This is a genomic window from Paractinoplanes maris (assembly GCF_023544465.1).
GTDB classification, from domain to species: domain Bacteria; phylum Actinomycetota; class Actinomycetes; order Mycobacteriales; family Micromonosporaceae; genus Actinoplanes; species Actinoplanes maris.
In genome coordinates, this window is record NZ_JALPVL010000017.1 from 54,251 (window position 1) to 164,888 (window position 110,638).

The following is a 110,638-nucleotide window of genomic DNA, read 5'->3' on the forward strand; positions in this document are numbered from 1 at the left end:
CGCCGCCCGGCACGTCGAGCTGGACTGGGCCGGTCACCTGCCCAGCATGGAAGACCCCGAGCCGGTCAACGAGCTGCTGCTGGAGTTCCTGCAGCCCCGTTGACCAGGCCGGCGAGCCCGAGGGCTCCGGGTGCGGGCGGTCAGGCGGCGGAGCGGAAGCCCTGCAGGTCGGTGGCGGCCAGGCGCGAGGCCATGGTCGAGCGGGCGGCGATCTTCGCGGCGTAGACAGCTCGGCGGCGGGCTACGCAGCCGTCCTTGGCGGTGCCGGTTTCCTGCTGGTCCATGTGGGTGCTCAGGCCGTCCTTGAGCAGGGCCAGGGCCTCGGTGCGCAGCTGGGAGACGCGGCTCTCGGTGACGTTGAGCTCGGCGGCGACCTCGGACAGGGGGCGCTCGCGCAGGAACGACGCCTCGACGACGAAACGCAGGCGCTCGGGCAGCACGGCCACGGCGTCGTGCAGGTAGCCGACCCGCTCGCGGTGCAGCAGCAGCTCCTCCGGGTTCAGGGCGGTCTCGGTGACCATCTCCTCGGCCGTGCCGGCCGCGAAGCCCTGCAACGACAGCACGGCCGCGCGCTGCACGTCGTCCTGGACGTTGGCCAGTTCGCTGACGGCCACGCCGAGCAGCGTCGCCAGCTCGGTGTCGGTGGGCGTGCGGCCCAGCTGGGCGGTCAGTTCCTGGCGGGCCTGCTCGGCGCGGCGGGCCCGGGCCCGCACCGACCGGCTGGCCCAGTCGAGCCCGCGCAGCTCGTCGAGCAGGGCACCGCGGACCCGCAGGGCGGCGAACCGGCCGAACGGGATGCCCCGGTCCGGGTCGAACGCCTTGGCCGCGGTGACCAGGGCGGCGTAGCCGGCCGAGGCCAGGTCGTCACGGTGCACGTGCGGCGGGACCTTGAACAGCATCTCGCGCACCATGTGGCCGACCAGGGCCATGTTGTCGCGGATCAGGGTCTCCTGCTCGCGGCTGACGGTCGTGGCGGTGATGGTGGCGCTCATTCGTGGTTCCCCCTTGTCGTTGCTGACAAGAGGTGACTTTTGTGGGCGCCGGGTGCAGAAAACGGTTGCTCACGGTTGCCGCTCGGTTGCTCTCAGAAAAGCCCGGCCGGAACCCTCAAGTGAGCACTCCGCAGCGCGGCCGGGCTGCTGTCAGGTGAGTAACCAGCCGTTCTCGACGGCCAGGCGGACGGCTTCGGCGCGGGTGCGGGCTCCGGTCTTGCCGATGGCGGCGGAGAGGTGGTTACGGACGGTGCCCTCGGACAGGTGCAGCTCCCGGGCGATGTCGGCGACCGTCCCCCCGTCGCGGGCCGCCCGCAGCACATCGGCCTCCCGTTCGGTCAACGGCGAATCGCCCTGGGCCAGTGACTGCGCGGCCAGCCCGGGGTCGACCACCCGCAGACCCTCGTGCACCCGGCGGACCGCGTCGGCCAGCCGGCGGGCCGGGGTGTCCTTGACGATGAACCCGCCGGCCCCGGCCGCCATGGCCTGGCGCAGATACCCGGCCCGGCCGAACGTGGTCACCATCAGCACCCGTACGGAGGGCATCGCCTGATGCAGGGCGCGCGCCGCCGCGACCCCGTCCAGGCCCGGCATCTCCACATCGAGCAGCGCCACGTCCGGTTCGGTGGCCTGCGCCGCCGCCACCACCTCGTCACCGCGGCCGACCTCGGCCACCACCTTCAGGTCGGGTTCCATGTCGAGCAGGGCGGCCATCGCCCCGCGCACCAGGGCCTGGTCGTCGGCGAGCAACAGCTTGATCATGTCGGTACCTCCACGCGTACCCGGAATCCCGGCTCGTTGTCCCGGGCGCCCGCCACGAGCCGGCCGCTCATGGCCTCGGCGCGGCGCCGTAGTCCGCTCAGGCCCTGCCCGACGACGAAGGACCCGCCCATCCCGTCGTCGATGATCTCCACGCAGGTGGGGGTGAGCTCGACCCGCACGTGCCGGGCCCGGCTGTGCCGCACGACGTTGGTGACCGCCTCCCGGATCGTCCAGGCGAACAGCTCCCGGTTGCGGGTGGGCACCTCGTCGGCCGCGCCCGGCAGCTCCGCCTCGACGTTGGCCGCGGCCAGCGCCTCCCGGGCGGCCGCGATCTCGCCGGGCAGGGAGATGCCGCGGACCCCCATCGCCGTGGTGCGCACATCGGCCAGGGCGTCGCGGGCCAGGGTCTCCAGGTCGGCCAGCTCCTTGCGGGCGCGTTCCACATCGACGTCGAGCAGCCGCTGCGCCAGTTCGGCCTTCACGGTGACCACGGTCAGCGAGTGCCCGAGGATGTCGTGCAGGTCGGCCGCGATCCGGGCCCGCTCGCCGGCCACCGCCCGGTCGGACAGCTCACGCTGGGCGGCGATCAGGCGGCGCTGCCGTTCGGCGGCCATCCGGATCCCGTACGTGGCCAGCGAGCCCAGCAGCACGGCCAGCCCGTAGCCGCCGTCGGCCCAGCCGTCGACCGTGCGCGGCGCGATCTCGGCCCCGACGAACAGGATCAGCGCCAGCGGCGCGGCCTGCGCGATCGGCAGGTTCACCATGGCCAGGGCGGCGATGTAGACCAGGCAGGTCAACGCGTGGTCACCCGCGCCGGGGACCTGCAGCGCGAACAACGCCAGCAGCAGGACGAGCCCGAGCCAGGTCCGCACGATGTGCCGCGGTGGCGGCGTGGCGTCCTGCGGGAACGGGGCGCGGCCACCGCGAGCGACCAGGTACACGTAACTCACCGCGAACACGGCGACCGAGATCAGCCCGGTGACCCGCCAGTACAGGTCCGGCTGGTCGAGCAGGGCCCCGACGTTGCCGCTGAGGTAGAACAGCCAGACGGCGGCGAACACCCACCCGAAGCGCGGTGGACCACTCGTCGCCGTCATACCGAGGAACTTACGGCTCATACGCGCGCGGTGGCCCGCCGGAACCGCCACATCGCGCCCGCCGCGAACAGGGCCGTCCACAGGACCACGTTGAGCACGGCCAGCCCCAGGTTGCCGTCGTGGGTCAGCGGGTACCGGGCGATCTCACCGACCCCGTACACCGGGGTGAACTTGGCGATCGCGGCGAACGTGCTGCCGAACTGGTCCAGCGGCACGAACAGGCCCCCGGCGAAGGAGAGCACGGCCAGCACCGGGCCGAGGATCTGCATGACGTTCTCGCTGGGCAGCAGATACCCCATGAACAGGCCGAACGCGGCGAACACGAGGGCGCAGGCCCAGGCCAGCAGGCCGCAGAACACCCACGCGGACGCGGGCAGCTGCGCCCCCGAGAACGCGCCGACCACGAACACGACCCCCACCGACACCGCACCGATGATCATGGCCAGGGCCAGTTTCACCGCGATGTAGGCGATCGGGCGCAGCGGGGTCAGCCGCAGCTGCCGGCTCCACCCGGCGGCCCGCTCGATGGACACCATCGCGCCGCCGGAGGTGGTGGCCAGCATCGCGCCGTAGACGGCCATGCTGACCAGGATGTACCCGGTGACGTTGCCGTCGCCGAGCCGTTCGGTCTTGTAGTCACCGCTCGTGCCGAACAGCAGGAAGAACACCGCCGGCATGATGAATGTGAAGATGACGGTGCGGCGGTTGCGCGCCATCCGGCGCAGCTCGAGCCCGATCATCGCGGGGTTGAACCCGCCGAAGCGGGGCAGTGTGCGGGCCGGGGCGGCGGTCGTGGTCATTTCGGGGGCTCCTCGTCGGCCGTCAGGGCCAGGAACGCGTCCTCCAGGTTCCGGGAGGTGATCTCCAGGTCCCGGGCCGCGGTGCGGGTGAGCAGGTGACGGGCGATCCCGTCGGAGTCGTTGCCGTGCAGGAACACCGTGTCGCCGCGCACCTCGGCCCGGTCGACCCCGGCGATCGCGGCCAGGTCCGCCTCGACGGCGCCGGGCAGGGTGGCCCGCACCGTGCGGCCGGAGGCCAGGGCCTTGACCTCGGCCGCGGTGCCGTCGGCGACGATCCGCCCGCGCCGCACGAAAACGACCCGGTCCGCGTACGCGTCGGCCTCCTCCAGATAGTGGGTGGCGAAGATGACCGTGCGGCCCCGGCGGGCGTCGTCGCGGATCGCCGACCAGAACTCGTGGCGCCCGGCGACGTCCATGCCGGTGGTCGGCTCGTCGAGGATCAGCAGCTCCGGGTCGGGCAGCAACGCCATCGCGAACCGCAGCCGCTGCTGCTGCCCGCCCGAGCACTTGCCGACCAGCCGGCCGGCCACGTCGGTCAGCCCGGCCCGCTCGATGGCCTGCCCGACCGCCGTACGGGGTTTGCCGAACAGCACCGCGGTCAGCCGCACGGTCTCCTCGACGGTGTAGTCCTTGAGCAGCCCGCCGGTCTGCATCACCGCCGAGACCAGCCCGAGCGCGACCGCGTCGTGCGGTGCCCGCCCGTACACCTCGACCGTGCCCCGGTCGGGTTGTTGCAGGCCGAGCAGCATGTCGACGGTGGTGGTCTTGCCGGCACCGTTGGGGCCGAGCAGCGCGACCACCTCGCCCGGCCGGATGCACAGCGAGACGCCGTCGACGGCGGTCACCGCGCCGTAGCGCTTGACGACGCCGGACAGGTCGACCGCTGCGGTGTCGAGAGCGGTGGTGAGGGTCATGGGCTCATCGTGGGCCGCCCGGGCGGTCCGGCCGGCTGCCACGCGTCACGGCCCCGGCATGACATTCGTCAGTGCTCACCGCTGGCGCCGGGCGGCCCCGCGCACCAGAATGCGGCGATGGAACCGACGCACAGCGCGCTGATCGTGGCCGTCGCCGAGGCCGAGGCCGTCGTCGGCGCGCACCGCGACCTTCTCGACGAGGCCGCGTCGTGGGGGGTGCCCGCGCACATCACGGTCTGCTTCCCGTTCCTGCCGCCGGCCGAGATCGACGAGCACGTGCTGGCCGGGCTGCGCCAGGCCGCCGCCGGGGTGCCCGCGTTCTTCTGCGCGCTGACCGAGGTCCGCTGGTTCGACGAGCGGGTGGTGTGGCTGGCCCCCGACCCACCCGGCCCGTTCCAGTCGCTGACCGCCGCGGTCACCGCCCGGTTCCCGGCCGCGCGGCCCTACGACGGCCTCTACGACGAGGTCGTCCCGCACCTGACGATCGGGCACGACCATCCCCCGGCCGCGCTGAAGGGTGCCGCCGACGCGGTCGGCGAGCACCTGCCCATCCACGCCCGGGTGACCTCGATGCGCCTGGCCGTCGGCTCCCCGGTCCCGGGCGCGTCGTGGCTGACCCTGGAGGAGTTCGCGCTGGGTTAGGCCGCCGCGGCCGGCTCCCTGTCCGGTTCGGGTTCGACCGCCGGGACCACCGGCCGCCGGGTGAGTTTCTCGCCCTCGACGTCGACATCGGGCAGGACCCGGTCGAGCCAGCCGGGCAGCCACCACGCGGCCCGGCCCAGCAGGGTCATCACCGCCGGCACCAGGATCATCCGGACCACCACCGCGTCGAACACGATCGCCATGCCCAGCCCGAACCCGACCGACTTGATGATCGCCTCCGGGCCGAGCATGAACCCGAAGAACACACTCATCATGATCAGCGCGGCCGCGGTGACGACCCGGGCGCCGTGCCCGAAACCGCTGATCACCGCGGCCCGCGCGCTCGCGCCGTGCACGAAGTCCTCCCGCATCCGGGTCACCAGGAACACCTGGTAGTCCATGGCCAGCCCGAACACGATCCCGATGAGCAGGATCGGCAGGAAGCTGATGATCGGCCCGGTCTGGCTGATCCCGAACTCCTGCGCCATCCACCCCCACTGGAACACCGCGACCAGCGCCCCGAACGTCGCCGCCACCGACAGCAGGAAACCCAGCGTCGCCTTCAACGGCACCAGCAGCGACCGGAACACCAGGGCCAGCAGGACAAAGGCCAGACCGACGACCAGGACCAGGTACGGGATCATCGCGTCCGACAACTTCTCGCTGATGTCCGCGTTGACGGCTGTGGTGCCGGTGACCCCGAGGACGTGGTCGACACCGCGCAACGTGTGCACGAGTTCCTCGGTGGCCGCGTCCTGCGGGCCGGTCGCCGGGATCACCGTGATGACCGAGGTGTCACCGGCCTCGTTGGTCACCGCCGGCGCGACCACGGCGACACCGGGCACCCCCTGCAGGGAGGTACCCGGTTCGGCGACCACGGTCAGCGGCCCGTTGAACCCCGGCCCGAACCCGTCGGACAACAGGTCGTAGGCGCGGCGCTGAGTGGTGTCGGCCGCGGCGCTGCCGTCGGTGGGCAACCCGAGGCGCAGGTCCAGGGCGGGCAGCGCGATCACGCCGAGACCGAGCACCGCGGCCAGCAGGGCCACCACGGGGCGGCGGGCGATCACCCGCACCCACCGCTGCCCGAGTGCCGGCTTGTCGGTCTCCTCCCGTACGCGGGAAGCGGTGATCCTCGGACCGGCGAACCCGAGCAGCGCCGGCAGCAGGGTCAACGCGATCAGCACCGCCACCGCCACGGTGCCGGCGGCGGCCACCCCCATCTGAGTCAGGAACGGGATGCCGGCCACGGCCAGACCGGCCAGCGCGATGATCACGGTGAGCCCGGCGAACACGACCGCGTTCCCGGCGGTGCCCACCGCCCGCCCGGCCGCTTCGACGCGGTCCCGCCCGGCCGCCAGCTCACCGCGGTAACGCGACACGATGAACAGCGCGTAGTCGATGGCCACGGCCAGACCCAGCATCATGGCCAGCGTCGAGGTGGTGCCGGACAGCTCGGTGAACCGGGTGGCGATCCCGATCCCGGCGAAGCCCAGCGCCACCCCCACGACCGCGGTCAGCAGCGGCAACCCGGCCGCGACGAGCGACCCGAAAGTGACCACCAGGACCAGGGCGGCCACCACGACGCCGATCAGCTCACCGACCGGGGCGTGCCCGCCGGCCTGCACCGCGTCGCCGCCGGCCTCGGCGATCAACCCGTCGGCCCGCGCCCACTTGATCACGTTGTCGAGCCCGTCGCGGGCCTCACCGCTCAGCTCACCCGCCGGCACCCGATAGGTGACCTGCACGTAGGCGACCGTGCCGTCGGCGTTGCGGGCGGGCGCGGTGACCGCGGCGACCTGCGGGGCGCTCTCGAGCGTGTCGACCGCCCGGCCCATGGCGTCCGCGTCGAGCCGGCCCCCGCCCGGCTGGGCGAACACGACCCGCGCCGACGCCCCGGAGCTCTGCGCACCGGCCTGCGGGAACCGTGCGGCCAGCAGGTCGATGGTCTGCTGGGCGGGCGTGCCCGGGATGCTGAAACCGGCGGTGGTGGGCTTCTGCAGCACCGCCATGCCGGTGACCGCGGCGACCAGCACGGCCGTCCAGGCCAGCAGCACCGTCCAGCGGCGGCGCGAGGAGAACCGGCCCAGCCGGTAGAGGAACGTAGCCATGCGTTCCACGCTCCTCGCGATCGCGGCCCGCCACGTCGTCTTTGCGCAGACAGCACGGCGCCGGGTGGCACGGGTGCGCCGCGGTGATGCCGGCGGGACGGATGGGACGGATCAGCGGCGGATAGGGTCGGATCATGACCGAGTGGCTGCCCGACCGTGTCGCCGCGGCCGAACGGGAGTCCGGCACCCCCTTCGACCTCACGGCGTGCGTCCGCGAGCCCATCCACCGGCTCGGCGGGGTCCAGTCGTACGGGGCCCTGCTCGCCGTCACCGGCGACCGGGTGAGCGTGGTCAGCGACAACGCCGCCGCCGTGCTGGGGACCGGTGAGCTGGCCGGGGCGCCGATCGACCGGGTGCTCGGGGAGCAGCAGCGTCAGGCGCTGTGGTCGCTGGCCGGCACCGGCGCCGGGCAGACCGCGATGATGCCGCTGGAGCTCGGCGAGCGGCGGTTCGACGTCACCGTGCACCGCTCCGGTGAACACGTGGTGCTCGAATTCGAGCCGGCACCCGGCACCCCGGACTTCGAGACGCTGTACGCGCCGGTCCGGCAGGCCCTGAACCGGCTGCAACGCGCCGGCACCGTCGTCGAGGCGTGCCGGGCCGCCGTCCGCGAGATCCGCGAGATCACCGGCTACGACCGGGTGGTGGCCTACCGGTTCGAGGGCACCGAGGGCCCCGGCGAGGTCATCGCCGAGCAGGTCAGCGCCGACTGGGAGCCGTGGCTGGGGCTGTGGTTCCCGGCCACCGACATCCCGCCGCAGGCCCGCCGCCTCTACGAGCACAACTGGATCCGAGTCATCGCCGACGTCGGCGACGCCACCGCCCGCCTGCGACCCGACGGCGAGGCCCTCGACCTGTCCCTGTCGGTGCTGCGCACGGTGTCGCCGTTCCACCTGGAGTACCTGCGCAACATCGGGGTCACCTCGTCGATGTCGGTGTCGCTGCTCGACGACGGCCGGTTGTGGGGGCTGATCGCCTGCCACGGCCGCGACCCGCGGATCCTGAGCCCGCAGACCCGCGCCGCCTGCGAGTTCTTCGGGGTGGCGCTGTCGCTGCACCTGGCCGCCCTGCGCGAGCGCGACGAGTCCGCGGCCCGGGAGCGTTCCCGTACGGTCATCGCGCGCCTGCTCGAGCGGTACTCGCTGGATCTGGCGATGCCCTGGTGGAGTGACCCGGCCGGGCTGGAACAGGTGATCGGCTGCGACGCGGTGCTGGTGCGCAGCGACGGGGTGGTCGTGTCCAGCTCACCCGAGGTGCCGGCGGTGCCCGCCACGGTGACCGTGCCACCGGTCGGCGACGTCTGGCACAGCGACCAGCTGGCCGGGCCGTTCCCCGGGGCGCTGGTGGTGCCGTTCGGGACCGGCGGGGACTGCATCGTGTGGCTGCGCCGCGAACGCAGCGTGCCGCGGCGGTGGGCGGCCGACCCCCGCACACCGGTGGTCCTCGGACCGCACGGCGAGCGCCTGACCCCGCGCGGGTCGACGGCGGTGTTCCTGGCCTCGGTCCGCGGGCGCGCCATGCCCTGGACGACCACCGACCTGGCCATGGCGGTCGAGCTGGGCCGGGCCGTCATGAGCGTCGCCGTCACCCACGCCCGGCAGCTGGCCGAGGCCAACGTCGACCTGGACGCGTTCGCGCACGCCGCCGCCCACGACCTGAAGGAGCCGTTGCGGGGGATCGCCAACACCTCGACGTTCATCACCGAGGACGCCGCCGGGCGGCTCGACGAGGTGACCCTGCGCCGGCTGGAGTCGATCCAGCGGCTCGCCACCCGGATGGACGCGCTGCTCAACGCCCTGCTGTCCTATGCGCGCCTCGGGCGTACGGCGCTGAACCGGTCCCCGGTCCCGCTGGGCGACGCCGTCACCCGCGCCCTGGACGTCGCCGGGCCCCGGTTGCGCGAAGCGTCGGTCACCGTCACCCATGAACCGGGCACGCTGGTCGCCGACCCCCTGCTGTTCGACCAGGTGCTGGTCAACCTGCTGGTCAACGCGGCGAAATACGCCCGGCCCGGCGGCGGCCAGGTGCGGGTCGGCGTCCAGGACGGTGCCCTGTACGTGCGCGACAACGGCATCGGCATGCCGGCCAACCTGCGCGAGGAGGCGTTCCAGCTGTTCCGCCGGCTGCACCCGGACGCCGCCCGGGACGGCTCCGGGGCGGGGCTGGCCATCGTGCGGCGCATCGCCGAACGGCACGGCGGTCAGGCGTGGGCCGAGGACTCCCCCGGCGGCGGCACCACCATCCGGGTCACGTTCGGCTCCCGCGACCTCCAGTAGTCCAGGGTCTGGGCGAGCACGCTCTGGAACAACGCGAAGTTGATCGGCTTGTAGAGGTAACTGTCGGCGCCGGCCGCGTAGCAGGCCTCGGCCTCGGCCTGGTTCTCCGAGGACGTGAACACCACCAGCCGCAACCCGTCGAGCTCCGAGCGGGCCCGGATCAGCCGGATCACGTCGAGGCCGCTCTCGCCGGGCATGTTGAGGTCGAGCAGCACCAGCCCCGGCCGCACCGCCCCGGCCGCGGTCAACCGGGGCAGCACCCCGGTGCCCGAGCGCAGGAACTCCAGGCGTACGTCCGGGTGGGAGCGGCCCAGGGCGCGCGCGATGGCCTCGATGTCCTCGTCGGAGTCCTCGGCCACCAGCACCAGGTCACTGTCCACGACACTCCCTCACCCGGACGGCCAGGACCGCGATGTCGTCGGACGCCTCGGCGCTGCTGGTCAGCTCGTCCACCAGCAGCTGCACCGGTGCGTCGCGCAGCCGGCCCAGAGCCCGGGCCAGGCCGTCCTGCTCGAACATGCGGCCCTGCGCGTCACGGCTCTCGGTCAGCCCGTCGGTGAACATCACCAGCGTGTCCCCGGCGGCCATCCGCAACGCCGACGGGCCCAGCCGCGGCACGTCCAGGATCCCCAGCGGTACGCCGCCGCCGGTGGCCCGGTGCGCGCCGCCACCACCCCGCATGATCACCGGGGCCGGGTGCCCGGCCGAGGTCCACTCGACGGCGTACCCGTCCCCGTCGGGGCGCAGCAGCGCCACCGCCGCGGTGATGAACCGCCACGACCCGTCCAGCCGCAGCCGCGCGTTGAGCCGGGTCAGCGCCCGCGCCGGGGACAGGCCTTCCTGCAGCAGGGTGGTCAGCGTGTGCCGGGCCATCCCGGTCAGCGCGGCCGCGTCCACCCCCCGCCCGCACACGTCACCGATCACCGCGGCGACCGCGCCGTCGTCGCGCACCACCACGTCGTAGAAGTCACCGCCGACCTCCAGCACCCGGTCACCGACGGTGTAGGCGGCGGCCAGCTCCAGACCGTCGGTGCGCGGCAGCCGGGTCGGCAGCAGGTGCTGCTGCATCCGCATCACCTCGCGGCGGCGCTGCTCGTAGAGGGTGCTGTTGTCGATGGCCAGCGCGGCCCGGGCGGCCAGGTCCCGCAGGAACGTCGCCGGGGGGATCCGCTCGGCCGGCCGGTCGAACAAAAACACCAGCAGCCCGATGACCCGCCCCCGGGCCCGCAGCTCCAGGGTGTGCTCGCCCGGCTCGGCCAGCCGCCCCACCCCGGCCGGGTCGTCGAGCAGCGCGTCGAGCCGGCGCATGTCGACGTGCACGGCGCTGCGCAGCTGCGGTTTGCCGTCGGTGTGGACGAAGACCAGGCAGCCCTCGGCGATCGCCGGGACGGCCATCCGCGGCACCCGGTACATCGTCTGCTCGGTGTCCAGGACCGCGTCCATCTGCAGCGACGCCTCGGCCAGCAACGCGTCGCGGACCTGCTGCTCCTGCTCGCCGCGGATCACGCTCAGCCGGCGGACGGCCTCGCGGGTGACCTCGATGACCTGCGACAGGCAGGCGCCGACGAAGCCGGTGTCGGCGGTGCCGTCGACCGCGACCAGGATGGTGCCGGGAGCCTCACCGGGCAGGTCGAAGCGGGCGGCCACGATCCGGGTGACGCCGTGCTCGCGCAGCCGGCCGTCGAGCTCGATCACCTGGGCCGGCCCGGCGACCTCGGCGGCCAGCTCCCGGACCAGGCTCTGCAGGTCACCGGTCAACGGCACACCCTGCCACCGGTACGCCAGGACGCCGTCACCGTGCACGGCGTGGCGCAAACCCCACACGGCCCGCACGCCCGGCAGCTCTCCCAGCGGCGGCAGCACGAGGGCGGCCAGTTGCTCACGGGAGGTGATCGTGACGGCCGCGCTCCAGAGCCGGTGCAGTGCCGCCGCCCACCCCACCGCCCCACCCCCACGCTTGCCCGCAGGCAACTATCTCTCGCCGGGGATGATCCTGTCAGCCAGCCAGGCGGCCACACCTTGAGGGTAGGGGGCGGGTGGGCTCAGCACGAAGTGGCGGAACCCGGCGTCCAGCGCGGCGGCGATCGCGTCCCGGGTGCGCCGCGGGTGCTCGTAGTCGACGCCGAGGTGGATCGACCGGGTGATCGCGCCCGGGTCCCGGCCGATCTCGGCGCAGTAGCGGTCGAGCAGGGCACTGCGGGCCACCACGTCGTCGTGGTCACCGCCCGGGATGTTCCAGATGTCGGCGTGCCGGGCCGCCACGCGCAGGGTCGCGGCGGAGCGCCCGCCGATGAGCACGGGCGGCACGCGTACGGGCTTGGGGTTGCCGAACGCCCCGGTGAGCCCCACGTGCTCGCCCGCGAAGTCGAACGGCTCGGTCGCGGTCCACAACCGCCGGATCACCGTGCACGCCTCGTCGAGGGCGGCCACGGCGTCCGCGGCCGGCACGAACGGCAGGCCGTGGGCGTCGTACTCGCGCCGGCCCAGCGGGTGGCCGGGGCGCGAGCCGACCCCGATGCCGAACTGCAGCCGGCCGCCGGCGATGACGTCGACCGTGGTGGCGATCTTGGCCAGCATCGCCGGGGGCCGGAACCGGTTGCTGGTGACCAGCACACCCACCTGCAGGCGGCTGGTCTGCGCGGCCAGGGCGGCCAGCAGCGTCCACCCTTCCAGGGCGGGCCCGTCGAGGTCACCGCCGATCGGCATGAGGTGGTCGAACAGCCAGGCGTGGTCGATCGCCTCGACCGTGTCGGCCTCGCGCCACACCCGGACGATGTCGTCGTAGCCGATGTTCATGGGCGCGGTCATGATCCCGAACGTGGGCTTCACTTCGACACCGCGTCGACCGGGGCGCCGGTGAGGTAGGCGACGGTGGCCCGCTGGATCCGGGCGACCCGGTGCGGGTCCTCGTCGGTGGTCTCGGCGGCGCCGGGGCCGACGACGCCGCCGAGCGAGTGTTCCGCGCCGGGCAGCGTGAGCAGGGTCTTGGGGCCGGGGCTGTCGTGGAAGGCGTCGGTGAACCAGTCGGGGCCGCGGGTGGTGAGCAGGGACTGGTCGTGGTCGCCGGCGACGATCAGGGCTGGGGTGGTCATGGTGGTGAAGCCGGGGTTCATGAAGTCGAAGTGCTCGGCCGCGAACGGGCTCAGGTCGGCGCCGCCGCGGCCGGGGATCGCCAGCAGCACCCCGGCGGTGACCCGGGGGTCGGGCTTGCCGGGGCCGTTGACGCCGGCGCCGAGCAGCATGCTCGCGGTCTGCGCACCCCAGGAGTGCCCGGCGACGGCGACCCGGGTGTGGTCGGCGCGGCTGTCGACCACCTCGGCCAGCTCGTCGAGGTGGTCGAGCGCCAGGGTGAGGTCGTCGGCCCGCCAGCGCCAGATGTCCGGGGTCCGCGGGTCGTCGGGGGCCAGGGCCAGGGTGCGCGAGTCGAGGTGGGTGGGCTGCACGACCAGGAAGCCGGTGGCGGCCCAGTGGTCGGCCAGCGGGGCGTAGCCGTCCATCGACCAGCCGAACCCGTGGGAGAACACGACGACCGGCAGGGTGCCGCCGGTGGCCGGCGCGGTGACGCGTACCTGAAGGTCCTCGCCCCGCCCGGGGGCCGGCAGAAGCACGGGCTTCACCGAGATGGTTTGCATGTTCTTCCCCTTACCTTAAACGGAACACTGCTCCGCTACCTGCTCGCAAAGATACGGAGCAGTGTTCCGTTTGACAAGTCGTCTGGCATGATGACGTGGTGGCAGGGAAACGGGCCGATGCCCGGCGCAACGAGGAGTCGCTGCTCGACGCGGCGGCCGCGGTGTTCGTCGCAGCCGGGGTGGAGGCGCCGGTCCGCGACATCGCCGCCCAGGCCGGGGTCGGCATGGGCACGATCTACCGGCACTTCCCGACCCGGTCCGACCTGATCATCGCCGTCTACCGGCACCAGGTGGAGGCCTGCGCGGCGGCCGGCCCCGCCCTGCTGGAGTCGTGCCCGGCCCCGTCCGAGGCCCTGGCCCGCTGGATCGATCTGTTCGTCGACTTCCTGGTCACCAAGCACGGCCTGGCCGCCGTCCTGCGCTCCGACCAGGCCGGCTTCGAGACCTTGCACGCCTACTTCCTCGACCGCCTGGTGCCGGTGTGCGCGCGCCTGCTGGACGCGGCGGCCTCCGCCGGGCAGATCCGCGGGGACATCGCGGCGCTGACGCTGATGCGCGCGGTCGGGAACCTGTGCATCGGCGCCGGGGAGTCCTACGACGCCCGCACGATGGTCGACGTGCTGATCGCCGGGCTCCGCGTTCAGCCGTAGTGACCGAGATTGACCACCAGCGCGGCCACCGCGGTGACGAAGAAGATCGCCCAGCCGAGCAGGTCACGGGACCCGGCCCGCAGGTGGGCGATCAGCGCGCCGGTGAAATACAGGACGAGCCCGGCGGCGGCCAGCACGCCCAGCAGCGGCACGGCGAACCCGGCCAGCAGCCCGAGCGTGCCCAGGGCGAGCAGGCCACCCAGCACCGGCACCCAGGACCGCGGGATCCGTTTCCGGTCGGCCTGGGCCTTCGGGTAGTCGTGACCGATCAGGTAGATGACGGCCGCGAAGCCGTTGAAGACGGCGGCGATGACGGTGACGGCTGGGTACATGCCCGCAGGACGAGTCGGCAACGATCTATGTGACGGCGGCCAGCTGGAAACGTTCGAAACAGGCCAGGGCGGCGTCGACGGCCGGGCGGTCGACGATGTCGGCGACCGGTGTCCACTGCTGGATGAGCACCTTGCCGGCGGCCCGGTCGGTCTTGAGGTCGGCGGCGGCGACGATGCGGTCACCGGCCAGCACGGGCAGGGCGAAATAGCCGTACCGGCGTTTCGGTTTCGGGACGTACGCCTCGAAGACGTGCTTGTAGCCGAACAGCCGCTCCAGCCGCTCCCGTTGGATGATCAACGGGTCGAACGGGGACAGCAGGTGGACGACCGCCGGGTCCGGCGCGGGCGGGATGCTGTCGAGGGTGTCCGGGGTGGCCCAGTGCTCGACCCCGGCGACGTCGACCGGCACGAGCTGCCGGCGGCGGACGCGTTGCTCGATCAGCTCGCGCACGGCGGGTTTGAGTTTCGGGGCGTGGAAGCAGACCGAGGGCAGGCTGACAACACCCTGGGCGCGCAGCGCACGGTCGAGGCGGTAGGCCAGCTCCTGCCGGGCGGTGGCCGGGCGCGGCGGCTGCGGCCAGCCGAAATGCCGGTCCGTCAGCTCGTACGTCTTGAGCATGCCGGCCCGCTCGCTGACGGTCAGCAGCCCCCAGGTGACCGCGACCTCCAACGCCAGTTTGGACGGTTTCCGGCTGGCCCACAGCCAGTCCTTGTCGACCAGCACGTCGTCGGTGATGTCGCGGATCGTCAGCGGCCCGTCGTCGCGCACCCGTTTCACGACGCGGCGCACGTCCTGCGCGGTGGCGCCGCGATGCCACGACAGCCACGGCCCGGTCCGCAGCCGGCGCATGGCGGGCAGGAAGAACCGGAAATCCGCGGCGGGCGCATAGGACAAAGCGTGGGTCCACACCTCGAAGACACTCTTGTCGGTGCTCTGCGCCTGCCGCAGGTCATCACGCCGGTAGCCGGGGATGCGGGGTGAACAGGATGTGGTGATGCGCGCGCTCGATCACGTGGATCGTGTCGATCTGCACGTAGCCGAGATGCTCCACGGCCGCCGCCACCGCCCGCGCCCCCGACCCGAACGGCTCGGCCTCGGTCAGGCGTTGCGCCCGCAACCAGACCCGGCGGGCATCCTCGGTCGGCAGGCGCGTGATCACGATCCTTAAGATAGGCCGCTGTGGACCAGCCCGCGCCCCCGCGCTCCCGACGCCGCGCCGTGATCATCGTCCTGGCCGTCCTCGTCGTGGCCATAGCCGCCCTGCTCGTCTACACCCTGGGCGTCTTCGACGACAAAGGCCGCTTCCGCAGCGAGCCCCCGGCGTGCGCGACACTCGAGCCCAGCCTGCCCGCGCTGGCCGCCACCTACGTCCCGAAGCAGGACGGCAAGAACAACTGCGGCCTGTGGCTGCCCGAGACCGACCCGGCCTACGTCAAGGCCCCGAAGATCACCGTCGCCTACGCCGTCCTGACCCCGGGCCGCGGTGACGCGCCGGCCGCCGCCAGTAAGAAGCTGCAGGAGTTCGCACCGCTGGGGTTCACCGCGTTGCCCGGGGTGGGCGAGGAAGCGTACGTCTGGAACACCAACCTGTACTTCCGGGTCAGCAACCTGCTGGTCGGCATCACCGTCTACCCGAACCCGGCCAGCTCCCAGAGCGCCGTGCACGCCTTCGCCAAAGACCTGGCCGGCCGCCTCACCACGTCCTGAACGACCGCGCCTTGCCCGCTCAGCCGGGCTCCGGCTCACCTAAGGCGGCCGCCAGCAGCTCGTAGGTCTGCGGCACCGCCCCGGCCACGCTCGGCACCACCACCGTCCCCGGGCGCCGGCGAACGACCTCCATCAGGTTGTCGTACATGGTGGCGAGCACAACATGCCCGCCGCCCAGCTCGACAAGACGGTGGTGGTGGCGAACCCACGGGTCTTCACTGTCCTGGGCGCGGCGGTCGAACCGTGCGACAGCCGCTTCCCGGTCGTCGAGCAGGACGACCTCCCGAAAGCCCGCCCCGTGCTGACGCGCGAGCTTCTCCAGCTCGACGATCTCACCGACCGTGCCGTGATACTGCGGCAGCAGGACATCGCGTCCGCCCTCCAAGTGGGTCGCCGCCATCGCCCGGACCAAAGACCACACAATCGGCCACGTGTCGGTTTCCTCGTCCCGCCACCCGCCCACGAGGCGGTGCACGGCATCGACGTCCAGATTCAGGACACCGGGATTGCGGTCCACGTAGAGCGCCGACAGGGTGGACTTGCCGATCCCCGGCGGGCCGTTCAGATGGATGAGCCGCGCCATCTCGTCACCTCCGCCACATTCTGCTGGGTCCCACCGCCCGGGTCAGGCATACCACCTGTCGTAGGGGTGCCGGCCGGGGCGGAAGCCCAGCGCCTCGACCATGGCGACCGCTTGCGCGAAGTCGAGGCCGACGCCGCCGGGGTGGTGCGCGTCGCTGCCGAAGGTGACCACCTCACCGCCGGCCTCCCGCCACCACCGCACGATCTGCGGGAAGGGCCGCCGATTCGTGTTGACCTCCAGCGTCAGACCGGCGGCCGCCACCGCGCCCAGCGCGTGCCGGAACTCCTGTTCGAAGTCGGCGGGATCGAAGGGCCCCGCGGCCGCGGGCCAGTACCGGCTGACGAAGTCGATGTGCGCGAGCGCCTCGAAGTCCGTGGGCCCGGCCACCAGCCGCGATATCTCGGCCAGGTAGTCGCGGACCACCTCGGCCGCCGGGCGCCGGGCGAAGTGCTCACCCGGCTCGTTGAGCCCGCCGCCCAGGGGCAGGGTGTGCAACGAGCCGAGGACGCGGTCGAACTGCCCCGCCGCGAGCACCGCGGCGACCTGATCCCGATGCCAGTGCGGCTCACCGACCTCCACCCCGGTGAGGATCGCCAGGTCGGGGAACGTGTCGCGGCAGCGCTGCACACACGCCAGGTAACCGTCGACGTCCAGTGCGGGCGGGGTCAGCGTGCCGTCCGCGGTGATCAGGTCGGTGACCTTCGCGGGGGCATCCGGCGCCGGCTCCACCCGGGTCCAGACGGTGAAGTCGAGGTGCTCGGTGAAGGCGATGGCCGGCAAGCCGATGGCCAGGGCCCGGGCGCAACTGGCCTGCATGTCACCGGGCTCGCAGTCCCAGGACCATTCGGTGTGCACATGTCCGTCGGTGGGGAGCATGGCCCCAAGTGTTCTGGCTCCGCTTATCGGGCAAATGATCAAGGCTCCAACCTTGGTATTGACAGATAGGCTGAGCTTGACTTGCGCGCCTCGGCTCTGTCTATCTGTCAAATGCAGAATTGCGCGACTGCCGGTCCACTGTACCCAAGGGTGATGTTGGCGCAGACAAGCGACGCAGTGACCTGCGCTATGGGTCTCGAGCAGGCTGGAACCCCCCTCGTAGGGGGGCCTGACGGGGATCCCGACGTCTCTGATGTTGCCCGGATTCGGGTGAGCTCGACGGCTCCGCGAGCGCCGCGTTGGAATGTTGATGGACAACTCGTCACTCGAGCCCGTGAACTCCGCTCGCGCTGCTCCGGCGGATCGCGTCTCTATGCGGGCTGGCTGCTCTCGACGGCGCCCGGATTTTCGGCGGCGTGGTCGAGGAGTTGGTCGTCGAGGATGTCGCGGGTGATGCGTTCTTTCTCGCTGAGAATGGCGTCGATGGCGGCGCCGCGGACGAGGGTCGACAGGCTTCCGATCCGTCCGTTGGTGCGGGTGTACAGGTACTCGCTATGGCGGGCCAGGGTGCCGTTGCGGTGCTGCCGGAGGCAGAGTGCCGCTTCGAAGGAGGCGACCATCGCGTCCCATTCCTGGCGCTGGCCGGCGGTGCCGTAAGCGAAGGGTCGGGTGGGTACGAGGGCGAATCTGCTGGCCAGTTGCTGTCCGCGAGGTCCGGTGAACAGGTTGTCGCGGACGTTGATGCCGGCGTAGATGAAGGTGGCGGGGATGCGTTCGGACAGGTATTTGAGCTGGTCGGAAACCTCGCCGCCGTGGGTGGTGTTGATGTTGAGGTTGTGGATTTCGTCGACGATGACGAGGTCGCAGCGTGCGTCGATGAGGGTTCGGCAGACGGATTCGGTGATGTCGGGCATGTTCGCGCGGGATCTGATGGGCAGGGCGAGGAAGTGGGCGAACTCGACGGCGATCATCCTGGCGGTGGCAGGGGCCGGCACGGTGATGTAGACGACCGGGATCCGGTCGTGGCCGGGGTGGCGCAGGTCGATGCTCAGGTGGTGGGTGCGGCCGAGTTCGGTGACCGAGGTGCTTTTGCCGGTGCCGCCGAGGCCTTCGAGGATCAGGCCGCGGCGGGCGGAGGTGGCGTGCCGGTTGAGGATCAGCAGCCGGCGAACGGCGGTCATGACGGTGCGGATCGTCGGGGTCTCGAGCACGAACGGTTTGCCGAGGTAGTCGAGGCGGGCGGCGTCGTATCTCTCGCAGGCGGCGGGCGTGCCGCGGGCGGGCGACTGCGGTTTCGGGATCTGGTGGTGGGCCCAGCGGAACCAGCCTTCCCAGGTGGTCGGGACCAGCCGTTCGGCGGCCAGGTCCGGCGTGCTCATGGCAGCCACCGTTGAGCGTGGTCGGCGGCGTCGAACGCACCGAACGGCGCGTCGGACGGCGCGTCGGCGCTCGTCTCGTCGGCTGGTTCCTCGCCGATGTCGTCCGGGGGCGGGTCGTCGAGGGTGGGGCGGTGGGCTGCGGCACCGGCTCTGGTGCGGCTGACGACGCGCCGCTCCTCAGCGGTGAGGGCTGTGCCGGGTGGCGGTGGCTGGTCGGGTGGTCCGTGGCCGGCGCGGCGCAGCAGGTCGTTGAGGACTCGGGCGGTGCGTGTCTCCAAGGGCTCGGTGCTGTCCATGGTGGCGGCTTTGCGGCGGGCGTGGCGCCAGGTGAAGTCGGCCAGCGGGGCGTTGACCATGGCGCGGTGGGTCCAGTCGAGGGTGAACCAGCCGGTGCCGTGGTGGTTGCGGACCCAGATTCGGGTGATGTCGTACTCGTCGTAGGCGACCTGCCATTTGTTCTTCTGGGCGGTGACGCCGGAGGGCTGGCGGCGCGGCAGGCCGCGGGTGTTGTAGACCCGGCCGGCCCACCGCACGCCGTAATCGTTGAGGGTCGCCCAGAAGGTGGGGAGCAGTTCGAGGTAGTCGTCGCCGCGCAGCATCACCGGCACGTAGCCAGCGGCCGCGACCAGGGTCGCGTACATCTCGTTCGGTGACAGCCGGCGGCCGGTGTCCGGGCTGGCCAGTTCGTCGTGCGGGCGTGACTGCCAGCCGGCGATGACCCATTCGTCGAACAGGTCCTGCAGTTGGGCGAGACTCCAGAGGGGTTTATCGGCGATCCGGGCGCCGCGCCGGGTGGTGTCGCAGCCGACGTAGCCGACGACGTACTGGCAGAACAACGTGTTGATCGATCCGAAGGTGCGTTCGATGACCCCCTTGTAGGTGGGTGTTCCCGGCGGGGCGGGCTGCAGGGAGATACCGAGCCGGCGGCAAGCCTGCACGAAGGTCGCGGACACGTACACCTTGCCCTGGTCGTAGACGATCATCTCCGGGTAGATCGCCGGTTTCGCGGCGGCCAGCCGCATCCGGTCGTCGATGCCGATCAGCCGCTCGTAGGGCAGGCAGGAATGGGTGATCCGCAGGGCGTCGTCCCAGCCGGGCCGCATCGGGTCGGGTACCAGCATTCGCGGCAGCAGTAGGGCCGCATCGATGGCCTTGGTGCCCTGGGGTCGCAGGATGCCCGCGCACAGTGTCCGGGTCGCCACGTCGACGGCGGCGGTCAGTTCACCGCGTTCGGTGATGCCGTCGCCGAGGTGGGTGAGGATGTCGATGGTGGTGGTGTCGATCTGCACGACCTGCCCCGGTCTGGGGAAGGTCAGGGTGGTGAAACCCCCGGCGGGCCGGTTGCTCATGTTTCTGCGGGTGACCGCGGCGTCGAAGGTGTAGGTGCCGGCGGTCATCGTGCGCAGCAGTTTGTTGAAGGTGCTCTTGGCCGGCACGGGTGGCGGGTCGTCGGGGTACCGGTCGGCGATGATCTGCTGCACGCGCCAACGGAACCGGTCCCTGGTGCCGGTGGAGTCGGGGATCTCCGCCTGCAGGGCTTGCCGGATCACCTCGACGACCCGGGGATCGGTGTCGCCGGTCATGCTGGCCGGTCGGCGGGCCCGGCCGTCGGTCAGCGCGCGCGGGTCGCCGGTGGTGCGCAGGCGCCGGCGCATCCGGGCGATCGTGCGCGGGCTGGCCTGCCAGCCGAGGGCGGTCAGTTCCCGGGCCTTGGCCTGGCAGCGTTCGGTCAGGGTGGTGGTGGCGGGGTCGTATTCGGGGCGGGGCCGGGCGTCGGGCCCGGCGCCGAGGGGAAGCCCGGTCTCGACCTCGACGATGTGCTGTTCCCATTGGCGGGCGAGGTCGGCGGTGTGAGTGTCCAGGTCGTCGAGCCGGGGGTTGACCACGGCCGGGACGGGGGCGCCGTCGAGCAGTGCGAAGCCGTCGGAGGCCAGCAGGTGGGTCAGCAGCACGGCGATGGTGGTGTCATCGGCGCCGGCGAGGCGCAGGTGGGTGCCGCTGAGCGCGACGACGCGGTATTCGCAGTCCTCGTAGCGGACCTGGTCGCCGAGGTGCAGCACCTGCCTCATCCGGGCACGCTCACGATCGACACGCTGTCGAGGCGGATCGTCAGGTCGGCGTGCAGCCGCTGGTTCCAAAGCAGGTGATACAGCACCGGCAGCACGGCGAGCGGGTCCCCGACGGCAGCCGCCGTCGCCATCAGCGGCCCGGGCCGGTCGAACGCGGAGAGCAGGTTTTCGGTCATGCGGTCGTGGTGGTGGCGGGGATGGCGGTAGCCGGCCAGCCATCGCAGGTTCTCGATCCAGACCGGGTCGTGCCCGGTGACCAGCAGGTGATCCCAGCCGGCATGCGCGCAGGCATCGCGGATCGCGGTGTCCGCCGCCGGGTCGAGCTTGCTGGTGGTGCGGGCGCGGCAGTCGACGACGATGCCGGTGCCGTCGGCGCGCCGGGCGAAGAAGGCGGGGATATGTGGCCGCGCAGGGTGCCGGTCGGTCCAGGACACCGCGAACGGGCGGCTCGCGAACGCACGCACATTGATGTCGTGGTCGAGGACCATGGCCGTGTCGTGTTCGAGCCGGGTCCGGTAGCCGACGTGATCGCCCAGCCGTGCGGACCAATAGTGGCCCGGTGAGCTGCGTTGCCCCTTGTGTACCGGCAGTGTGGTCACCGGTGGGGCGTGTTCAAACAGGTGGCTCATCGCGTGTGTCAAAGGCTCGCGGATGTCGCCGCGAACCGGATCGCGGTAGCGCAGCACACAACCGTGGGCGGTGGCCGACGGTTGCTGCGGTGCGGTGGTGAGCAGGCTGGACATCAGGACCCCTCGCGCCGTTCCCGCGGCAACGTCGGCATGCCGGTCTCAGTGCGTTCCGGGCGCCCGCGCCCGGTGATTTGCTCGCACCACCGATGCAGCGGATCGAGCGCCGCGCCGGTGACGTCGTAGCCGGTGCGGCGACCGACCTCGGCGCAAAACCTCCGGGCCGGCGGGCTGTCCCACAGCTCGCGCAGCGGCTGCTCGCCGAGGACCCTGATCCAGTAGGAGGACACGAACAGGCTGAGCAGGCCGACAGCCTCCGGGTAGTACATCAGGGCGATGATCGGATCGCGGTCGTGTGGGGTGCTGCTTGTGAGGCCGGTGAGAAGGTGCCGGCGAGTCAGGGCGCCGTCGCTCCAGCAGCCCTGCTGTGCCCACCAGGCGGTGACCTGAACGGCCTGGCTGTACGCGGTCTGCACCGCGGGCCGACCGTGCCGGCGCACGAGGTTGGTGTGGTGGCGCTGGGCGGCCGGCAACTCAGGAATGTCGCGCAAATCCCACTGACTGTGGGGATCCTGGCCGCCGACCCAGAGCGCGTGCTTGAGGCAGATCTGCACGTCACTGGGTGTCCACACGAGGACCTCGCCGCCGGCGCCACGGGCGGCGGCGCATCGGTGGCATACCGGTCTGACCAATACCGACCGGCCCGAACGGGCCTGCTGGGGCGTCGGGGGACGCGGCCACCGGCTGCCCGCCGGCAGTTCCAGCTGGTGGCGGGTAGCGCGTAGTTCGGGCAGGGCCAGCAGCAGCGTGCGGGGCGCCCTGCCGGTGAGGGCAGCGAAGCCGTCGGCGCCGAGCAGGCCACGACGCAGGCCGGCGGCGGCACGCAGGTCGGCCACGGACAAGTGGTTCGCGGCGGCTAGGCGAGCCTCATAGGAGCGCACCGTCTCGTCGCGAAACGGCGCCACATCGCGGGGCAGCCGCCGCACCGCCGCCGACGGTGGTGCCGGTTGCCGGGCAGCCGGTCGCGGTCCGCTGACCCGCGGTGCGGGCGGGCGCCGTGCGCTGCGCGGCGGCGCGAAGGCGGGTTCCGCCCGCGCCGGTGCGGAGTCCGGTCGTGCCGGTGCGGTGTCTGGCAGGCCGTGGTGCTCGGCAAGCGCCTCTGCCACGAGCATCGCGGGATCACGGTCGAGCCGATCTTTCACCCACCGGCGCAGGTAGCGGGCGCGGACATCAACGGCCGGCTCTGGCGGCTCTGGTGCGGGTGCTGCGGCGATTCTGCGGGTGGCGGCGAGGCCGGGGGCACGGCGCAGCACCGACGGTGACACGCGATGAGGGTCGTCGAGGCCGGCCGCGGCCGCGATGCGCCGGATCATCGCCGCGGGCGCCGCGGCTCCGAGTCGCGTACCGGTGGCACTGCGGGCGGTGACGAACAGCGGCCCGGCCAGTTCATGCACGCCGACGCCGTCCGCGTGCGCCCGCGCTGCCAGGTAGGTGTGAATGGCGTCCGCCGCATCGTCGGGCACCCCGCGCCGGTAGCGGCTGCCATCGCCGTCACGCAGCCATATCGCTGACCGCCCGGCACCGTCGTCGAGAGCGAGGTCGTCGACGTTCAACCCGATGACCAGGCCAGGGCCGATGTCCGTGCCGATGAACATGCGCAGGATCGCGGCACGGCACAACGCCGCCAGGTACTCACGTGCCCGTGGACCCCGGGTGGCGGCCACGGCGTCGGCGTCGGTTTGGGCGCGCAGCCGGTCCACGTCCGTGGCCGACAACGTCCGACGCTCCCCGCCGTACCAGGCACGGCCGGGCCGGGCGACCTGGTCGAGCGGGCTGGCCACGATCCGACCGAGACCGACCAGATGGCGGTACCAGCTCGCGAGAGCTGCCACCCGCCGGGCGACCGTGGCCGGCCCGAAGGCCCTGACCTGCGCATTGACGAAGGAGTCGATGTCGGCAGGTGTGGCACTCAACGGCCGCAGACCCTGTTCGGCACACCAGGCCGTGAACAAAGCCAGGTCCGTCGCGTACGCGTCGCGGGTGTTCTCGGGTCTGCCGGCCAGCCAGGTCGCCACGATCGCGCTGGCCGGCTCGCTCGCGGCGGGTCTCGCATCGAGGGCCTCGATGCTGTTTATGGGCCGGGGCGCCGGACGGGCCATCCATCAACGCTATCGATGGGAGGCGTCCGGGACGCCGGCATGTCACCCGAATGGGTAAGCCTCGCCGGATCACGTCATAGCGGCGAACCGCCATATTTGCCGACTGTGGTGGCTGGACTGTTGTCAGAAGCCGGGGAAGGCGGCGCGCAGTTCGTCGAGCGAGACGTTGCCGGTCACCGCGACGCCAGCCGGGGTGTGCTGCGGGGAGAGCCGGCCGTAGATGAGCCGGATCGCCGCTTCCAGCGGTCCGGTGAACGTCGCGGTTTCCGGCAGCGCTTGGGTGGTGATCCGGGCGGTGTCGTCGAGCACGATCCGATACGGCGTCGCGGCGATGTTCAGGACCACGTGCTCGCCCACCGCGGCCGGCTTGGCGATGAAGCCGAGCAGGAAGCCGAGGCCATCGCCGAGGTGTCTTGCCAGCAGCACCGCGGACGGCTCGGCGAGGCCCGCGCCCGGGTCGACGCCGGCGCGGACGTCCCAGACGTGCGGGGCGACCTCGCTCAGGCGCATGGCGGCGAACGACGCGAGCGACAGCGGCTCGGGCAGGAACGAGGGGATCTTGATGTCGTCGTACCGTTGCTCCGGAAGCGTTTCGAAGGCGGCGACCAGGGCAGTGTCGGATTTCGCCCAGCCGGCTGCTTGGTCCTGCGGACTCAAGGCGTTCCAGCGGTCCCAGACGCTCTGGTTGAAGTCAGGGCCGGGCGCTTCGGCATCGCCGAGCCCCGCTCGGAGGCCGGCGAGGGTGATTTCCGCGCCGCTGCCGAGGTGGGACAGGACGTCGGCGATGGTCCATTCGGATGCGCCGGACGGGCCGGTGAGCTGTTCGGCGGAGAGTGCGGAGACCACGCCCGCGAGGGTGTCGTGCTCGCTGCACAGGGCCGCGATCGTGCGGCCGGCAAGGGTCGTCATGGGTGTTGAGCCTACCGACGCCGTCGCAGCAAGTGGAACGGGTCATCCATTTTCGTGGCAGCCAGCCGGTCCTTCAGTGCAGGACCGCGTGTGTCCCGAACGTTCTGCGGTGATAGGTCAGCGGTGCCTGCGGGTCGTGGTCGGCGGCCGTCACGCGACCGATGGCCACGATGTGGTCGCCGCCGGGTATCAGCTGATCCACGTCGCAGGCGAGCCAGCCGCTGACGGCGTCGAGCCGGGGTAGCCCGTGCTGCTGCGACCAGGCGACGCCGGCGAATTTCTCGTCGCCTTTGCGGGCGAATGTCAGCGCGAGCCCGCTCTGCTCGGCGGTCAGGACGTTGAGGCCGAACCGCCGGGTCCGGGTGATCATGCTCAGCAGGTCCGAGTCGCGGTCGAGGGCGACGAGCACCATCGGCGGGTCGAGTGACAGCGAGGTGAACGCGCTGACCGTGGTGCCGTGCGGGCGACCGAGGTCCATCGCGGTGACGACAGCGACGGGAGTGGCCACGGCACCCATTACGGCGCGGAAGTCGTCGGCCGAAACCTTCATGCCAGTGGACTCCCTTCGAGGCTGGCGGTGCGCCGGACATGGTGCCGGCGCACCGGCTGGTTAGAGCTGTCCGAGTTCCTTGCGTACCTGCGGCAGGACCTCGGTGCCGAGCAGTTCGATGGCCTTGAGGAAGGTGGCGTGGGACATGCCGCCGACGTCCATCTGCAAGATCTGGCGGCTGTGTCCCAGCTTCCGGTGCAGGTCCAGGATGCGGTCGGCGATCTCGTCGGGTCCGCCGGCGAAGACCATGGCGCCCGGCTCGTAGTTGAGTTCCCGGCCGCTGGGTGCCATGCCGGCGCGGCCGACCTCGGCGGCGCCGGTGGCGAACATCCGCATCTCGTAGTCGAGGTAGTCGGCCTTGGCCTGCCTGTTGTCCGCGCCGACGAACCCGTGCACGGCGACGGCGATGTCGGCCTGCTCGGCGGGGTGTCCGAGGCTGGTCCAGGCTTCGCGGTAGGCGTGGCCGTACTGGGCCCAGTGGTCGACGGTGCCGCCCAGGATGCCGAGGAACATCGGCAGGCCGAGCTCGGCTGCGCGTAGCACCGATTCGGGGCTGCCGCCGGTACCGAGCCAGATCTTCAGCGGCTGCTCGGGGCGCGGGACGATCAGCGCGTCACGCAGGGGCTTCTGCCGGTGCGGGCCGTTGAAGGTGACACGGTCGCCGGCGTTGGCGGCGATCAGCAGGTCGAGCTTGGACCGGAAAAGCATGTCGTAGTTGCGGCTGTCCAGGTCGAACAGCGAGAACGTGATGTCGGAGGACCCACGCCCGGCCACGATCTCGACCCGGCCGGGGGCGATCGCCGCGGCGGTGGCCATCTGCTCGAAGACCCGCAGTGGCTCGTCGGTCGACAGCACCGTGACGGTGGTACCCAGTCCGATCCGCTGAGTCGATGCCGCAGCGGCGTTGACCAGCGAGGTCGGTGACGACAGCGGCATCGACGGCGTGTGGTGCTCCCCGAAGCCGAAGAAGTCCAGCCCGACCTGCTCGGCGACGTGCACGGCCTCCAGCACGTCGCGGATCGCCTGAGCGGTGGTGCCGGGGCCGCCGTCGGCGGCGCGCGGGGTGTTGCCGAACGAGTAGACGCCGAGTTCAAGCGCCATGGCGTTGCTCCTTAATGGTGATCAGGCGGTCGAGCGCCGGCCGGGCCCAGCCGGGCCATGCGGTCACGTCACTACGGTCGCACAAGTGGAAGGCATCTACCACTTATTCGAACTGTGAAGTGGAAGATAGTCTCCATTTGTTCGAGTCACGCCGGGCGCTGGGATGACACGGCGCATTCGCGGTCGCGGGCCGGACTGCTGGCTCGCCTCGCACGGTGGTAGTGCGGGGCCGTGCTGGGTCAGGCGGCGGCGAAGGTGGCCGGCTCGGCCTTCGCCTCGTCGGCGGCCGCGGCCCGGCGTGAGCGGTGGTGCCCGAGCAGGCTCAGCACCGCGCCGAGTACGAGCCAGCCGAGCAGGACGAGCACCGAATACTCGGAGCCGTGACCGTCGAAGTACGCGGTCGACCGCAGCAGGTGACCGCCGGCACCGGGCGGAAGCAGCTGGCCGAAGGTTCCGGACCAGCCGGGCAGCATCTCGGGCGCGGTGGAGGTCCCGGACAGCGGGTTGCCGAGCAACATCATCGTGATGCCGCCGACGGCGAAGCCCGGGTAGCCGAGCAGCGACTCCAGACCGAGGATGGTCAGCGACGTCGCGGCGACGGTCAGCGCGATCGCGCCGGCGTTCAGCAGGTAGGAACCGTCCAGCGAGCCGAGCCAGAACTGCAGGATGGCGGCCATGGCCAACCCGCCGGTGACGGCGAAGGTGAAGGCGCCGACGACCCGGCGGCGCCGGCCGCGGACCAGGTTGGTGAGTAGTACGGCGGCGAGCATGCCGCCGATCACCAGGGGCAGAGCCCCGGCGGCCAGGCCGGCGCCGCGCGGGTCGTCGGCGGGCAGGGCGACGAGATCACGCACCGCTACCGCCGGGCTGGTGCCCTGGGCCTGCGCCTGGCCGAGCGCGTTGCCCACGCTCTGCAGCGTCTGGGCGATCGAGGCGCTGCCCGCAGAGGCCACGAGGACCTGCGGGGTGCCGGTGCTGACGTCGATGGCGCCGTACACCTCGCGGTCGCGGATCAGCTTCTCAGCGGCGGCGGTGTCGGCGACCCGGGTGACGTCGAAGGCGTCCGGCAGGCGCTGGTCGAGAGCGGCGCTGACCTGGTCGACGGCCGCGGCGGGCCCGGCGATGGCGATGGGTACGTCGTGCACTGATGATCGCACCGCCGGCCAGGCGAAGGCGGTGAGTAGCACGCTGATGATCAGGGTGAGCAGTGCGACGGCCTTGGCCACCGCCGACCATGGTGACTTTGCGGTGCTGGCTGCCGGGGCCTCGGAGGCCATGGGGAACTCCTTAAAAGAACGACTATTCGCTTTTCGATCATTGCATTGCGGCGAGCGCAGTGAGAAGAACGAGCGTTCGCCTTTATCCTTCGTCACATGCCCCGCGTCTCTGAGCAGTACCGGGCCGGTCGCCGCGCTGAGATCGTCGCCGGCGCAGCCCGGCTGTTCGCCGCCAACGGCTTCCACGCCACGTCGATGGCCGACATCATCAGCGAGTGCGGCCTGTCCGCCGGAGCCGTCTACCGGTACTTCAGCAGCAAGGAAGAGCTGATCGCGGCGGTGGCGGAGACAGCGCTGAACACAGCCGACGAGGTGTTCCAGGCGATGCTCGCCGACGGCGCGGCCCCGTCACCCCAGGACGCGCTGGCCGCGATCATCACGACGATCACCGAACAGATCGCCCGGGACCCGGTCACCGGCGTCGACCTGACGCGGGTCGGGGTGCAGGTATGGGCCGAGGCGCTGCGCAACCCCGTCCTCGCCGTCCGCGCCAATGAGGTCTACCTGCGGTTGCGGGGACATTTCGCCGAGGTGGCCCGCCGCTGGCAGGCTGCCGGGAACCTGCCCGCCGAGGCGGTGCCGGAGCAGGTCGGCGCCGCGATGCTCAGCCTCGTGCAGGGCTTCGTGCTGCAGTCGCTGCTGATCGACGACACCGACCCCGGCGACTACATCGCCGGCGTGCGGTGGCTGCTGCCCCGTCCGGGCGGGGAATAGCACTAGGACGATCGGGTACGCCGATCGGCATGATGGACTTCCTGACGAACGTGGCAGCGCGGTGACGGCCGGGCGTGGCCTGCTGCGGACCTTGGCGGCGACTACCGCCGTCGCGGGCTTCGTGGCCGACTGGAATCGCACGCACCTGTTCAACCCGGCGTGGCCGCCGCATGCCCGCTTCCACGACGCGATGACCATCGCGCTCGGCACCGCCCTGGGCGGTACGGCCCTGTACCTGCTGCGTGAGGGGGCGGACGACCGGGACGTGGCCCTCGGCGCAACACTGCCGGCACTGTTCTGGGCCTCCATGGGCGCCGCATTCACCTTCCCCGGCACCGCGGGCATGGAGGTGGAGTTCCCGCAGTACGTCCCCAAGGTGCACGGGGTGTGGATCAACGAGCGTTTCCCGGCGGTCGCGATGACGCTCGCCGCCGCCGGCGCGTACGCCCTGGAGCGCCGCAGCCGGCAGGCGGCGTAGCCCGCTCGGCGGCAGAACCGATCCTCCCCGGTGGGCGGTCTCGTTGATCTGCTCCGCCGGTGAGCTCAGTTGCTGATGGCGGGGGCCCGGCGAACGTACGTGTCGTCGTCGACCTGGGCGGCGGTGAACGCGGCGATGTCGGCGCGGGTCACGGCGAAACCGATCCGGTCGGTGGCGAAGAAGCCGGCGCGCACCCGGCCCTTCTTCGGCTCATTGGTGGGGCGGATGAAGCGCACGATCGTCCAGTCGAGGTCGGAGGCCATCACCGGGTCGGTCATGCCGCGGATCTCCTCGTAGGCGCGGCGTCCGAATGTCTGGGGCAGCAGGCGGATGAGCCGCGTCTGCCAGGTCGGCCGCTCCTGCGGGTCCCAGACGGCGGGGGTGGCGTGGCAGACGTAGCGCCGCACGCCGTGGCGGTGCATGGCGTCGAGCAGATGATGGGTGCCCTCGGTGAGCGGGTGCCCCTTCTCGTCGCGGGTCAGCACGGGGCCGAGGGCGGAGACGACGGCATCGGCTCCGGCAATCGCGGCATCGATCGCGTCCTGGTCGGACATCTCGCCGACGAAGACACGGACGCGGTCGCCCCAGGACGCGGGAACCTTGCCGGGATGGCGCGCGTAGGCGGTGACGTGGTGGCCGCGATCGAGGAGCTCAACGACGGTCAGGGAGCCGATGGCGCCGGTAGCGCCGAAGACGGTGACGTTCACAGGTCTCTCTTCGTTCGGGTTCGGGCCGTCCGGGCGTCAGTAGCCAGGGCGTGCCCGACGGGCGGGGTGGCGCGTCGTCGCCGGCGGTTGCCGGCAGCGGCGCCCCTCCCCCCGGCTCTGCGGGCTGGTCCGTCGTCAGGTCATCGCCGCGGACCGTGGCGTTCAGAGCGTCGCGATGCCCAGCACCAGCGGCGCCACGGCGACGAGCATGATGGCGGCCGGCGCGCCGACGCCCTTCTTGTCGCCCGCGCGCAGATGGGTGATCACGGCACCCACGAAGTAGAGGACGACACCGATGGCTGCCGCGATGCCCAGCGGGCGGTAGAAGATGCCGATCAGAAGCCCCAGCGCGCCCGCGATCTTGACCAGGCCGAGAGGCAGGAACCAGCTGTCCCGGACGCCGATGGCCTTCAGCGTCTCCGTGATCTTCGGGTCGCGGGTGATGTCGCCACGGGCCGACATGAGCAAGACGAGTGACAGCAGGACAGCGACGACGACATAAGCGATGAACACGGAGAACTCCAGAGAAAGACGAGACGGGTCCGTCGAGCGGGCACGACCACAGCGCGGCACAAGTGTGCCGTCGCCGATAATGTAAGTGCTTCAACGATTGGCGTCAAACGACGATACTGGGCTTGGTATGGTCGGGTCATGGCTCCACGATCGGGCGGTAGTGCCCCCACCTCCGGCGCTCCCGTCGACACCCCCGGCCGCGACGGCACACCCGCATCCGTCGGCCCGGAGTTCCGCCTCTCCCTGCTGCTCGCGCGGCATGGCGGCAGCACCGACGCCCGCATCCGTGAGGCACTTACCACGTCCGGGGTCACCCCCCGCCACGCCATCGTGCTGATGCACCTCGACGGCGGTCAGGTCAGCCAGCGTGACCTCGGCGCCCGGCTCGGTGTCGACCCCAGCGTCCTGGTCACTCTCCTCAACGCCCTGGAGGACCGCGACCTCGTGCGACGGCGCCGGGATCCGACCGATCGGCGCCGTCACATCGTCGAGATCACCGAAGCGGGCGCGGCGGCCGCGACCAAGCTCGACGCCGCCATCGGCCGGGTCGAGGACGAACTCTTCGCCGACCTCACCGCTCAGGAACGCGACACTCTGCATTCGCTGCTGGCCCGGGTCCGCACCACCCTCGCCGACGCCTGCGACGGCGAGGCGGATACGGACCTCTGATGGTGCTGCTGGTGAGTTCAGCCCCCGGTGCGTAGCGCGTCGGAGATGGTCTTCGCGCCGCCGTGTGAACTGGCACCGCCGTCCACCGGGATCTCGGCGCCGGTCACGAACGCTGCCGCGTCGCTGAGCAGGAACGCCACGACGGCCGCGACCTCCTGCGGCGTGCCGGTGCGGCCGAGCGGAGTCTCCGCGACCGCAGCGGTGCGGAACGCGGGCGCGGCCGAAGCGGTCATCGGGGTGTCGATGAAGCCGGGGTGCACGATGTTGACCCGGATACCGCGCCGTCCGAGTTCAAGGCAGGCGGCATGGGTCAGACCGCGCAACGACCACTTGCTGGCGGTGTACGCGATCGGATAGTGCCCCTGCAGCGCGGCGAGTGAGCCGATGTTGACAATCGAGGCGCCGGCATCCATCAGCGGCGCGAGCGCCTGGATCCCGAGCATCGGCCCGATGACGTTGACGGCGTGCACGTGGGCGAATGCTTCCGCGGTGACCTCACCGAGCCGGGCCCGCCACGTCGCCCCGGCGCAGTTGACCAATCCGTGCAGCGGTCGGCCATGCAGGTCGTCGGCGAGTTGTGCCCAGGCCGCGGGATCGCGTACATCGAGAGCCCGCACGTCATCCGCGGGTTCGAGGTCGAGCCCGATCACCTCGATGCCTGCTGCCGTCACAGTGGCGGCGACAGCCGCACCGATACCCGAAGCTGCCCCCGTCACGACGACGATCATCGGGAACTCCGATGCCGTCCGGCGAGCAAGGTGGTCGTGTCCCTGCCGGGACCGGCCCGGTGTGAGCGCTCTGGCACAGTGCTCCCCTCTTGGATGTCGACGTCGGACCACTGTGCCGGGGCCATAGCGGCTGCGGAAGGCGCAACCGGCGATGCCGGCCATAACCACCGCTGATGGAAGCCGCACTCGGTCAGCCTCGAACCTTCGGTCCGCGAGAGGTGGCCGGGAGCGCCCGACCAGTTCACCGCGGGGCGCCGATGTGCTGCGCGGTCAGCCCTTCGGCGTAGACCTTGAGAGAAAACTGATCGCGGGTCATCACCGCCCGGCGCGCTGCTGACGCTGGCGGCCGGTGGCACGCAGCATGGCCCTGTACATCTGCCGGGGCGCGGGCGGGTCGGGCAGCGGCTGGGCCGACTGTGCGGCGCAGGCCTGCAGCAGGTAGCCGACGAACCGGCGCCAGGCGTCCGGAGCGGCGTCGCCGATCGAGGTGAGTACACCGGCGTTGGCCATCAGGAACATCGGCAGGTCCTCGGTGGAGAAGTCGGCGCGCAACCGGCCTGCGGCTTTCGCGCGGCCGATCAGTGCGGTGAAGTCGGCGAAAGCGTGGTCACGCGAGGCCTCGAACTGCTTGGCTGTGGGGAACGTCATGGTCAGCACGGTCGTGAAGCCGCGGTCGCCGGCCTGCATGGCGCAGATCGTCTCGACATAGACGCAGAACCCGTGCCACGGGTCCGGATCCGCCAGAGCCTGGCGCGCAGCGTCGGCGTACGCGCTCATCTTGGCCTCGAAGGCGGCGGCGACCAGGTCGGCACGGGTCGGATAGCGGCGGTACAGCGTGCCCACACCGACGCCGGCACGCCGCGCGATGTCCTCCATCGGCACGTCGAGTCCGTGTTCGGCGAAGGCCTCACGGGCGGCGGCGACGATGCGCTGCCGGTTGCGTTCGGCGTCGACGCGCAGGCCGGCGCCGGCGTGGGGTGCAGTCGGGGAGCTCATAGTTGCAGAGTACGGACAAGTGGAAGCACCCGTCCACTTGTCTGCTACGCTCGGTGCAGCAACTGGAAAGCACACTCCACTTTCTGCTAGGAGACTTGAGATGAAGGCAGTAGTTCTTCCCGAGCACGGCGCCCAGGTCGAGGTCACCGAGGTCGCGAAGCCCGAGCCGGCCGCCGGCGAGGTCCTCGTCAAGGTGCAGGCGTCGTCGATCAACGGCTTCGACCTGTCGGTCGCCGGCGGGCACGTCGCCGGCATGATGGAGCACCGCTACCCCGTCGTGCTGGGCAAGGACTTCGCCGGCACCGTCGAGGCGGTCGGTGAGGGCGTCACCCGGTTCGCGACCGGCGACACGGTGTTCGGCGTGGTCACCAAGGCCTACCTGGGCGACGGTGGCTTCGGTGAGTACGTGACCGTGCCGGAAGCGGTCGGTCTGGCCAAGCTCCCCGACGGGGCCGACATCGCCGCTGCCGGCGCGCTGGGCTTGGCCGGCACCGCTGCCGTCGACGCGCTCACCGCGGCCGCCCCGCAGTCGGGCGAGACCGTGCTGATCAGCGGCGCCACCGGTGGCGTCGGTGCGATCGCCCTGCAGTACGCGGTGGCAGCCGGTGCCACGGTGATCGCCACCGCCAAGCCCGGTGCCGAGGAGGAGTTCGTCCGCAGCCTCGGCGCCCACCAGGTCGTCGACCACAGCGGCGACGTGCCCGCCCAGGTGCGCGCCGCCAGCCCGGACGGCGTCGACGTGATCGTGCACCTCGCCGGTGACGCCGCCGCCCTGGTGCAGCTGCTGACCGAGAAGGGCCGCGTCGCCAGCACCATGGGCTTCGGCGCCGACCAGCACCCGGCGGCCACGTTCGTCTACGCCAACCCGGCCGAGGCCACCCTGGACCGCCTCGCCGGTGACCTCGCCGCCGGTCGCATCACCGTGCCGGTCGCCAAGACCTACGCCCTGAATGAGGTCCCCGCCGCTTTCGGTGACTTCGCCGGCGGCACCCTCGGCAAGATCGGCATCACGGTCTCCTGACCACCCTCTCCCCCAGCCCACGACGCGCGGCGCTCACCTCTCCCGACACCGCACCTCGAGCCGTACGAAACAGGAGCAAATCAACATGTCTGTCCTCGTCTTCGGTGCCACCGGCAAGCTCGGCCGCCTGCTGCTGCCCGAACTGCAGAAGCGTGGCGTCGCCGCCGCCGACATCACCGCGGCCGGCCGCAAGCAGGAGGTCCTCGACGGTCTGGCCGCCGAGGGCTACCGCACCGTTCAGGTGGAACTCGGTGACGCCGAGCAGGTCCGCGCGGCCGTCGCCGGTCACGACCAGGTAGTGCTCATCTCCGGCGGCGAACCCACCCGCCTGCAGCAGCACCGACACGTCATCGACGCCGCCAAGAACGCCGGCGTGGGACACCTCTACTACACCAGCGGGCTGCGCGTCGACGACCCGACCTTCCTGCTCGGCGCCGACCACAAGGACACCGAGGACGCCATCAAGGCCTCCGGGATCACCTACACGGTTCTGCGCAACGGCTGGTACATCGAGAACTACCTCCAGTCCATGCACGGCGCCGCGCAGACCGGGGTCTTCGCCGCCGCCGTCGGGGACGGGCGCGTCGCCCCGGCCGGTCGGCAGGACTTCGCCGAGGCCCTGGCCGCCGTCGTCGCCGGCGACGGTCACGACAACCGCACCTACGACCTCAGCGGCGACCGCGACTACACCTACGCCGAGCTCGCCGCAGCCATGAGCGAGGTGCTCGGCAAGCCGGTCACCTACCAGGCACTCTCCGCCGAGCAGTACCACGGCATGCTGACCGGCGCCGGCCTCGACGAGGGCACCGCCGGATTCCTGGTCGCCCTCGACGGCAGCATGGGCGCCGGCATCATGGCGCACACCGGCGACGACCTGTCCCGACTGACCGGCCACCCCACCATGTCCCTGGCCGAGGGCCTGCGGCAAGGCTGACCCCGGCAACGGTGCCGGCGCGGGACGAGCGCGTAGTCGACGCCCGTCCCGCGCCGCCGCTCAATCGGACGGACCGTCGCCCGCCGCCGCGTTGCGGCGCAACAGCGCCAGCGTCACCTCGTCCGGCGTCGCCGGATCGGGCAGCGGACCGGCGGCCTCGGCGGCGAAGGCCTGGATCAGGTACGCCACCAGGCGCCGCCAAGTGTCCTGCGCGGCCTCGGCGGTCGCAGCCAGGACACCGCTGTTCGCCATCAACACCATGATCATGTCCTGGTGGACGAAGTCCGCCCGCAACCGGCCGGTGGCCTTGGCATTGTCGATCAACTCGGACAGGCGAGCCACCGCACGGTCACGCTCGGCCTCGAACGCCGTCGCCGACGGGAACGCGACGGTCAGCACGTCGGTGAACCCGCGGTCGGCGGCCTGCATCTCGCAGACCCGCTCGACACAGGTCCGGAAGCCGCGCCACGGGTCCGGGTCATCCAGAGCCTCGTCGACGACCTGCGCGTACGTCCGCATCTTGTCCGCGAACACCGCGGTGACCAGATCGTCCTTGGTCGGGAAGCGGCGGAACAAGGTGGCGATGCCGACGCCGGCCCGGCGGGCCACCGCCGCCATCGGTGCCTGCAGTCCCTGCTCGGCGAAGACATCGCGGGCCGCCGCGAGGATCCGGTTGCGGTTGCGTTCGGCGTCGACCCGCAAGTCGCGGTCGCCGTCGGCGACGGTCTTCGTTCGGGGCATCCCACCAGCTTAATCGCGCAAGTGGAAGAACCACTCCAGGCGGTATGGCGTGATCCGCCCGACAGCACCTATTCAAGTGGAAGTTGCACTCCACTTATGCGTTACCATGATGTCTACAAGTGGAGTGCAACTTCCACTTGCTTTCAGGCGGACAGCTCACCCGAGACCCGCAGGTCTCCCCTCGACATTTCCAAGGACTGACACCATGAACGTCACCGTCTTCGGCGCCACCGGCGCCATCGGCCAAATCGTCGTCGCCGAACTGTTCACCTCCGGGCACACGGTCACCGCCTACGCCCGTAACGCCGCCAAGGTCCCCGTCTCCTGGCCCGCCGACGTCCGCGTGGTCGTCGGCGAGATCACCGACGCCGCCGCCATCGACACCGCGGTGGCCGGCGCCGACGCGGTGATCTCCGCCCTCGGCCCCAGCATGGACAAGAAGGCCACCGGCCTGCCCCTGGTCGACGGCACCAAACTGATCATCGAGGCCATGCAGCGGCACGGCGTCAAGCGCTTCATCGGCAACGGCACACCCAGCGTCGTCGACAAGCGCGACAAGCCCACCCTGCAGCAGAAGTTCGTCGGGTTCATGGGCCGCACCATGCTGCCGCGGGCCTACCAGGAACTGCTCGGCATGTCCGACCTCATCGTCAACAGCGGCATCGACTGGACCATCGTCCGGTTCATCGCCCCGAAGGACGGCCCGGCCAAGGGCGTAAAGCGGCACGGCTTCTTCGGCACCGACAAGATCGGCATGGCCGTCACCCGCGCCGACATTGCCGCTTTCACGGCGGCCCAGCTCACCGACAACCGCTACCACAACGCCGCCCCAGCAATCAGCAACTGAGCAGGCTGGATCTCGGCTGGCGAGTCGTTCGGGTGCACCTGTCTGAGCAGCGAGACTGTTCCTGCGAGTCGTCGACCGAGGTCGCCAGCTCGATAGTGAGAGGCGGGTCGACGGCGCGGGCCGCTACCCTGAGTGGCGCAGTAGACAGAAAAGCCCCGGACGCGTCGCGCGAATGGGCGACGGACCCGGGGCCTGTCCTTGAGTGGTGTCAGGACAATACCTCGTTGGCACATACTGGGCGGTGGATCGCCGCGAGTAGTGATCTTCGCCGCCAACGCTCTTCGCGTCCGGGTCATCCGTGCCCGAGGAGAGCCATTGAAGCTGCACGCGGTACACATCAAGGACTACCGTCCGGTCAACGACTCGCTGCTGTTCGAGGTCGAGCGGGACAAGACGATCCTGGTCGGAGCGAACGAGGCCGGAAAGACGGCGGTGCTGCGCGCCTTGCAGATGGTCAATCCGCCGGCCGGGGACAAGGTCGCGCTCAGTGCGCTGCGGGATTACCCGCGGGCTCGCTACGACGACATTGCCACCGGGAAAGTTGATGCGGCTGACGTTGAGGTCGCTGCAGCGGTCTACACGCTGGATGACACTGACCTTGCCGCGCTGCAGGCGGTCGGTCCCAGGTCTTCGCTCAGGCCAAGACCTGGCGGCTCGTCCGCCAACTGAATAACCAGCGCTACTGGAATCTGCCGGGTGTGGCCCATCACAAGACCGTCGGCGACATCGAGAAGGACCTGACTCGCCTCAAGGCCCACCTCAAAAAGTACGACCCAGAAGATGGCGCGTTGCTGGTGGAGTCGGTCGAGACCCTGCTTGAGGGTTCAGCACCGAGCCGGGCGCTGAGCGGCAAGTTCGCCACCGATCTGGACGACTGGCTGGACCGGGCTTTGCCCGTCATGGACGAGGACGACGAGAAGGCCGAGGCCCAGTTCGACCGGATCCGCACAGCCATCCGCTGGGCCGGCACCTTCGATAAGGCGTACAGCGTGCTGAACTCCCGCACGCCGGTGTTCGTCTACTTCTCACAGTTCTTCTCGGTACGCCCCCGCATCCACTTGGCCAACTTGGCGCAGCGGCAGGCCAGCGGCGAACTCGATGACGATTACGACTTCGGCAACCTGTGTCTGCTCGAGCTGCTCGGCTTCACCGCCAAGGAACTGTCCGACCTGGCCCAAACCCCCGCGCCGGTGCTGCCTGTGAACCAGCAGGACCAGAACGCCATGGCTGCCTACCAGAGCCAGGTGACCCGCTGGCAAGAGCAACTGGACGAGCGTCACTACCGCCTCAACGCCGCCAGCGTGGCCCTCACGAAGATGGTGCGCCGGGTCTGGAACGACGACACGGTCACGCTGAAGTTTGTCGCCGACGGGCAGTACCTCAAGGTCGTCGTCCAGGACGACCTTGGTGTCGAGGTCGAGCTGGACCAGCGCAGCGACGGATTCCGGTGGTTGGTCAGCTTCTTCGTCGTCTTCCGTTCCCAGGCCAAAGGTGACCTCAGCAACGCCATCCTTCTGCTGGACGAACCAGGACTGAGCCTGCACCCGCTCAAGCAGCAGGAGTTCCGCAAGACCGTCTCGCTGCTGGCCGAGGACAACCAGATCATCTACACCACGCACTCACCGTTCATGGTCGGACCGAATGAACTGCACCTGGTGCGCGTAGTTGAGATGACCGATCGGTCGACCGGGACGAAAGTGCACACCACCCTCGTTGTCGACGACCCCCGCTCGGTGTACCCGCTGCAGGCCGCGCTCGGATACGAGCTCGCCCAGAGCCTGTTCGGGCAGAAGAAGAACCTGGTCTGCGAAGGACTGACCGACATGTTCGTCCTGGAGGGCATCGCTGCAGCCATGCGAGAAGCCAAGGTGCCGACGATGCGCGCGGACATCGCCATCACACCAGCCCAGTCCGCCAGCAAGGTGGTCTACTACTGCACCCTGCTGCGCGGGCAGCAGCTCAAGGTAGCCGCGCTGCTGGACTCCGATGCCGCCGGCGAACAGGCGGCCGCCCAAGACGAACTCGTACGTCTGCTGCGGTCGAAGGAGATCCTGCGGACCAAAGACTTCTACACCGGCCCGGTCACGCGGCCGGAACTGGAAGACCTGCTTCGGGACACGCTTATCGAGATCGCCAAAAACGACCTCGGCTGGGACGTGACGACCACGGCGGCCGCCCAGCCTGGCCGGCCGCTGGTCGACATCTTCACCGCGCAGATCGGCTCGCCCTTCTCGAAGTACAAGCTGGCCAAGGCGTTCCTGCGGTGGCTATCGACGCACCGCTGGGCAGACCTGACCTCCGACGAGCAGGCGACATGGATCAAGATGACCGCCGCAGTCAACAAAGCCCTGGCCTGATCTGACCTGGTCGCAGGCTGGTGCGGAGAGGCTGGTCACCCACATGGGTGACCAGCCTCTCCGCACCAGCGGTTCGGGTCAGAACTGAATCCCATATCGGGCCATTGGCACCGCGGACGCCGGTTCCGATGTGGGTCATGACCGCACACCGGCGACAGCCTGGCGGCAACCCGACCCAGCCGGATCACCGGCTCAAGAATGACCGCTTCCGATGTTCCTCAAGGCCGGGCATGGCGTCGCGAACCTTCGCGGTGTCGACGAACTGCTCGAAGCGTACGATCTGGCCGGCGCGGACGACGAAGTGGTGGGCGACGCGGACGTCGATGGGCCGACCGGTGGCCTTGTTGACCGCGGTGTAGCGGGCGAGCACGACGACGTTCTCACCGTCGGTGACGTAGATGTCGTCGTGGACGGCCCAGCCGTCCCAGTCGGCGCCGAGCTTCTTCATCACACCGCTGGTCACGCCCTCGGGCGTTCGGTACGTGCCGGCGAGCGGGAAGCCGGCCATCTCGGTCCATTCGACGTCGGGGGCCAGGGTGGCGCGCAGCGCGTCGAGGTCGCCGGCGGCTGACGCCAGGTATTGCCGGCGGACAACGTCAGCGGGGGCGGTCGAGGTGGTGAGGTCGGTCATGGTTCAGCCCCAGCTCATCTCGCCCTTGGCGACCTTGGCGCCGATCTGTGCGGCGATCAGCATGCCGTGCTCCGGGTAGCGCTTGACCAGCGCCTCGGTGAGCGCCGGACCGTCGGCGGCCTTGTCCAGTTCCTCTTCGAAGGCGAGCAGGTAGTCGCGGGTGCCGGTGACGGCGCTCAGATCCGTCGGCGTGCCGGGCAGCCGGTGGCCGGGCACGACCAGCTCCGGTTCCAGAGCGGCGATCTCGTCGAGCACGGCGATCCAGGCAGCCCGCTGCTCCGCCTTGGCGGTGTCGGCGGTCCAGACGTGCTCGTGCTGGAACAGCAGGACACCGCCGAGGACCGCGCGGTGCTCGGCCTGCCACAGGTAGTGCCGGTCCGGCAACTGCGGGGAGCCGCCCTTGAGTTCGAACCGGTTGCCCTCCAGGTCGAGGTCGCCGCTCAGCGGGGTGATGTCGACCAGCCGGGTGGGCAGGTTGGCGCCGGACGCTGCCCACGCCGTCAGCTTCTTCTCGTACGACCGGTTGATGTGTTCGATGACCTGCGGGGTCGCGACGATCGCGGCGTCCGGGAACGCGTCGGCGACGACCTCGGCGCCGAAGTAGAAGTCCGGGTCACCGTGGCTGATCACGATCGTGGTCAGGCGCTTGCCGGAGTCGAGGATCGCGGCGACCAGGCGGTGGCCGTCGGCGCGGGTGAACCCGGCGTCGACCAGCAGGGCGTCGGTCTGACCAGTGACCAGGGTGGCGGTCTTGTTCTTGCTGCCGACCGGGAAGTCGAGATCGAAGACGTGGAATTCGAGCGTGCTCATGAGGATGTCTCCTGGTATTCGAGATGGGAGTGTCAGCGGCTGGCGAGGGCGATCAGGCGTTCCTCGACTTGACCGGGGCTTGCGTGCCCGTACGCGATCGCGGTGATGGTCTCGCCGTGCGCGGCGATCAGAGTGGGAAATCCGGTGACCCCCAGTTGCGCGGCCCGCTGGAAATCGGCCGCCGCGGCGGCCGCCGACCGGGGCTCGGTGAACGCCGCCGCGACCATCGCGCCGTCAACGCCGGCCTGCTCGGCGACTGTCCGGTAGGTGCCGGGCTCGGACAGGCTGAGACCGTCGACGTAGAACGCGCGCTGCAGCGCGATGGCGAGCTCCGCGGTCCGGTGGGGCGCTGCCTCGCGCAGGGCGGCGAATCCGCGGGCGGCGGCTTCGGAGTCCATGACGAACGTGCCGTCGGCGATGAGCCGTTCGTAGGCGGCACCGAACTGGGCGCCGGTCGTGTCGTGGATCTGGGCGTTGGCGCCTTGGATGTAGCCGAACTCGCGGACCGGCACCCGGCGTGCGCCGACGAACAGGCCGCCTGAGATCACTTCGACGCTGAGGTCCGGGTGGCGTGCCGTGATCTCGCGCAAGGTTGTCGAGAAACCGTGTGACCAGCCGCAGTAGGCGTCGAAAACGTAGATGAGGTGCATGACTCGGTACCCTCCAGCAAGTTACCTGACCGAACAATAACTGAGCAGTCAGGTATCTGGGAGGGGTTGTGCCGACCGACACCTACCGCAGGCGCGGCACTTCCTTGGCCACCGCGCGGCTCAGCACCCGCAGGTCTTCGGCGAACCGGTCCCAGTGCTCGGCGGGCAGTTGGTCCGCGAGCAGGTGCCGCAGGTTGTCGCGGTGCAATACGGTGGCGCGCACGGCGGTCTGCTCCCCCAGCGGGGTCAGCCGGACCAGACGCCCGCGCCGGTCAGCCGGATCGTCGGCGCGCTCCACCAGGCCGGCGGCCTCCATCCGGTCGATCAGGCGGGTCACCCCGCCGGTGGTCAGCACCTGCGCCCGGCCGATCGCCGACATCGCCAGGCCCGGTCCGCCGGCCCGGCCCAGGATCAGCAGCACCTCGTACATCAGATGACTGATGCCGCACTCCTGCTCCAGCGCCCGACCCACCAGGAACTCGAGCCGGTTCGCCACCCCCAGCAACCGCCCGAACGTCACCACCAACTCGTCCTCGGCCGCCTCCCGCGCCGACCCGATCTGCTCGTCAGCGCTCATCGACCACACTCCTGGCTCGCCGTGCTCCCATCACGCGCCGACGATATCCGGCCCTCCGGCAGCTGATCAGTGCAGCGCCCGCGCGGCTACAAACCGACGCCGGCCAGGGGGTTGGCCTGCCAACGGTCGACGTCGTCGATGTAGCCGAGCAGGGTGGCGGAGCCGTCCTTCCAGCCGCCGGCGCGGGCGATGCGCAACGGGTCGGCGCCGGTGCGGTAGGTCTCGGTGGCGAAGCCGCGCCGCAGCGAGTGCCCGGACCAGGCAGCCTTCGGGTCCAGGCCGGCGGCGGTGGCAGTCCGGGCCACGATCTGGGCGACCGCCTGCCCGGTGAGCCGGCCGTCGCTGCTGCCGCGGCCGGTAGGCGTGCGGCCGAGCCCGCCGTGCCGGTCGATGCGCACGAACAGTGGACCCGAGGTCCGGCCGTGGTCGGCGAGCGCCGCCAGCCACGCCTGGGCAGTGCGCACCGGGCAGGTCACCGAGTGCGCCCCGTACGGCAGGGCCGCGGTGCGGCCGTGGGAGTCCCGGTCGGTCTTGGAGGTGCGGACTTCGACCTGCACGCCTTCGGCGGTGAAGCCCAGGTCGGCGATGTCCAGCGCGGCCAGTTCGCTGCGCCGGGCGCCGAGGGCGAAGCCGAGTACCAGCAGTGCGGTGTCGCGGATCCCGACCAGGCTGTTGCGGTCCAGGGCGTCGGTCATGGCGCGCAGCGCGGCGATGGTGACCGGGGCGGCTTTACGGACCCGCACCCCCGCGCCGGTGCTGGCCCGGTCTCGGCGGTAGCTGCGCAGTACCTGGCGCGGCCCGTCGGTGCGTAGCGCCCCAGCCCCGGCGGCCCGGTGGGCGGCGGTGATCGCGGCGAGTGCGCGTTCGATGGTGGCCGGGGCGCGGCCGAGGTCGGCCAGGGCGCTGACGTACTCGGTGACGATCACGTGCAGATCGCCGTGCCGCTCGAGCAGGTGCCGCATTCCGTCCGCGAGTCGCTCGTCTTCGGTGAGTTCCGTGGCGGCGAGGAGCTTGCGGTCGGTGCACCAGGAGAGGAACCGGCGCAGGTCGCCGGTGTAGGCGCGCCGGGTGCTCTCCGGCATGGCGCGACGGAGCCGGTCGCGGGTACTCGCCGACAACTCCACCGATCCGGCGTCGGAGTCGCTGGAGAGCTCCAGAACGCGATACGTGCTCGCTTCTGACTCAGCCGGTTCCTCAATCACGGTAAGGAACATTATCGGGAATCAGGCCTGCTGACGCGACCCCCACTCCTCCGTGCCGACCCCAGAGCTATCGACTTGCCAGATACGCAGAGCCGCGCGCCAGATTCACGGAGTCTCTGCCAGTTACACAGAGCCTGTGCCAGATAGCCGGAGCCAGGACACCAAGGATGTCAGCCGCACCGCGCCCGCGAATCCCCGGCACAACATAAGAGTCATTATGATGCGCAACCCGATTTCGGTCGTTCGGGATTGCTGGATTGCTGGTATTAGTAATCCAATAATCCCGGGAGGCGTGGACTTCGGGCTGGATACAGCGGGGACTTGACCGAAACCTGATTGTGGTCATGGACGCGATGGCGTGACTCTGGGCGAGCACGAGCGCCGTCTCACGCGAGGAAGTGACCCGCTATGGTCACGGAACGTCCGGAATGGCCGCTGACAGACTCCGTGCTCGACGTTGCCGAGCGGGCTGCCGCGTCCAGCCAAACCGCCCTGGCCGCCGCCGGGCACGCCGCGATGCTCCGGCTGCGCCGCCCGCTGGGTGTGGCAGTCGTCGGGCGCGTCTCGGCCGGCAAGTCGACTTTGGTGAACGCCGTCCTCGGCACCGCCGTGTCCCCCACCGCCGGCGGCGAGTGCACCCGGGTCGTCTACGTCTTCCGGCACGAGCTCTGGACCTCGGCCATGGCCGTGCCACGCAACAGCTCACCAGCCCGTCCGGTGCGGCTGGAAGGCAGCCGGCTCGCCGCCGACCTGCCGTTCCCGGCGGCCGACATCGAACGGGTCGATGTCACCATGCCCGTGCCCATGCTGGAACTCGCCACCGTCTTCGACACCCCCGGTCTCGCCTCGACCAACCGGGAGACCTCGGCGGTCACCGAACGACTGCTCGACGACACGATGAGCGCCACCGTCGCCGCCGACGCCCTGCTCTTCTGCGTCAACGGGCCCATCAAGGAGGACGAGGAGGAAGCGGTCCGCACCTTCCGGACCGGTCGCAGCAAGGTCCGGATGACCGGCGGCTCGGCGGTGGCCGTGCTCACCAAGGCCGACGCGATGAGCCAGGACCGCCGGCGGACCCTCAAGGAGGCCGAGTCCCTGGCGCAGCGCATGTCCGCGTCGCACGCCGACATCTTCGGCGGAGTGTTCCCGGTCGTGGGGTTGCTCGCCGAGACCGCGATGACCGGCGCGCTGCGGGCACGGCACGTCACCGCGCTCGCCGAGCTGGCCACGGCGTGGACGGTCGACGACACCCACGTCGCCTTGCTTTCCGACGAAGTCTTCTACGAGGTGCCGGGACCGGTCGCCACCGTCCAGCGGCACGAGCTGATGGGTTTGCTCGGTTGCTACGGCATCGGCGAACTGATGGAGGTGTTGCGCAGCAGCCCCCGAGCGGATGTCCGCGTCCTCACTCAGGTGGCCCGGGAGGCATCCGGCTACGACCAGATGGAACGCCGCCTGCGGATGACACTCGGTTCGCGCGCCGACGTGATGAAAGCGGGCGCCACCTTGCAGGAACTGATGGACTGCGCCTACTACGTGGGCGACTGGAACGTCTACGGCGCGGCGCAGGAACTGCTCGACCGGCCCGAGATGTTTCCCCTGCACCTGCTGGACATCTCCCGCCAGCTCGCGTCGGGCCGGGTGAAGCCGCCGCCGGGACTGGCCGAGCAGGCCTGGGTCGCGGTGACTGTCGGCCTCGCCCCGGTGCGGCCCAAGGAGGCCGCCATGCACGTCGCGCAGTGGCGTTCATGGTCGTCGCTGACCGACAACGCCGGCCGCGCTGTGGCCCGGGTGATGATCCGGGCCTGGCAGCTGGCCACCGACGTCGGACGGAGGTCATGGCGATGACGTTCACCCTGGTCGGCTGGCGCCGCCGCGCCGCGATCACCGCGGCCGCGGTGATCGGTGCGGTCGCCGCCTACCTGATGGTGATGCTCCTGGCTCCTCGTCCGTCCCAGGCGGAGGAGGTCGCCCAGCAGGTGCTGGCAGCCGCCCGCGAAGGTGCCGGCGACCGGATCGCCGAGCTGTTGCCCGAGGCCGGCTGGGCCGACCTCACCGGCGGCGGCACCACCGTCCGCTATCGAGCTGGACGGGCCCCACAGCCGGCCGACGGCAGCGCCTTCCGGCCGGACGGCCCGCTCACGGTGGCCTCCGCGGTCGACCAGCACAGCGGGTGGTCCGTGATCGTCTCCGTGCCGGCCGGCGGGAACCCGGCCTGGGCCGCCGCAGCCGCCGCCGGCGCGGTCCTGCTGACCACCGTGGCCGTGGCCACGGTGGCCGGTTCCCCGCCCCCCAACCTCACGCCGGTGCCGGTGGACGACGGTCCCGAGGGCCGGCAACGCGCCGCCATGATTCGCAGCCTGGCCGACCTGGTGCCGCAGATGCCCGACGCCCTGGCCTGGCAGGCCACCTCCATCCTGGAGGCCGCCGGCGTGCGGACCATCCGGCCTGACGGCGACCGCTTCGACCCGGCCGTGCATCACGCCGTCGGCACCGAACATCCACCGGACGGCCAAACCGCCGGGGTCATCGCCCGCACGATCCGTCCCGGCTATGCCGACGGGCGGCGCCTCGTGGTCCATCCCCGGGTCGTGGTCTTCGACGACGACACCCCAGCCGACGGAGCCCGGTCATGACCGAGCCCACCGACTTGACCGGCATCCGGCGGGCCCTCGCCGACTGCCGCAACTCGCTGCGGGCCGAGGCCGACCGGTACGGCTGGGACGACGTCGCCCCACTGCTGGACCCGCTGACCGCAGCCGACGACGACGCCATCCGGGTCGTGGTCGCCGGGGAGACCAAACGCGGCAAGTCCCGGCTGGTCAACAGCATCGTCGGACGGCCCGGGCTCAGCCCGGTGGCGGTGGACGTCACCACCGCCTGCTGGGTCGAGCTCAGCCACGGCGACCGCGACCAGGCCGAGGTGCTCCTGGCCGACACCACTTCCCCGGCCCGCCTGGTCCGCCGGGCCATCGAGGTGTTCGAACTGGAGAGCTACGTGGCCCTCCACCAGATCACCGACCCGGTGCTCGGCGTCCAGGTGCGGCTGCCCTCGCCCGCACTGGACGGCATGGTGCTGGTGGACACGCCCGGCGTCGGCGGACTCCACGCCGGGCACTCGAGAATCACCCTGTCCACGCTGGGCCGGGCCGACGCGCTGCTGTTCGTGTGCGACGCCTCGCAACCCATCCTCGCCCCCGAGATCGACTTCCTCACCGAGGCCGCCCAGCGGATCACCGCCATCACCATCGCCGTGACCAAGACCGACCTGACCGGCTCGGACGTCGTCGTCGAGGAGACCCGCCGCCGGGTCGCCGCCGTCCCCCGCCTGACCGCCGTGCCGGTCATCGAGGTGTCCGCGGCTCTGGCCGAAAACGCGGCAACCATCGAGAACGTGGCGATCGCCCGACGGCTCACCGAGTTGTCCGGCATGGCCGCCCTGACCGCCGCGCTGCGCCGCCAGGCCCGCGCCGACCACGTCACGCTGCGCCTGACCAACGCCGCCCGGCGCACCGGGACGGTGGCCCGGCTGCTGCTCGATCGTTCCCACCGCTGGCTGGTAGACGCCGACGGCGGCATCGCCCAGGAACGTGAGCTGACCGACCGGATCGAGCGGTTGCACGACCTGCTCGCCGACCGGGCCCGCCTGCGCGTCCTGGTGCAGGACCATCTCGCCCGGCTCGGCGAGGACCCGGCCGCCGACTTCCGCGACCGGGCCGCGAACCTGGGAAGCCGGTTCCGCACCGAGGCCGAACGCGGTCCGGCCGCCCAACTGAACACGCTCGCCCCACGGCTGGCGGCCGACCTCACCGCCGCCGGCTCGACCGCGCTGGAGGAGGCCGCCGGACAGACCCGCCTGGTCATGCGCGACCTCATCGACCAGGCCGGCGGCACCCCTTACCCGGGCGCGGTGACCGGGCCGGTCGCGCTGGAGCTCGGCCTGACCCTGCCCGAACTGTCCCGCCCGGCCATCAGCTCGGCGCTGGCTCACGCGGCCGGGATCTTTCCGACCCTGTCCGGGCTTGTCGGCGGGTCCGCCGCTGTCGTGTCTGTGCTGACCGGGCCGGGAGTCATCGCCGCCTGCATCGCCGTGGCCGCCTGCGCGGGCTGGTGGAAGGTCTGGGGCCAGAACGAGGAGCAACGCCGCGCCGAGCTCGGCGCCTGGATCAGCGCCGCCGAGACCGAGGCGTCCACCACCTTCACCCGCGAGATGCGCCGCCGCGCCGGCGAGGCCCGCGCCTACGCCGAGACCGCGCTGGTCGACGTCCTCACCGCCGAGCAGACGGAACTGAACGACCTGCAGACCCGGCGGGCCGTCATCCGCGCCACCGGCGACCAGGCCCGCGCCGAAGCACGACGCAGATACGAAGAAGCGGAACGGATCCTCCGGCCGCTTTCCGAACGGGCCGACGCACTGCTGCTGCAGCTGTCCGGGCCCCCGCTCCAGGAGAGGAGCACCGGCTCATGACCACGTGGGTGCTCGCCATCGATTTCGGCACCACCAACACCGTCGCCTCCGTCGGCGACGACTCGGGCGTGCGGACCCTGAACGTCGACGGCCGGCCGGTGATGCCGTCCGCGGTCTTCCTGGAACGACTCGACCGTCCCGGCTCGGCCGAGTCGTGGACCGTCGGCGAGCGGGCCGTGCACCTGGCCCGCCGCCGGCTCGAGCAGTTCGAGGCCAACCCGAAGAAGTGCGTCGCCGACGGCACCCTGTTCCTCGGCGGGCGAGACGTGCCGGTCGGCGACGCGATCGCCGCGCTGCTGGCCCCCATCGTGGACGAGGCCGCCAGCCAGTACGCCCGGCAGCCACCAGCCGTCGTCCTGGTGACCCACCCCGCGTCCTGGGCCGGGCCCCGCGTGGAGATCCTGCGCCAAGCCGTCCGATCGGCCACCCAGGGCCGCCGGTGGCCGGAACCGTTCACCCTGGCCGAACCGGTGGCGGCCGCCCAGCGCACCCTGCACGCACCGGACATCGCCGACCACGCCCGCCTGGTGGTCCTCGACTTCGGCGGCGGGACCGTCGACGTGTCGGTCGTCGACCGCCACGACGCCACCGTCACCGTGGTGGGGCGGCCCGTCGGGCTGGAATCGCTCGGCGGTGAGGACTTCGACATGCGGCTGGCCGCCTGGATGTGCGACGAGATCGGACTGCCCGGGCTGTTCCAGCACCTGGCCGCCTCACCCGATCCGGACCGTCAGGAACGGGCGGTGGAACTCCGCGCCCACGCCCGCATCCTCAAGGAAGAGCTTTCGAAGCGGACGGTCGTGCACGGCCAGGTCTACCGGTCCCCACCGGAACTGCCCGAGACCGTGCCGGTCCAGGTCAACCGTAACCAGCTGGAACAGCTCATCGGCGGCGGACCGGGCCGCGAGCCCGGCCTGGCCGAGGCGGTCGGCCTGGTCGACCACGCGATGCGCGGAGCACCACCCGGACCGCCGTTCGGCGGGGTGTTCCTGGTCGGTGGCTCCTCCCGGATCAGCCGGCTCGGCGTGCTGGTGGTCGAACGGACCGGGCGGCCACCCATCATGCACGGCGACCCGACCACCGCCGTCTCCGACGGCGCCGCCCAATACGGCCTGCGCCAGGTGCGCGGACGCGCCCACCACCAGGCACCGGCCGGGCCGGTCGTAGCTTCCAGCGAAAAAACAACGCTAAGAAGTTGATCTAGGCGTGCACCTGGGGCACTACCTCAAGACGATGGGCTTACAGGAGAGCCGATTCGCCGTTTCCCGTGATCTCGGCATGTGGGAGCAGGGTCAGCGTAGTCACCTATCTGGTCCGGGTGAGAGAACGTCGTGTTGGTCGACCACCGGCAGGGTGTGGGCGGTCAGAGTCGCCAGCCGGAGTTCCATCCGGGAACTTGGTGGCCAGGACCGAGAACTCGAGTTCGAGTGTGCCGCTGGTGGCGGCCGGGGCGAGCATGGCGGTGTATTCGGGGTCGGGTGAGTAGAGCGTCCACCGGCGGCCGCGGGCGTCGGTGACGAAGAGAAGGCCCCAGGCGGCCGGGGCTGTGCCTGCGAGGGTGACGAGCCGGCCGGTGCGGTGGCCGAGCTGGGCGTGGCTGATCTGGCCGTGGCCGGCGACCGTGAGCGGAAAGCGTGGGACGCCGGGTGGCCAAGCCCAGCGGGGCAGCCGGCTCACCGGTTGGCCCGGGTGAGCAGCTGGTCGTACTTCTCGACGCTCGGCGGCCCGGGCCGGGAGTCCTGCGGCAACTGAGCCAGCCGACGCTTGAGCAGCGCGTCATCGGCGCCGTCATCCTGGCGGGGCCGCACGCCACCGCCCTCGACGCCGTCGGTCAGGTGGGCGTACTCGGTTTTGGCCTGCTCGACGGCGCCGGGGTAGGCCCGGGTCTTTTCGTGCTCGGCGAGGGCCCGGTAGATGCTGGCGACGCTCGGGTTTTGCCCCTTGCGCCGGCCGGTCGGGATGAGCAGGTCCGGGCGGATCTGCTCGACGGTCTCGCCGTTGGCCCGCCGGCGTAGCACGGTGTGCAGCATGTCGGCGGTGATGACGGCTGGCCGCCCGCCGTGCTTGCCCTTGCGGGCCGCGGCGTCGAGGCCTTCGAGGGTGGCTTCGCGGATGTTCTCCCGCTCGGTCTCGCCCATCGCGGCGAAGAACGCGAACAGCATGCGCCCGGAGCCGGCCGGGTCGTAGAGGCCGGGCAGCGGGCCGGCGAGCATCTCCAGGACCAGGCCGTGCGCGCTGAGATGGTCGGCCAGGGCGGTGAGTTCGGCGGCGTCGCGGCCGAGGCGTTTCATCTCGTTGACGGTCAGGATGACCCGGCAGTGCGGGGCGTGGGCCTTGATCTGCCGGGCCAGCGCGAGCGCCGCCTCGAACTGCGGCCGCAACCGGACCCGGGTGGAGATCTTCTCCGAGAAGATCTTGTCGCGGCCGATGCCGTGCGCGGCGAGGGCGTCCAGTTGCGACTGCAGCTCCTGGGTCAGGGTGCTGCACCGGGCGTACCCGATCCGGATGTCCGCGGCCGGGGTGTCGGCCGGCAACGGTGCCGGCGGCGGGGTGCCTGGACGCCACGGCTGGCCCGGGCCGCGGTCGGTCGGGGTCAGCACCCGCAGTTCTTTGCTCAGCCGGCGGACCTTGGTGAACCGGCCGGTGTGGTACGAGGTGGCCACCGCGCCGGAACGCGACCGGCACGGCGAGCCGGGCTGCGCCTGGCAGCGCGGGCATGGGTGCCGCTCGACATCGTCGGCGTCATAGGTCTCGGGATCGCGTTCCTCTGCACCAACCATGCCCCGAATGCTCGCACAAACATTTCTCAGAACCACGTTGCGACACTCTTGCGTGAGAACGGGTTGTGAGAACGGATCTGGCCTAGATCGGCAGTGCCGGGCCCGGTTGCGGGTTCCTTCTCAGAATGGACCGTTTCTGCGAGCCAGAAGGTGCATTCGCTCCTCAGCGTCCATTTCTTCAACAACGTGATACTGCAAGCAATGACTTGGTTATCACAAAAATTTGGTGTGACCAAGATTTCTGCTAGGGTCAGGGCATGGGTCGAGAACAAGGTCTCCGGGACCGTAAGAAGGCGCAGACGCGGGAGCGGATCGCTGATGTGGCTGCCGCCCTGTTCGCCGAGCGCGACTATGAAGCGGTGTCGATCCTGGATGTGGCTCGTGCGGCGAACGTGTCGGATCAGACTGTCTACAACTACTTCCCGGCCAAGCAGGACCTCGTGCTCGACCGGGTCGACGAGTTCCTTGAGCTGTACCGGCACGCCGTGCTCGAACGTGCCGAAGGGGTGAGCCCCGCCGGCGCACTGCGCCCACTCGTCGAGGCTGACATCGACCGCTATCGTCACGCCGACCCGCGGTTGGCGCGCGGCGAGTTCCCCGCGCAATGCGTCGAAAGCGCTGTTCTGCGCCGGTTCGCCCTCGAGTTCCGGGAGCGGCAGGTCGACGCGGTGGCGGCGTCGATCACCAGCACCTGCCCGGCCCTGGAACCGATCGTCGCGAGAGCACACGCCGCGGCGCTCATCAGCGTCGTCCAGACGATCACCGACCGGATCGGTGCCAGCCTCCTGGACTCAGGCCCGTCTGCCGCCCTGGCAGCCGACATGACATGGGCCGCCGCTATCGCGTTCGACGATCTCGACCGCACCTTCCGCAGCGTCACGACGATTTCCCCAGGAGCCACCTCATGAAGAACACCCGAGTCCTCATCTCGCCAGCATCGCCGGACCAGCAGTTCCTCAGCGGCGTGCCCGGCGGGTGGGCCGCTTCCATACGCTGAGCGAGAGCGCCAAGCCCAGGTCATCACCGAGGCGACCCTCGAACCATTCCCGAGATCCCGCCGAGCATCGCCCACTCGCACGCCGCGGCGATCGTCGCCGCCATTCACGCCATTTACGACCAGATCGGCGAGAACGTGCTGCCCACTCGCTCCAGGGCGATCAGCCGACACGATGCCCGCCACGCTGCACGTCGCCTTGAGCAGCTCGACCAGACGTTCGCCGGACTGCTCGCGAACGCCGCCACCTCGCCGGGCTGAGCACCCGGCATCACGACATCCCCACCCATCAAGCAAGGAGCCCATCGTGAACGGCACGAACGTACTCGTCTCAGGAGCCAGCTTCGCCGGTCTCACGACCGCCTACTGGCTGAACAATCAGGGTTACCAGGTCACCCTGGTGGAGGTCGCCCAAGGCCTGAAGAAGGGCGGTACGCCCGTCGACATCGTGGACCAGACGGTAGACATCGTGAAGCGAATGAACATCTTCGACGAGGTGCGGGCGCACGCCTTGCCGCCCCGGTTAACAGAGTTCAAGCGCGTAGACGACACCGTCGAAGCCCGGATGGAGGCAGAACCCCTCGACGAAGACGGCGATCAGGCCCGGTACGAGGTCCCCCGCGACGACCTGCTCCGGATTCTGTTCGACAACATCAAGGACGACGTCGAAGTGATCTTCGGCGACTCCATCACCACCCTCACCGATACCCCTGACGGTGTGCGTGCAACATTTCGCACCGCCAAGGACCGCGACTTCGCCATGGTCTTCGGCTGCGACGGCAACCACTCTCTCGTCAGGAAGCTCCGCTTCGGAGCCGAGTCAGAGTTCAGCCACTTCCTCGGCGCCTACTTCGCGATCTCGATCGTGGACAAGGGCATCGTCGAACCGAACACCACCGTCATCAATTCCGTTCCCGGCAAGACAGTCATGCTGAACTCGTACGTGGACAAGACAGACATCTGCTTCCTTTTCCGCTCCGAGACCGAGATCCCCTATGACTACCGGAACCAGGACGAGCAGCGGCAGATCCTCATCGACCGCTTCACAGACCACGGGTGGCGCTCGGCCGACCTACTCAAAGACATGGCGACAGCGGACAACTTCTATTTCGACAAGCTGTGCCAGGTCAAAATGCCCCGATGGTCCGAAGGGCGGATTGCGTTGGTCGGCGACGCCGCCTACTGCGCCTCTCCCGCGGCCGGCATGGGTGGGTCCCTCGCGATCATCGGCGCCACAGCACTGGGCGACGCACTCGAGCAGCATGGGACGGACATCGACGCTGCCTTCGAGGCCTACGACCGCAATCTCCGTCCGTTCGTTGAAAACGTTCAGGCGGACGTCGTCAGCTTCGGGCTTGCGACTTTCTTCCCGGCAACCGAGGACGAGATTCAGAAACGTAACGAATTTCTTCTGCAATGAGTCGCGTGCTGAGGCGCGGAGATTCCGATAGCCGTCTTCTAGAATCGCGTGAACAGGCAGCTGAACGCGCCAGCCACTCCGCGCCCCGGTCCGACCCGCGACGCTCCCCCCGGCAGAACAAGGCAATGATGAACGACGGGAGGCCTCCGACCGAGGCAGTCGGAGGCGATGACAATCACCATGGCGACTGCTGCCAGGTCCACGTCCGGCACTACCTGCGGGCACCCTTCCTTGCGGACGAGGCCCGCCGAATCACCGGCGGCCAGTACGAAGGGCATTACACCGCCGACGTCACCACTCCGGGAGTACCCCCATCGCTGCGGCGGGCACTTCAAGAGTGGGTCGTAGACGAATTAACCCCCGATGAGGACATCGCCGAATTCATCGGCTGGACCGTCGAGCGCGTCCGCGAACACCGTTGACGCGCCCAGAGCCGCGCCAAAAACAAATAGATCTCTCCAGTAGCCCTGCACGACGTCGTTGCCGCCGGCACACGACTGCTGACCTGGCCCATACTGGCCGAAAATAGAACAGGAAGAGACTAGCAATGACTCGTCAGAAGCCCGATAATACCGAATTCAACAAAGACGTTGTTCGCCGTTTTTATGAAGCCGTACTGACCATTCCCGGCCCAGACTTCGCGACCATCAAAGCGCTCACCGACGAACAAGAAGTCGAACTCAACTGGGGGCACCCCGCGAGCGGTGTCTACTTTGGCGCCGACATCGGGCCAGCGCGGCACCGAATGCATCAGCTCACCGGCTTAGACGTCACTACTATCACAATCGACGAACTTATCGCCGACGGCCCCTCTCGTGTGGTCGTGGTGGCCACCAACAGCGGGACGGACATTCATAAAAATTCCTGGAAGATGACCGTGCTCGAGTTGGTCGACGTCAGGGACGGAAAGATCGTGAAGAAGCGATCCTTCTATCAAGACACCGCACTGCTACGAGACATCTCGCTCGAGCGCGAGCAGGCACTGGCAGCACAGGCAACGGATGACCAGGACGGGATGACCGGCTCATGACGATCCGCACTGTTCCCGACAGCCACCGTGACCTCGTCACCTCATCCGCGGTCGCTCTGTCGACCGTGAACAGCGACGGCACCATTCAAACGACCGCAGTTTGGGTCCTCCTGTGCGAAGACCGGCCCGGCCTGGCCGAGCAATAGATCACTAGAGACGAGGAGGGGGCGCCGATGTGGACGCCCGCTCGATCACTTTCAAGATCAGCCTTAGCGTTACTTTCCGGTCCTCACCAGACCCAAGCGCCGTCACTAACCCACCACCGTGCTGCTCGCCGACGAACACGCCCACCTCACCGGCCGGCTCTGCCGCCGCAGTAACGCCCGCCACACCGGAACCCCGGGCACGGACTCGGCCTGACACTCAGCCGCGCCACCATTGCCCACCACCACGGCACCCTCACCGTCAGCGCTCAGCAGCCATCCGGCATCACCGTCACCATCCGCCTGCCCCCTCCACGAACAACAGCACGTCTAGATCAACTTCTCACCGTCGGGGCTGAAATCACGAGCGGCCGATAACATCACCCACGATGTACGACCAACGACCTACCTGAGCAGCGGGCGCACTACTGATCGGCCCGCCAGGCCCTCAAGACAGGGCCACCGCCACCGGCTGAAGACCCGGGCCGGTGAACAGCGGCAGCCGAAACGACGAGCGCTCGACGGCGAACATGTGCTCGTCAACGGTGCGGGTACGGGGCCCCGGCGTGCTCGCGCAACAGCCGCAGGTCCCGGACCTACTCAGGTACTTCCGGCTCCTCCACCTCATTCATGACCGTCACGGTATGTCGCCGCGGCGGCACGCCGGGGAAATCCTCACCATCGGAAAACGCGGTGCCACCGACGGTGCTTGACACCGCCGGCTCCCCGCCGCCGGTCAGTCCAAGGAGGGCAGGACGGCCGGGCGCAGCGGCCGGTACCCGTCGGCGTCGAGCTGGGCGAGCTCGCCGTCGATGTCGACCGAATGGGTGCCGTAGAAGTGCACGTTCTCGTGGTGGGTCGGCCAGATGTGCGCTAGGACCTCGTCGTCGACCTCGCGGCCGTCGCGGCGCAGCGCGGCGACGCCCAGGCCGTGGTATTCGGTCGACCAGCACACGATGGCGTTGGTGGCCACGGTCAGGCACCACATCTGCTCGGACTGCTGCTCATGGTGCCGGCGCCGCAGCGCCCCCTCGGCCGCGTACGCCAGCGAGCGGCGCAGGGCGTGCAGGTTCTCGCCCTTGTTGAGCTGCCGGGAGATCCGCCGCCGGTACGTTTCGTCGGCCAGATAGCGGGTGGCGTACAGGGTGCGGCGCAAAGCCCCGTACTCCTTGATCGCGCTGGTCAGCGCGTTCTGCTGCCGTTTGGACGAGCACAGCTTCCCGACGACCAGGGCGGCGGTGGCGTGACCTCCCTTCACGCTTGCGGCGACGCGGAGCAGGTCGTCCCACATGCCCGTGATCAGGTCGGTGTTGCACCGGCGGGTCAGCAGCGGTCCGACCAGCGGGTAGCGGTCCTCGAAGTCGGCCTTGCCGCCGGTGCGGTACAGGGTGATCTTCCCGAGGTCGCGGATCCGTGGGGAGAGCTGCTTGCCGACCAGGTCGAACAGGGCGAAGTTCGCCAGGGTCGCGCCGTGGGTATCGGTGGCGTGTTCGTGGATCGGCAGGTCCGTCTCGTTGCCGAGGATCCCGTCGAGGACGTAGTGGCTCTCGGGGGCGGTGGCCACGATGACTTTGGTGTCGTAGGTGGCGTGCTGGTCGGAGACGTGGGTGTAGGTGGAGATGCCCTGCCCGCGGGCGAAGTAGCGCGACAGGTGCCGGGCGGTGATGGACTTGCCCTTGACCGGGAACCTTTGTCCGTCAGAAGAGGACAGGGTGCCGGTGCCGAAGCTGCGGGTCAGCGGGAGCCGGTGGTGGTAGTTCACGATCGCCGCGTTCGCCGCCTCCAAGGTCTCGGGACGGAAGTACCACTCGGCGGTCCAGGCGAGCACGTCGTACGGCACCCCGCAGGACTCGGCCATCGCGGTCAGGCCCATGTTGGTGGCCTCGGCGATGATCACGTACATCAGGTTGCGCTTGAGCTCAGCCGGCCGGTTCACCTTCCCGCCCGCGTGCACGAGGTGGTCGGTGAACCCGGTCCGGGCGTCGACCTCCACCAGCACCGAGGCGAGGGGTAGGCGGGGCAGCATGCCGGCCAGCTCGGTGCGTAGCACGTCGGCCTCGGCCGGGACGTCCTCAGCGGTCAGCGGCGGGATGATCAGTTCGCCGTCGTCGGTGAGCCGGACTTGCCCGGTCGTGCCCTTGGCCAGCAGCGTCTCCAGCTCACCCAGCGCGGTGTGCAGCTCGTCGTCGGCCTGCGCGAGGGCGTCCGCTGCAGCGGCGGGCTTGCCGACCAGGGTGCAGAACTCGATCCGCTGCGGCTCCCAGGCCTGCGGGGTGAGCAGGAACGACGCCGGATCGGCGTACCGGCGGCTGCCGGGCACGAACACATCGCCGGAGCGCAGCCCGTCACGCAGCCCGACCAGCACGCACAGCTCCCAGTAGTGCCGGTACGCGGTCACGTCCCCGGATTCGGCGGCGGCGCCGAGGTAGCCGGCCCACTTCGTTGGCACGAACCCGACCGGTGCGGACGCCGGGACCTTGCGGGTGCCGGTGGCGTAAAGCCCGGCCAGCATCGACACCGCTTGCAGCAGCAGTTCGGTGCCCGGCCCGCCGGCGAACTGCACCGCCGCCAACACGGCCGGGGCGAACTGGCGCAGATAGTTCATCGACGCATCCATCATCGCGAGGTGGCCGTGATCGCGGGGCAGCCGTTCCTGCTTGACCGCCCACGCACCCCGCAGCCGTTCCATCCCCACCCGGGTGCGGATCAGCCCGCCGACCTGCTCGTCACCCACGACCGGGTCCAGCACGATCGCCAGGATCTCGTCCAGCAGCTGCTGCCGGTTCTCCCCGCCGCGGGCACGCTCGGCCAAAGCCTCGGTCATCTTCGCCTTCGCCGCGGACTCCCGCCCGGAGATCGCCTGATCGAACAGCAGCAACGTCTCGTCCAGGACGTCAACGGCGGACTGCGCCAGCACCGTCAGCAGGATCGGATACCGCCGTTGCGGCTCCCGGCGCTGCAACGCCTGCGCAGTCAGCCGCCGCCCGACCCCGGCCAGGAACCGGCGCCGCTCCGCGGGCAGGTCCGACAGGTCCATCGTGTGCGCGTCGAGCCGGCGCAGGTACGCCAGCTTCTCCAGCTCCGCCTTCACCGCGGCCGGGCTCGACGACGTCGGCCCCACCCCCAGCCACGCCAGCGGCGTACGCCCCAGGTACGCGTCCGACACGAGCAACAGATCCAGTTCAGCCCGCCGTCGGTCAGACAGCAGGTGCTCGACCCGGGCCCACGTCTCCTCCCGCGCCCTGGCGCGGGCCGTGGCCACGTGCTCGAGCAGATAGACCACACCCGGCCGAGCCACCCGCCCCGAGATCAGAAACTCGCACGCCAGCCGGAACAACAACTTCGGGGAGTCGTGCTCCATCGCCCGGGCGAACAGGAACTCGTCCAGCTCCTTCCACTCAGCGGCGTCCGTCGTGCGCCACCCCGCGTACGCAGCGATCTCCCGCAGATGATCGGTACGGGTCTGGCTGCGAGCGCCGTAGTCACGCAGCTCGCCCATCGGCACGCCCAGGCGCTGCGACAGCCGACCCACCGCGGCGGCCGGCGCCGAGCTCACGTCATCCGGGACGTAACCCAGCCACGGCAACGCGCACAGCTGAACCGCCGCGCCAAGCACGTTGCGGCCCGTCCGGAACTTGCGCAGGAACGCCTCGTCCGCGTCCGTGAGCGTGAAATGCCGAATCAACTCCACCCGGCCGATCTCCGGGAACGACCTCAACCGTGCCATCTCGTCCTCGGAGAACACATCCCGAGTCGCCATGAAACCACCACCCTGCCATCGACCGTCACCAAACGGACGGCAGGTTACGGGCGGGTCAGACCAAGATTCAACGCCAGATCCTTAGCGTTGTTTTTTCGCTGGAAGCTACGGGCGCCCCGGCCGGCCGGGCACCGGCGGGCCCGCCACCACCGCCACCGCCGGCGACCCCGGCCGGCGACGCCGCGCCGCCCGGCCCACCCGCCCGGCGACGCGGCCGTCGCCGGGCGGTGACCGTGCTGGCCGCGCTCACCCTGCTGGTGGGCGGAGTGAGCGCGGCCTACGCCGCCAGCCAATCGAGCGACTACACCGGCTACCCGCTACCGACCGCCGTCACCACCACCGCCACCACCACTGAGGCGACCACGCGGCCCACACCGACCCGGCGGGCCGGGCTCGCGGCGTGCACCCTCAGCACCAGCGGCTGCTCCGCCACCGTGGTCGCCGACAGCAGAAAGGTGTGGCCCACGCTCACGACCACCTCGAACTGCCGCGTGCGCTCAGGCTTCTTCGACTCCGGTATCGACCGGCTCACCGTCTGGTGCACCGGCGCGTCCGGCGCCAACTACGGCCTCATCTGGCGCGCCTCCTCGGCCGGCTACCCCGACGTCGTCGACGCCTACGCCGGCGGGATCGGCGCCGACAGCGACACCTTCACCCTTCTGGGCAGCGACGACGTCCTCGGCACCTGGGTCCGCGGCCCGGTGACGGCCGGCGACGGCTCCGAGCACTACATGTGCGTCTGGGAGTACAAGAGCTACCCGGTGGCCATGGTGATCGACGGCGCGGACGACGGAGACACCCCGCAGGAATGCTCCGCCGCCCAGTTCTTGAGCCGCTCCGGCATGGCCGGGGTGTTCAACTGACAGCGGACCCTCGCGACCCGTCGAGCCGCCGGGCCAGATGCGCCCGTTCCGGGTCGGTGCCGGCCAGGTCCAAAGCCTTCCCGTACGCCTGAGCGGCCTCCGGCAGCCGGCCCAGGCGCTGCAACAGGTCGCCCCGGGCGGTGTGGAACGGCCCGTAGTCGCGCAAGCGTTCGTCGCCGCTCAACGCGTCCACCAGAGCGAGACCAGCCGCTGGGCCGTCGCGCATCGCCACCGCCACGGCCCGGTTCAAAGCCACCACCGGCGACGGCGCCAACACCTGCAACACGTCGTAGAGCGCCACCACCTGCGGCCAATCCGTGGTGTCCACCGACGCGGCCTCGTTGTGCAGAGCCGCGATGGCCGCCTGCACCCCGTACGGCCCGGCCGGACCACCGGTCAGCGCGACCCGCACCAACCCGAGCCCCTCAGCGATCATCGCCGCGTCCCACCCGGCCCGATCCTGATCCGCCAGCAACACCACCGAACCATCCGGCCCGGTCCGCGCCTCCCGCCGGGCATGCACCAGCAACATCAACGCCAGCAACCCGGACACCTCACGCTCAGCCGGCAACAACCGCCGCAGGATCCGCGCCAACCGGATGGCCTCCTCAGCCAGGTCGGCCCGCTGCAACCGCGGACCCGAACTCGCCACATAGCCCTCGGTGAAAATCGAATACACCACTTGCAGTACGCCCGGCAGGCGCCCCGGCAACTCGTCAGCCCCCGGCACCCGGAACGGGATCCGCGCCTCCCGGATCTTCTTCTTCGCCCGCACGATCCGCTGCGCCATCGTCGCCGGCGGCACCAGGTAGGCGCGGGCCACCTCCGGCGTGGTCAACCCGGCCAGGCACCGCAACGTCAACGCACCCCGCGCCTCCTGCGCCAACGCCGGATGCGCACACGTGAAGAACAGCTGCAACCGGTCGTCCGGGAACTCGGCGCCCTCCGGCAACTCGGTGACCGAGTCGACCTGCACCAGAGCCAACTTCGCCGCGTACGTCCGATCCCGCCGCAACCGATCCACGGCCTTACGCCGGGCCGTCGCCATCAACCACGCCCCCGGCTTCGACGGCACCCCCTCGACCGGCCAATGCACCAGCGCCGCCTCCACCGCGGCCGACGTCACCTCCTCGGCCAGATCCAGATCACCGAACCGCCGCACCAGCGCCGCCAGCAGCCGGCCGTGCTCCTCCCGGAACACGGCCTCCACCGCGCCGCTCACCGGCGACTCCATCACGCCCCGAAGTCAGCGACCGGCCGGACCACCATGGAACCGCCGCCCAGCGCCCCCGGGCAGCGGGCCGCCCAGTCGAGCGCCACATCCAGATCGGGCACGTCGATCACATAGAAACCACCGAGCACCTCCCGCGTCTCGGCGAACGGGCCGTCCACCACGGTGCGCGTCCCGTCCGGACCCACCCGCACCGACGTGGCGGTGACCAGATCGGCCAGCGACTCCCCGGAAACGAAGATCCCCGCCTCCCGCACCGCCTTGTCGTAGTTCATCCAGTCCTGCACCGTGCACCCCTCAGCCGACCCGTCCTCGGCGACAGCACCAGCGTTGATGAGCAACATGTACTTCACGGTCATCCTCCTTCACCATGAACGGCAACCCGCCGCACACCATCACGACGATCGGACCCGGCGCCCATCGACACCCCCCGCCAACTTTCTCCACTCCCCGGCCCAGCCTGCCGGACGTACACGTCAACCGCCGCCTTCGTCACCCCGACATGCGCAGGCCGGACCGATTAGCTTTCCGCGCCGCCCCCGTCTGTACCTCTGCGATCAACTCACGGAGGCTGGCACGATGCGGAAACTGATCTACGGCATGAACGTCACCCTGGACGGCTACATCGCCGCGACCGGCGACGACCTCGGCTGGAGCGGAGGTGACGGACCCGACTCGTCGCCGAGCGACGAAATGTTCCAGTGGTGGTACGAGCAGATGCGGGCGAGCGAACTGACCCTGTACGGGCGCAAACTGTGGGAGGCGATGAGCTCGCACTGGCCGACCGCCGACCAACAGCCCGGCGCCGGCCCGGCGGAGATCGAGTACGCGCGCCTCTGGCGCGACATGCCCAAAGTCGTGTTCTCCTCGACGATCGACAAAGCCGGCTGGAACACGCGCCTGGTCACCGGCGACGCCGTTGCCGAGATCAGCCGGCTCAAGGCCGAGGACGGCGGCCCGATGGACATCTGCGGCGCCACACTGGCCGGGGCAGCCGTGCGGGCCGGGCTGATCGACGAATACGCCCTGGTCACCCACCCCGTCCTGGTGGGCGGCGGCACACCGTTCTTCACCGCCCTGGACAGCTGGGTCAACCTGAGACTGATCGAAACCCGGACCTTCCCCGGCGGCCTCGTGCTGACCCGATACGAGCCACGACGATGAGCGGCCCCAGCCACAGGTGATCACAACGTCGGGGGCAGGCCCAGCCACGGTTTACCGGTGGCGTCGAAACCGGTGAGCTCGGCCACCTGCCCCTCGACGACGCGCAGCACCGCGATGGTGAACAACCGGTACGCCGAGTCATCCAGGCCGCGCAGGTACAGCGCGGCGGCCGGCATGCGGTTGACCGTCGTGACGAGACAACGCCAGTCGTCGAAACCGCGCTGGAAAAGCCCATGAGCGACCCAGCCGTCCACCGCGTCCTGGGCCGTGACCACCACGGTGCCCGGATCGGGAATCATCACGAAACGCAGATCATCGCGCAGCAGGCCCATCAGCCCGTCGATATCACTGCGCTCATGAGCATCGATATACGACCGCACCACGGCGCGCTCCTCGGCCGACAACTCCTGCGGGGCCGGGCTCCGCCAGTCGAGACGGCGGTCCGGCAACTGCCCCCGCATCGTCACCCGCGCCCGCTGCAGCGCGCTGGTCACCGACGCGACGCTCAACTCCAAGGCGTCAGCGGCCTTCGACGCCGGCCACCCCAGAACGTCACGCAGGATGAACACCGCCCGCTGCCGCGGCGGCAGATGCTGCACGGCCACGATGAACGCCAGCTCGATCGTCTCCCGCGACACCACCGACTCCTGCGGATCCTCCGGGAGCATCCGATCCGGGTACGGCTGCAGATACGGCACCTCCGAGCCCGCCACCGGCGTACGGTCGTCGCGCTTCGCCAAGAAGTCGAGGCACACATTCGTCGCGATCCGATACAACCAGGTCCGCACAGCCGCGTGACCCTGGAACGACTCCCGCTTGTGCCACGCCCGCAGGAACGTCTCCTGCGTCATGTCCTGAGCGTCCTCGAAATTCGCGAGCATCCGGTAGCAATGCACCTGCAACTCACGCCGGTGACGCTCCGTCAGCGCCGAGAACCGCGCCGGATCACCCGACCGGACCGCCGCGACAAACGTGTCCTGATCGGCACCCGACAACCCGGCATCCGTCACGCTCAGCCCCGGGACGCCTCACGACGGCCCCGCTTACCCAACGGCACCTCGGCCATGTCCACAGCCTGCGTCGTCACCGACTTGAACGCATAACCGTGCCCGGCCAACCACGCCTCCGCCTTGGCCTGCGCCCGCACCGCCGCCGCCGGCACCTCCTCGGCCCCGGCCACCTCCTCGGCGAACCGGAACGTGAAGAACGGCCGCGCCGGCACGTCGTACGCCAGATACCCCTCCGACGTGTACCGCGTATTCATGAAACTGTGCTCCGCGGCCGCCGCCTCGAGCTCAGCCACCTGCGCCGCACTCAACCCATCAAAACTGCCACGCACGGTCACCCGCACAGTCCGGCCCATGAAACCCACACCCTCCGACGACCAACACCAGCGGTCCAGTATCAGCCGAGCCACCACAGCCGCGAAACCGGATTACTCAAGGCCACCCGACCTCATCCAGAAACTCCTCGATGGCCACCACGATCCGCGCCAGCACCGCGATCGTGTCAATCAACGGCCCCGGTACGTACATCCCGTGATCCGCCGCGGGCACCTCCACCACATAGGGCGACACCCGCAGCGCCAAAGGACCGTCCCACGCCTGGTCAGCCGTGCCCCCGACCAGCAGGAAAGGAGCCGTCGCCCGCCTCAACGCGGACACCACCCCCGGCTCGGTCAGCAACGGGGTCAACCACACCGCCGGCAGACTGCGCTCACACGCCAGCCCCGCCGCCAGACTCCCCAACGACTTACCGATCAGCAACGGCTGCCCGGGCAGACCCGCCAGCACCGGCTCGATCTGACCGCGCACCCAGCCCTCGCTCAGACCCGGCGGCTCTTCCGTCCACTCGTGCCGACGCACCGCGGCGCCACGCTTCTCGGCGACATCACCGGCATACATCGGCAAGGGAGCACCGGGCCCGAACCTGCGTCCAGGAACAACCACCGCATCGGCCATGCCTCACGCTAGCCGGGCCGGAACCGGAACGCGATGCCCCGTGGATCACCAACCTCGACCAGACCCGCCGTCTCGGTGAAATCGGCCAGCCGGGCCAGCGCCGCGGCCCCGGTCGACACCCCACCGAGCTGCACCGTGATGCCACCGAACGACAGCCACGAGTCGACCGCGATCTCCTCCGGCCCCAGACCGTCGATGTCACCGGACACCGCGGCGACGACCCGGATCCGGTCAGCCCGCTGCTCGGCCACCCGCACCGCCACCCGGTCATAACGGTGATGAGCCCGGAAATACACGCTCGCCTCGGCCGGCTCGGCGAACGACCCGCACGACACCTCGAGCCCGGCCATCGACCGCCGATCAGCCACCACCCACGGCAACCAGTCCAGATCGAGCGCGACCGGCTCACCGTCGACCGGCGCCAACGGAACCGAACAGGTCCACGTCAACGCCGGGGCCAGCCCGACCACCGGGTTGTCGAACAGCAGACCCGACCACTCGCCACCCTCGACGGCGATCAGTGCCCGGGCCTCCAGCCCGCCCTTGTCAGCCACCCGCGGGAGTTTGCCACAACCTCCCGGCACTTTCCGGCACCGCCAGCGGACCCGGCTCAGCATGTCCCGCCAGGGTGGACAGCCGGCCGTGTCATCCGCCGGCCAAGCTGAATGGTTGTGGCCGGAGTTGGGAGCGGCCCGAAGGGTCGCTTCTCGTATGTGCTGGTGATCTCTGCGCGTAAGCCGTCCTAGGATGATAGGAATGACAGCGAGGACACCGTACGCAGGGGTTTCAGGCCGGGCGGCAGGTCCCGGCCGTCGCGGTTGACGAAGATCGCGGGAATGCCCAGAGCGGCGGCCCCGGCGAGGTCGGAGACCGGCGAGTCACCGATGTGGACGACGTCGGCCGGGGACAGACCGAGCCGGCGCAGGGCCATCCGGAAGGGCTCCGGCCGGGGCTTGTAGGCCCGGGCGTCCTCGCTGGTGACCACCTGCTCCACCGCGACGCCGTGCCGGGCCAGGATCGCGCCGAGATGCTCGCTGTCCGCGTCGGACACCAGGCACACCGGCACGTCCAGGGACGCCAGGAACGGTGCCGCGTCCGGGAACAGCGGCGGTGCCGGATCCACCGCGGCCCGGCACAGCTCGCGCGCGTCGACCCGTACGCCGAAGAAGTCAGCCGTCTCGGCGAGACTGGCGGCGTTCAGGTCGGCCAGGGTGCGGAAGCCATCGCCGTGCGCGGTGTCGGCCATCGCCCACAGCCGGGCCTCCCAATCCCGGACGACCTCGGCCGGCACCACCCCGGCCCGGGCCGCCACGTCGGCGGCGATCGCGGCGGCGCCCGCGCCGTCGTCCTGGACGAGGGTGCCGAAGACATCCAACAAGATCGCTCTGACCACCGTCCGATCGTAGAGTGAGGAGCATGAAGAGCTTCCGCGAGGCGACCGCCGTCGACCAGGACCGGCAAGCCGACCTGGACCCGCAGTGGGCGGTCGGCGACAAGCTGCACGGCGGCTACCTGATGGCCGTCCTCGGGCGCGCGGTGGCGGCCACGGCCCCGCTCCCCCACCTCGTCGCCATGACCACGACGTTCCTGCGCCCACCCGCGCCGGGGGCGGCCCGGGTCGAGGTCGAGGCGCTCCGCGAGGGCCGGACGGCGGGACAATACCGCGCCCGGCTGATGCAGGACGGCACCCCGTGCGCCGAGGCGCTGGTCACCCAGGGCACGCTCGACGCCTCCGCGCCCTGGTGGGCCCGGGCCAAGCCCCCCGCGCTGCCGGCCGAGGAGGACTGCCTGCTGCTGCCCTCGAACCAGCCGGGGTCGCCCTTCACCGTGCACCTGCTCGACGTGGTGGAGCACCGGCTCGACCCGGCCTGCCTGGGCTTCGCCGCGGGACAGCCGTCCCAGGACGGACGGGTGGCGGGCTACCTGAGGCTGGCCGACGGCGCCGACTGGGACCCGCTGAGCCTGCTGATCGCCACCGACCCGGCGCCCCCGGTGTCGCTCACGCTGGGAGTCACCGGCTGGGCGCCGACGCTCAGCCTGACCGCGTACGTCCGGCGGCTGCCCGCACCGGGCCCGGTGCGCGTGGTCATGCACTCCAACGAGATCACCTCCGGCCGGATGGACGAGGTCGTCGAGGTCTGGGACGCCGCCGACAACCTGGTGGCCCAGGCCACCCAGCTGGCCGCGGTGCGCGTCTGACGGACAGTCGGATGTCGGCGGCCGGTCATGATCCGACAGCTCGGGACCGGCCGCACGCGTACGGTCCCGGCATGGTTGCCCCACCGGAACCGCCGGTCGAGCCCGGACTCCCGACCGGCGACAAGCATGATTCCTCCCCTCGACCCGGGCTTCTCGGCCGCGCCGAACGGCTGCTCGGTGCCACCGCCGTCCTCGGCGCGGCGATCTACGCGCTCATCAACGTTCTGTACGTCGAGTTCTACGACGACTTCGGCGTCCGGCCCGAGGAGGTCGGCTGGGACAGGTTGACGATGCTGAGCCGGACGGCCTGGGTGGCACTCGCCGTCCTCATCGTCACGGTCGCCTTCCTGCTCGTCCGAGCCGTTCTCGGAGACCGTCTCCAAGCAGTACGGCCGGCGGCCGTCGCCGGTCACCCGATCTTCGCCTGGTTCGCGATCGCGTTGCTGGTCCTGCTCGCCGGTTACTGGTATCTGACCCTGAAGATGGAGCGGGAAGCGGATCGGGTCGGGCGGGGTGAGACAGTCAACGGGATCGGCCTCATCGTCCCGTTCATCGACGTGCGGGCCTACCGGGCCGAGGTCACCTGGCTCGGTGAGGCGGCGACGATGCCTTCGACCTTGAACTCACCCCATCTCACCTACCTGGGTCGCGGGCGCGATACCGCCGTACTCGTCGCCTGCGGAACCACGACGGTCATCGTGCCGGCCGACCAGGTGGTCATCAGCATCAAGAACCGGGGCCACTCCCGGGTCGACCGCGAGGCACAGCAGCAGGAGTTCGCCCGCCTCTGCCCGTGAGGCGGGCGGAGACGGCGGGCGATCCGCTCAGCCGGGCATCGGGTAGAACCGGCGGAACACGGAGTGTCACCACCGCCCAGACGCAGAGGGCCAGCGCGGCGACGAGGTAGGCGTTGCCGGGAACGTGCTCGATCAGGCCCCAGCTGTACTCGCGGCTCTGACCCCACGGTGGCCACACGAACGGGCGGGCCACAAACACCGCGGCCCACACGATGCTTGCCCATCGGCTGTACGCCCACAACGCCAGCCCGATCGGCACGGCCCACACCCAGTGGTGGGACCACGAGACCGGCGAGGCGAGCAGCATGGCCAACGCGGCGAGGCCGGTGCCGAGTACCCGGTCGCCGCGGCGCCACCACATCGCGCCGACGACCAGGACCGCGAGGGCGAGCGGCCCGGCGACCGCGAGCCACAGCAGAGTCGGCGGCGGACCGTCCAGCAGGCGGGTGAGCGCCCCGAACACCGACTGATTGTGGGCCAGTTCCGGAGGACCGACGCGCCCCGCCGCGATGAGGTTCTCCGTCCAGTACGCCTTGGCCGAGCTCGGGATGACCGCGAACCCGACCGCGATGGTGCCGGCGAAGGCCAGCAGCGCCCGCCCCGCTGGTGCCCGACGACCGACCAGCACCAGGAACACGACGAACACGAGCGGGGTCAGTTTCACCCCGGCGGCGATACCCACGAGCACGCCCGACCAGCGCCGTTCCGGATGGACCAGATCGAACAGCACGGCCAGCATCAGCAGCAGGTTGATCTGGCCGAAGGTGAGGTTCTGCCACACCGGTTCCAGAGCGAGCGCACCAAGGGTGAGCAGTGCGAGCAGCCACCCTTCAACGGGACGGCCGAGCGTGCGCGTCACCAGCAGGACGACCCCGGCCAGCGCGCCGACCGAGGCCGCGGTCCACAACGCCGTAGCAAGCCAGAACGGCAGCGGCTCCAGCGGCACCATGGCCACCGCCGCGAACGGCGGATAGGTGAATCGCAGCGCTGTCGCCGGGTCACGGGACCCGTAGAGCGGCAGACCGTCCAGAATCAGCCGGCCCCCGTACTGGTAAACGGAAAGATCGACGAATTCCCCATGGACGCTCAGCTTGGCGGGTACCTCGGCCCAGGACACCGCACCGGCCACGGCCGCGGCGACGACGATCACGGCCAGGACGGGACCGAGCCTTCGCAGCGCCGGCCGCGCGGTCGCCGTCCTGAGGAACATCATCATCGAACTTTAGTGGGCGCTACCGTTCCACCGGTCGACCGGTGGCCGTCGCTGTGCGGGGGCGGGTGGCCCGGTAGTTTCGACGCCCGGGGACAGGGTCGAGCACCGTCGGGAGGCCGCCGATTTCTGGCGAGGAGCAGCAGGTTCTTCAGGACGTCGCGGCGCTGGTGCCTTCGGGGGCGGCCCGGGTGGCGGTCGACGGGGTGGACGGGGTTGGCAAGACCACCTTCGCGGGGCGGCTCGCGGCGGCGCTGCGCGGGCGGGGGCGTGAGGTTGTGCGGGTGTCGGCGGACGACTTCCACCGCCCCCGGGCCGAGCGGCACCGGCGGGGGCGGGAGTCGGCGGACGGGTTCTGGCTCGACAGCTACGACTACCCCGTTCTGGTACGCGACGTCTTGCGGCCGCTGGGACCCGGTGGGGATCGCCGCTTCCGGCGGCGGGCCCACGACCTGCGTACGGATGTGGTCCAGGACCTGGTCTGGGAGACCGCGCCACCGGACGCCGTGCTGATCGTGGACGGGCTCTTTCTGCAGCGCGACGAGGTGCGCGCGTTCTGGGAGCTCACGATCTTCCTGGACGCGCCGTTCGAGGTGACCGTGCCCCGGATGGCAGCCCGGGACGGGTCACCCCCGGACCCGGCCCATCCGAGCCTGGCCCGCTACGTCGGGGGGCAGCGACTCTACTTCGCGGCGTGTCACCCGCGGGACCGCGCCGACGTGCTGATCGACCATGCGGATCTGAGCGCGCCGAGAATTGTCCGGGCCGGACGTCGAAATCCGTAGGGCGGTGGCGTCCTGAGGGTGTCAGCGAGAACAAGAACGGGAGACTGCCATGCCGAAGTACCTGTTGATCGTCGACCACCGGCCGGGCGACGTGGACACGCCGATGGACGAGTGGAAGCCGGACGACGTCAAGGCGCACATGGACTACTACGGGGCCCTGCGGCAGGAGCTGCTCGACAGCGGTGAGCTGGTCGACCAGCACGCGCTGACCGGGCCCGAGTTCGCCAAGGAGGTCACCAGCGACGGCGGCCCGCCGGTCGTCACCGACGGCGTGTTCCCGGAGTCCAAGGAGTTCCTGGCCGGCTTCCAGATCGTCGAGGTGGCCACCGAGCAGCGCGCCTTCGAGATCGCCGCCCGCGTGTCGGCGGTGCCGGGGCCGGGCGGGGTGCCGCTGCGTCAGCCCATCGGCGTACGCCGGGTGATGGAGGCCGCCGACTTCGAGGCGCTGCCGGCCGAGCGGTGATCGACCTGCTCCGCGGCCTCGCGCCGCAAGTCGCCGGGGTGCTCAACCACCGGTTCGGCGATTTCGAGGCGGCCGAGGACGCGGTGCAGGAAGCCCTGCTGGCCGCGACGACGCGCTGGCCGGTCGACGGGATCCCGGACAACCCGCGCGGGTGGCTGATCCAGACCGCGCACCGCAAGATGCTCGACCAGCTGCGCGGCGAGCAGGCCCGGCGCCGCCGGGAGATCCTCGCGGCGCTGCGCGAACCGGCCGGTGCCGCCGTGGACCGCGACGACACGCTGGACGTGCTCTTCCTGTGCTGCCACCCGGCGCTGAGCGACACGTCGGCGGTCGCGTTGACGCTGCGGGCGGTCGGCGGGCTGAGCACGGCCGAGATCGCGCGGGCGTTCCTGGTGCCGGAGAAGACGATGGGCCAGCGGATCAGCCGGGCCAAGCAGCAGATCCGCGCGTCCGGGGCCGGTTTCGGCGGCGAGCCCCGGCTGCCGGCCGCCCTGCGCGTGCTCTACCTGATCTTCAACGAGGGGTACGCGAGCAGCACCGGGACGCCCGTGCACCGGCTGGAACTGGCGGCCGAGGCGATCCGGCTCACCCGCATGGTCCACGAACGGCTGCCCGGCGAGACCGAGGTGACCGGCCTGCTCGCGCTCATGGTGCTGACCGACGCGCGACGGCCGGCCCGCAGTGCCGCGGGCGGGGAGCTGGTGCCGCTGGCCGAGCAGGACCGGTCGCGGTGGGACCTCGGCCTCATCCAGGAGGGCACCTCCCTGGTGGACGCCGCGTTCCGGCTCGGCCGGGTCGGCGAATACCAGCTGCAGGCGGCGATCGCGGCCCTGCACGACCGGGCGCCGTCGGTCGGTGACACGGACTGGCCGCAGATCGCCGCTCTCTACGGAATCCTCGAACGCATCACCGCCAGCCCCGTCGTGACCCTGAACCGGGCCATCGCGGTGGCCATGGTCGACGGTCCGGAGGCGGGACTGCGGCTGGTCGACGCGGTCGAGGACCGGCTGCCGGGCCACCATCGCGTCGCGGCCACCCGGGCGCACCTGCTCGAGCTCGCGGGCGACCACCCGGCGGCGGCCGCGCAGTATCGGCGGGCGGCCGCGGCGACCGCCAGCGAGCCCGAGCAGCGCTACCTCACGCTGCGGGCGGCGCGCCTCAACGCTCGTACGCCGGAAGCCTGACAACCGGGCCGGCGGCGCGCCTCAACGCCCGTACGGCAAAGGGTTGACCTTGACCTTGGGGCAAGGGCGACGGTGGGTTGTGCCGGTCGAGGTGGCCGGCACGAGGAGGATGGGGCTGTGGGTCTGCTGACGATCGGGGCGTTCGCGCGGGCGGCGGGGCTGACGCCGAAGGCCTTGCGGCTCTACGGCGAGCTCGGGGTGCTGGCGCCGGCGGCGGTGGATGCGGAGTCGGGCTACCGGTTCTACGATCCGGGGCAGGTCGCTCAGGCCCGGCTCGTCGCGCAGCTGCGGCAGATCGGGATGCCGCTGGCCGAGATCCGTGAGGTGTGCGCGCTGGCACCGGAGCGGGCGGCCGAGGCGGTCGCCGATTTCGGGCAGCGGGTCAGCGCCGGCACCGCGGCACGCGCGCGGCTGACATCCGCCCTCGTTCAGCATCTGTCCGGAAGGGACAAGAGCATGAACGATTTCCGGTACGCGGCGGCGGTCGACCCCGGCACCGCGCGCGAGACGAACGAGGACCGGGCGTACGCCGATGGGCAGTTGATCGCCGTGGCCGACGGCACCCGGGGCCCGTTGGGGGCGGCGGCCGCCGCCGCCGCGATCGAGGCACTCCAGCAGGGCACCGAGGCACTGGCCGCGCTGGCCTCCGCCGACCGGGAGATCCGCGCCCTCACCGAGCCCGGAGCGCCGACCGGGACCGAAAGCGGAGCGGAGAGCCGGATTCAACCGGTCACCACCCTGACCGCGCTGTTGCGGCGCGGCTCGCAGCTCACCCTCGTGCACGTCGGGGACACCCGGGCCTATTTGTTGCGCGACGGTGAGCTGACACTGCTCACCCAGGACCACACGTGGGTGCGGGCCCAGGTCGAGCAGGGCCGGCTCACCCCCGGCGAGGCCGCGGCCCACCCGCAGCGGGCGTTGCTCGTGCGGGCGCTGGGCTGGGGTGACGGCGTCCAGGCCGATCTGGCGCTGCGCACGGCGGTGCCGGGCGACCGCTATCTGCTCTGCTCGGACGGGCTGTGGTCGGTCGTCGGCCGCGAGGTCCTGCGGGATCTGCTGGCGACGGCCCGGACGCCGGAGCAGGCGGTCGACGGGCTGATCGCCGCGGCCCGGGCCGCCGGGGCACCGGACAACCTGGCGTGCGCGGCATATTTCAGCGTTGCTTAACGGTTGACGAGCAGAATTAAATAGACCTTACGCGTACGCGTTGGGACCGTGGCCGCATGACTCTGACTGGCCTCTACGTCCCGTTGATCACCCCGTTCGCCGCCGACGGCTCGGTCGCCCTGGACGCTCTGGAGCGACTGGCCCACGACGTGCTCGGCGCCGGCGCGAGCGGGGTGGTCGCGCTCGGCACCACCGGCGAGCCGTCGTCCCTGTCCCCCGCCGAGCGCTCGACCGTCGTCGACCTGCTGGCCGGCGTCTGCACCGACCTCGGCCGCCAGTTGATAGTCGGTACCAGCGACCCGGCCGAGGTGCCCGCCTCGGCGGCTGCGGCGCTGACGCTGGTGCCGCCGTTCGTGCGGCCGGGTGAGGACGGCGTGGTCGCGTACTTCAGCGCGCTGGCCGCCCGGAGCCCGGTGCCGCTGGTGATCTATCACGTGCCGTACCGGACGGCGCAGCCGTTGTCGGCGGCCACCCTGCGCCGGTTGGCCGCCGTGCCAGGCGTGGCCGGCCTCAAGCTGGCCGTCGGCGGCATCGACGCCGACACGATCGACCTGCTGGCCGGCCCGCCCGCCGGCTTCGCGATCCTCGGCGGCGACGACGTGGTGATCTCGCCGCTGCTCGCGCTGGGCGCCGCGGGGGGCATCCTCGCGTCGGCTCACCTGGCCACCGCGTCCTTCGCCCGGCTGACCCGCTCGTGGGACGCCGGGCTGGGGCACCGCCTGGCACGGCTGTCGGCGGCCCTGTTCGCCGAGCCCAACCCGGCCGTCGTCAAGGCCGTACTTCACGAGCAGGGCCGCATCCCCACCCCGGACGTGCGGCTCCCGCTGCTGCCGGCGAGCAAGGAGTCGACCCGGACCGCTCTCGACCGGCTCAGCGAGACACTCTGAACCAGATGGTCGGTGTCGGGCCGGGGGTCGACGAGATCTCCTCGAGCACCACATGGGTGCCGCCCGGGTGGCGGAACAGCGGCACACCGTCGCCCAGCAGGACGGGCGCCACGAAGACCAGGATCTCGTCGAGCAGGCCCTCGGCCAGGCACTGGGCGGCGACGTCGGCCCCCAGGACGTTGACGTAGCGGTCGCCGGCCGCCGCGCGGGCGGCGGCCACGGCCTGGTGCAGGTCGGACAGGAACGTGACGTCGGCGACGGCGCGCTCCGGCGGGTTGTGGGTCAGGACGAACTCGGGACCCGACCACAGGCCACCGAAGGCTCCCTCGTGGTCGGTGCCCGCGTTGGGGTCGTTGCCGAAATAGGTGCGCGCCCCGGTCAGCAGGGCGCCGGTCCGCGGCCAGAGACCGTCCGCGACCGCGTGCGGGCCGGTGTCCGGCAGCTTCGCCATCCAGTCCATGTCACCGTCGGGTCCGGCGATGAAGCCGTCGAGGGACATGGTCGCCGAGTACAGAAGTTTCGTCATGGTTGTTGAGACGCTATCGGCGCCGGGAACTCATCAGGCGCGGCGACGGCGAGCCACCAGCAGCGCACCCGCGCCGGCCACCAGCAGGGCCAGGCCGGCCAGCCCGACCGGCCCGACGGCCGAACCGGTGATCGGCAGGCCGCCACCGCCGCCGCCGTCCCCGTCACCGGGGGCGGGCGCCGCGGTGCCGCCGGGCTGAGCCGGGGTGGGCGAGGCGGTGGCCGACGGTGACGGTGAGGGTGACGGGGCCGGGGTCAGGCCGGTCAGGTCGGCCACGTAGCTGGTCTTGTCGTTGTCCGGGTTGACCGGGTTGAGGATCCAGCCCCGGGCGAAGTTGGACGGCGAGTCGTAGACCTCCACGTCGACGGCGACCTTCGTGCCCCGCCACTTCGAGTTCGCGGGGATCGGCACGGTCCGCTTGACCTCGGTCTCCTGCCCCGGCGCGAGCGCCCGCCGGACCGTGCACTGGTTCTTGCCGGCGGTGAACCGGCAGGTCGCACCCGGCCCCACGCCGGTGCCGTGCCAGTTGGTGACCGTGAAGATCTCGTGGTAAGTGAACTTGGTCGTCGTCTGCGGGCCGTAGTTGTGCAGCACCGCGGTGTAGGTCACGGCGTTGTCGGCGACGACCAGGTCCTTCACCGCGACGCCCATGTCGGCCGACCCGGCGACGGTGCTCTCCCAGACCCGGGTGTTGTTGGGCAGCCAGAGGTCCTGACCGTCCTCGACGTCGAGGTGCAGACGGAACGGGAGCTTCGTGCCCAGCGGTGTGTCCTTGCCGATCGTGAGCTCGACCGGGAAGGGGTAGCCGCCGATCCCGTCGGTGCTGTCCGGTCCGGCGGGCCGGCAGGTCAGCAGGCCGGCGGTCTGCTCGCACGATCCACCGCTCGGGCCGTCACCGGGGGCGTAGGTGACCCCGGCCGGGATGGTGAGCGTGACGGTCAGCCGCGACGGGTCCACCGGCTGAGAATTCGCGCCGTCGGTCACGGCCCCGGCGCGCAGGACGATCTTCCACACGTAGCCCTGCGTGAACTCGGCCGGGGCGATGATCTCGCCCAGACCGGAGTGGACCGGCTCGGCGGCGTGGGCCGGGGTCACGGCGGCACCGGCGAGCACGAGAGAGAGGCCGAGGACGCCGGCCAGACGGCGGAGAATCACGCCGCAAGGTAGCAGCCGGGAAGGGCACGGCGCTGCCCTCTTTCCGGTTCAGGCTCGCCCGGGCACCGTGGTCCAGCGATATCGGTCGCTCGACCAGTCAATGATCATGGGGCGCGCGGGGTAACCATGCGGCCGAGGATGTGCTCGGGAGGCGTTCGTGACACCACGGTTCGCGCGGGTGACGTTCACCGTGCCGGCCGGGCCGACACTGCCGCGACTGGGGGTTCGTTGATGACCATCGAGGATCGGGCCCGGGCCGGCTGGGCGGCGCTCATGGGCGGTGGCGGAGCTCAGGACCGTACGCCGGGCAAACCGCGACCATCGGGCCTGCCCGCACCCACCGGGGCCTTCGCGGTCAGCGGCCGCGGTCAGGTGACCGTGTCGTGGGAGCCGGTGGACGGCGCCATCGGCTACGCGGTGCACCGGGCCGACTCGGCCGACGGGCCGTTCACGGTCGTCGACCACGGCGGCGGCGACGTGCTCGCCGTGCCGCACAGCCCCTACGCCGACACCACGGCCGGGCGCGGCGGCTGGTACGCGGTCGCGGCGCTCGAGACGGTGACCGCGCTCGGCCCGCTGTCGATCCCGGTGCCGGCCGTGGACGTCTCGCTGGCCCCGGCGGTGACCGTCAACGTCGGCTCCGACCCGACGCCGCTGCCCCGGGTGTGGGAGGCCATGGTCGGCTCCGAACACCTGTCGCACCTGCTGTCGACCGAGACCACCGGCGGACAGCCGATCGGCGAGGAGCTCACCGGCGCGCTGCGGCGGGTCCATGACGAACTGGGCGTGCGCACCGTGCGGGCCCATCACATCCTCGGCGACGACGTGGGCGTCTACCGCGAGGACGGCGGCGAGCCGGTGTACGACTTCAGCCGGGTCGACCGCATCTACGACACCGTCCGCTCACTCGGGATGACGCCGGTCGTCGAGTTCGGCTACATGCCCCGCGACCTGGCCCGCGAGCCGTCACAGACCGTCTTCACCCATCGGGGCGTCATCTCGCCACCCCGCGACTGGGACCGCTGGTACGACCTGATCCGCGCCTTCACCGCCCACGTCGTCGACCGCTACGGCCTCGACGAGGTGCGCTCCCGATGGTGGTTCGAGGTGTGGAACGAGCCGGACCTGTCGGTGTTCTGGCCGGGCACACCCGAGGAGTACCGGCGGCTTCACGAGCTCACCGCGCGGGCGGTCCACGACGTCGACCCCGGACTGCGGGTCGGCGGCCCCGCGTCGGCCGCGGTCGGCGCCGATTTCGTGTCCACCCACGTCTACGGGACCCTGCCGCTGGACCTGCGCCCCCTGGCCGGCGACCGGCCGCTGCTCTGGACCGAGTGGGGAGTCACCGCCACCCACGGCAACCCGATCAACGACTCGGTGTTCGCGGCCGCGTTCCTGCTCGACGGCATGCGCTCGGCGGCCGGGCGCGTCGACGCGCTCGCGCCGTGGGTGGCCGGCGACCACGTCGAGGAACTGGGCCGGCCGGCGAAGCTGTTCCACGGCGGGTTCGGCCTGCTGACCGTGGGGAACCTGGCCAAACCGAAATTCTGGGCGCTGTGGCTGGCCGCCCGGCTGGGCCGCGACGAGCTCCCGGTCTCGCTGACCGGCGACGGCGCCAACAGCCTGGTCTCGGCGTGGGCATCGCGCTACGACGACGGCGGCACCGGGGTGCTGCTGTGGAACAACACCCTCGACCAGAGCCGGGCCACCGGAGACCCACACCTGACCCGTTCGGTGGTGGTACGCCCGGCCCTGACGGTCCCGCACCGGCTACGGATGTGGCGGGTCGACCAGCGCCACGGCAACCCGCGGTTCGACGGTGACTGGCCGACCGCCGCGCAATGGGCGGCGCTGCGCGCGGCCGACCACCTCGACGAATCCGAGCCGGCCCGCCAGGTCGCCGCGGGTGAGGACGTGACGCTCGAACTGCCCAATCCCGGGATCGCCTTCCTCGAGCTCACTCCGTCCACGACAGGGTGAGGGCAAGGTTGTCCTGCCAGGTGCGGCGGGCGGCCGCCGGTCCGGACCGGAAGCGCTCGACGAAGCTTTCGCACCGGGCCGCGGCGGCCTGCCGCCGGCGGGCCCACGACGGCCGTACGCCGTAGCCGGCGAACAACTCGCCCAGCGCGTCCACCGCACCGGGATGGTGGCGCCGCACGATCCACTCGCACCAGGCGACGTCCTCGATCGGGTCGCCGGGGTGCGCCCACTCCCAGTCGAGCAGGGCCGTCACCCGAAACGTGTCCTGGTCGAAAAGCATGTTGTTGGGCCCGAAGTCGCCATGCACCACCACCCAGCCGGTGGCGGCGGCCGTGTCCGGGAAGACCGCGCTGACATCAACCTGCTGAAGCCGGCGCAGCAGCTCACCGCAGGAGCGCAGCACCGGCCGGGCCAGACCCTGGTCGATCAGATCCTGGCCGTGCATCCCGGGCAGCTGCTGCAACCGCAGCGCACCCTCGGGCACGCCGAGCACCCGCGGCACCGGCAGACCGGCCGGGAGCCGTCCGAGCACATCGAGCTCGGTACCGCGCCGCAACGCCTCGTCGATCCCGCCCCGGTAACGCTTGACCACCACGGCACCGTCGCCCTGAGTGTCGTTCGTGTACCCGTGCCGCACGTCCCCACCTCCCCCTGATTTCGCCGGCCGCGAAGTTCGTCGATCTCCGAGTCGGTCAGTCGGTGGGGCCGGGCGCGGCGGGATGCCAGCCGCGGCGGCGGCCGGAGCGGACGACCAAGGCGACCAGGCCGAGGAGCACGACCACGCCGGCGCCGACGGCGGCGAACAGCATCGCGTTCTGCTGGGAGCGGTCGCGGCGGGCGGCCAGGGCGGCGGCTCCCGGATCGTTGCCGTTCACCAGCTCGGGGGCCGGGACCGGGCGGGCCTGCGTGTTCAGCGTCGCGGTGAGCGCCCGGAACGGGTTGAGCGCCCCCGACCCGTACTCCAAGCTCGACGCACCGCCCGGCGCGGGGTCGGCCGTGGCGATCAGCCGCTGCCGCACCTGAGCCGGGGTGATCGCCGGGAAACGCTGCTTGAGCAGGGCGGCCGTGGCCGACACGAACGGCGTGGCGAAGCTGGTGCCGCTGACCGACGCGTGACCGGAGACCCGATTTGCCACCGTGACCGGCTCACCGATCGCCACCAGGTCGACGTAGTCACCGCGCTGCGAGAACGACGCGCGGACGCCGTTGTTGTTGATCGCCCCGACGCCGATCACCCCGTCGTAGTCGGCCGGGAACGGAACCGGGTTGCCGTCGTCGGGCCCGCCCTTGTTGCCGGCGGCGGCCACGACCACGACACCGGCGGCGACGGCCCGGGCGACCGCCGCCCGGACCTCGTCGTCGTCCCGGGTCATCACGAGCGAGAGGTTGATCACGTCGGCGTCGCCCTCGTCGACCGCCCAGTCGATCGCGTCGGCGAACTGGGCCGGGCTGCCCCGGTCACCCACGACGTCGTCGCCGATCTCGAGCTGCTCACTGATCCGGACCGGCACGATCACCGCGTCGGGGGCCAGGCCCTGGAAGCCCGTGTCGCCGGCCGGGGCCGCCCCGATGATGCTCGCCACCGCCGTGCCGTGACCGGCGCAATCCTGCCGGCCGGACCGCTCGTCATGCAGGAAGTCGGCACCCTGGGCGACGCGTCCGCGCAGCTGAGGATGATCAGCGTCGACCCCGGAGTCGATCACGGCGACCCGCACCCCGGCGCCCGTGGCGAACCCGGCGAGCCGCCCCGGGTCGTACACCTGATCCTCGATCGGGACGCCCGCGGCGACCGGCGCCGCGGCCCCGGGCTGCTCACAGACCACGGCCGCGCGAGCCGGCGCGGGCACCGTCAGCACCGCGGCCGACACCGCCGCGGCGGCGGCCAGCCGACGCCAACCCATCGATCACCTCCGACACCCTGTGCCAACGATTCGCCTGGATCGTATCGAGGGGGTGCGACAGTTCCGGTTGTGCGCCCAGCTACCGCACAGCTAGGTTGTGGAAACCATCTGCGGCGTCGTGAGGGAAACCGGTGAGAGTCCGGTGCGGTCGCGCCACTGTGAACGAGGACCCCTGGTCCTCGCGAGTCAGAACGCTCACGCGTCGCAGCCTGTCGGACGGGACGCGTCATCCCGCAAGGAGGTTCTGCCATGCCCAAGGCCACCACAGCCGGCCCGCTGAGCACGCCCGCTGTTTCCCCGCGGCTGCTCGTCACGGCACTCGCCGTCGTCGCCCTCATGCTGCTGATCACCTACCTGGTCGCCTTCGACCAGGGTGCGGTCTCGCGCAGCGGCATGTTCCTGCACGAGCTCATGCACGACGGCCGCCACCTGCTCGGCGTCCCGTGTCACTGAGCCCCACCTCCCCGGCGCCGACGTTCGGCGCGCTCCTGCTCCGCGGCCTGCTCGCCGGTCTCATCGCCGGCCTGCTGGCCGGGGTTTTCGCGTACGCGTTCGGCGAGCCCAAGGTCGACGCGGCCATCGCGATCGAGGAGGCCGCGGCGCACGCCACCGCCGAGCCCAGCCACCACGACGACGCACTGGTCAGCCGTGACGGTCAGCGGGGCGGCCTGTTCCTGGCCACCGCCCTGTACGGCGCGGCCATGGGCGGCATCCTCGCCACCGCGTACACGCTGCTGCGCCGCCGCCTGCGCACCCCGAGCAACACCCGCGCCGCACTGAGCCTGGCCGGCGCGGCACTGCTGGGCCTGGTGCTGGTGCCGTTCGTGAAATATCCACCCAACCCCCCGGCGGTCGGTGACCCGGACACCATCAACCAGCGCACGATCAGCTACCTGGCGATCGTCGTGATCGGCCTGGTCGCGGTCTGGGCCGCCGTCGTGGCCAAACGCACCCAGCCAACCGAGTGGCGCCAGGCGATGGCCGCGGTCGCCGGCTTCCTGGTCGTCGTGGTGGTCGGCTACACGCTGCTGCCCAATATCAACGAGGTCCCCGCGACCTTCCCGCCGGACCTGCTGTGGTCGTTCCGGCTGGCCTCCCTGGGCACCCAGGTCGTCCTGTGGACCACGCTCGGCCTGGCCTTCGCCGCCCTGCTCGCCTACAGCCGCCGGCCGGCCACCCAGCCCGAGCGGGAATCCGTAACCGCCTGACCGCAGCGCCCGCCGGGTCGCCGCCGCTCGCTCAGAGCACGGCGTCGGCCCAGCGGGCCACCACCCTGAGCACCGGGGCGCGGCCGGCCAGCATGTCCTCCAGGCCCCGCGTGTCGTATCCCGGCTTGCGCGCCCCGCCCTTCGCCGCGGCCGCCACCATGCGAGGCGCCAGCCAGAAGTACTTCGCCGCGCCACACGTCATGATCGCGCGCTGGACTGTCTCGTCGTCGACCGCCCCGTCCAGCCCCCGGCGGTACTGCTCGGCCACCACCGTCAGGACCTCGTCGAGCAACCCGATGTCGATCAACCCGTCGAAGAACGTGTCCAACGCCAGGTTCGCCGCGTCCTCCCCGATCGCCCCGGGCCCCACGTACGCCCAGTCCAGCAGCACCGGACCGTCCGCCGCGAAGACCAGGTTCATCGGCCAGACGTCGTGGTGGCACAACGTCCGCGGCAGCTTGTCGGTCAGCGCCAGGATCTCCGCCCGCCGCTCCCACAGCCGGTGCAACCCGTCCCGCAGCGACGGCTCCCACACCGCGGCCAGGACCGGATGATCCCAGTCCAGGTCGGACTCGAACGCGTTCGCCGATGTGTAGTCGCGCAGCCAGTCCCGCGCCAGCCACGACTGCTCCGGCGGCCGGCCCAGCCAGTGCGCATGCGCGCCACCGAGCCGGAAAGCCACGTCGCCCAACTGGGCCACGCCGGCACCCGTCCCGGCCGTGCCGGTCACGTCCTCCAGCCACATCGCCACCGAACCGTCGGGGCCGTCCACCTCCTCGTACAACTCGGGCCCGGACAGACCAGGCAGACCGGTGGCGACGAGCCCGGACGCATACGCCTCCGGCTCGCGCCGCCAATAGTTGAAGTGACCCGGATCGCCGCTGGCCGCCAGATGATCGGCCGCGCCGTCTCTCCCCGGCGTCGCGATCTTGAGGATTGCGGTGTCGTGGTCACGGTAGACCCGCCAGACCCCGCCGGTCACCTCGTTCGCCGTGCTGTGGACAAGTTCGTCGGCGGTCCATCCGGGACGGAGCAGGTTTTCCACAGGCCGACGATATCGGCGCGACGATGTCAGTGCCGCCCGCTAACTTCCTCGCCATGACCGCATTCCTGCCCGGTGCCGAGCTCGCCCGCCTCTTCTACGCCGAAGCCGTCCGCCCGCTGCTCGGCGACCTGCCCCACGCCGCCGCCCGCCTCGGCCCCGGCTCCGACGTGCTCGGCTTCGACACCCCGCGATCCACCGACCACGACTGGGGGCCACGCCTCGAGCTGTTCGCCGAGGACGACACCGGCGAGCTCGGCGACCGGCTCAGCCGGCTGCTGCCCAGACGTTTCCGCGGCTGGTCCACCCACTTCGAGCCGCCCGGTGCGCGGGTCCGCTCGATGGCCGACACCGACGGCCCCGTCGACCACTACGTGACGATCACCCCGTTCCCGCGATGGTGCCACGGCCAGCTGGGCTTCGACCCGGCCACCGGCATCGGCACCACCGACTGGCTCAGCACCCCCTGGCAACGCCTGGCCGAGGTCACCGGTGGTGCGGTCTTCCACGATCCGGACGGTGCCGTCTCGCGCGTACGAGCAAGCCTGCGCTGGTATCCGGCCGACCTGTGGCGATACGTGCTGGCCGCCCAATGGCAGCGCATCGCCGAGGAGGAGGCGTTCCCGGCCCGTGCCGCCGAGACCGGCGACGAGAGCGGCGCGTCGGTCCTCTCCGCCAGGCTCTGCCGCGAGGTGGCCCGCCTGGTGCTGCTGCAGGCCCGACGCTGGCCGCCCTACTCGAAGTGGCTGATGGCGGCCCTACCGCCCGACCGGGTCGCCGGGCACCTCACGGCCGCCCTGCGCGCCGGCAGCATCCGCGACCGGGAGGACGCGCTGTGCACCGCCCTGGAGTCCGCAGCCGAGAAACAGAACGAACTCGGCCTCGCCGCCGAAGTCCCGCCGGCGCGGATACCGTTCTTCGACCGTGGCTACCCAGTGATCGGCGCCGGCCGTTTCGCCGAGGCGCTGCGCGACGCCATCACCGATCCCGTGCTGCGCTCACGCCCGCTGACCGGCTCGATCGACCAGATCTCCGACAACGTCGCCGTTCTGACCAGCCCCTCGACGTGCCGCTCGATCCTCGCCGCCGCCCACCCGGCGACAACCACGCACGACAACGCGGCCGTCCCGAGGCCCGGGCCGGATAGATTCCGCGGGTGATGACGATTGCTGCCCTGTGGTCCTTCGTGCTCGTGGTCGGCCTGCTCACGCTGACTCCCGGCCTCGACACGGCGCTCATCCTGCGGACGGCGACGGTCCGGTCGACCCGGCAGGCGTGGGGCGTCGTCCTCGGCATCCAGACCGGCACACTCATCTGGGGCGTGCTGGCCTCGGTCGGCATCACCGCCCTGCTCACCGCCTCACATCTCGCCTACGAGGTGGTCCGCTGGGCCGGTGCGGGCTATCTCGTCTGGATGGGCGTGCGCATGCTGTGGGCCACCCGGAGCCGCGAGCATGCGGACGACCACGAGCCCGGCGTGGCCCCGGCCGACGGGTTCCTTCCCGGGTGGCGGCGTGGGCTGCTCACCAACCTGTTGAACCCCAAGATGGGCGCCTTCTACGTGGCGCTGCTCCCCCAGTTCATCCCGGCCGGCGCGACACCGTTGCTGTCCGGCGTCCTGCTGGCGGGCGCTCACGTCGCCCTCGGCCTGGCCTGGTCGGCAGCGCTGGTGACAACGGCGCGCCGCTTCCGCCGGCTGCTCACCCACCCCCGGGCCCGCCGCCTGCTCGACCGGGTCGCCGGCCTGGTGATCGTCGGCTTCGGCCTCCGACTGGCTACCGAAGCCCGCTGACCAGACGCCGGCGGCCTGAGTAGCACCGCGCCGGCCGAAGCGTCCCCAGCTGTGTGCGGCGTATGGGGTTCCGACGCCGCACAGAGCCCGACGAAGCCCCATGAAGTGTTGGTGGGAATCGAAGTCTTCCTTTTGGGTGTCGTGGGCCCGCGCACCGCGCGTAGAGCATCCTAGGATGAAGTTGTCAGCGGAAGACGCGCCCGACCAACGGTCGGTCAAAGCTCGCACGGCCCCGCGAATCGCGGTTTGGCGTTGCCTGGCCGGCGGCCGTCAAGCGTCGGCAGGCGGCAGCGGCGGAGGGTGGCGGCGGCAGCGGCGGAGGGTGGCGGCGGCAGCGGCGGAGGGTGGCGGCGGCAGCGGCGGAGGGTGGCGGCGGCAGCGGCGGAGGGTGGCGGCGGCAGCGGCGGAGGGTGGCGGCGGCAGCGGCGGAGGGTGGCGGCGGCAGCGGCAGCGGCAGCGGCGGCAGCGGCGGCGGCAGCGGCGGAGGGTGGCGGCAGGCGATGGCGGAGCGGCAGCGGAGGGTGGCGGCGGAGGGTGGATTGGGCCGTGTCGTGGCGGGGTTGCGGGGGTTGGCGGGCCTAGGGTGACCTTGCGATGAACGAGAACGACACTGAGACCGAGACCCGGCCCTGCGCGCACTGTGGACGGCCGGTGCCGCAGCGTAACTCGGCGGGGCGGCCCTTTCGGTACTGCCGGGACAACGACGGGGAATGCCAGCGGGCCTCGCGCAATGTGCGCATGCGGCACCGCTCCTCCCCCGGGCTGGCGGGGCAGGTCGCGCGCACCTGGGAGGTTGTCGACCGGCTCGATCAGCTCGCCGGGTCGCTGACCGAGGCCCTGCACTCGGAGCTCTCCCCGGCCGGCGTCGACCGGCAGGTGGCGGAGATCCGTGCGGAGACGTCCGGGCAGATCGCGGCGGCCCACACCGAACGCGACGACGCCCGCCGCGACGCGGAGCGGGCGGCCGCCGAGACAGCCACGGCGCAGCAGTTGGCCGCGGCGGCCGCGGCCCAGCGGGATGAAGCGGTCCACCGTGCCGAGGAGGCGGAACGCGCGGCCAAGACCGCGGCCGAGCGAGCCGGCGAGGCGCAGGCGGCCCGGGACGAGGCTCAGCGGGCGGCCACCGCGGCGGCGGCTCTGCGGGAGCGGGCCGAGGCGGACCGGGATACGGCACGGGATGAGCTCGGCACGGCCCGGGCGGAGATTCTGGACGTACGGCGGGAGCGGGAAACCACCGAGCGCGAGCTGGCCTCGGCCCTGCGCGACGCCGAGACCGCCGCCACCCGCGGTGAGGAGCTACGCCGGGAACGGGACGCCGCGCGGGACGATGCCAAGCGGGCCGAGTCCGAGCTGGCGGCCGCCCGCCGGGAGCTGACCGAGCAGCGCGATGCCGCGGACAAGGTGCTCCATGACGTTCGTGGGGAGGCCGCCGCCGCTCAGCGGGCCGCCGACACCGAGCTGGCACGGGTGCGGCAGGACCTGGCGAGCGCGGTGTCCGAACGGGACAGTCTCCTGCGTACGCGGGAGGAGCTGGAACGCGCCGTGCGGGACCGGGCCGATCTGGAACGCCGGCTGGCCGCCGCGCAGGCGGAGGCCGAGGCGGCGCAGGCCCGCACCGCTCAGCTCTCCGCGCAGGTCAGCGACCTCGCGTCGGCCCTGGCCAGCCTCGGCACCGCCCGGCCACCGGCCGCTCCACCCCAGCCCACCGCTGCCGACTCCCGCACCTGACCCCACCGGCGCGGCCGCACCACACTGAAGCGGATCGGCGGCACCAACCGACCAGACCAGACCGGCCGGCGCCGAGCGGCCAAGACCAGAGCGACCCCGGCGAAGCCGAGCGGCCAAGATCGGAGCAAGTCGACGAGACCGAGCGGGAAACCAGAGCGGGCCGACGAGACCGAGCGGGAAACGAGAGCGGGCCGACGAGACCGAGCGGGAAACGAGAGCGGGACTCGCGAAGAGCGAAGCCGGCGCGCATGATCCGGAGGGTGCTGGGAATCAGGAGTTCTCAGGTCCGGCCGGTTGACGACGAATGATGGACGAACGAAGCCGTGCCAGCGTGGCGAAATGACGGATACCCGACTGGGTGACCAATGTCGCACCAGCTGGAGAACACTCATAGGCCGTAAAGTGGACCAAGGTCCACTTCGGCGGGGGTGCACGGTGCCAGGTAAGGGACGCGGGCGGTTACGCTCGTAGCGTTAACACCACCGTCACAACGGTGGTCCAGAGTCTCGGCGACCATCGGAACCCCACCACAGGAATCCGGCGGACGCCCCTTTCGTTACACCAACGAGAGCAGCACCACGAGCGAGGGGAAGCCACCATGGGCGAACGCATGCTGCGCGGCAGCCGTCTTGGCGCAGTCAGCTACGAGTCCGACCGCAACACCGAGCTGGCGCCCCGGCAGACCCGAGAGTACCTGTGCGTGAAGGGTCACCAGTTCGAGGTTCCGTTCGCCGTCGACGCCGAGGTCCCGATGACCTGGGAGTGCAAGTTCGACGGCAGCGTGGCCCGTCTGGTGGACGGCAACGAGCCGGAGCAGAAGAAGGCGAAGCCGCCGCGCACCCACTGGGACATGCTCCTCGAGCGTCGGTCGATCTCGGAGCTGGAGGACATCCTCAACGAGCGGCTCCAGGAAGTCCGCACGCGCCGAGGCCGCTGACCCGGCGACAAGACAGAAAGGCCGTCCCCATCGGTGGGGACGGCCTTTTTCGTACGAGACCAGGGGCTAGCGGAGCACTTCGCCCTCGATGACCTCGCCCTCGATGGCGGCGGCCGGTGTGCGCTGAGCCGGGGCCGGGTCGTCGGCGACCACGATCGGGTCGCCCGGGTGGACCCGGACGTGCCGGGCACCGAACAGGTCGGACGCGGCGGCCCCGCCCACCCGGCGCTCGGTGTAGCGCTCGGTCTGGTGGCGGGCCAGCTGACGGCCCGGCGGCAGGAGCAGCAGCAGCCCGGCCACCGACGAGACGAAGCCGGGGATGGCCAGCAGCAGCGCGCCGAGCAGGCCGACCAGCGAATTGGCCACCTCACGGCCCGGCGGGCGCCCCTCGGCCGCGGCGGCCTGGAAACGGCGCCAGCCCTTCATGCCCTCGCGGCGCAGCAGTGCCAGGCCGGTCACGCTGGCGGCGATGCCCAGCAGCACCGCCCAGAGGCCGCCGATCGCGTGGACCACGGCGATGAAGACGACGATCTCGACGATCGCCAGTGCGGACAGCACCAACGGCAGCAGGGCTAGACCTCGACCACGCATGCGGTTCCTCCGTGTCAATCGACCTCAAGCATGACACGCGGGCGCGCGGTCACGGCCAGGTCGACCCCTCGGCGGCCCGCCGGCCGAACCGCTTGCGGATCACCTCACGCCGGGCCTGCAGACCCCACACCGTGACCCTGAGCAGCTGTTCCTTGAAAATGTTGCCGCTCATCTTGCTGACGCCGTGTTCGCGCTCGGTGAACGTGATCGGCACCTCGGCGATGCGGAAGCCCGCCTGATAGGTGCGCCAGGCCAGCTCGACCTGGAAGGAGTAACCGGTCGAGGCGACCGTTTCGACGTTGATCGCGTCGAGAACGGGCATCCGGTAGGCCCGGTAGCCACCGGTCGCGTCGCGGAACGGCATGCGCAACGCCATCCGGATGTAGATGTTGCCGCCGCGGGACAGCAGCAGGCGGCGCATCGGCCAGTTCCGCACGCTGCCGCCGGGGATGTAGCGGGTGCCCAGCACCGCGTCGGTGTCGCCGAGCGCGTCGAGCAGCCGGGGCAGCTCCTCGGGGGCGTGGGAACCGTCGGCGTCCATCTCGACGACCGCGTCGTAGCCCTTGTTCTTGGCCCAGGCGAAGCCGGCCTTGTACGCCGCCCCGAGCCCCTCCTTGCCCGCCCGGTGCAGCACGAAGATGTGATCGTCGGCCACCGCCAGCTCGTCGGCGATGGCGCCGGTGCCGTCGGGCGAGTTGTCGTCGGTGACGAGGATGTCGGCCTCGGGCACCGAGGTGCGGACCCGCCCGGTGATCAGGCGGATGTTGTCCGCCTCGTTGTAGGTCGGGATCACCACCAGGACCCGTCCCACCCCGGGGTAGCCTTCCGCCTCGCTCACCGTGCCTCCGTAACGTCGTTCGTCGTACGCCGGCGGCGACGCAGCGGAAGCGCACCGGCCAAGGCGAGGACCGCCAGTGCGGCCATCGCCATCTCGGGCCAGTGGCCCAAACGAGTCGCCAGCGTAGTCGTTGCGCCCAGGCTCATGTCACGCACCATCACCGCGCCGACGTTGAAGCCGCTCGAGTCGTACACCTGACCGGCCGTGCCGGCGAAGGCGGACACCCCGACCGTGGACACCATCAGCGCCTCCCGGCCGTGCTCGACGGCACGCAGCCGCACCATGGCGAGCTGCTGCCGGGCCTCGGCCTCGTTGAAGGTCGCGTTGTTGGTCTGGACGGCGAGCACCTGCGCCCCTCCAGTGACAGTGTCGCGGACCACACCGTCGTACGCCACCTCGAAGCAGATCACGTCGCCCAGGGTGACCGCGCCGCTGCGGATGACGCCGGGGTGGTCGCCGGCCAGCATGTTGCGCACCAGGTCGACCTTGTCGGTGACCATCCGGGCGATCGAGCGCAGCGGGACGTACTCGGCGAACGGCACGGGGTGGCGTTTCATGTACGTCTGGTCGAGGTCGGGCCCGGTGCCGGGGTTCCACAGGATGCCGGCGTTGTAGATGTCGCCCGGCTTGTCGGTGCGCAGCACGGTGCCGACCAGGATCGGCGCCTTGATCAGGTCGGCCGCCCGGGAGATGACCGCGGCCGCGTCGGGATTGCGCAGCGGGTCGATGTCGCTGGAGTTCTCGGGCCAGACGACCAGGGCGGGCTGTTTCTGCCGGCCGGCCGCGACCTCGGCCGCGAGGCGCTCGGTGGCGTTGACGTGGTTGTCGAGCACGGCCCGGCGCTGGGCGTTGAAGTCGAGGCCGAGGCGGGGCACGTTGCCCTGCACGATCGCCACGGTCGCGGTCGGCCCGCCGGGCTCGGCCACCGGCACCAGCAGCGGGCCGGCGATCAGGGCGGCGGCGGCCAGCGCGAAGCCGATCACCGGGCCGAGCGGGCGGCGGGTGTGCGCGGCCCGCGCGCTGGGCCGCCACGCGCGCCAGGCCAGCGCGACCAGGGCGCCCCCGGCGGCGGCGACGGCGAAGGTGACCAGCGGGGCGCCACCCCAGGCGGCCAGGCGCAGCGCGGGCGCCTCGTCCTGGCTGAACGCGAGCCGCCCCCACGGGAAGCCGCCGAACGGGGCGCGGTCGCGGGCCGCCTCCTGGGCCACCCACAGCACGCCCAGCACCGGCGGCCACAACGCCCGCCAGCGGTCGACCAACGGCGACAGCCAGGCCGTGGCGAGCCCCAGGAGCCCGAGATAAGCCGCCTGGGCCAGCGACAGCAGCAGCCAGGGCAGCCAGCCGGCGGCGAACGTCGTCCACCACAGCAGCGGCAGGAACAGCACCAGCCCGGCCAGGAAGCCGACCCCGAACGCGCGGCGCAGACGACGGCGGTGGGTGGCTCCGGCGAGCAGGGCCACACCGACCGGGGCGAGCCACCACAGACCGTACGGCGGGAGGGCGAGCAGCAGGGCCAGGCCGGCCAGCACGGCCATCGGCAGGGCGACCCGGCGGCGCACCGGCCGGGGCCCGGAATCGGCGGCCGTGGCCTGCGGCGGAGCGGGGGGCTGCAACGTCATCTCCACGCGCGAGAGGCTACCTGGCCTGGGCTGGCCGGAAACGGACAGTCGGGGCGGGCGGCGGCATCGATAAGGGAACAATCGAACTCTACGAGAAGAGGCGCGGCCCCGCCCCGGGACCGCGCCTCATGTGCACCACACCCCGGGCACGGCCGGTGGGCCGTACGGAGATCGCGGACGCCTTCGGACCGGCCTGCTCCGCGCCGGCTGCGCGGGTCACACCGTTGTCTACTGGTGCCCGTTTTCTCCTGCGGCCCACCGCGGACGCGATCGGTCCGCACCGCTCCGCCGACCCCCACCCCCTGGACCTGGCTGAACGCGCGACCCCTGCGAGGACTGCGGGCCAGTGGGTGGAGGAGCGGAGCGGACAACAGTCGCTCCCGTGCTCAGGATTTGACGACGGTACGTCCGTCCCCCGCAGGTCTGTCAACCGCCCTCCCCGTGCTCGGGCGTGTCGCGTTCCTCGGCGTGTCAGATCCCGTACCCGTTCGGGCTACAGGCTGTTCACCAGCGCCACCGCGGCCTCACGGTGATCGATCGACAACAGCCCGGCGGCGGCCAGCACGTACTGCTCGTCCACGACGGTGCGGGCCGCGGACGGCGCGGCCCAGCCACCTGACTGGTCAGACAGCACCGCGTGCAGCACAAAGTCTCCGCCGCCGTGCCTCAGCACGCCCCCGGATCCGACCACCAGCCGGACGTCGCGCAGATCGCGGCCGCCCGTGCGGGGCTGACCAGGACCGGACGAGTGGCCCCGCGCGTGCCGCCGCAACGCGACCGTGGCGGCGGCCGCGGCTAACGCAAAGTCACCCGATCGATGCCCGGATTCCGGTAGTGCCAATTTCTCGGCGATCGCGGCCGCGCGCGTGCCGTCGGCACCCACCGCGACGCCGAGATCACCCTCCACGGTCCGGGACCGCCAGAGCGTCCCGGCCACGTCACGCCGCGGCCCGGTCTCGGCCTCCGCGTCGGGCACCAGAGCCGAATAGACGTCCGTGGTCGCCCCACCCACGTCCACCACCAGGACCCCCGATCCGGTGCTGTCAGCGAGCAGCTCAACCCCCGCCAGCACCGCGTCCGGGGTGGCCGCCCGGACCAGCGAGGCGAACCGGGGACCCGCCGACAGCCGCTTGCCGCCGATCACGTGCCGCAGGAACACCTCGCGGATCGCCGCCCGCGCCGGCCCCGGGTCGAGCACGCCGATGCGGGGCAGCACGTTGCCCGTGACGGTCACCGGCACCCGGCGCTCGGTCAGCCGGCCGGCGGCCTCGTCCCGGACGTCGGCGTTGCCGGCCACCACGACCGGGACCCGCAGCCGCGAGGTGGCCAGCCGGTGCGCGTTGTGCAGCAGCACCTCGCCGTCACCCCCGTCGGTGCCACCGACGAGCAGGATCACATCGGGACGCGACGCGCGCAGGGCACTAACCCCCCGGCCGTCCAGCGGGCCGGCCGCCACATGCACGACCCGCGCGCCCGCCGACAACCCGACCCGGTGCCCGGCCTCGGCGGTCACCAGTGACTCGTAACCCACCACGGCCAGGCGCAGCCCACCGCCGGCCGACGAGCACACGTACGTCTCACCACCCCCGCCGACGGCCGCCACCGCCTGATCAAGACCGGTCAGCACATCGGTGCCCGAGGTGGTCGGCACCTCGGCCCGGCGCACCAGGCGACCGCTCGCCAGATCGACCAGGGCGGCCTTTGTGTAGGTGGATCCGACGTCCACGCAGACCGCGGTGGTCACGCTTTGGGCGGGACGACGACCGTGCCCGTGGCGGTCACCGCGACGATCGGCTCGTCCAGAACGGAAGCGGCCGACCCGCCCGCGCCCCGGGCCACGACCCGCGATTCGAACGCGATCGTGCGTGACCGGGTGCCCATCCGGGTCACCGTGGCCACGATCTCGAGGATGTCGCCGGCCTGGATCGGCGCCGTGAACTGCACGTCGTCGTAGGACGCGAACAGCCCCTCGTCGCCGTCGAGCCGGATGCAGACCTCGGTCGCGACGTCGCCGAACAGGCCGAGCGAATAAGCCCCGTCGACCAGGTTGCCCGCGTAGTGGGCGTGCGAATACGGGACATAGCGGCGGTGGGTGACCGTGATCAAGAGGTGCTCCCGGTGATGGCGTGGACGAGGTAGGAGGCGACTTCGCGCGGCGTCGTGCCGCGGGTGAAGATGCGGTCGACGCCGAGCTCCGCGGCCATCAGCTCGTCGAAGCGCGGCCCGCCGACGATCAGAAGCGGACGCTTGCCGGCCGGCAGGGCCTCCCGGAACGCGGCCGACATCGCCCGTGTGTTCTGCAGGTGCGCGTCGCGCTGGGTGACCACCTGCGAGACCAGCACCGCGTCGGCCTTGCGCTCGCGGGCCGTCTCGACCAGATCCGGTACGGAGACCTGGGCCCCCATGTTGGTCACCGACAGCTCGCTGTAGTACTCCAGGCCCTTCTCCCCCGCGATCCCCTTGAGGTTGAGGATCGCGTCGATGCCGACCGTGTGCGCGTCGGTGCCGATGCAGGCGCCGACCACGCTGAGCCGCCGCCGCAGCCGCCGCTTGATGGTCGCGTTGACCTCCTTGGCGCTCAGCAGCGGGAAGTCACGCTCCACGACCTGCACCTGCTCGGTGTCGACGAGGTGGTTGACCCGCCCGTAGACGACGAAGAACGTGAACTCGTCGCCCATCGGCTTGGCGTGCACCAGCAGCGCCGGATCCATCCCCATCTTGTTGGCCAGCTGCACCGCGGCGCCCTCGGCCCGCTTGTCGTGCGGGATCGGCAGCGTGAACGACAACTGCACCATCCCGTCCCCGGTGGTGTCCCCATAGGGCCGGACGATCGTCATGGTGCCTCCTCCAGCGCGACAGTCACCGGGTTGTAGTAGTCGTCGTCGTGGCGGGCGACACCGTCGAGGCCTTTGCCCCGGTCGGCCGGGCGTTTCATGATGCCGAAGGTGCCCTCGGCGATCGCGGTCAGCAGCGAGTCGTCGACGATCTTCTCGAGCAGCTCGACCGCCTCCCCCAGCACGGCGTGGGCCCGCTGCTGGATGAAACCGCCGGGGGCGGGGACGAAGTCCTCGTGCAGGTTGCCGGCGCCGGTCAGCACGTAGCGGACGTTCTGCAGGGCGATGTCGCGGTCGGACAGCCACGGCGTGACGACCGCCTCGGTCATCATGCCGACCAGCAGGATGCCCTGGCCGGTCAGCGCGCCGACCAGGTTGAAGAACCCGTCGAGCAGATTGCCGCGGAACACGTCACCGGTCATGTGCTTGGTCGGCGGCATCCACTTGAGCGGCGCGTCCGGGAACAGCTCGCGGGCCAGCAGCGCGTGCGCCAGCTCCAGACGGAACGACTCGGGCACCTCGGGGTTGATCTCGAACGCGTGCCCCAGGCCGAGCTGCCAGTCGGCCAGGCCGGCCTCGTGCGCGAAGAACTCGTTGAGCAGCTGCGACACCGTCACCGTGTGAGCCGCCTCGACGGCGTCGGCGGTCGTGAGGTAGTTGTCCTCACCGGTGTTGATGATGATGCCGGCGCGGGCGTGGACCTGCCGCGAGAAGCGCTGGTCGACGAAGGTGCGGATCGGGTTGATGTCGCGGAACAGGATCCCGTACATCGAGTCGTTGAGCATCATGTCGAGCCGTTCCATCCCGGCCAGCGCGGCAATCTCGGGCATGCACAGCCCGGACGCGTAGTTGGTCAGCCGCACATACCGGCCCAGCTCCTTGGACGTCTCGTCCAGCGCCGCGCGCATCAGCCGGAAGTTCTCCTGCGTCGCATACGTGCCGGCGAAACCCTCCCGGGTGGCGCCCTCGGGCACGTAGTCGAGCAGCGACTGCCCGGTCGAGCGGATCACCGCGATCACGTCGGCCCCGGCCCGCGCGGCCGCCTGGGCCTGCGGGATGTCCTCGTAGATGTCGCCGGTGGCCACGATCAGATAGATCCACGGCCGCTGCCGCGGATCCCCGAGCCGCTTGATCAGCCGGTCCCGCTCGGCCCGCCGCCGATCGACGATCTTGAGGCCGCGGCCGGTCGCCCTGGCCGCGGCCCGCCGGGCCGTCGCGGCGTCCGCTTTCTTCCCCGGTACGTCGAACCGGACCGCCCCCGCCGCGGCCTTCTGAGCCAGCACGGTGACGTCGTCGACCCCGGTGCTCCGCATGGCGTGGAACACCGGGACGGCGACCCCGTGACCCAGCCCGACATCGGCCCGCACCGCGTCGACCAGCCGGTTCACCCAGGGGATGCCGTCCTGGTCGGCGCCGTGCACCCCGGCCAGCCGCAGCACCGCCCGCTCCACCGACACGGTGGTGTGCGAGCGGGCCAGATCGACCACCGGTTGCCCGGCCCGTGCGGCGAGCCGGCGCGCCGCGCGCACCACCCGCGGGTCCAGATCAAGCTTGGACGCCACCCGTACTCCCGTTCATCAGACTTCGTGGATCGTTTCGCCGTGCAAGGTCGTGCGGCGGCACACCGGCCGCTGCGGTTGCGCCCCGTCGAGCTCCGGCAACAGCAGGGGCAGACCCTCCCGTACGCCGGACGGGGTCTCCCAGACGGCGAAGGTCGCCGACTGGCCGGGCGCGAGCACCCCCGCGTCACCGACCCCGGCCGCCCGCCACCCGCCCCGGGTCGACGCCGCGAAGGCCGCCCGCACACTCATCCGGTAGACCGGGTTGCGCGGGGCCGCCGCCGCGACCACCACCGCCCACGGGTCGAGCGCGGTCACCGGCGAGTCGGAACCGAAAGCCAGCTGCACCCCGGTCGCGTGCATCGCACCGATCGGGTTCGACGCCATCGCCCGCTCGACCCCGAGACGCTGCGCATACATGCGGTCGGGGCCACCCCACAGCGCGTCGAAGACCGGCTGCACCGAGGCGATCACCCCGAACTCGACCATCCGCGCGATCATCGGCTTGTCGATCAGCTCGACGTGCTCGATGCGGTGGCGACCCTCGCGGACCGCGTCGACCCCGACCGACTTGGCGGCCAGCGCGAAGCCCTCCAGGACCGTCGCGATCGCGGCGTCGCCGATCGCGTGGAAACCGCCCTGCACGCCGACCGTGATGCAGTCGAGCAGATGATCGGCCGCCTGCTCGGCGGTCAGGAAGGCCTCACCGCAGCCGCCGTGCCCGTCGAGGAACGGATCGCGGACGCTGGCTGTGCGCGAACCGAGCGCCCCGTCGGCGTACAGGTCGCCGGCCGCGCCGACCGCGCCCAGCTCCTTGGCCTTGAGGGCACCGCCGAGCTCACCCCAGTAACCGAAGACGTGCGGCAGGCCCGGACCGTTGAGCGCCAGGACCGAGGTGAAGTCGGCCTCGCTGGACGTGCCCGGGCCGGCGCACTCGTGCACGGCGGCGATGCCCAGGGAGGCGGCCCTGGTCAGCGCGGCCCGCTGCGCGGTCGTGCGCTGCGACGGGGTCAGGGCGTTCAGCGCGATGGCTCGTACCCGATGGTGCTGATCCTCCTTGACCCAGCCGTCGCCGACCGGCAGCTCGGCCGCGGCCAGCAGCGCGGTCGAGGCCAGCGCGGAGTGCACGGACGCCTGGGACAGATAGACGCGGCGGCCCGCGGCGGCGCGGTCGAGCTCGGCGGCGGACGGCAGCGTCTGGTCGGGCCAGGTCGACTCGTCCCAGCCGTGGCCGTGCACGATGCCGTCGGCCGGGCGGGTCGCGGCGAACCGGGTCACCGCGTCGAGCAGCGCGGACGCCGAGCGGACCTCGCTCAGGTCGAGGCCGTCGATGGCCAGGCCGGTGTCGGTGGCATGCAGGTGGGCGTCGACGAAGGCCGGGGTGACCAGGCCGTTCTCCAGGTCGACGGTGCGGTCGGCGGCCGGCGCGTCCGCCGTGTCACCGAGCCAGGCGATCCTGCCGTCGCGGACCAGCATGGCGGTGGCCCGCGGGTCGGCGGCCGAGTAGAAGCGTCCGTTGTTGTAGAGGACTTCTCCACGGTTCGGCATCGGTTTTCCGCCGCGGTCGAGTTCAGTCATGGGCGTCAGTCTCTCGCGAGACGCGCTTCGAAGAGCGACCGGATCGCGGGTACGCGGCGCAGCAGGTCGACGGCGAACGCGGCGTGACCGGGGACGAAGCCGTTGCCGATGAGCATCGTCACGTCGGCCGCCAGACCCTCGGCGCCCAGCGCGGCCGCCGGGAAACTGGTGGCCATCGAGAAGAAGATCACCGTGCCACCGGCCGCGGTGGCCAGGATCGCGCCGTGCTCGCAGCCGGGCACGTCGACGCAGACCACCGTGATCGTGGCCGGCTCGCCGACCGCGGCCGCCACCTCGACCGGGTTGCGGGCGTCGGCGACGGCCACCTCGTCGGCCACCCCCGCGCCGCGCAGACTCGCCGCCTCCCGCTCGTCCCGGACGATGCCGACCGTGCGCGCGCCGGCCATCCGGGCGGCGGCCAGAGCGAGCGACCCGCTCTTGCCGGCGCCCCCGAGGACGGCGACCCGCGGGTTCGCGTACTGCCGGACGACGCGATCGGTGAGAGCCGGTGCGCCGCAGACGTCGTAGACGGCGAGCGCCAGCTCCGGCGCGAGATCCTCGGGCAGCACGCCGACGATCGAGCGGCCGAACAGGATCGCGGTCCCCTCGGCCGGGACCTGCTCACCGCGGCCGTCCCAGCCTCGCAGGGCATCGGTGATCCGCAGCGGGGTCAGGGTCAGCGAGACCAGCGTGGCGACCCGCTGACCGGGCTTGACACCGAGCGGCGACAGCGGACCGACCTCGTCGACCACGCCAATCAGCATGCCGCCCGAGCCGGTGACCGGGTTGTGCATCTTGCCGCGGGTCCCGATGATCTCGAGGACCTCGGCCCGGATCGCGTCGCCGTCGCCCCCGTGCTTCTCGGCGAGCTGGCGATAGCTCGCGGCGTCGAGGTTGAGGCGCTCCACCCGTACGCGAACTTCGTCCTGCTTGATCTCGGGGCTCGCATCGAGGCGCCAAGCCGCCTGCGGGAGCACGCCGACCGGCTCCAGAACCCGTTCAAGACCGACAGAAGACGTCATTCGCCCCACCTTCAACAAGAAATCAGAGATCCGAGTACGCGGGTCTACCGTAAATCCTACGGGCAGATGGTTTCTAGACCGGAAATCCTCCAGTAGCGTGATGCTGTCCGAACGATCGATCAGGGAGGCACCGTTGACCCAGCCCGCGGGACAGCCGTACGAATATCACCGCCGCACCCTGGTCGAGCCCGACTGGACCCGGTTCCCCGGATGGCGCGACGTGACCGAGGCGCAGTGGCAGTCCGCCCAATGGCAGCGGGTCAACTGCGTCAAGAACGTGAAGCAGCTGCGCGCGGTCATGGGCGACCTGCTCGACGAGAGCTTCTACACCGACCTCGAGACCGACCAGCAACGCCTGGCCACCATGTCGATGCTGCTCCCGCCCCAGATGGTCAACACCATGGTCCCCGACCGGGTGCCGACCACGGAGGCGTTCTACGCGGATCCCATCCGCCGCTACATGCTGCCGGTGGCCACCGACCGTCACCTCGACTGGCCGTCCCACCCGCACGCCACCCGCGACTCCCTGCACGAGCACGACATGTGGGTGGCCGAGGGCCTCACCCACCGCTACCCGACCAAGGTGCTGGCCGAGCTGCTGTCGACCTGCCCGCAATACTGCGGTCACTGCACCCGGATGGACCTGGTCGGCAACAGCACCCCCACGGTCGACAAGCTGAAGCTGTCGCTCAAGCCGGTCGACCGCTACGACGCCCACCTCGCCTATCTGAAAGCCCACCCCGGCGTACGGGATGTGGTGGTCAGCGGCGGTGACGTGGCGAACGTGCCGTGGAAGCAGCTCGAGGCCTACCTGATGGGGCTGCTCTCGGTGCCCACGGTGCGCGACATCCGGCTGGCCACGAAGGCGCTGATGGGTCTCCCCCAGCACTGGCTGCAGCCCGACGTCGTCGAGGGCCTGCACCGGGTGGCCATCACCGCCCAGCGGCGCGGCGTCAACCTGGCCGTGCACACCCACGTCAACCACGTGAACTCACTGACGCCGCTGGTCGCCAAGGCGGCCCAGACACTGCTCGAGGTCGGGGTGCGCGACGTGCGCAACCAGGGCGTGCTGATGCGCGGGGTCAACGCGACGACGGCCGACCTGCTCGACCTGTGCTTCGGGCTGCAGGGCGAGGCCGGCATCCTGCCGTACTACTTCTACATGTGCGACATGATCCCCAACGCCGAGCACTGGCGGGTGCCGGTGTGGCACGCCCAGCAGCTGCAGCACGACATGATGGGCTACCTGCCCGGCTACGCGACCCCGCGGATCGTCTGCGACGTGCCGTTCGTGGGCAAACGCTGGGTGCACATGGTGTCCGAGTACGACCGTGAGCACGGCATCTCGTACTGGACCAAGAACTACCGCACCTCGATCGAGCAGAACGACGACGAGGCACTGTCCAAGCTGTACGCCTACTACGACCCGATCGACACGCTGCCCGAGTCGGGCCAGGACTGGTGGCGCAAGCAGGAAGCCGCGGCATAGAAAAAGGCCCCCGGAGACGGGGGCCTTTTTTCGTGGTCGATCAGCTGAAGGCGTCGCGGACGTCCTTGCCGGCGTCCTTGACGTGCTCGCCGGCCTTTTTGGCGTGAGCGGCCGTCTCCTGCGCCTGACCCTCGGCGACCAGCCGCTCGTTGTCGGTGGCGCGTCCCACGGCCTGCTTGGCCTTGCCGGCCAGCTCGTCGGTCTCGTTCTTGACCTTGTCCGTGAAGCTCATGGCGCTCAAACCTCCGTGGTGTTGGCTTGCCGCTGATGTGCCCGTTGCCCGCGAGCGCAAAACACCACGCGTAAGGCATCCTAGGAGGCTAGTCTGAATGCTGGGCGGAAGGGAAAGATAAGATCGTGATTGTGGAAGATCGCGCTGCGCACGCCCAGTCGTTCGGTCCGGCCGCCGAGATCTACGAGCGCGGGCGGCCGTCCTATCCGGCCGAGGCCCTCGACTGGCTGCTCCCGGCCGGGCGGCCCCACGTCGTCGATCTCGGGGCGGGCACCGGGAAGCTGACCCGGCAGATCCGCGACCGGGGGCTCGACGTCACCGCGGTCGAGCCGTCGGCGGGCATGCTCGACCAGCTGCGGGTGTCGGTCCCCGACGTGAAGGCCGTGCTGGGCAGCGCCGAGGAGATCCCGCTGCCGGACGGATCGGCCGACGTGGTGCTGGTGGCGCAGGCGTGGCACTGGGTCGACCCGGCGCGCGCGGTGCCCGAGATCGACCGGGTACTCTCCCCCGGCGGGCGGCTCGGTCTGATGTGGAATGTGCGCGACGAGCGCGCCGGCTGGGTACGCCGGCTGGGCGAGATCATCGGCTCGCCGGAGCAGAACCGCGACACCACCGTCGGCGGGCCGTTCGGGCCGGTCGAGACGGCGACGTTCGAGTGGTCCGAGCTGATCGGGCCCGAGCGCCTGATCGACCTGGTCGCCTCCCGCAGCTACGTGATCCTGCTCCAGCCCGACGAGCGGGCCGGGCTGCTCAGCGAGGTCCGCCGCCTGATGGCCACCCACCCCGATCTGGTGGGGCGCACCGAGTTCACGCTCCCCTACGTCACCGAGTGCGCCCGCGCGACGCTCCTCCCAGCCGTCTGATCATTCAACCGCCCGACGGGTTCCGGGCGCTCGGCGCCGCATGCGGTGCGGCCGCTGCGCATCTACCGAGCCACCGGCGGGAGCGCGAACGCGCGGGCGGCGAGCTTCAGGCGTGCGCGTCGGCGGCGGGGGCTGCGGCCGGGGTGATGCGGGGCGGGCGGTTCTCGTACGGGGTGGAGAGAACCACGGTCGTGCGGGTCGTCACGTTGGCGGCGGTGCGGATCTCCTGGAGCAGCCGCTCGAGGTCGGCCGGACTGCCCACCCGGACGAGGAGCATGTAGAAGTCCTCGCCGGCCACCGAGTAGCAGGAGTCGATCTCGGGGAGGTGCGCCAACCGCTCGGGCGCGTCGTCGGGCTGGGACGGGTCGAACGGCCGGATCGCCACGAACGCGGTCAACGGCAGCTCGAGCGCCTCGAACGAGACCTTGGCGCTGTATCCGGAGATCACGCCGCGCTGCTCGAGGCGGCGGACGCGCTGGTGCACGGCCGACACGCTCAGCCCGACCCGCTCGGCGAGGTCGGTGTAGGACAGGCGGCCGTCCGCGGTGAGGGCGCCCACGATCGCCCGGTCGATCTCTTCCACGGGCGTCACCCTACCGAATCGGACGCCCGTCCCCAGCGGACGCGCGACTCAAGATCGACAGCCGGACGAGCCCAGGACTGTCCGGCCGATCACGCGGGGCCGCGGCGTGACCCAGGCGGCGCCGCGCTCCCCCGTGATCGGCCGGACAGGCCTCAGCCCGCGTCGGTCTCGGCGTTTTTCTCGGCCTCAGCCAGCAGGGCGCGTGCGGGCGCCTCGTCCTCGGGGTTGACCTGCACCTGCACGCCGTCGGTGACACTCAGGGCCGGGTCGAGACCGCCGGCGTCGTCGGCCAGCGCGATCGCCCGCAGGCCGTTGCTGCGCAGCAGACCGACGATCAGGTCGGCCTCGATCTGGGAGCCGGCCACGGCGACGGTCACACCCTCAATTTTTTCCATGCGTGCCAGCATCCCGGATGATCACTCGACACGCACGCCTGGCGCGACGCGTGTCACCCCTTGACCAGAGCGCGGCTGATCACCAGGCGCTGGATCTGGTTGGTGCCCTCGACGATCTGCAACACCTTGGCCTCGCGGAACCAGCGCTCGACCGGGTGGTCGCTGACGTAGCCCGAACCGCCCAGCACCTGCACGGCGTCGGTGGTGACCCGCATCGCGGCGTCGGTGGCGAAGAGTTTCGCCTTGGCCGCCTCGGTCGAGAACGGCCGGCCGGCGTCCTTGAGCCGGGCCGCCGACAGCAGCAGGGCCCGCGCCGCCGAGACCTGCGTGGACATGTCGGCCAGCAGGAACCCCACCCCCTGGAAGTCGGCGATCGGCCGGCCGAACTGCTCGCGCTCCCGGGCGTACGCGATCGCGTAGTCCGTCGCGGCCTGGGCCAGCCCCACGGCGCAGGCGGCGATGCCCAGCCGCCCGGCGTCGAGCGCCTCCATGGCGATGCCGAAACCGCCGCCCTCCTCGCCCACCAGCCGGTCGGCGGGCAGGCGGCAGCCGTCGAGCACGATCTGCGACGGCGCCGACGAGCGCAGCCCCATCACCCGCTCCGCCTTCTGCGGTTCGAGACCGGGGGTGCCCGCCTCGGCCAGCAGGCACGAGATGCCGCGGGCGCCCGCCACCCCCGTACGGCAGAAAAGGTTGTAGAAATCGGCGTCGCGCCCATGCGTGATCCAGGCTTTGGTGCCCGTGACGACCCACGTGTCACCGTCGCGGGTGGCCTTCGTGGTGAGCGCCGCCGCGTCACTGCCACCCTGCGGCTCGGACAGGCAATAGGCCCCGAGCAGCTCGCCGCCCAGCATGTCGGGCAGCATCTTGCGCTGGCCCTCGCTGCCGTGGGCATGGACCGGATAGCAGGCCAGGGTGTGCACGCTGACCGCCTCGGCGATGGCCAGCCATGATCCGGCCAGTGTCTCGAGCACCTGCAGATAGACCTCGTAGGGCTGGCCGGCGCCACCCACCTCCTCGGGATAAGGCAGGCCGAGCAGTCCGGAGCGGCCCAGCGTGCGGATCACCTCACGGGGGAACACGCCGCGGTCCTCGTAGTCGTGCGCCTTTCCGGCCAGCTCGCGGTCGCAGAGCTCACGGGTCAGGTCGAGCAGGTCGTGGGCCTCATCGGTGGGGAGGATGCGATCTACCGTCACAGGGGTCAGCTTAACGGTCGTTAGGGCAGCGGCGCGACAAGCGGGCACTATGGTGGCACGGTGACCGCACCACTGTTGGCCGTCGACGCACCCAGCCTCTACTTCCGTGCCTTCCACGGCATCCCGGAGAAAGCCGGTCAGACCAGCGCCGGCGAACCGGTGAACGCGATCCGCGGCTTCCTCGACATGCTCGCGCAGCTGATCCGCACCCGGCACCCCGATCGGCTGGTCTGCGCGCTCGACGCCAGCTGGCGGCCGGCCTGGCGGGTCGAGCTGGTGCCGTCGTACAAGAAGCACCGGGTCGCCCACGGCGACGTCGAGGTCGTCCCGCCCGCCCTCGAGAAGCAGATCCCGGTCCTGCTCGAGGTGCTGACAGCGGTGGGCATCCCGGCCTTCGGCGTCGACGGTTACGAGGCCGACGACGTGCTGGGCACGCTGGCGGCCACCCAGCCGGCGCCGGTCGAGGTGGTCTCGGGCGATCGCGACCTGTTCCAGCTGGTCGACGACGAGCGGGGCACCCGTCTGCTCTACTGCGGCCGCGGCGTGGCCAAGCTCGAGGACGCCGACAACGCCCTGGTCGAGGCCAAGTACGGGGTGCCCGCCAAGTGGTACGCCGATTTCGCGGCCATGCGCGGCGACGCCAGCGACGGCCTGCCCGGGGTGGCCGGCGTCGGCGAGAAGACGGCGGCCCGGCTGGTCATGCGCTACGGCGGTGTCGAGCAGATCCTGGCCGCCCTGGACGACCCGGACGCGGGTTTCGCACCGGGCCTGCGCACCAAGCTCGACGACGCCCGCGACTACCTGGCCCGGGCCCTGCCGGTCTGCAAGGTCGCGCTCGACGTCGAGCTGCCCGCCTTCGACCCGGCGCTACCTCGCTCCCCCGAGGACCCGGACGCCCTGCTGGCCCTGGCCGACCGCTGGAACCTCGCGTCCTCGGCCAAGCGCCTGATCGACGCACTGGCCGGCTAAGGCCTGTCCTGTCGATCACGTGGGAGTGAGGCGAGGTCCAGGTGGTGGCTGGCGGCGGCCGCAGAGCGGTCGCATACCGGGGTTGTATGTGGCCGTTCTGCGGACGTCGTCAGGCGCCACCTGGACCACGCCGCAGCCCCGCGTGATCGACAAGACAGGCCTTAGAGCGTCAGCGTCCAGGTCTCGCCACTGACCTCGCCCGCGCCGAAGCCGTCGTGCGACTCGGTGCGGTCGAGCGCGAATCCGCGCGCGACATAGATCCGGCGCGCGGATTTCTGCTGGTCGGTCGTCCAGAGACGCATCCGGGCGTAGCCGCTCGCGCGGGCGAAGCCGACGCACGCGTCGACCAGGGCACCGCCGACGCCGTGCCCCCGTGCGTCCGGGTGCACGAGCAGAACTCGCAGGACCGCTGTCCCGTCACCGCCGTCGACACAGAGGACACAGCCGGCCCGGCGGCCGTCGAGCTCGGCGATCCAGGCGGCCTCGCGAGCCGGGTCGTGCCCGGCCGCATAGTCGGCCACGATCCGCGCCACGAGACCCTCGAACGACGTGCCCCACCCGCACTCGGCCGCGTAGAGCTCACCGTGCGCCATGACCACCCAGCCGAGATCCCCCGGCCGGCCCAGTTCGCGAATCACCACGCGTACTCCTATGTCCGCCGGACCGGCCTCTCGGAGATGTCACTGCGGCCCATCGCGGCGGCGATCGGCTCCAGTCCGCGGGTGCTGCTCTTCCTCTTCGGCAGCAAGGACGGGCTGATCCGGGCCCTTCTCGCCCGGGCCCGGGCCGACGAGCTGACCGCGGTCGACGGCCGCCTCTTCGCCGGGGCCGACGCGGCCGGCCTGGCGGTCTGGGAATGGCTGGCCGACCCGGGCAACGCGCCCCTGCTCCGGCTGTGGGTCGAGGCCTACGCCCGGTCACAGGGAGCCGGCGGCTCGCCGGAGGCCGCCGGCGGGCCGTGGGACGGGTTCGCCGCCGAGACCGTGGCCGACTGGCTCGACGTCCTGGCGAAAGCTCAGCCGCCGGAGGAGCGTGACTCCCCCGGCGGCCTGGCTCACCGCACGGCCGTGCTCGCCGTCCTGCGCGGTGCCCTGCTCGATGTGCTGGCCACCGGCGAGACCGAGCGGGTCACCGCCGCCGTCCGCCGGCTGCTCAACCCTTGACGATGTTCTCCAGGTCCTCCAGCAGACGGGGGTGGGTGGGCTTCCAGCCGAGGGCGTCGCGGGTGTGGGCGCTGGACGAGGGCTGGTCGGTGGCGAAGATCGCACCGAGCGGGCCGAACGCCTCCTCCGGCACCGGCTCGACCGGCAGGCCCAGGCGGCGCCCGATGACCGCGGCGATGTCGCGCACCGCGTCGCCCTCGTCGTCCACGGCGTGCCAGGCGCTGCCGGCCGGTGCCTGCTCCAGGGCCAGCCGGAAGAGCACGGCCGCGTCGAGCGCGTGCACGGCCGGCCAGCGCTGGCTGCCGTCGCCCGGGTAACCGGACACCCCGGTGCGCCGCGCGATGCCGGTCAGCAGCCCGGCGAATCCGCCGTCGCCCCGGTTGTGGACCGTGCGCGGCAGACGGACGGCCGAGCTGCGGACCCCGCGCGCGGCCAGGCCGAGGGCGCCCATGACGGCGACGCCGCGGCCGCCGACCGGGCCGTCGGTCGGCAGCGGGTCGGCCTCGGTGGAGGCCCGGCCCGGCACCCACGGCGTTCCCGACACCGTGACGAACGGGCGGTCACTGCCGGTCAGCGCCTCGCCCAGGGTGGCGATCGCCGCGCTCTCCTCGGCGACCGACCGGGCGAGCGCCTCGGCAGTGCTGAAGTCGTTGCCGAAGGCCAGGTGGATCACGCCGTCGGCCCGGCCGGCCCCGGCTCGCAGGACGTCCAGGTCGGCCAGACCGCCGCGCAACGGCTCGGCCCCCGCCGCCTCGACGGCCCGGGCGGACGCGTCGGACCGGGCCAGCGCGAGGACGGTGTGGCCGTGGCCGAGCAGTTCGGGGAGGACGGCGGAACCGATCAGGCCGGTGCCGCCGGTGATGAAGACGTGCATGGAAACTCCCGGAGGGTGATGGGACTCTTGTCCCGTCACGCTACCACGATGATGGGACAAGAGTCCCATCACCTATGATGGGGGAATGGCTCGATGGGAACCAGGGGCGCGCGAGCGGCTCGTCGTGGCCGCGGTCGACCTGTTCGCCGAGCAGGGCTACGACAACACGACGGTCGCGCAGATCGCCGAGCGGGCCGGCGTCACGAAAAGCACCTTCTTCCGGCACTTCCCCGACAAGCGTGAGCTGCTGGTCGCCGGGCAGGAGACGCTGCGGCAACTGCTGGCCGAGGGCATCGCCGAGGCGCCCGCCGAGGCCGGCCCGCTCGCGGCGGTGGCCGCCGGCCTGGTCCGGGCCTCGAGCGCGATGGGACCGGTCAACCGCGAGCTCGCCCCGCGCATCAAGGCCGCGGTCGCCGCCAGCACCGAGCTGCAGGAGCGCGACGCCCTCAAGAGCGTCAGCCTGGCCGAGGCCATGACCGAGGCCCTGCGCGCCCGCGGCGTGCCCGGCCCGGCCGCCGCCCTCGCGGCCGAGCTGGGCGTCCTGGCCTTCAAGCGCGGCTTCGCCGAGTGGTCGGGCCAGGACACCCGGGACGAGCTGGCCGGCTACACCTTGGACGCGCTCGACGAGCTGCGGGCCGCGGCCGCGTCGCTCGACTGACCACTGGCGGTCAGCACGTCGGCCAGGGCCGCCACGAGGGCGACCACCACGAAGCTGACCGTCAGCCACAGCGCACCGCGGAAGGCCGGGCCCCAGTCGCCCTGCCCGGCGGCCAGCCGGCTGAAGAAGAACGACCCGACCGCGGCGATCCCCATCGCCGTGCCGATGCGCTGACCGGTCTGCAGCACCGCCCCCGCGCTGCCGGCCCGGGCCACCGGCACCTCGGCCAGCGTGAGCGTCTGGTTGGGGCTGATCACCAGGCCGCTGCCCGCACCGGCCAGCAGCAGCGGCAGAGCGGCCGCCCAGCCGCCGCCCGAGCCCGGCACCACCTTGAGCATGATGTCGGTGAGCGCCAGCCCCACGATGACCGCCACCAGGCCGGCCCCCACCATGTGCCGGCCGAACCGCTGGACGTAGCGGCCGCCCACCGCCGCCGCGACCGCCGAGCCCACCGCGAACGGGGTGATCGCCAGGCCGGCCTCGAGGGCGCTGTAGCCGAGCCCGCTCTGCAGATACAGCGTGTAGATGAAGAAGATCGTGGTGAACCCGGCGAAGTACAGCAGCCCGATGAGCGCGCCCAACGCGTACGACCGCACCTGGAACAGACTCAGCTCGATCAGCGCCGTCCGGTTCCGCCCGTAATACCGTTCCCAGGCCACGAAACCGGCCAGGATCAGCGCGCCGGCCACCGCCAGCAGCCACTTGCCGTTGCCCGTCCACTCACGCTCCTGGACCAGCGGCAGCAGCACCAGCACGACGCCGAGACCCAGCAGCCCCACGCCGACCGGGTCGAGGCTCTCGCGCCGCCGGTCGGCGGTCATCGCCGGGATCCAGCGGTAGCCCAGCCAGACCGCGGCGATGCCGATCGGGATGTTGAGGTAGAAGATCCAGCGCCAGCCCTCGGCCGGGCCGATCGTCGCGATCAGCACGCCGCCCAGCAACGGCCCGACCGCCGTGGAGACGCCGATCGTCGCGCCGAGCAGGCCGAAGGGCTTTCCGCGCTCCTTGGGCTCGAACATCTGCTGGATCAGGCCGGACACCTGCGGATTGACGATGCCGGCGGCGGCTCCCTGCACGAGCCGGGCGATCACCAGCCACAGCGCCGACTGGGCCAGACCGGCGGCCGCGCTGGCCACCGTGAACAGGATCAGCCCGGCGATGAAGACGTTGCGCCGGCCACGGGCGTCGCCGAAGCGGCCGGCCGGCACCAGCAGCAGCCCGAAGGTGAGCGCGTAGCCGGAGAGCACCCACTGCAGCTCGGCCGAGCTGAGCTGGAGCTGGTCGCGGATGGAGGGCAGCGCCACGTTGACGATGCTCACATCGAGCAGGGTCATGAAGCCCGCCACCAGGGCGACTGTGAGCGCTTTCCAGCGCGTCGACTGATCCGTTGTCACCGCTGGACCGTTCCCCGGTCGATACTTGACTAACCTGCGTTCTACTGTGTGCCGCATGACGTCGTTCGCGGTGGTGGGGTCCGGGTGGCGGGCCGAGATGTTCTGGCGGCTGGCAGCGGGTCTGCCCGACGTCGAGTGCCTGGGTGCGGTCGTGCGGACGCCCCGGGAGTTGCCGGTCCCGGTGTTCACGTCGCTGGACGACGTGCGGCCCGATTTCCTGGTCACCGCCGTGCCCTGGGCGGCCAACCCGGACGTGATCGCCGAGGCGGTCGAGCGCGGCATCCCGGTGCTGGCCGAGACCCCACCGGCGCCGGACGCGGACGGGCTGGCCGAGCTGTGGAGGCGTACCGGCAGCAGTGGCCTCGTGCAGGTGGCTGAGCAATACCTGCTGGTCCCCGCGCATGCCGCCCGCCTGGCCGCCGTGCGGGCCGGGGTGATCGGCGAGCCGAGCCAGGTGCAGGTCTCGTCGACCCACATGTACCACGCGATCTCGATGATCCGCGGCTTCCTCGGTGCCGGCCGGGGCCCGGTGACCGTGCGGGCCTCGCGCACCACGGCGCCACTGGTCGACCCGCTGACCCGGGCCGGCTGGACCGACGACCCCGAGCCCAAGCCGGCCACCACCACGATCGCCACCATCGACTTCGGCGACGGGCACTCCGGGCTCTACGACTTCACCGACAACCAGTGGCACAACCAGCTGAGATTCCGTCGGATCGTGGTGCGCGGGTCGCACGGCGAGCTGCGCGACGACGAGGTCGTCCGGCTGGCCGAGCCCCGCACGATCCTGCGCACCCCGCTGGTCCGGCGGCAGACGGGTTACGACCTCGATCTCGACGACTTCGACACGGACACGATCTCGCTCGGTGACCGCGTGCTGTTCCGCAATCCGTTCCCCGGCCGGCGCTGGAACGACGAGGAGATCGCAATCGCCACACTGCTGCGCAAGATGGCCGAGTGGGTACGCGGCGACGGCCCGCCACCGTATCCTCTGGCCGACGGTGCGCACGATCACCTCATCGCGCTGGCCGTCGAGGAATCCGCCGATACGGACCAAAAGGTGACAGTCTCCGCTCCCCCGTGGCGGTAGATCGACATTTGGCTCAGACCCGGGCATCGCCGCCCGATCAAAACACGGGACGGCTGGTGACGGAGGCGGAGGAGGGCCGATGACGACGCGAGCAGCTCGCGCCGCTTTCGGCGCGTGGATCGTGGTGCTCACCGCGTTCTACTACGCCTTCCCGGACGCGCACCTGTTCACCTGGGCCCTGCTCGGGTTCTCCAGCGCCGTGGCCATCCTGGTCGGCGTCCGGCTCAACCAGCCGGCCCGCAAGCTGCCCTGGTATCTGATCTCGGCCGCCCTGGCCTGTTTCGTCACCGGCGACTCGCTCTACAACCTGATCCTCTGGCGTGGCCACGAGCCGGGCTTCCCCGGTCCGGTCGATCTGTTCTACCTGCTGGTCTATCCGCTGCTGACCGGCGGCTTCCTGATCTTCATCCGCAGCCGCGGCGGCGCCAGCAACCGCGCCGCGCTGCTCGACGCCCTGGTGCCCACCGTCGGCCTCGGCCTGCTGGCCTGGGTGTACTGGATCGCGCCGTTCACCCGCTCGCACGACCTGAGCCTGCTGGAGAAGCTGGTCTCGATCGGCTACCCGCTGGGCGACGTGCTGGCACTGGCCATGACGCTGCGCATGCTGACCATGCCCGGCAAACGGCCCCGGTCGCTCACCATCATCGTCATCGCCATCGCCGGCCTGCTGGTCAGCGACATCTTCTACGGCCAGAGCCAGCTCAACAGCGCCTGGTCGCTCGGCGGGCCGGTCGACCTGGGCTGGGTGCTGTTCTATGCCGTGATGGGCTGGAGTGCGCTCACGCCGTCGATGCGCGACCTGACCGAGAAGGCTCCGCAGCACCTCGGGGCCGACCTCGGCACCAGCCGCATCGTCTGGATGGCCACGGCCGCCCTGATCGCCCCGGCCATCCTCTGGATCGAGTGGCTCAACGGCCACGAGGTCGAGGAGATGCGCGGCGGGGTCGTCGACGCCCCGATCATCGCCGCCGCCGCGGCCCTGATGTTCCTGCTCGTGCTGGCCCGGGTCAACGGTCTGGCCGAGGCTCAGCGCCGGGCCCGGGCCCGGGAGCGGGCGCTGCACACGGCCGCGGCCGACCTGTTCGCCGCGACGACCGTGGAGGACGCGGCGTCCGCCGTGCGCGACGGCATCACCACGATGATGCCGGCCGACGCGGCGTTCCGGTTCACCCTCTCCTGCGACGCCGGTGTGCCCCACGAGCCCGGTCTGCGGCTGCTGACCGCGGCCGAGCTGCCGGCCCAGCTGCCGGCCGGCGAGTTCCAGCACTTCCTGTACGCGACCCTGCCGCTGCCCGGTGACGGCCGGGTCGGCGCCGGGCTGCTCGCCGGCCCCGGCCCGCTGCTGCGCGAGCTGATGCCCTCGGTGGAGGCGTTCGTCGGCCAGATCGAGGTCGTCCTGCAGCGCATCGGGCTGTCCCGCGAGGTCAGCCGGCGCGACAGCGAGGCCTATTTCCGGACACTCATCCAGAACGCGTCCGACGTCATCCTCATCGTCGGCAACGACGACCGGATCACCTACGCCAGCCCGTCGGCCGACACCGTGCTGGGCCACCCCGACCTGGCCGGGGCGCCGATCGAGTCGCTGATCGCGCTCAGCCACCACGCCGCCCTGCAGGACGCGCTGACGGCCATCCGGAGCGGGCGCGACCAGGCCGAGGCGACCGACCTGGTCGTGGTGTGCGCCGACGGGCGGCTGCTGCAGGTCGAGTGCACCGGCCGTGACCTGCGCGAGGATCCGACCGTACGCGGTCTGGTCCTGACCGCTCGGGACGTGACCGACCGCCGGCGACTGGAGGAGGACCTGTCCCACCTGGCGTTCCACGACGGCCTGACCGGGCTGGCCAACCGCGTGCTGTTCCGCAACCGCCTCGAGCAGGCGTTCGCGGTGGCCGGCCGCGACGACGCCACGATCGCCGTGCTCTTCGTCGACCTTGACGACTTCAAGGACGTCAACGACACCCTCGGGCACGCCGTCGGCGACCAGCTGCTGGTCAGCGTCGGTGAGCGGATCGCCGAGATCATCGGCCTGGCCGACACCGCGGCGCGGATGGGCGGCGACGAGTTCGCCATCCTGATCGAGCAGAGTGACGACGCGACGCGCGCCGAGGAGCTGGCCGAGCTTCTGGTACGAGCCCTGGCCCGCCCGGTCGAGGTCTCGGACGGCATCGGCGGCACCCACATCGTCAGCGGCGCGGCCAGCGTCGGCGTGGCCACCAACCGCGACGCCGAGTCGGCCACCGAGCTGCTGCGCCACGCCGACCTGGCCCTCTATCAGGCCAAGGGCGACGACAAAGGCACCTGGCAGCGCTACCGCGGCGAGTTGCACACCGCCATGGTGCAGCGGCTGGAGACCCGGACCGCCCTGCACGAGGCCATCGACGGCGAGCAGTTCGCCGTCATGTACCAGCCGATCGTCGACCTCGCCACGGCCGAGACGGTCGGCGTGGAGGCCCTGGTCCGCTGGCAGCACCCGGTCCGCGGCCTGCTCGGCCCCTACCACTTCATCGAGGTGGCCGAGGAGAGCGGCGCGATCGTGGAGATCGGCCGGTGGGTCCTGCGCGCGGCGCTGACCGAGTTCACCCGCCTGCGCGAGAGCGCCTCCCTCAAGTACGTCAGCGTCAACGTCTCGGCCCGTCAGTTCCGGACGCCGGGCTTCGTCGACCAGGTCCGGGACGCCCTGGCCGACAGCGGCGCGCAGCCGGAGTGGCTGCTGCTGGAGATCACCGAGAGCCTGCTGCTGCGCGACGCCGACCAGGTCTGGCAGGACCTGGGCGAGCTGCGGGCGCTGGGGGTCCGGATCGCGATCGACGACTTCGGCACCGGGTATTCGTCGCTGAGCTACCTGCGGCAGATGCCGGTCGACGTGCTCAAGGTCGACAAGTCCTTCATCGACGACATCCTCGGCAGCGAGCAGCAGCGCGCCCTGGTCGACGCGATCGTCACCCTGGCCCGCAACTTCGACCTGGCCGTGGTGGCCGAGGGCATCGAGGACGAGGGGCAGCGGGCCGAGCTGGTCGCGATGGGGTGCCCGTACGGCCAGGGCTACCTGTTCTCCAAGCCGGTGTGGCCGCAGGAGATCACCGCCCGGCCGCAGCGGCCCGGGGTCATGTCGCCTGCCGCCTGAATTTCGGTTCATTCACTGGCAATCCCGGCCAGTAGGCGGCAGGGTCGAGGGCGTGCTGGAGAATCCCGTATGGGCCGCGCTCTCAGGGCCGCAGGCCTGCTTCGCCGAGGCGTCCGGTGACGCCGCCCGTTATCTGTCCGACGTCGGGCCCTGGTGTGCCGTGGCCGACCCCACCGACCCGGCCGCGTGGGCCGACCTGGCCACGCTGACCGATTACGCCCTGCTGACGGCGCCCGCGATCGACCCGCCGGCCGGGTGGGAGCCGGTGGCCGTGACGCCGGGCGTGCAGATGGTCGGCCACACCATGACCGGGGTGCGCGACGAGTCCACGGTGCGCCTCACCGAGACCGACGTGCCCGAGATGCTGGATCTCATGTCCCGGGCGAAGCTCGGCCCGTTCGGCAAGCGGACCATCGAACTCGGCCACTACCTGGGCCTGCGGCACGAGGGACGGCTGGTCGCCATGGCCGGCGAGCGGCTCCGGCTGCCCGGCTGGACCGAGGTGAGCGGCGTCTGCACCGACCCCGAGTTCCGCGGGCAGGGCTTCGCCGCGCGCCTCACCATGGCCGTGGCGGCCGGCCTCCTCGAGCACGGCGATCTGCCGTTCCTACACGTCAACGCCGACAACACGACGGCCATCCGGCTCTACGAACGGCTCGGCTTCCAGGTCGGTCACGAGGTGGTGTTCGCCGCCTACCGCCACGTCGGCTGACTGTCCTCGCCTGGCGCCACGTCGGCCGGCTATTCGCCGAGCGCGCCGTCCGGGTCGGGCTTGGCGTGGCCGGTGTCGGCCCAGCGGTCCTGCAGGTCGCCGATCCGCTGAAGCACGTCGGCCAGCTCACCGCGCACCCGGGCCAGCCGGTTCTGGTCGTCGGCGGGCAGGCCGCCGCCGTGGTCGTGCGAGGTGAGGGTGCTCTCGGACTCCTCGAGCTCCTCGCGCCGCTCGTGCAGCCGGTTGAGCTGCGACTCGTACTCTGCCTGGGTGATCGGTTCGGGTTGCATGAGGGTCCCTTTCCCCCACGCCGTCGCGGGCGAACCTCGGCGCGACCCAGCCCACAGTTGTCGTACCCGGATGGCAAGCTCGGCCCCATGGTGACCTTCGAACCCAAGGCCGATCTGGTCGGATATCTGCAGCAGGCGCGCGAGGCGCTGCTGTGGAAACTCGACGGACTGTCCGATTACGACATCCGGCGGCCGCTGGTGCCCACCGGCACCAATCTGCTCGGCCTGGTGAAACACCTCGCCGGCGTGGAGGCGGGCTATTTCGGCGACACGTTCGGGCGGCCGTTCGGCGAGCCGATGCCGTGGATGGCCGGCGACGCCGAGCCCAACGCCGACATGTGGGCCACCGAGTCCGAGACCCGCGAGCAGATCGTCGAGCTCTATCGCCGGGTCTGGGCCCACGGTGACAAGACGATCGCCGATCTGCCGCTCGACGCGCCCGGGCGGGTGCCGTGGTGGGCGCCGGAGCGAGCCGAGGTGACGCTGCACCGCATCCTGGTCCACGTGACCGCCGAGACCCACCGGCACGCGGGTCACGCCGACATCGTGCGCGAGCTCATCGACTTCTCGGTCGGCGTGCGTGCCTCACACAGCAACCTGCCGCCGGTCGACGGCGAGTGGTGGGGCGCCTATCGCGAGCGGCTCGAGCAGGTCGCCCGGCGCTTCAGCGAGTGATCCGGCGTGCGCGGGGCGGCAGCCGTACGCCGGAGAGCGTGCGCAGCGCGGCCGGGCCCCGCCGGCGCGCGGCCCGCACGGCCGCCGACTTCGGGCGACCGTGATAGGCGAGCAGGTCGATCGTGTCGTGGGTGCGGGCCGGGTCGGGCTCGCCGGCCGCGGGCCGGGCGTATGCGGCCGCGTCCTCCACGTCGTACGCCGGCTCCTCGCCCGGCTCGGGCACGGGCTCCGGCTGGGGCGCGGGCTCGGCGGGGCGGAAGAGCGGGAAGCGATCGGCCATGGCGACGGCCCGGTCGGGGCCGGCGAACACGAGCGCCGCGGCCAGATTCGCCACCGCGAAGGGCAGGCCGAGCAGCAGCCAGCCGGGCGACGACGCGATCGAGCCGGCCGCCAGCACGGCCGCGGCCACTGCGACGCCGAGGGCCGCGCCGGTGCTCACCCGCCGGATCGAGTAGGAGCCGAAACCCGAGATCCGGGCCACCGCGGCCGCGCAGGCCATCGCCAGCACAAGCGCGATGAGCCACGACACGGTCAACGGCCACAGCCGCTGCCAGGTGCCGTCCTCGTCACCGAAGAGGAACACCAGGAACGGCACGCCGATCACGGCCACCGCGAGCAGCAGCACAGCGTCGACAGTGAGCACGATGGCCGCCGCCGCGATGGCGTCGACGCGATAGCCCCGCGCGGACTGCCCCGCCTCCAAGTCGACCATCGACACGCCGCCTCCTCAGGGGATCCTGACGGCAGAACTTAACGTATCGACGGCGGCGGTGTCTCCTCGGCGCCGGTTGCCCGGTGGGTGAGCAACGCCCCGGTGACGACCCGCGACCAGCATGACCGGCATGGCCGACGACCTTCAACGGCGCGGCGTCTGTGTCGTCACGGTCCGGTGCACGGCGGGCGCTCCCCCGAGGATCACCGTGTCGGTGCGCCTCGACGTGGACGACCCGGGCAGCGAGACCCGCCGGGAGGCCGGCACCAACCGGCAGATCGTCGCGCAGGTGAGTGAGTTCCTCCGCAAGCTCGGCGTCCCCGAGTGACGGCACGGTGACGGGGCGCGCTTACCTTTCGGCCATGCTGTGCCTCCCCGGTCTCGCCGCCGACGACTCACCGCCCGGCCTCTGCCTCTTCGGAGAGCCGTGCGTGGTCGCCGAGGGCCGGCGCCGGCCTCTGCCGGACGGCGCCCGCCGGCTGGTCGCGTTCACGGCGCTGCACGGCGGCCGGGTCGAGCGGCGGCACGCCGCCGGGGTGCTCTGGCCGGTCGGCGACGACCTGCGCGCGGCCGGCAACCTGCGGTCGGCGCTGTGGCGGCTGCGGGCCTCGGGCGTCGACGTGCTCGACGCCGGCAAGCGGCTGATCCGGATCCGCGACGGAGTCGTGACCGACCTGGACCTGGCGGCACAGTGGACGGCCCAGGTGACCGCGGGTGTCGCCATGCCGCCGGGCACCGACGAGGCGTACTGGCGGCATTGCCGGGGTGGGCTGCTGCCCGGCTGGACCGAGTACTGGGTCGGCCCGCATCGCGAACGGCTGCGCCAGCGGGTGCTGCACGCGATGGAGTCGCTGACCCGGCGGGTGCTGGCCGACGGAGATCCGAGCCGGGCGACGGCGCTAGCCCGCCAGGTGTGTGCGGTGGAGCCGCTGCGCGAGAGCACGCACCGGATTCTGGCCGATGCCCTGCGCGGCTGCGGCCGGCCGGCCGAGGCCCGCGCCGCGGACGCCGCTTTCCGGTCGGCCACCGCGAGGCGATTCGGGCCGGGTGCGGGGGCGGCCGTCCGCGCCGCCCTGACCGAGACGTAGGGAGAACCCCGAAGCGGTACGCCCGGGGGCCGGAAATGCTGAGGACCTGACCAACCACGGGGAGGCTTCGATGGAAATCCTTCTTCGGGTGCTGGACGGGCCCCGGCTGCTCGTCGGCCGGGAGCCGGCCCCGCTTCCCGAGAGCAGCCTGCGCATCCTCGTGTTCCTCGTGTTCCGGCGCCGCCCGGTGCCGCGCCGCCTGGTCGCGTCGTTGCTCTGGCCGGACAGCGACGAGAGC

115 protein-coding genes, 1 pseudogene and 1 riboswitch (2 of these 117 cut by a window edge) are annotated in these 110,638 nt (G+C 71.3%); of the genes and pseudogenes, 50 read left to right on the forward strand and 66 right to left on the reverse strand.

What is annotated here, in order from left to right; all coding sequences use genetic code 11:
* On the forward strand, positions 1-103 hold the final stretch of the coding sequence (locus NAG42_RS39680; protein ID WP_250037592.1) for an alpha/beta fold hydrolase. 647 nt of this gene lie to the left of the window's left edge; 103 of the gene's 750 nt are visible here — the last part of the coding sequence; its start codon lies beyond the left edge, outside the window; its stop codon occupies positions 101-103.
* 37 nt (positions 104-140) lie between these two features.
* Here the strand turns inward: NAG42_RS39680 and NAG42_RS39685 are convergent, their stop codons facing one another.
* From NAG42_RS39685 to NAG42_RS39705, 5 genes are all read right to left on the reverse strand, one after another.
* Positions 141-992, reverse strand: a complete 852-nt coding sequence (locus NAG42_RS39685; protein ID WP_250037594.1) for a sigma-70 family RNA polymerase sigma factor — start codon at positions 990-992, stop codon at positions 141-143.
* A gap of 150 nt (positions 993-1,142) precedes the next feature.
* A complete protein-coding gene (locus NAG42_RS39690; protein ID WP_250037595.1) occupies positions 1,143-1,754 on the reverse strand; it encodes a response regulator transcription factor in 612 nt (203 codons plus the stop codon).
* Positions 1,751-2,851: a sensor histidine kinase gene (locus NAG42_RS39695; protein WP_250037596.1), complete on the reverse strand. Its 1,101-nt coding sequence runs from the start codon at positions 2,849-2,851 to the stop codon at positions 1,751-1,753. The genes NAG42_RS39690 and NAG42_RS39695 overlap by 4 nt, the downstream gene beginning before the upstream one ends.
* Before the next feature lie 17 nt (positions 2,852-2,868).
* The gene (locus NAG42_RS39700; protein ID WP_250037597.1) at positions 2,869-3,651 is read right to left on the reverse strand and encodes an ABC transporter permease; all 783 of its coding nucleotides are present in this window, start codon (positions 3,649-3,651) and stop codon (positions 2,869-2,871) included.
* On the reverse strand, positions 3,648-4,565 hold the full coding sequence (locus tag NAG42_RS39705; RefSeq protein ID WP_250037598.1) for an ABC transporter ATP-binding protein: 918 nt from the start codon (positions 4,563-4,565) through the stop codon (positions 3,648-3,650). The genes NAG42_RS39700 and NAG42_RS39705 overlap by 4 nt, the downstream gene beginning before the upstream one ends.
* Before the next feature lie 117 nt (positions 4,566-4,682).
* Between NAG42_RS39705 and NAG42_RS39710 the strand changes: the two genes are divergently transcribed.
* A complete protein-coding gene (locus tag NAG42_RS39710) occupies positions 4,683-5,207 on the forward strand; it encodes a 2'-5' RNA ligase family protein (protein ID WP_250037599.1) in 525 nt (174 codons plus the stop codon).
* On the opposite strand, the gene NAG42_RS39715 is transcribed toward NAG42_RS39710, so the two are convergent.
* Positions 5,204-7,315, reverse strand: a complete 2,112-nt coding sequence (locus tag NAG42_RS39715) for an MMPL family transporter (protein WP_250037600.1) — start codon at positions 7,313-7,315, stop codon at positions 5,204-5,206. The two genes, NAG42_RS39710 and NAG42_RS39715, sit on opposite strands and share 4 nt — an antisense overlap.
* A gap of 134 nt (positions 7,316-7,449) precedes the next feature.
* Here NAG42_RS39715 and NAG42_RS39720 point away from each other — a divergent pair, with 134 nt between their 5' ends.
* Positions 7,450-9,591, forward strand: a complete 2,142-nt coding sequence (locus NAG42_RS39720; protein WP_250037601.1) for an ATP-binding protein — start codon at positions 7,450-7,452, stop codon at positions 9,589-9,591.
* Here the strand turns inward: NAG42_RS39720 and NAG42_RS39725 are convergent.
* The 4 genes from NAG42_RS39725 to NAG42_RS39740 are packed head-to-tail and all read right to left on the reverse strand — an operon-like array spanning position 9,516 to position 13,223.
* Complete coding sequence (locus NAG42_RS39725; protein ID WP_250037602.1) at positions 9,516-9,971, reverse strand: response regulator; 456 nt, start codon at positions 9,969-9,971, stop codon at positions 9,516-9,518. The two genes, NAG42_RS39720 and NAG42_RS39725, sit on opposite strands and share 76 nt — an antisense overlap.
* Positions 9,961-11,532 carry a PP2C family protein-serine/threonine phosphatase gene (locus NAG42_RS45225; protein WP_250037603.1) on the reverse strand — a complete coding sequence of 524 codons (1,572 nt, stop codon included), beginning with the start codon at positions 11,530-11,532 and terminating at the stop codon, positions 9,961-9,963. The genes NAG42_RS39725 and NAG42_RS45225 overlap by 11 nt, the downstream gene beginning before the upstream one ends.
* A gap of 30 nt (positions 11,533-11,562) precedes the next feature.
* The gene (locus tag NAG42_RS39735) at positions 11,563-12,399 is read right to left on the reverse strand and encodes an LLM class flavin-dependent oxidoreductase (protein ID WP_250037604.1); all 837 of its coding nucleotides are present in this window, start codon (positions 12,397-12,399) and stop codon (positions 11,563-11,565) included.
* 17 nt (positions 12,400-12,416) lie between these two features.
* Positions 12,417-13,223: an alpha/beta hydrolase family protein gene (locus NAG42_RS39740; protein WP_250037605.1), complete on the reverse strand. Its 807-nt coding sequence runs from the start codon at positions 13,221-13,223 to the stop codon at positions 12,417-12,419.
* A gap of 98 nt (positions 13,224-13,321) precedes the next feature.
* Here NAG42_RS39740 and NAG42_RS39745 point away from each other — a divergent pair, with 98 nt between their 5' ends.
* Entirely contained in the window at positions 13,322-13,873 is a 552-nt protein-coding gene (locus tag NAG42_RS39745) for a TetR/AcrR family transcriptional regulator (protein ID WP_250037606.1), read from the forward strand.
* On the opposite strand, the gene NAG42_RS39750 is transcribed toward NAG42_RS39745, so the two are convergent.
* From NAG42_RS39750 to NAG42_RS39760, 3 genes are read right to left on the reverse strand one after another with little or no spacing between them, the layout of a single operon-like run.
* Positions 13,864-14,205 (reverse strand): DoxX family protein, encoded by a 342-nt coding sequence (locus NAG42_RS39750; RefSeq protein ID WP_250037608.1) that lies wholly within the window; start codon positions 14,203-14,205, stop codon positions 13,864-13,866. The genes NAG42_RS39745 and NAG42_RS39750 overlap by 10 nt on opposite strands.
* Before the next feature lie 25 nt (positions 14,206-14,230).
* Positions 14,231-15,202 carry a DNA glycosylase AlkZ-like family protein gene (locus NAG42_RS39755; RefSeq protein ID WP_308201250.1) on the reverse strand — a complete coding sequence of 324 codons (972 nt, stop codon included), beginning with the start codon at positions 15,200-15,202 and terminating at the stop codon, positions 14,231-14,233.
* The gene (locus NAG42_RS39760; RefSeq protein WP_250037609.1) at positions 15,159-15,365 is read right to left on the reverse strand and encodes a hypothetical protein; all 207 of its coding nucleotides are present in this window, start codon (positions 15,363-15,365) and stop codon (positions 15,159-15,161) included. The genes NAG42_RS39755 and NAG42_RS39760 overlap by 44 nt, the downstream gene beginning before the upstream one ends.
* 20 nt (positions 15,366-15,385) lie before the next feature.
* On the opposite strand from NAG42_RS39760, the gene NAG42_RS39765 reads away from it, so the two are divergent.
* Positions 15,386-15,913 carry a hypothetical protein gene (locus tag NAG42_RS39765; RefSeq protein WP_250037610.1) on the forward strand — a complete coding sequence of 176 codons (528 nt, stop codon included), beginning with the start codon at positions 15,386-15,388 and terminating at the stop codon, positions 15,911-15,913.
* Positions 15,914-15,932: 19 nt separating this feature from the next.
* Here the strand turns inward: NAG42_RS39765 and NAG42_RS39770 are convergent, their stop codons facing one another.
* From NAG42_RS39770 to NAG42_RS39815, 10 genes are all read right to left on the reverse strand, one after another.
* Positions 15,933-16,496, reverse strand: coding sequence for an AAA family ATPase (locus NAG42_RS39770; RefSeq protein WP_250037611.1), 564 nt, complete (start codon positions 16,494-16,496; stop codon positions 15,933-15,935).
* 42 nt (positions 16,497-16,538) lie between these two features.
* A complete protein-coding gene (locus NAG42_RS39775; RefSeq protein ID WP_250037612.1) occupies positions 16,539-17,372 on the reverse strand; it encodes a PHP domain-containing protein in 834 nt (277 codons plus the stop codon).
* A gap of 371 nt (positions 17,373-17,743) precedes the next feature.
* Complete coding sequence (locus NAG42_RS39780) at positions 17,744-18,751, reverse strand: TniB family NTP-binding protein (RefSeq protein WP_250037614.1); 1,008 nt, start codon at positions 18,749-18,751, stop codon at positions 17,744-17,746.
* The gene (locus tag NAG42_RS39785) at positions 18,748-20,820 is read right to left on the reverse strand and encodes a TnsB C-terminal domain-containing protein (RefSeq protein ID WP_250037615.1); all 2,073 of its coding nucleotides are present in this window, start codon (positions 20,818-20,820) and stop codon (positions 18,748-18,750) included. Before NAG42_RS39785 ends, NAG42_RS39780 begins: the two co-directional genes overlap by 4 nt.
* A complete protein-coding gene (locus tag NAG42_RS39790; protein ID WP_250037616.1) occupies positions 20,817-21,563 on the reverse strand; it encodes a TnsA-like heteromeric transposase endonuclease subunit in 747 nt (248 codons plus the stop codon). The genes NAG42_RS39785 and NAG42_RS39790 overlap by 4 nt, the downstream gene beginning before the upstream one ends.
* Positions 21,563-23,665, reverse strand: a complete 2,103-nt coding sequence (locus NAG42_RS39795; RefSeq protein ID WP_250037617.1) for a TniQ family protein — start codon at positions 23,663-23,665, stop codon at positions 21,563-21,565. Before NAG42_RS39795 ends, NAG42_RS39790 begins: the two co-directional genes overlap by 1 nt.
* Before the next feature lie 123 nt (positions 23,666-23,788).
* Positions 23,789-24,574, reverse strand: a complete 786-nt coding sequence (locus NAG42_RS39800) for a maleylpyruvate isomerase family mycothiol-dependent enzyme (protein WP_250037618.1) — start codon at positions 24,572-24,574, stop codon at positions 23,789-23,791.
* Positions 24,575-24,647: 73 nt separating this feature from the next.
* Positions 24,648-25,124 carry a flavin reductase family protein gene (locus tag NAG42_RS39805; protein ID WP_250037619.1) on the reverse strand — a complete coding sequence of 159 codons (477 nt, stop codon included), beginning with the start codon at positions 25,122-25,124 and terminating at the stop codon, positions 24,648-24,650.
* A 60-nt stretch (positions 25,125-25,184) separates the two neighbouring features.
* Complete coding sequence (locus tag NAG42_RS39810) at positions 25,185-26,225, reverse strand: LLM class flavin-dependent oxidoreductase (protein ID WP_250037620.1); 1,041 nt, start codon at positions 26,223-26,225, stop codon at positions 25,185-25,187.
* 239 nt (positions 26,226-26,464) lie between these two features.
* On the reverse strand, positions 26,465-27,451 hold the full coding sequence (locus NAG42_RS39815) for a hypothetical protein (RefSeq protein ID WP_250037621.1): 987 nt from the start codon (positions 27,449-27,451) through the stop codon (positions 26,465-26,467).
* Between the two features lie 147 nt (positions 27,452-27,598).
* On the opposite strand from NAG42_RS39815, the gene NAG42_RS39820 reads away from it, so the two are divergent.
* On the forward strand, positions 27,599-28,216 hold the full coding sequence (locus NAG42_RS39820) for a TetR/AcrR family transcriptional regulator (protein WP_250037622.1): 618 nt from the start codon (positions 27,599-27,601) through the stop codon (positions 28,214-28,216).
* Positions 28,217-28,277: 61 nt separating this feature from the next.
* Positions 28,278-28,694, forward strand: a complete 417-nt coding sequence (locus NAG42_RS39825) for a DUF6640 family protein (RefSeq protein WP_250037623.1) — start codon at positions 28,278-28,280, stop codon at positions 28,692-28,694.
* 65 nt (positions 28,695-28,759) lie between these two features.
* On the opposite strand, the gene NAG42_RS39830 is transcribed toward NAG42_RS39825, so the two are convergent.
* Positions 28,760-29,401, reverse strand: a complete 642-nt coding sequence (locus tag NAG42_RS39830) for an NAD(P)-dependent oxidoreductase (RefSeq protein ID WP_250037624.1) — start codon at positions 29,399-29,401, stop codon at positions 28,760-28,762.
* 162 nt (positions 29,402-29,563) lie between these two features.
* Positions 29,564-29,914, reverse strand: coding sequence for a DoxX family protein (locus NAG42_RS39835; RefSeq protein ID WP_250037625.1), 351 nt, complete (start codon positions 29,912-29,914; stop codon positions 29,564-29,566).
* A 138-nt stretch (positions 29,915-30,052) separates the two neighbouring features.
* Between NAG42_RS39835 and NAG42_RS39840 the strand changes: the two genes are divergently transcribed.
* On the forward strand, positions 30,053-30,583 hold the full coding sequence (locus NAG42_RS39840) for a MarR family winged helix-turn-helix transcriptional regulator (protein WP_250037626.1): 531 nt from the start codon (positions 30,053-30,055) through the stop codon (positions 30,581-30,583).
* Between the two features lie 17 nt (positions 30,584-30,600).
* On the opposite strand, the gene NAG42_RS39845 is transcribed toward NAG42_RS39840, so the two are convergent.
* Together NAG42_RS39845 and NAG42_RS39850 are read right to left on the reverse strand one after the other, a co-directional pair.
* Complete coding sequence (locus NAG42_RS39845) at positions 30,601-31,473, reverse strand: SDR family NAD(P)-dependent oxidoreductase (protein WP_250037627.1); 873 nt, start codon at positions 31,471-31,473, stop codon at positions 30,601-30,603.
* Positions 31,474-31,626: 153 nt separating this feature from the next.
* Complete coding sequence (locus NAG42_RS39850; RefSeq protein ID WP_250037629.1) at positions 31,627-32,307, reverse strand: TetR/AcrR family transcriptional regulator; 681 nt, start codon at positions 32,305-32,307, stop codon at positions 31,627-31,629.
* Between the two features lie 100 nt (positions 32,308-32,407).
* Between NAG42_RS39850 and NAG42_RS39855 the strand changes: the two genes are divergently transcribed.
* Both NAG42_RS39855 and NAG42_RS39860 read left to right on the forward strand, forming a co-directional pair.
* Positions 32,408-33,328, forward strand: a complete 921-nt coding sequence (locus tag NAG42_RS39855) for an NADP-dependent oxidoreductase (RefSeq protein ID WP_250037630.1) — start codon at positions 32,408-32,410, stop codon at positions 33,326-33,328.
* An 85-nt stretch (positions 33,329-33,413) separates the two neighbouring features.
* Positions 33,414-34,262 (forward strand): SDR family oxidoreductase, encoded by an 849-nt coding sequence (locus tag NAG42_RS39860; RefSeq protein ID WP_250037631.1) that lies wholly within the window; start codon positions 33,414-33,416, stop codon positions 34,260-34,262.
* A 60-nt stretch (positions 34,263-34,322) separates the two neighbouring features.
* Here the strand turns inward: NAG42_RS39860 and NAG42_RS39865 are convergent, their stop codons facing one another.
* Complete coding sequence (locus NAG42_RS39865) at positions 34,323-35,003, reverse strand: TetR/AcrR family transcriptional regulator (protein ID WP_250037632.1); 681 nt, start codon at positions 35,001-35,003, stop codon at positions 34,323-34,325.
* A gap of 205 nt (positions 35,004-35,208) precedes the next feature.
* Here NAG42_RS39865 and NAG42_RS39870 point away from each other — a divergent pair, with 205 nt between their 5' ends.
* The 3 genes from NAG42_RS39870 (at position 35,209) to NAG42_RS39880 (ending at position 38,207) form a co-directional block, all read left to right on the forward strand.
* On the forward strand, positions 35,209-35,850 hold the full coding sequence (locus NAG42_RS39870; RefSeq protein ID WP_250037633.1) for an NAD(P)-dependent oxidoreductase: 642 nt from the start codon (positions 35,209-35,211) through the stop codon (positions 35,848-35,850).
* 315 nt (positions 35,851-36,165) lie between these two features.
* Positions 36,166-36,519: an AAA family ATPase gene (locus tag NAG42_RS39875; protein ID WP_250037634.1), complete on the forward strand. Its 354-nt coding sequence runs from the start codon at positions 36,166-36,168 to the stop codon at positions 36,517-36,519.
* Positions 36,520-36,548: 29 nt separating this feature from the next.
* Positions 36,549-38,207 (forward strand): ATP-dependent nuclease, encoded by a 1,659-nt coding sequence (locus NAG42_RS39880; protein ID WP_250037635.1) that lies wholly within the window; start codon positions 36,549-36,551, stop codon positions 38,205-38,207.
* A 184-nt stretch (positions 38,208-38,391) separates the two neighbouring features.
* Here the strand turns inward: NAG42_RS39880 and NAG42_RS39885 are convergent, their stop codons facing one another.
* The 5 genes from NAG42_RS39885 to NAG42_RS39905 form a co-directional block, all read right to left on the reverse strand.
* Positions 38,392-38,838, reverse strand: coding sequence for a nuclear transport factor 2 family protein (locus NAG42_RS39885; RefSeq protein ID WP_250037636.1), 447 nt, complete (start codon positions 38,836-38,838; stop codon positions 38,392-38,394).
* A gap of 3 nt (positions 38,839-38,841) precedes the next feature.
* On the reverse strand, positions 38,842-39,648 hold the full coding sequence (locus NAG42_RS39890; protein WP_250037637.1) for an MBL fold metallo-hydrolase: 807 nt from the start codon (positions 39,646-39,648) through the stop codon (positions 38,842-38,844).
* Positions 39,649-39,680: 32 nt separating this feature from the next.
* Positions 39,681-40,298 (reverse strand): DsbA family protein, encoded by a 618-nt coding sequence (locus tag NAG42_RS39895; protein WP_250037638.1) that lies wholly within the window; start codon positions 40,296-40,298, stop codon positions 39,681-39,683.
* 82 nt (positions 40,299-40,380) lie between these two features.
* On the reverse strand, positions 40,381-40,875 hold the full coding sequence (locus tag NAG42_RS39900; protein ID WP_250037639.1) for a MarR family winged helix-turn-helix transcriptional regulator: 495 nt from the start codon (positions 40,873-40,875) through the stop codon (positions 40,381-40,383).
* Positions 40,876-40,961: 86 nt separating this feature from the next.
* Positions 40,962-41,957: a site-specific integrase gene (locus NAG42_RS39905; RefSeq protein WP_250037640.1), complete on the reverse strand. Its 996-nt coding sequence runs from the start codon at positions 41,955-41,957 to the stop codon at positions 40,962-40,964.
* Between the two features lie 528 nt (positions 41,958-42,485).
* Between NAG42_RS39905 and NAG42_RS39910 the strand changes: the two genes are divergently transcribed.
* From NAG42_RS39910 to NAG42_RS39925, 4 genes are read left to right on the forward strand one after another with little or no spacing between them, the layout of a single operon-like run.
* Positions 42,486-43,925, forward strand: a complete 1,440-nt coding sequence (locus NAG42_RS39910) for a dynamin family protein (protein WP_250037641.1) — start codon at positions 42,486-42,488, stop codon at positions 43,923-43,925.
* Positions 43,922-44,713, forward strand: a complete 792-nt coding sequence (locus tag NAG42_RS39915) for a nucleotide exchange factor GrpE (RefSeq protein WP_250037642.1) — start codon at positions 43,922-43,924, stop codon at positions 44,711-44,713. The genes NAG42_RS39910 and NAG42_RS39915 overlap by 4 nt, the downstream gene beginning before the upstream one ends.
* Complete coding sequence (locus tag NAG42_RS39920; RefSeq protein WP_250037644.1) at positions 44,710-46,545, forward strand: dynamin family protein; 1,836 nt, start codon at positions 44,710-44,712, stop codon at positions 46,543-46,545. The genes NAG42_RS39915 and NAG42_RS39920 overlap by 4 nt, the downstream gene beginning before the upstream one ends.
* The gene (locus tag NAG42_RS39925) at positions 46,542-47,744 is read left to right on the forward strand and encodes an Hsp70 family protein (RefSeq protein WP_250037646.1); all 1,203 of its coding nucleotides are present in this window, start codon (positions 46,542-46,544) and stop codon (positions 47,742-47,744) included. The genes NAG42_RS39920 and NAG42_RS39925 overlap by 4 nt, the downstream gene beginning before the upstream one ends.
* A gap of 474 nt (positions 47,745-48,218) precedes the next feature.
* Here NAG42_RS39925 and NAG42_RS39930 read toward each other — a convergent pair whose 3' ends face one another.
* Positions 48,219-49,325 carry a recombinase family protein gene (locus NAG42_RS39930; RefSeq protein ID WP_250037648.1) on the reverse strand — a complete coding sequence of 369 codons (1,107 nt, stop codon included), beginning with the start codon at positions 49,323-49,325 and terminating at the stop codon, positions 48,219-48,221.
* Between the two features lie 257 nt (positions 49,326-49,582).
* Between NAG42_RS39930 and NAG42_RS39935 the strand changes: the two genes are divergently transcribed.
* The 5 genes and pseudogenes from NAG42_RS39935 to NAG42_RS45435 form a co-directional block, all read left to right on the forward strand.
* The gene (locus NAG42_RS39935) at positions 49,583-50,233 is read left to right on the forward strand and encodes a TetR/AcrR family transcriptional regulator (protein ID WP_250037650.1); all 651 of its coding nucleotides are present in this window, start codon (positions 49,583-49,585) and stop codon (positions 50,231-50,233) included.
* 393 nt (positions 50,234-50,626) lie between these two features.
* Positions 50,627-51,739 (forward strand): FAD-dependent monooxygenase, encoded by a 1,113-nt coding sequence (locus tag NAG42_RS39940; RefSeq protein ID WP_250037652.1) that lies wholly within the window; start codon positions 50,627-50,629, stop codon positions 51,737-51,739.
* A gap of 128 nt (positions 51,740-51,867) precedes the next feature.
* On the forward strand, positions 51,868-52,161 hold the full coding sequence (locus NAG42_RS39945; RefSeq protein WP_250037654.1) for a hypothetical protein: 294 nt from the start codon (positions 51,868-51,870) through the stop codon (positions 52,159-52,161).
* A gap of 125 nt (positions 52,162-52,286) precedes the next feature.
* Positions 52,287-52,769: a nuclear transport factor 2 family protein gene (locus NAG42_RS39950; RefSeq protein ID WP_250037656.1), complete on the forward strand. Its 483-nt coding sequence runs from the start codon at positions 52,287-52,289 to the stop codon at positions 52,767-52,769.
* A 347-nt stretch (positions 52,770-53,116) separates the two neighbouring features.
* Positions 53,117-53,290 (forward strand): annotated as a pseudogene (locus tag NAG42_RS45435) (hypothetical protein); the annotation flags it as partial.
* A gap of 358 nt (positions 53,291-53,648) precedes the next feature.
* Here NAG42_RS45435 and NAG42_RS39955 read toward each other — a convergent pair.
* Positions 53,649-56,672, reverse strand: coding sequence for a Tn3 family transposase (locus NAG42_RS39955; RefSeq protein WP_250037658.1), 3,024 nt, complete (start codon positions 56,670-56,672; stop codon positions 53,649-53,651).
* A gap of 227 nt (positions 56,673-56,899) precedes the next feature.
* Between NAG42_RS39955 and NAG42_RS39960 the strand changes: the two genes are divergently transcribed.
* Positions 56,900-57,535 (forward strand): hypothetical protein, encoded by a 636-nt coding sequence (locus NAG42_RS39960; RefSeq protein ID WP_250037660.1) that lies wholly within the window; start codon positions 56,900-56,902, stop codon positions 57,533-57,535.
* Here NAG42_RS39960 and NAG42_RS39965 read toward each other — a convergent pair.
* Together NAG42_RS39965 and NAG42_RS39970 are read right to left on the reverse strand one after the other, a co-directional pair.
* Positions 57,528-58,769, reverse strand: coding sequence for an RNA polymerase sigma factor (locus NAG42_RS39965; protein WP_438872518.1), 1,242 nt, complete (start codon positions 58,767-58,769; stop codon positions 57,528-57,530). The genes NAG42_RS39960 and NAG42_RS39965 overlap by 8 nt on opposite strands.
* Entirely contained in the window at positions 58,769-59,110 is a 342-nt protein-coding gene (locus NAG42_RS39970) for a YciI family protein (RefSeq protein WP_250037871.1), read from the reverse strand. Before NAG42_RS39970 ends, NAG42_RS39965 begins: the two co-directional genes overlap by 1 nt.
* Before the next feature lie 235 nt (positions 59,111-59,345).
* Here NAG42_RS39970 and NAG42_RS39975 point away from each other — a divergent pair, with 235 nt between their 5' ends.
* Complete coding sequence (locus NAG42_RS39975) at positions 59,346-59,930, forward strand: dihydrofolate reductase family protein (protein WP_250037663.1); 585 nt, start codon at positions 59,346-59,348, stop codon at positions 59,928-59,930.
* A 20-nt stretch (positions 59,931-59,950) separates the two neighbouring features.
* Here the strand turns inward: NAG42_RS39975 and NAG42_RS39980 are convergent, their stop codons facing one another.
* The 5 genes from NAG42_RS39980 to NAG42_RS40000 all read right to left on the reverse strand — a co-directional run bounded on the left by NAG42_RS39980 (position 59,951) and on the right by NAG42_RS40000 (position 63,284).
* On the reverse strand, positions 59,951-60,940 hold the full coding sequence (locus tag NAG42_RS39980; protein WP_250037664.1) for an RNA polymerase subunit sigma-70: 990 nt from the start codon (positions 60,938-60,940) through the stop codon (positions 59,951-59,953).
* 2 nt (positions 60,941-60,942) lie between these two features.
* On the reverse strand, positions 60,943-61,293 hold the full coding sequence (locus NAG42_RS39985; RefSeq protein WP_250037665.1) for a DUF6204 family protein: 351 nt from the start codon (positions 61,291-61,293) through the stop codon (positions 60,943-60,945).
* A 76-nt stretch (positions 61,294-61,369) separates the two neighbouring features.
* Positions 61,370-61,891 (reverse strand): alpha/beta hydrolase, encoded by a 522-nt coding sequence (locus NAG42_RS39990; protein WP_250037666.1) that lies wholly within the window; start codon positions 61,889-61,891, stop codon positions 61,370-61,372.
* 8 nt (positions 61,892-61,899) lie between these two features.
* On the reverse strand, positions 61,900-62,445 hold the full coding sequence (locus NAG42_RS39995; RefSeq protein WP_250037667.1) for a hypothetical protein: 546 nt from the start codon (positions 62,443-62,445) through the stop codon (positions 61,900-61,902).
* Between the two features lie 188 nt (positions 62,446-62,633).
* Entirely contained in the window at positions 62,634-63,284 is a 651-nt protein-coding gene (locus NAG42_RS40000) for an HAD family hydrolase (protein ID WP_250037668.1), read from the reverse strand.
* A 23-nt stretch (positions 63,285-63,307) separates the two neighbouring features.
* Between NAG42_RS40000 and NAG42_RS40005 the strand changes: the two genes are divergently transcribed.
* Both NAG42_RS40005 and NAG42_RS40010 read left to right on the forward strand, forming a co-directional pair.
* Positions 63,308-64,090, forward strand: coding sequence for a thioesterase family protein (locus NAG42_RS40005; RefSeq protein ID WP_250037669.1), 783 nt, complete (start codon positions 63,308-63,310; stop codon positions 64,088-64,090).
* Between the two features lie 71 nt (positions 64,091-64,161).
* The gene (locus NAG42_RS40010) at positions 64,162-64,887 is read left to right on the forward strand and encodes a hypothetical protein (protein WP_250037670.1); all 726 of its coding nucleotides are present in this window, start codon (positions 64,162-64,164) and stop codon (positions 64,885-64,887) included.
* On the opposite strand, the gene NAG42_RS40015 is transcribed toward NAG42_RS40010, so the two are convergent.
* Complete coding sequence (locus NAG42_RS40015) at positions 64,817-66,100, reverse strand: glycosyltransferase 87 family protein (RefSeq protein ID WP_250037672.1); 1,284 nt, start codon at positions 66,098-66,100, stop codon at positions 64,817-64,819. The genes NAG42_RS40010 and NAG42_RS40015 overlap by 71 nt on opposite strands.
* A gap of 167 nt (positions 66,101-66,267) precedes the next feature.
* Here NAG42_RS40015 and NAG42_RS40020 point away from each other — a divergent pair, with 167 nt between their 5' ends.
* From NAG42_RS40020 to NAG42_RS40040, 5 genes are all read left to right on the forward strand, one after another.
* The gene (locus tag NAG42_RS40020) at positions 66,268-66,882 is read left to right on the forward strand and encodes a nucleoside/nucleotide kinase family protein (protein ID WP_250037674.1); all 615 of its coding nucleotides are present in this window, start codon (positions 66,268-66,270) and stop codon (positions 66,880-66,882) included.
* A gap of 49 nt (positions 66,883-66,931) precedes the next feature.
* Entirely contained in the window at positions 66,932-67,345 is a 414-nt protein-coding gene (locus tag NAG42_RS40025) for a YciI family protein (protein ID WP_250037676.1), read from the forward strand.
* A complete protein-coding gene (locus tag NAG42_RS40030; protein WP_250037678.1) occupies positions 67,342-68,529 on the forward strand; it encodes an RNA polymerase sigma factor in 1,188 nt (395 codons plus the stop codon). The genes NAG42_RS40025 and NAG42_RS40030 overlap by 4 nt, the downstream gene beginning before the upstream one ends.
* Positions 68,530-68,646: 117 nt before the next feature.
* The gene (locus NAG42_RS40035; RefSeq protein WP_250037680.1) at positions 68,647-69,696 is read left to right on the forward strand and encodes a MerR family transcriptional regulator; all 1,050 of its coding nucleotides are present in this window, start codon (positions 68,647-68,649) and stop codon (positions 69,694-69,696) included.
* 56 nt (positions 69,697-69,752) lie between these two features.
* On the forward strand, positions 69,753-70,583 hold the full coding sequence (locus tag NAG42_RS40040; protein ID WP_250037681.1) for a dihydrodipicolinate synthase family protein: 831 nt from the start codon (positions 69,753-69,755) through the stop codon (positions 70,581-70,583).
* On the opposite strand, the gene NAG42_RS40045 is transcribed toward NAG42_RS40040, so the two are convergent.
* Positions 70,567-71,109, reverse strand: a complete 543-nt coding sequence (locus NAG42_RS40045) for a dihydrofolate reductase family protein (RefSeq protein WP_250037682.1) — start codon at positions 71,107-71,109, stop codon at positions 70,567-70,569. The genes NAG42_RS40040 and NAG42_RS40045 overlap by 17 nt on opposite strands.
* Positions 71,110-71,142: 33 nt before the next feature.
* Complete coding sequence (locus tag NAG42_RS40050; protein ID WP_250037683.1) at positions 71,143-72,264, reverse strand: hypothetical protein; 1,122 nt, start codon at positions 72,262-72,264, stop codon at positions 71,143-71,145.
* A gap of 231 nt (positions 72,265-72,495) precedes the next feature.
* On the opposite strand from NAG42_RS40050, the gene NAG42_RS40055 reads away from it, so the two are divergent.
* Entirely contained in the window at positions 72,496-74,244 is a 1,749-nt protein-coding gene (locus tag NAG42_RS40055; protein ID WP_250037684.1) for a GH39 family glycosyl hydrolase, read from the forward strand.
* Here the strand turns inward: NAG42_RS40055 and NAG42_RS40060 are convergent.
* Together NAG42_RS40060 and mycP are read right to left on the reverse strand one after the other, a co-directional pair.
* Positions 74,222-74,881, reverse strand: a complete 660-nt coding sequence (locus NAG42_RS40060; RefSeq protein WP_250037685.1) for a phosphotransferase family protein — start codon at positions 74,879-74,881, stop codon at positions 74,222-74,224. The genes NAG42_RS40055 and NAG42_RS40060 overlap by 23 nt on opposite strands.
* A gap of 55 nt (positions 74,882-74,936) precedes the next feature.
* Entirely contained in the window at positions 74,937-76,145 is a 1,209-nt protein-coding gene (gene mycP / locus NAG42_RS40065) for a type VII secretion-associated serine protease mycosin (protein ID WP_250037686.1), read from the reverse strand.
* Positions 76,146-76,220: 75 nt separating this feature from the next.
* A riboswitch (cobalamin riboswitch) is annotated at positions 76,221-76,411 on the forward strand.
* On the opposite strand from mycP, the gene NAG42_RS40070 reads away from it, so the two are divergent.
* Both NAG42_RS40070 and NAG42_RS40075 read left to right on the forward strand, forming a co-directional pair.
* The gene (locus NAG42_RS40070; RefSeq protein WP_250037687.1) at positions 76,395-76,598 is read left to right on the forward strand and encodes a CbtB domain-containing protein; all 204 of its coding nucleotides are present in this window, start codon (positions 76,395-76,397) and stop codon (positions 76,596-76,598) included. Its footprint overlaps the riboswitch before it by 17 nt.
* Positions 76,589-77,353, forward strand: coding sequence for a CbtA family protein (locus NAG42_RS40075; protein ID WP_250037688.1), 765 nt, complete (start codon positions 76,589-76,591; stop codon positions 77,351-77,353). Before NAG42_RS40070 ends, NAG42_RS40075 begins: the two co-directional genes overlap by 10 nt.
* 31 nt (positions 77,354-77,384) lie before the next feature.
* Here the strand turns inward: NAG42_RS40075 and NAG42_RS40080 are convergent, their stop codons facing one another.
* The gene (locus NAG42_RS40080) at positions 77,385-78,398 is read right to left on the reverse strand and encodes a phosphotransferase (protein ID WP_250037689.1); all 1,014 of its coding nucleotides are present in this window, start codon (positions 78,396-78,398) and stop codon (positions 77,385-77,387) included.
* Between the two features lie 53 nt (positions 78,399-78,451).
* Between NAG42_RS40080 and NAG42_RS40085 the strand changes: the two genes are divergently transcribed.
* The 4 genes from NAG42_RS40085 to NAG42_RS40100 all read left to right on the forward strand — a co-directional run bounded on the left by NAG42_RS40085 (position 78,452) and on the right by NAG42_RS40100 (position 82,852).
* Positions 78,452-79,555: a DUF4037 domain-containing protein gene (locus NAG42_RS40085; RefSeq protein WP_250037690.1), complete on the forward strand. Its 1,104-nt coding sequence runs from the start codon at positions 78,452-78,454 to the stop codon at positions 79,553-79,555.
* Positions 79,555-80,187, forward strand: a complete 633-nt coding sequence (locus NAG42_RS40090; protein ID WP_250037872.1) for a LysE family translocator — start codon at positions 79,555-79,557, stop codon at positions 80,185-80,187. Before NAG42_RS40085 ends, NAG42_RS40090 begins: the two co-directional genes overlap by 1 nt.
* A gap of 594 nt (positions 80,188-80,781) precedes the next feature.
* Positions 80,782-81,915, forward strand: coding sequence for a coiled-coil domain-containing protein (locus tag NAG42_RS40095; protein WP_250037691.1), 1,134 nt, complete (start codon positions 80,782-80,784; stop codon positions 81,913-81,915).
* 598 nt (positions 81,916-82,513) lie between these two features.
* Positions 82,514-82,852: an RNA polymerase-binding protein RbpA gene (locus tag NAG42_RS40100; protein WP_203939927.1), complete on the forward strand. Its 339-nt coding sequence runs from the start codon at positions 82,514-82,516 to the stop codon at positions 82,850-82,852.
* A 66-nt stretch (positions 82,853-82,918) separates the two neighbouring features.
* Here the strand turns inward: NAG42_RS40100 and NAG42_RS40105 are convergent, their stop codons facing one another.
* From NAG42_RS40105 to kdd, 9 genes are all read right to left on the reverse strand, one after another.
* On the reverse strand, positions 82,919-83,443 hold the full coding sequence (locus NAG42_RS40105) for an FxsA family protein (protein ID WP_250037692.1): 525 nt from the start codon (positions 83,441-83,443) through the stop codon (positions 82,919-82,921).
* 49 nt (positions 83,444-83,492) lie between these two features.
* A complete protein-coding gene (locus tag NAG42_RS40110) occupies positions 83,493-84,281 on the reverse strand; it encodes a polyprenol monophosphomannose synthase (protein ID WP_250037694.1) in 789 nt (262 codons plus the stop codon).
* Complete coding sequence (gene lnt / locus NAG42_RS40115) at positions 84,278-85,900, reverse strand: apolipoprotein N-acyltransferase (protein ID WP_438872519.1); 1,623 nt, start codon at positions 85,898-85,900, stop codon at positions 84,278-84,280. Before lnt ends, NAG42_RS40110 begins: the two co-directional genes overlap by 4 nt.
* A gap of 493 nt (positions 85,901-86,393) precedes the next feature.
* Entirely contained in the window at positions 86,394-87,644 is a 1,251-nt protein-coding gene (locus tag NAG42_RS40120; RefSeq protein WP_250037696.1) for a glutamate mutase L, read from the reverse strand.
* Positions 87,641-88,006 (reverse strand): 3-aminobutyryl-CoA ammonia lyase, encoded by a 366-nt coding sequence (gene kal / locus NAG42_RS40125; protein WP_250037699.1) that lies wholly within the window; start codon positions 88,004-88,006, stop codon positions 87,641-87,643. Before kal ends, NAG42_RS40120 begins: the two co-directional genes overlap by 4 nt.
* On the reverse strand, positions 88,003-88,737 hold the full coding sequence (gene kamE / locus NAG42_RS40130) for a lysine 5,6-aminomutase subunit beta (protein ID WP_250037700.1): 735 nt from the start codon (positions 88,735-88,737) through the stop codon (positions 88,003-88,005). The genes kal and kamE overlap by 4 nt, the downstream gene beginning before the upstream one ends.
* Entirely contained in the window at positions 88,734-90,296 is a 1,563-nt protein-coding gene (gene kamD, locus NAG42_RS40135) for a lysine 5,6-aminomutase subunit alpha (RefSeq protein ID WP_250037702.1), read from the reverse strand. Before kamD ends, kamE begins: the two co-directional genes overlap by 4 nt.
* A 15-nt stretch (positions 90,297-90,311) precedes the next feature.
* Positions 90,312-91,871: an amidohydrolase gene (locus NAG42_RS40140; protein ID WP_438872515.1), complete on the reverse strand. Its 1,560-nt coding sequence runs from the start codon at positions 91,869-91,871 to the stop codon at positions 90,312-90,314.
* Positions 91,872-91,876: 5 nt separating this feature from the next.
* Positions 91,877-92,893 carry an L-erythro-3,5-diaminohexanoate dehydrogenase gene (kdd, locus tag NAG42_RS40145; RefSeq protein ID WP_250037704.1) on the reverse strand — a complete coding sequence of 339 codons (1,017 nt, stop codon included), beginning with the start codon at positions 92,891-92,893 and terminating at the stop codon, positions 91,877-91,879.
* 100 nt (positions 92,894-92,993) lie between these two features.
* Between kdd and NAG42_RS40150 the strand changes: the two genes are divergently transcribed.
* On the forward strand, positions 92,994-94,382 hold the full coding sequence (locus tag NAG42_RS40150) for a KamA family radical SAM protein (RefSeq protein WP_250037707.1): 1,389 nt from the start codon (positions 92,994-92,996) through the stop codon (positions 94,380-94,382).
* A 40-nt stretch (positions 94,383-94,422) separates the two neighbouring features.
* On the opposite strand, the gene NAG42_RS40155 is transcribed toward NAG42_RS40150, so the two are convergent.
* The gene (locus NAG42_RS40155; protein WP_250037708.1) at positions 94,423-94,614 is read right to left on the reverse strand and encodes a CsbD family protein; all 192 of its coding nucleotides are present in this window, start codon (positions 94,612-94,614) and stop codon (positions 94,423-94,425) included.
* 131 nt (positions 94,615-94,745) lie between these two features.
* Here NAG42_RS40155 and NAG42_RS40160 point away from each other — a divergent pair, with 131 nt between their 5' ends.
* The gene (locus NAG42_RS40160) at positions 94,746-95,477 is read left to right on the forward strand and encodes a class I SAM-dependent methyltransferase (RefSeq protein WP_250037710.1); all 732 of its coding nucleotides are present in this window, start codon (positions 94,746-94,748) and stop codon (positions 95,475-95,477) included.
* 106 nt (positions 95,478-95,583) lie between these two features.
* Here NAG42_RS40160 and NAG42_RS40165 read toward each other — a convergent pair whose 3' ends face one another.
* The 3 genes from NAG42_RS40165 to NAG42_RS40175 all read right to left on the reverse strand — a co-directional run bounded on the left by NAG42_RS40165 (position 95,584) and on the right by NAG42_RS40175 (position 97,651).
* On the reverse strand, positions 95,584-96,060 hold the full coding sequence (locus NAG42_RS40165) for an Lrp/AsnC family transcriptional regulator (RefSeq protein ID WP_250037712.1): 477 nt from the start codon (positions 96,058-96,060) through the stop codon (positions 95,584-95,586).
* 152 nt (positions 96,061-96,212) lie between these two features.
* A complete protein-coding gene (locus NAG42_RS40170) occupies positions 96,213-96,455 on the reverse strand; it encodes a putative signal transducing protein (protein ID WP_250037713.1) in 243 nt (80 codons plus the stop codon).
* Between the two features lie 53 nt (positions 96,456-96,508).
* Positions 96,509-97,651, reverse strand: a complete 1,143-nt coding sequence (locus tag NAG42_RS40175; protein WP_250037715.1) for an acyl-CoA dehydrogenase family protein — start codon at positions 97,649-97,651, stop codon at positions 96,509-96,511.
* 60 nt (positions 97,652-97,711) lie between these two features.
* On the opposite strand from NAG42_RS40175, the gene NAG42_RS40180 reads away from it, so the two are divergent.
* Positions 97,712-98,620: a 5'-3' exonuclease gene (locus tag NAG42_RS40180; protein ID WP_250037717.1), complete on the forward strand. Its 909-nt coding sequence runs from the start codon at positions 97,712-97,714 to the stop codon at positions 98,618-98,620.
* A gap of 161 nt (positions 98,621-98,781) precedes the next feature.
* Here the strand turns inward: NAG42_RS40180 and NAG42_RS40185 are convergent, their stop codons facing one another.
* On the reverse strand, positions 98,782-99,261 hold the full coding sequence (locus NAG42_RS40185; RefSeq protein ID WP_250037719.1) for a GNAT family N-acetyltransferase: 480 nt from the start codon (positions 99,259-99,261) through the stop codon (positions 98,782-98,784).
* A 36-nt stretch (positions 99,262-99,297) separates the two neighbouring features.
* Here NAG42_RS40185 and NAG42_RS40190 point away from each other — a divergent pair, with 36 nt between their 5' ends.
* Positions 99,298-99,783: a TetR/AcrR family transcriptional regulator gene (locus tag NAG42_RS40190; protein WP_250037721.1), complete on the forward strand. Its 486-nt coding sequence runs from the start codon at positions 99,298-99,300 to the stop codon at positions 99,781-99,783.
* Here NAG42_RS40190 and NAG42_RS40195 read toward each other — a convergent pair.
* Positions 99,773-100,657: an SDR family oxidoreductase gene (locus NAG42_RS40195; RefSeq protein WP_250037723.1), complete on the reverse strand. Its 885-nt coding sequence runs from the start codon at positions 100,655-100,657 to the stop codon at positions 99,773-99,775. The genes NAG42_RS40190 and NAG42_RS40195 overlap by 11 nt on opposite strands.
* 85 nt (positions 100,658-100,742) lie before the next feature.
* On the opposite strand from NAG42_RS40195, the gene NAG42_RS40200 reads away from it, so the two are divergent.
* The gene (locus tag NAG42_RS40200; protein WP_250037724.1) at positions 100,743-101,315 is read left to right on the forward strand and encodes a TetR/AcrR family transcriptional regulator; all 573 of its coding nucleotides are present in this window, start codon (positions 100,743-100,745) and stop codon (positions 101,313-101,315) included.
* Here the strand turns inward: NAG42_RS40200 and NAG42_RS40205 are convergent.
* Positions 101,261-102,766, reverse strand: coding sequence for an MFS transporter (locus tag NAG42_RS40205; protein WP_438872516.1), 1,506 nt, complete (start codon positions 102,764-102,766; stop codon positions 101,261-101,263). The genes NAG42_RS40200 and NAG42_RS40205 overlap by 55 nt on opposite strands.
* On the opposite strand from NAG42_RS40205, the gene NAG42_RS40210 reads away from it, so the two are divergent.
* The 3 genes from NAG42_RS40210 to NAG42_RS40220 all read left to right on the forward strand — a co-directional run bounded on the left by NAG42_RS40210 (position 102,765) and on the right by NAG42_RS40220 (position 107,635).
* A complete protein-coding gene (locus NAG42_RS40210) occupies positions 102,765-103,799 on the forward strand; it encodes a Gfo/Idh/MocA family protein (protein WP_250037725.1) in 1,035 nt (344 codons plus the stop codon). The two genes, NAG42_RS40205 and NAG42_RS40210, sit on opposite strands and share 2 nt — an antisense overlap.
* 79 nt (positions 103,800-103,878) lie before the next feature.
* Positions 103,879-106,923 (forward strand): putative bifunctional diguanylate cyclase/phosphodiesterase, encoded by a 3,045-nt coding sequence (locus NAG42_RS40215; protein ID WP_250037726.1) that lies wholly within the window; start codon positions 103,879-103,881, stop codon positions 106,921-106,923.
* A 52-nt stretch (positions 106,924-106,975) separates the two neighbouring features.
* Positions 106,976-107,635 carry a GNAT family N-acetyltransferase gene (locus tag NAG42_RS40220; RefSeq protein ID WP_250037727.1) on the forward strand — a complete coding sequence of 220 codons (660 nt, stop codon included), beginning with the start codon at positions 106,976-106,978 and terminating at the stop codon, positions 107,633-107,635.
* Between the two features lie 29 nt (positions 107,636-107,664).
* Here the strand turns inward: NAG42_RS40220 and NAG42_RS40225 are convergent, their stop codons facing one another.
* Positions 107,665-107,925, reverse strand: a complete 261-nt coding sequence (locus NAG42_RS40225; protein WP_250037728.1) for a hypothetical protein — start codon at positions 107,923-107,925, stop codon at positions 107,665-107,667.
* A gap of 87 nt (positions 107,926-108,012) precedes the next feature.
* On the opposite strand from NAG42_RS40225, the gene NAG42_RS40230 reads away from it, so the two are divergent.
* Positions 108,013-108,600, forward strand: a complete 588-nt coding sequence (locus NAG42_RS40230; protein ID WP_250037729.1) for a DinB family protein — start codon at positions 108,013-108,015, stop codon at positions 108,598-108,600.
* On the opposite strand, the gene NAG42_RS40235 is transcribed toward NAG42_RS40230, so the two are convergent.
* Positions 108,590-109,318 carry a hypothetical protein gene (locus NAG42_RS40235; protein ID WP_250037731.1) on the reverse strand — a complete coding sequence of 243 codons (729 nt, stop codon included), beginning with the start codon at positions 109,316-109,318 and terminating at the stop codon, positions 108,590-108,592. The genes NAG42_RS40230 and NAG42_RS40235 overlap by 11 nt on opposite strands.
* 124 nt (positions 109,319-109,442) lie before the next feature.
* Between NAG42_RS40235 and NAG42_RS40240 the strand changes: the two genes are divergently transcribed.
* From NAG42_RS40240 to NAG42_RS40250, 3 genes are all read left to right on the forward strand, one after another.
* Positions 109,443-109,640: a hypothetical protein gene (locus NAG42_RS40240; RefSeq protein ID WP_250037732.1), complete on the forward strand. Its 198-nt coding sequence runs from the start codon at positions 109,443-109,445 to the stop codon at positions 109,638-109,640.
* A 34-nt stretch (positions 109,641-109,674) separates the two neighbouring features.
* On the forward strand, positions 109,675-110,400 hold the full coding sequence (locus NAG42_RS40245; protein ID WP_250037734.1) for an AfsR/SARP family transcriptional regulator: 726 nt from the start codon (positions 109,675-109,677) through the stop codon (positions 110,398-110,400).
* Positions 110,401-110,470: 70 nt separating this feature from the next.
* Positions 110,471-110,638, forward strand: the beginning of a protein-coding gene (locus NAG42_RS40250) for an AfsR/SARP family transcriptional regulator (protein WP_250037735.1). The gene runs 540 nt beyond the window's last position; the window shows 168 of its 708 coding nt (coding positions 1-168); its start codon is at positions 110,471-110,473; its stop codon lies off the right edge, out of view.

What these genes read in the sequence shown, in the direction of transcription:
- NAG42_RS39685 (WP_250037594.1), bottom strand. Translation starts at nt 992, where the DNA reads ATGAGCGCCACCATCACCGCCACGACCGTCAGCCGCGAGCAGGAGACC.
- NAG42_RS39690 (WP_250037595.1), bottom strand. Translation starts at nt 1,754, where the DNA reads ATGATCAAGCTGTTGCTCGCCGACGACCAGGCCCTGGTGCGCGGGGCG.
- NAG42_RS39695 (WP_250037596.1), bottom strand. Translation starts at nt 2,851, where the DNA reads ATGACGGCGACGAGTGGTCCACCGCGCTTCGGGTGGGTGTTCGCCGCC.
- NAG42_RS39700 (WP_250037597.1), bottom strand. Translation starts at nt 3,651, where the DNA reads ATGACCACGACCGCCGCCCCGGCCCGCACACTGCCCCGCTTCGGCGGG.
- NAG42_RS39705 (WP_250037598.1), bottom strand. Translation starts at nt 4,565, where the DNA reads ATGACCCTCACCACCGCTCTCGACACCGCAGCGGTCGACCTGTCCGGC.
- NAG42_RS39710 (WP_250037599.1), top strand. Translation starts at nt 4,683, where the DNA reads ATGGAACCGACGCACAGCGCGCTGATCGTGGCCGTCGCCGAGGCCGAG.
- NAG42_RS39715 (WP_250037600.1), bottom strand. Translation starts at nt 7,315, where the DNA reads ATGGCTACGTTCCTCTACCGGCTGGGCCGGTTCTCCTCGCGCCGCCGC.
- NAG42_RS39720 (WP_250037601.1), top strand. Translation starts at nt 7,450, where the DNA reads ATGACCGAGTGGCTGCCCGACCGTGTCGCCGCGGCCGAACGGGAGTCC.
- NAG42_RS39735 (WP_250037604.1), bottom strand. Translation starts at nt 12,399, where the DNA reads ATGACCGCGCCCATGAACATCGGCTACGACGACATCGTCCGGGTGTGG.
- NAG42_RS39740 (WP_250037605.1), bottom strand. Translation starts at nt 13,223, where the DNA reads ATGCAAACCATCTCGGTGAAGCCCGTGCTTCTGCCGGCCCCCGGGCGG.
- NAG42_RS39750 (WP_250037608.1), bottom strand. Translation starts at nt 14,205, where the DNA reads ATGTACCCAGCCGTCACCGTCATCGCCGCCGTCTTCAACGGCTTCGCG.
- NAG42_RS39770 (WP_250037611.1), bottom strand. Translation starts at nt 16,496, where the DNA reads ATGGCGCGGCTCATCCATCTGAACGGCCCGCCGGGGATCGGCAAGTCC.
- NAG42_RS39775 (WP_250037612.1), bottom strand. Translation starts at nt 17,372, where the DNA reads ATGCTCCCCACCGACGGACATGTGCACACCGAATGGTCCTGGGACTGC.
- NAG42_RS39780 (WP_250037614.1), bottom strand. Translation starts at nt 18,751, where the DNA reads ATGAGCACGCCGGACCTGGCCGCCGAACGGCTGGTCCCGACCACCTGG.
- NAG42_RS39785 (WP_250037615.1), bottom strand. Translation starts at nt 20,820, where the DNA reads ATGAGGCAGGTGCTGCACCTCGGCGACCAGGTCCGCTACGAGGACTGC.
- NAG42_RS39790 (WP_250037616.1), bottom strand. Translation starts at nt 21,563, where the DNA reads ATGTCCAGCCTGCTCACCACCGCACCGCAGCAACCGTCGGCCACCGCC.
- NAG42_RS39795 (WP_250037617.1), bottom strand. Translation starts at nt 23,665, where the DNA reads ATGGCCCGTCCGGCGCCCCGGCCCATAAACAGCATCGAGGCCCTCGAT.
- NAG42_RS39800 (WP_250037618.1), bottom strand. Translation starts at nt 24,574, where the DNA reads ATGACGACCCTTGCCGGCCGCACGATCGCGGCCCTGTGCAGCGAGCAC.
- NAG42_RS39805 (WP_250037619.1), bottom strand. Translation starts at nt 25,124, where the DNA reads ATGAAGGTTTCGGCCGACGACTTCCGCGCCGTAATGGGTGCCGTGGCC.
- NAG42_RS39810 (WP_250037620.1), bottom strand. Translation starts at nt 26,225, where the DNA reads ATGGCGCTTGAACTCGGCGTCTACTCGTTCGGCAACACCCCGCGCGCC.
- NAG42_RS39820 (WP_250037622.1), top strand. Translation starts at nt 27,599, where the DNA reads ATGCCCCGCGTCTCTGAGCAGTACCGGGCCGGTCGCCGCGCTGAGATC.
- NAG42_RS39840 (WP_250037626.1), top strand. Translation starts at nt 30,053, where the DNA reads ATGGCTCCACGATCGGGCGGTAGTGCCCCCACCTCCGGCGCTCCCGTC.
- NAG42_RS39845 (WP_250037627.1), bottom strand. Translation starts at nt 31,473, where the DNA reads ATGGCCGGCATCGCCGGTTGCGCCTTCCGCAGCCGCTATGGCCCCGGC.
- NAG42_RS39850 (WP_250037629.1), bottom strand. Translation starts at nt 32,307, where the DNA reads ATGAGCTCCCCGACTGCACCCCACGCCGGCGCCGGCCTGCGCGTCGAC.
- NAG42_RS39855 (WP_250037630.1), top strand. Translation starts at nt 32,408, where the DNA reads ATGAAGGCAGTAGTTCTTCCCGAGCACGGCGCCCAGGTCGAGGTCACC.
- NAG42_RS39860 (WP_250037631.1), top strand. Translation starts at nt 33,414, where the DNA reads ATGTCTGTCCTCGTCTTCGGTGCCACCGGCAAGCTCGGCCGCCTGCTG.
- NAG42_RS39865 (WP_250037632.1), bottom strand. Translation starts at nt 35,003, where the DNA reads ATGCCCCGAACGAAGACCGTCGCCGACGGCGACCGCGACTTGCGGGTC.
- NAG42_RS39870 (WP_250037633.1), top strand. Translation starts at nt 35,209, where the DNA reads ATGAACGTCACCGTCTTCGGCGCCACCGGCGCCATCGGCCAAATCGTC.
- NAG42_RS39885 (WP_250037636.1), bottom strand. Translation starts at nt 38,838, where the DNA reads ATGACCGACCTCACCACCTCGACCGCCCCCGCTGACGTTGTCCGCCGG.
- NAG42_RS39890 (WP_250037637.1), bottom strand. Translation starts at nt 39,648, where the DNA reads ATGAGCACGCTCGAATTCCACGTCTTCGATCTCGACTTCCCGGTCGGC.
- NAG42_RS39895 (WP_250037638.1), bottom strand. Translation starts at nt 40,298, where the DNA reads ATGCACCTCATCTACGTTTTCGACGCCTACTGCGGCTGGTCACACGGT.
- NAG42_RS39900 (WP_250037639.1), bottom strand. Translation starts at nt 40,875, where the DNA reads ATGAGCGCTGACGAGCAGATCGGGTCGGCGCGGGAGGCGGCCGAGGAC.
- NAG42_RS39905 (WP_250037640.1), bottom strand. Translation starts at nt 41,957, where the DNA reads ATGCCGGAGAGCACCCGGCGCGCCTACACCGGCGACCTGCGCCGGTTC.
- NAG42_RS39910 (WP_250037641.1), top strand. Translation starts at nt 42,486, where the DNA reads ATGGTCACGGAACGTCCGGAATGGCCGCTGACAGACTCCGTGCTCGAC.
- NAG42_RS39915 (WP_250037642.1), top strand. Translation starts at nt 43,922, where the DNA reads ATGACGTTCACCCTGGTCGGCTGGCGCCGCCGCGCCGCGATCACCGCG.
- NAG42_RS39920 (WP_250037644.1), top strand. Translation starts at nt 44,710, where the DNA reads ATGACCGAGCCCACCGACTTGACCGGCATCCGGCGGGCCCTCGCCGAC.
- NAG42_RS39925 (WP_250037646.1), top strand. Translation starts at nt 46,542, where the DNA reads ATGACCACGTGGGTGCTCGCCATCGATTTCGGCACCACCAACACCGTC.
- NAG42_RS39930 (WP_250037648.1), bottom strand. Translation starts at nt 49,325, where the DNA reads ATGGTTGGTGCAGAGGAACGCGATCCCGAGACCTATGACGCCGACGAT.
- NAG42_RS39935 (WP_250037650.1), top strand. Translation starts at nt 49,583, where the DNA reads ATGGGTCGAGAACAAGGTCTCCGGGACCGTAAGAAGGCGCAGACGCGG.
- NAG42_RS39945 (WP_250037654.1), top strand. Translation starts at nt 51,868, where the DNA reads ATGAACGACGGGAGGCCTCCGACCGAGGCAGTCGGAGGCGATGACAAT.
- NAG42_RS39950 (WP_250037656.1), top strand. Translation starts at nt 52,287, where the DNA reads ATGACTCGTCAGAAGCCCGATAATACCGAATTCAACAAAGACGTTGTT.
- NAG42_RS39955 (WP_250037658.1), bottom strand. Translation starts at nt 56,672, where the DNA reads ATGGCGACTCGGGATGTGTTCTCCGAGGACGAGATGGCACGGTTGAGG.
- NAG42_RS39965 (WP_438872518.1), bottom strand. Translation starts at nt 58,769, where the DNA reads ATGGAGTCGCCGGTGAGCGGCGCGGTGGAGGCCGTGTTCCGGGAGGAG.
- NAG42_RS39970 (WP_250037871.1), bottom strand. Translation starts at nt 59,110, where the DNA reads ATGTTGCTCATCAACGCTGGTGCTGTCGCCGAGGACGGGTCGGCTGAG.
- NAG42_RS39975 (WP_250037663.1), top strand. Translation starts at nt 59,346, where the DNA reads ATGCGGAAACTGATCTACGGCATGAACGTCACCCTGGACGGCTACATC.
- NAG42_RS39985 (WP_250037665.1), bottom strand. Translation starts at nt 61,293, where the DNA reads ATGGGCCGGACTGTGCGGGTGACCGTGCGTGGCAGTTTTGATGGGTTG.
- NAG42_RS39990 (WP_250037666.1), bottom strand. Translation starts at nt 61,891, where the DNA reads ATGGCCGATGCGGTGGTTGTTCCTGGACGCAGGTTCGGGCCCGGTGCT.
- NAG42_RS40005 (WP_250037669.1), top strand. Translation starts at nt 63,308, where the DNA reads ATGAAGAGCTTCCGCGAGGCGACCGCCGTCGACCAGGACCGGCAAGCC.
- NAG42_RS40010 (WP_250037670.1), top strand. Translation starts at nt 64,162, where the DNA reads ATGGTTGCCCCACCGGAACCGCCGGTCGAGCCCGGACTCCCGACCGGC.
- NAG42_RS40015 (WP_250037672.1), bottom strand. Translation starts at nt 66,100, where the DNA reads ATGATGTTCCTCAGGACGGCGACCGCGCGGCCGGCGCTGCGAAGGCTC.
- NAG42_RS40025 (WP_250037676.1), top strand. Translation starts at nt 66,932, where the DNA reads ATGCCGAAGTACCTGTTGATCGTCGACCACCGGCCGGGCGACGTGGAC.
- NAG42_RS40040 (WP_250037681.1), top strand. Translation starts at nt 69,753, where the DNA reads ATGACTCTGACTGGCCTCTACGTCCCGTTGATCACCCCGTTCGCCGCC.
- NAG42_RS40045 (WP_250037682.1), bottom strand. Translation starts at nt 71,109, where the DNA reads ATGACGAAACTTCTGTACTCGGCGACCATGTCCCTCGACGGCTTCATC.
- NAG42_RS40055 (WP_250037684.1), top strand. Translation starts at nt 72,496, where the DNA reads ATGACCATCGAGGATCGGGCCCGGGCCGGCTGGGCGGCGCTCATGGGC.
- mycP (WP_250037686.1), bottom strand. Translation starts at nt 76,145, where the DNA reads ATGGGTTGGCGTCGGCTGGCCGCCGCCGCGGCGGTGTCGGCCGCGGTG.
- NAG42_RS40070 (WP_250037687.1), top strand. Translation starts at nt 76,395, where the DNA reads ATGCCCAAGGCCACCACAGCCGGCCCGCTGAGCACGCCCGCTGTTTCC.
- NAG42_RS40085 (WP_250037690.1), top strand. Translation starts at nt 78,452, where the DNA reads ATGACCGCATTCCTGCCCGGTGCCGAGCTCGCCCGCCTCTTCTACGCC.
- NAG42_RS40090 (WP_250037872.1), top strand. Translation starts at nt 79,555, where the DNA reads ATGACGATTGCTGCCCTGTGGTCCTTCGTGCTCGTGGTCGGCCTGCTC.
- NAG42_RS40095 (WP_250037691.1), top strand. Translation starts at nt 80,782, where the DNA reads ATGAACGAGAACGACACTGAGACCGAGACCCGGCCCTGCGCGCACTGT.
- NAG42_RS40100 (WP_203939927.1), top strand. Translation starts at nt 82,514, where the DNA reads ATGGGCGAACGCATGCTGCGCGGCAGCCGTCTTGGCGCAGTCAGCTAC.
- NAG42_RS40105 (WP_250037692.1), bottom strand. Translation starts at nt 83,443, where the DNA reads ATGCGTGGTCGAGGTCTAGCCCTGCTGCCGTTGGTGCTGTCCGCACTG.
- lnt (WP_438872519.1), bottom strand. Translation starts at nt 85,900, where the DNA reads ATGACGTTGCAGCCCCCCGCTCCGCCGCAGGCCACGGCCGCCGATTCC.
- kamE (WP_250037700.1), bottom strand. Translation starts at nt 88,737, where the DNA reads ATGACGATCGTCCGGCCCTATGGGGACACCACCGGGGACGGGATGGTG.
- NAG42_RS40140 (WP_438872515.1), bottom strand. Translation starts at nt 91,871, where the DNA reads ATGACTGAACTCGACCGCGGCGGAAAACCGATGCCGAACCGTGGAGAA.
- kdd (WP_250037704.1), bottom strand. Translation starts at nt 92,893, where the DNA reads ATGACGTCTTCTGTCGGTCTTGAACGGGTTCTGGAGCCGGTCGGCGTG.
- NAG42_RS40150 (WP_250037707.1), top strand. Translation starts at nt 92,994, where the DNA reads ATGCTGTCCGAACGATCGATCAGGGAGGCACCGTTGACCCAGCCCGCG.
- NAG42_RS40155 (WP_250037708.1), bottom strand. Translation starts at nt 94,614, where the DNA reads ATGAGCTTCACGGACAAGGTCAAGAACGAGACCGACGAGCTGGCCGGC.
- NAG42_RS40170 (WP_250037713.1), bottom strand. Translation starts at nt 96,455, where the DNA reads ATGGAAAAAATTGAGGGTGTGACCGTCGCCGTGGCCGGCTCCCAGATC.
- NAG42_RS40190 (WP_250037721.1), top strand. Translation starts at nt 99,298, where the DNA reads ATGTCACTGCGGCCCATCGCGGCGGCGATCGGCTCCAGTCCGCGGGTG.
- NAG42_RS40195 (WP_250037723.1), bottom strand. Translation starts at nt 100,657, where the DNA reads ATGCACGTCTTCATCACCGGCGGCACCGGCCTGATCGGTTCCGCCGTC.
- NAG42_RS40200 (WP_250037724.1), top strand. Translation starts at nt 100,743, where the DNA reads ATGGCTCGATGGGAACCAGGGGCGCGCGAGCGGCTCGTCGTGGCCGCG.
- NAG42_RS40210 (WP_250037725.1), top strand. Translation starts at nt 102,765, where the DNA reads ATGACGTCGTTCGCGGTGGTGGGGTCCGGGTGGCGGGCCGAGATGTTC.
- NAG42_RS40205 (WP_438872516.1), bottom strand. Translation starts at nt 102,766, where the DNA reads ATGCGGCACACAGTAGAACGCAGGTTAGTCAAGTATCGACCGGGGAAC.
- NAG42_RS40215 (WP_250037726.1), top strand. Translation starts at nt 103,879, where the DNA reads ATGACGACGCGAGCAGCTCGCGCCGCTTTCGGCGCGTGGATCGTGGTG.
- NAG42_RS40225 (WP_250037728.1), bottom strand. Translation starts at nt 107,925, where the DNA reads ATGCAACCCGAACCGATCACCCAGGCAGAGTACGAGTCGCAGCTCAAC.
- NAG42_RS40230 (WP_250037729.1), top strand. Translation starts at nt 108,013, where the DNA reads ATGGTGACCTTCGAACCCAAGGCCGATCTGGTCGGATATCTGCAGCAG.
- NAG42_RS40240 (WP_250037732.1), top strand. Translation starts at nt 109,443, where the DNA reads ATGGCCGACGACCTTCAACGGCGCGGCGTCTGTGTCGTCACGGTCCGG.
- NAG42_RS40245 (WP_250037734.1), top strand. Translation starts at nt 109,675, where the DNA reads ATGCTGTGCCTCCCCGGTCTCGCCGCCGACGACTCACCGCCCGGCCTC.